Consider the following 115,343-nt stretch of genomic DNA (forward strand, 5'->3'; position numbering starts at 1 on the left):
GATGGCGTAGATGGTGTTGAGCTCTTGAACCAATCACAGCCACTCAAAAATAGTAGCGCAGGAAAAATTAAAAGGAGTTTTTTCATTACTAGTCCTTTTGGGTTATGGATGTAGAGAATGATATGCGTATTCTACATCGAGCGTATAGTGAAGATCAAGACTCTTCAATGAGTTCTTTGTAATCGGGAAGTTCGAGCTCTTCGTATGTAATTTCTACGGTTTGGTCGTCTACGTTTTCACTACATTCGTATATGCATGAAGTTGCTTCTTCATGGCGTGTATGCATAGACGGATTCTTGCTAGCACAGCCACTAATGAGCAGTAATGTTATAATGTACGGCAGTACAGATGATTTCATAGAATCCCCCAGATAAGATTATGATCTTTTTTTGCCGTGCGGACGCTTATGTCGTGCACGCTTTGCAGCAGCCTTTTTTGCTTTCTCAGCTTCCTGAAACGGATCACTCGCAAGTGTTTTTAGTAGTACTTCGTCCATATTGCTAACAAACGTGAGCTTTGGATTATCGCCAAGAGCCTCTTTTGCCTCTTCAATATCATCAGTGTTTTCTTTGGGAAGCAGGACGCGCTTAAATCCGTATTGACGGGCAGCAAGGATTTTTTCTTTGAGACCGCCAACCTCAAGAACACGACCACGAAGCGTGATTTCCCCAGTCATAGCAACATCGGGTTGTACCGGTATCTTGGTCAATGCTGACACGAGTGCTACACACATTGTAATACCAGCAGACGGCCCGTCCTTTGGTGTTGCTCCTTCTGGAACGTGAATATGGATATCTTTTGTTGAGTGGAATGTGCTGGAGAGGCCCAGTTCCTTACTCCGTGAACGAATGTAGCTTAATGCGGCATGTGCAGATTCCTGCATTACTTCACCGAGTTGGCCAGTAAGCGTGACCGTTCCTTTTCCAGGAATGATTGTTGCTTCTATTTCTAAGATGTCTCCACCAACTTCGGTCCATGCGAGCCCGGTTGCGAGTCCGATACGATCCTTGCGACGATCAAGGGATGTTTTTCTGAATTCAGGAACACCAAGCAGTGTCTTGAGGGATGTTTCAGTGACGGTGATTGCCTTAGTGGATTTGTTTTTCAGAAGCTTCTGAATAGCCTTGCGCATAAGCTTAGCAATCGTACGTTCTAGTTGTCGCACGCCGGCTTCTTTGGTGTAATCTGCGATAATCTTTGTGATAACAGCATCAGAAAGCCTGAACTGCTTTTTTTCAAGACTGTGTTCTTTGAGATTTTTTGGTATCAAGAATCGCTTGGCAATATCAAGTTTTTCCTCTTCGGTATAGCCAGACAAATTTATAATTTCCATACGGTCATAAAGGGGCAATGGTATGCCATCGATATGATTTGCCGTTGTAATGAACATGACGTTTGAAAGATCGAATTCTGTTTCAACAAAATGATCGGTGAATGTCTTGTTTTGTTCTGGATCAAGGACCTCAAGCAATGCAGATGCTGGATCACCGTGGTAATCGCTATCGATCTTATCGATTTCATCAAGCAGAATGACAGGATTTTTTGTTTTTGCTTTACGCATTGCTTGTATTATTTTACCGGGCAATGCTCCAATATATGTTCTACGGTGACCTCTAATTTCCGCTTCGTCCCGGATGCCGCCAAGTGAAATACGAACAAAGGTTCTACCAAGGCTGTCTGCAATGGATTTTCCAAGGGAGGTCTTACCAACTCCCGGAGGACCTGCAAGACAGATGATGGGTGAACGTTCGTAATTGTCTGAAAACTTTTTTGCTGCGAGGAACTCAATAATCCGCTCTTTGGCCTTTTTTAGACCGGCATGATTTTGATTGAGAATCTTTTCGGCTTGAGTGATGCCGATTCGATCCTTGGTTGTCTTGTTCCATGGAAGAGCTGTTACCCAATCAATATAGTGACGGCTAACGACTGCTTCGGATGAGAGGGCAGGCATTTGCTCAAGTCGTTTTATTTCCTTTTCTACTTTTTCTAGTGCTTCTTCGGACATTCCAAGCGTCTTGACTCTCTTTCTCAGATCATCCAATTCTGAGGAGAGATCTTCACGGCCAAGTTCCTTTTGAATGGCCTTCATTTGTTCGTTGAGGTAGTATTCGCGTTGATTCTTTTCCACCTGGGTTTGTACGCGGCCTTTGATACGTTCTTCTGTTTGAAGAATCTCAATTTCTTTTTTAATTAGTGCACAAACTTTGCGGATTCTTGTATTCAAATCGATGGTTTCAAGTAGAAGTTGGCGTTCCTCAAATGATATTCCGAGCTGCACGGCAACAGCATCGGTGATGTAGTCCATTTCCTTATGGCTTTTGACCATTGCAATCAAATCGATTGGGGCCTTCTCATTGAATTTAACATAGGATATGTAAAGCGATTTGAGATAGCGCCAGCCAGCCTCTAGCTCGGTGACTTTTTCAAGGCCTATAGTTGGAAGGTCCTCAAATTCTACGCTGATGAATTTTTCTGATGTTTCTGTGCCGACTATACGCGACCTACAAATTCCTTCAACGACGATTTTCAGGGTATTGTCTGGCATTCGCATAACCTGCAGGATATTTGCCCTGGTTCCATGGATATATAAGTCCCTAAGAGTGGGATGTTCTATATCCGGATGGGTTTGGGCAGTAATGAAGATCGTCTTGTCGTGCTTAAGCGCATGCTCGACAGCATTGATGGATGATTCGCGGCCGACAATGATTGGCGTGATACTTTTGGGGAGGAGTACGACATTTTTTAAGGGAAGAAGGGGAAGGAGTCTCTTGTGTTCTTCAAGTCGCGAATGATGCCCTGCGAGCTCCTGCGGCATGCTTTCGATCATAAACCTGTCTCCCTGGTAGAAATCTGATTGTATGAAGTAAATCTTTAAGTTTGAGTGGAGATTGCGGTCTCCCTGAACGGATCTCATTGTAGCAAAGACCCCCCGATTCGTAAATGCCAATTTTGAGACAAGGTAATTGCACTAAAAAGCATCGAAATAAGCTTTGTTTACAACATAAAAGAGTGTGATAAACTGTTACTTCTCTTTTCGGTATATTCATCCATTGGTGATCGCTTCTGATCACTTTTTTACCTTTTACGAGGAGGATCTGCGCATGTTAAAACGTTTGGCCACTGCATTATGGGGTGAGATGAGCTCTGAGGAGTGGAAAAAGTTTCTCTCATTGGGGGGTATTTTTGGACTTATCATCGGTACCTACTGGACGTTAAGACCACTCAAAGACGGTCTGTTTTCTGAATTAGTAGGTATGGAGTTTGCTCCAGACGCCAAGATCGTTTCCTTGTGTGTGATTGTGCCGTTAGTCATGCTCTACGGCAAGGTTGTGGATCGTTTTCCTCGTGAAAAAGTCTTTTATGTCTTAACCGGTTTGTATGGAACGCTTTCGGTTTTGTTTGCTTTTGCAATGATGCATCCTAAGTATGGCTTAGGTGGGACTGAACCGTCTCATATCCTAGGATATGCTTGGTATGTGTTTGTCGAAAGTTTTGGATCATTAATTGTTGCTCTATTCTGGGCACTTACCAGTGATATTACGCTTCCCGAATCGGCGAAAAAGGGTTACTACTTTGTGACGCTCCTTGGGCAGATAGGTGGCGTTATGGGTCCACGTTATCTTAAGGCTAAGCATTTTGGCTTTAAAACCAGTGCTCCGATAATTCTTATTCTTGCTACTTTTATCATTGGAGTTGGTTTACTTATTAAGGCGTTTATGACATTTACCCCAAAGGATCAATTGGTTGGTTATAAGGGTGATGATGGCGCCGCCAAAGAAGAGACTGGATTTCTCGAAGGTCTAAAGTTGCTTCTTTCTAAGCCATACTTGCTTGCTATTTTTGCAGTGATTTCCATCTATGAAGTTATTGTTACTATTTTGGACTACAGATTTAAGCTTATGGCTCGTGCAAATTTCCCTATCGAAATTGATTTTACCGCATATTTGAATGATTATGCGCAGTGGGTTAATTTCGTAGCTATGCTGTGCATTGTCCTTGGTGTAAGCAATATTCAGCGTCGCTTGGGGCTCTCGGTCTCGTTGGCATTGTTGCCTCTTATGATTGCCTCGGCTGTTGTAACCCTCAAGGCGGCTCCTGTGTTAAGCGTTGCTTTTGTAATCATGGTTGCGGCTAAAGCAGTCAATTATGCATTGAATGGTCCATCATTGAAGCAACTTTATATCCCAACCTCAACCGATACGAAGTATAAAGCGAGCGCATGGATCGAAATGTTTGGATCACGTGGCTCTAAGGCTATCGGATCTACCATTAACAAGATGCGCCAGTCGTTCTTGGCACAATATGGTCTTATTTCTGGAGATACCATGTTTATGGCGATGAGCTCCTATCTCTCACTGGGCCTCATCGGCTTCTGGTTCTTTATTGCTCTCTACCTTGGTAGAACCCATAAGAAGGCAATTCAAGAGAATAAAATCATTTGCTAGAAGCAGATTTCTTGTTTACCCTAGTGGTGAAAAGATGGGGCCGCTCGCTTCATGAGTGGCCCTTATTTTTAGAGTGAGATGAGGCGCTGCCAGATTTTGGTCACAACAGAGGAAGCGTATGAAGGCACAGCTGAGAAATCTGTTTACATCAGTATTTTCTATGGAGCGTCAAGAAAGGTTAAAGGTCTGGTTTATGTCCTTGGCCTTTTTTCTTATTGTGGGCGCTTACACTATAGCCAAGGAGCTTAAAGACTCAATCTTTGTGAGCATTGTCGGTCGAACGTGGTTGCCTGAAGTGAAAATTTATTCCATCTTTGTTTTGGTTCCCTTTATTTTATTGTATTCACGGGCAGTAGATAAGATGCGGCGTTATGAGCTTGTTGCCTTTTATAGCGGTATTTTTGGGGTTATAAGTTTATTATTTACATATCTGATTGGCCATCCAACCATTGGTATTGGGAATACACAAGCGAGTCCACACCGAGTCTTCGGGTGGATTTTTTACTTTTTTGTGGAAGGGTTTTCGCCGTTTTTAGTGAGTGTATTCTGGGCGTTTTTAAACTCGGTTTCTAAGCCAGAAGAGGCAAAGAAGACCTATCCGTGGATTATAGCAGGTTCAAAACTTGGCGGCATGACTACGTCTGGCTTTGCATGGATACTTTTTCGGTTTGCAGGTGAAGGTATCAAGGCGCATTTGTCAGAAGCGGTGAGTCATCAAATTTTGATGGGAATAACAGCGATTTTGTTACTCCTTGTTCCTGTGGTGATTTATACCATGATGCATCGGGTTTCTGGGTATCATCTACATGGATATGAAGCAGTATATAAGCTGGAAAAAAAGCGGGCTAAAGAACAGGAAGAAGAAGCTTCACGTGGAAGCGTTTTTACGGCTATTCGTGACCAACTTTCAGGTATGTTTGGTGGGCTAGTTATGTTTGTTAAGCAGCCTTATATCCTAGGCATATTCAGCTTGACCTTCTTTTTTGAGGTTATTAACGCGATTTTTAATTACCAGCGATTGGGAATTGTACAAAGTCAGGCCGTCAGCATCTCAGGTGTTTCATCTATTCTATATGCACAGCGGTTTTCTGTTCACTTTCTTGGTTTGGTGATTACCTTGCTAGGAACTCAGTTACTGCTCAATAAACTAGGTGAGCGGCTGTGTTTAATTCTGATTCCACTTATTAGTGGGTCGCTTATGTTCTATTTGATTTTGAGTCCAAATCCTCAGGCAGTCTTCATTGCCTTTATTGGGCTCCAAGCCCTCAATTATTCATTTGCTCATCCGATCAAAGAAAGTCTTTATATTCCAACGGTCAAGGAGCTCAAGTTCAAATCTAAATCTTGGATTGATGCCTTTGGGTCAAAGCTATCTAAAATGACGGGTTCCGCATTTAATATTCTGGGTGATAAGGTTGGCCCAGCATTCTTCATGCCGTTGCATGTTGGTGTTTTTATTGTGTTAATTGGGGCATGGCTTTTTTCTGCTGGATGGCTTGGCCGGCGATATGAGCGTGCTATTGAAAATAATGAGGTCATCAACAGCGTGTCATAGCGCTGTAGCTGATTGAAATAAGCTGGTGATCTGATACGATAAGAAAGCATTTATCTTATTAAAACCCTTGCTTCTTAATCTGGGTGGTTACTCGGTTCTTTGAGCCGATCCGAGAAGTAATTGGTATAACCCTGAAAGGTCTACTCATGATAGATTTCAAAAAGTTGGCAAAAGCAGGTGTTCATTTTGGGCACCAAACTTCTCGCTGGTCTCCTAAGATGGCTCCTTATATTTGGGGGCATCGTAGCGGGATCCACCTCATCGATATTTCAAAAACAGCTCAGCAACTTGAACAAGCTGCAAATTTTCTTGAGTCAATCGCGGCAGAAGGCAAGCAGATTTTGTGGGTAGGAACTAAGAAGGCTGCACAGGATGCTATTTTTGCTGCAGGTGAATCTGTCTCAATGCCAACGGTAATTCACCGCTGGATTGGTGGGACATTGACCAACTATTCTCAAGTGAAAAAGTCCATTACGCGACTTCTCCATCTTGAAGATATTCTTGATAAGTCGGTTGAGTTTTCATACAAGAAAAAAGAGCTTAATACCTTCAACAAGATGGCTCAGCGGCTAGAGCATAGCATTGGAGGCATTCGTAAACTTCGTTGGCCGGTAGGGGCTATCGTTGTAGTTGACGTTCGTAAAGAACAAACTGCACTTCGAGAAGCAGCTGTTATGGGCATTCCGGTAGTTGCATTGGTTGATACTAACGCGGATCCTTCGATGGTAGATTACGTGATTCCTGGAAATGATGACTCTCCGAAGTCAGTTCGTTTGATTACGGATTACTTGGCAGAAGCTGTGAGGCGTGGTTTAGAAAAAAAGACGGCTGACGTAGTAGAAGAACCAACTATTCAAGAAAAATCTCTTGTTGAAGTTGTTCAAGAGGATTCATCTGAAGAAAAGGCTGATGCTCTTGCTAACAAGAAAAAGGTTGGCCTAAAAGGTCCCATCAAGAAAGCCACTTCAAAGCCAAAGATGATGAAGCGGCCTGTATCACCGAAGACGGTTGAAGACGACGCTGACAATAGCGACGAAGAATAAAATAAAATTGTTCGCGGAGAGGTGTCTGAGTGGTTGAAAGAGCACGATTGGAAATCGTGTATGTTCCGAAAGGGGCATCGAGGGTTCGAATCCCTCTCTCTCCGCCATGTATTTTTAACATGAATTTTCTTCAGTATATTGTTGCTCTAACTATTTTTTTTGGGTGCAAGGATTTTATGGCTCATGAAAATATATCACGGGGAACAATCATTATTTTAAATGGTCCATCCTGTGTTGGTAAGACAAGTACCCAAAAGGCTCTTCAAGTGATTATGGATGAACCCTATATAAAGTTGGGTGTGGATGGGCTGTTTGATGCCGTCTTGCCTGATTCAATTAACTTGGAAGTTGTTCCAGAAGGATCGTTTAGGCCAGAAGATATTCGCTATGTTGCCGAATCAGTTGATGCGGATGGCGTTAAGCTTATTTCGCTACATGTTGGCCCGATTGGTAGGGCTGTAATTTCTGGTATGCATCATGCTATTAAAGCGTACGCGGATCAGGGAAATAATGTAGTTGTCGATTATATTCTCTATGACCAAGAGTGGTTGAAGGAGCTTGTGTCGATTTTAAAAGATTATCGGGTTTACTGGATTGGTCTTACAATTTCCTTAGATGAGCTTGAACGTCGTGAACAAGAACGCGGAACCTCGCCTGTAGGGCATGCGCGTAGCCATTATCACACTGTGCATGGACCTAAGAGGTATGATTTGGAAGTAGATGCGGAAGCGTATGATGCTAAAGTGCGTGCCTCTATGATTAAACAATTTATTATGCATCGTCAGCCTCGAGCTTTCGCAGAATTAGCAAAAATTTATGAAGTGTAGCATCGTCATGGTACACTAACACGAGATTTCTATTTCGTGGTAAAAGAATAAGTGTGGTAACAATAATGGAACAGCAACACCTGAATCTGGCGCGAAAATGGCGATCAAAAACATTTGATACCATTGTGGGGCAAGAACTTCCCGTTCGTATGCTCAAGAATAGCCTCTATCTTCAGCATTTTTTCCCCGTATATTTACTTTCAGGACAGCGAGGATGTGGTAAAACAACAACGGCACGTGTCTTTGCGGCAGCAGTTAATTGTGAGCAGCTTCCTGAATTTCAAAAACATCCCAAGAACATTTCTATTCCATGTTTAGAATGTGCTTCATGCCAAGCAATGGGCCAGGGGGCCCATCCGGATTTTATTGAAATAGATGCTGCATCACATACTGGTGTTGATAATGTCAGAACGATTATTGATGCAGCGTCATTTATGCCGCTCTCGGGTAGGAAAAAAATCTATCTTATCGACGAAGCGCATATGCTCAGCAAAGCAGCATTCAACGCATTTTTGAAGATCTTGGAAGATCCTCCTCCATCGGTTCTGTTTATGCTGGCAACAACAGATCCGCAAAAAATTATTCAAACGGTTACCTCTCGAAGTTTTCAACTTTTTTTCCCTCCCATCAAAAATGAGGCGCTGCATGCCCATCTTCGGAATGTGTGCGATACAGAATCAATTAAAGCAGACGATGGAGCTCTTGCGCTTATGGTGAGAGAGTCAGAAGGGTCAGCACGGGATGCATTAAATCTTCTCGAGCAGGTACGGTTTTCGTCAGAAGCTGTGACGACGGATGCAGTCTTGAATGTATTGGGCCATGTCAGTGATGAAATCATGTCAAGGTTACTTGTTCATCTTCTACAAGGAACATATCAAAATGTGCTGTCGTTTATCGCAGATGTTCATTTAGAAACATATGCGCCAGAACGTGTGTATCACAAATTATTACATTTTGTTCGATCGGCGCTATGGGTGAGTTATGGGGTAGCTCTCAAAGAGCAGACATTTGATCCGAACATTGTGAGCGAGGGTCTTGTGATGAGTTCTAAGAAGAAAATTGAAAAAATCATGCGTGTGTGCTGTACGCATGAACAGGCATTTTTAAGAACAACAAAAAAGCATCTTTTTCTTGAAACAATGTTTCTTGATATGTGCTCCGATATGGGTGTCGAATTGCCGCGTGCCACCATTCGCGAAAAAGCTGTTGAGATGAAACCAAACATAACCCAGCCTATAGTGCAATCGAAGCAAGAAGCATCCCTCCCTCAGCAACAGCAACCAGTCCATGGAGCACCATGGGAAATGTTTTTGAAAGAACTAAATAAGGAACAGGATCCCCTGATCTCTTCTATGTTTTCGCAAGCTAAGTGTTTACAGCATGATGCTACTTGTGTATCTCTGCAATTTGGTAAGCAGCTCTCCTTTTTTCAGGATTTGATCCAAGAAGGGCGTACTGTTTGGGCGCCTGTGTTGAAAAAAATATTTGGTGAGGGAGTTGAGCTTAAAACTTCATTTGATGGCGATGTTCCCGTGAACGAAACGGCGTTAAAAGAAAATATCGAAAAGACGACGCAATCACAGACGATAGTAAGGCAGGCGAAACAGGTTTCACGGACCATAAAGAGAGAGGTTCGTGTTGATGTCTCGGACGAGGAGGCATGGAAGTACACGCATGCAATCTTGAAGCAGTTTCCTGGAACGGTAACCGAAATTGTGGGAGAAAACGATGAAGAATCTGCGTAGTGTCTTATTAGTAGGAAGAACTAATGTTGGTAAGTCAACTTTGTTTAATAGGCTTTCATCCCGTGTCAAAAGTATGACCTTTGATCAGGAAGGTGTTACTCGAGATTATATTACCGATTTAGTACAGTGGCGTGATATTGAGTTTGAATTAATTGATAGTGCAGGATTAAGTTTTCGTAAATATTCAGATCATCTCGAAGAAACAGTTCGTCAGGGGGCACTGAAGTTACTTGAGCGAGCACAGGTCATTGTATTTGTTGTTGATGGGAAAGCCGGCCTTCTTCCTGAGGATCAGGAGATTGCGAGAGCGTTGCATAGGACAGGAAAACCGATTATTGTTGCGGTTAATAAAATGGACACCAAGCTCGCGCAAGAGCAACAATATGAATTTCAGCAACTGGGATATGCAACGTATGTACCTATCTCTGCTCAGCACGGTACTAATATTGATGAGCTTCTTGATAGTATCATCGAACAGGTAAAAACTACCAAGGGTCGTACGGTTGAAGAAAAACCGTCATTCAAGGTGACATTATTGGGTAAGCCGAATGTTGGTAAATCATCACTCATGAATATGCTACTCAATAAACAACGTTCCTTAGTTACCGAGGTAGCAGGTACAACACGGGAGCCACTTACAGAAAATATTACCTTCTATCATGATGTTATCTCTGTGACTGATACGCCTGGGGTAAGAAGAAAGCGTTCTGTTGGCGAGGATCTTGAGCAGCTCATGGTTAAAAGCGCCTTAAGCGCTGTTCGTACAACCGATGTTGTACTCTTACTTGTTGATGCAGCAGAAGGTGGATTTGCTGATCAAGAATTGAAGCTTGCATTCTATGCATTTGAGGACAAAAAAAAGGCCTTAGTCCTTCTCTTTAACAAATATGACCTGATGACAGACGAATTACGAGATCTATGGAAACGTTCGCTTGATGCCTATGCCCATTTCTTCCGTAAGATCTATACCATGAACATCTCATGTAAAGATGGGAAAAATGTAGGTAAGCTTATGCCGCTCTTGCATGATCTATGGAAAACATACCATAAAGAGTTTTCGAATGAGGAATTAACACTTTTATTCCAGCAGGCACTGCAAAAAACACCGCTTTATCGTCAGGAGAAGATGTTGAAGGTGCATCGGGCAGAGTTTGTGAAGTCAGGGCCGCCGATGATTGCGCTGGTTGTAAACTATCCAGAATTTTTTGGACCATCCCAGCTGATGTTTTTTGAGAATATTTTGCGAGATTACACGAATTTGAAGAGTATTCCCGTTAAAATCGTGATCAAAACTAAGTCCTAGTTTCTTTCCTCTGTTATGTTACACTGCTCCCTGTCATATCATGACTATGTAAGGAGGATCTATGAACAAACGCATTACCTTCCGTCATATGGAACATTCTAATCATTTAGAAAATCATGCAGAACAGCAGCTCGAAAAAATCATGGGTTTGTTGTCAACAGAAAAAACACCTATCTTGGTAGATTTAATTTTGGAGGCGCATAAGTTACGGGGGCACAATAAAGTTGACTTCCACGTAAAGACGCCGAATGTAGATTTCTTTGTAAGTGATGAGGCTCCCGATATGGAGCAACTGGTCAGTTCAGTAATTGATACAATGTATCATAAACTGCGTGAAGAAAAGAAACGACGATTGAAAAAGAGAACCGAGTAGTAAAGGAAATGGAGCAGGGCTTAGTTCCGCAGACTAAGCCCTGTTTTTTTAGGCAGGTAGGGGATCGGTGGTTATCTCAATGGGATGCCTTCTCTGGAAGGAGTTGCAGTAGTTCTCAAGTGCCCTTACGGTAGCATTTTTATCTCTTTGAGCTGCTAGGTCGAAGGGTCCCCCTTCTTCGATTATTGGTAATAAAGGGTTGTTGCGAAGCCTGATTTTGGTCAAACGTTTTAGTGCAATCAGGGATTGTATAGCGTAGGGATCCAAGGACAATCTGTTTACGTACTTAAGAACGTTCTTTTGAGAAGAAGATCGATTGGGATCTATTTGTGGAAAAATGATGCGCTGGATTTGATCTCTTTCTTGTTGAGCCCCGGTGAGTACGATGTGGTTTCCCTCAAGCCACAATGATTGCAGTCGTGGAAATGTTGTTTTGATAGTGCTCAGGGTATTTGCTAGGTTTCCTATTCCAAGACAATTTCCGTTTAGGATTAATCGCAGTACTGTTTTTGTTTGCTCTTCAGATACGAGAGCAGATAAGCCTTCGAGTGAAGTTATATGTAAATTGGATAAATCGAGTGTGTGCGGTTTATCCGTTGGAAATAGTTTTTGGACTATGGCTGGTTTTCCCTGGAGAGTTAATGCATTGGCTATTGTGTGACTCCAGGCAATTTTTCTACCGGTACTATCCGTAAGAAATTCACCAAAATTAAAATAGTACCATTTAGCTATTCGTTCGGTGACAGGGCGTAAACCGAGATCATCTCGCATTTGATTCCATGTAGAACTGGTTCCATTCCTTGCTATTTCAGCGTAAATCTGATCAGCGCTTTGCTACGCTGTGATATCTTCAAGTGTCTTGGCTTGCCCAGGCGTTTCAAATCTTTTTAGTGTGAGTTTGCGACCGAGAATATCGAAAAAACCTTCTGACATCCTTTGTGTATCTAAGAAGCTTTTTTGAGCCTCACGAAGTAATTGTGCTTGATTTTTTATCATAAAAAAATCAGATCTTATTCGAGGAGGCATGCTCATAACACGCTCTTCATTGGTGATTATTTCACGGAGGCGATCCTCAAGGGTAGCGTTCTTGTAATCTTCTCGGGCTTGTCGATATGCAGTGAATGCTTCTTCCGGTGCACTATGAGTTCCTTCTTCATAATCACGCTTGGCCCGGGTGAAGATATTATAGGCCTGCGTGCCAGGTCTAATGTCTTCACGTCCAAGAATTCTTGCGTAGGAGAGTTCTACAAAAATATACTGTACAGCTTGGGATTGCCCTAGTTGATTGGTAAGTTGATTAATGGAGGCTTGTGTTACTCTCATATTTTCGAGAGTCCGGAATTTCCACGTGCGTAAGAAGGCATAGATATAGGCGAATGGCTTTTTCTCGCAGAAAGATTGGATTTGGTCCGATATTGTTCTAAAAGCATTCTTAACAGAGATTTGGTGGAGCTTATTTTTGAGTGTATCTATCCATTGATTTACCTGTTGTTGTATTTCTATTAGGTTAGAACGTTTCTCTGGTTCTGTAGGTTCTGTAAGAGTGATTTGTTCACGTAATTCAGCAACATATTGTTCATCAAGTGCGATAATACTTCTTTTGATAGTAAGATCTGTATTCATTTGTCGTACTGCGTCTAGTTGTCTACTGAGTTCAAGCCACTCTTCTCTAGAGGCTTGGCGTGAATGTTCATTGACTCTTGTTTGTTCTTCTTCGTATCTATGTCGAGCTTGTCGCGTTTCCTCAGCGAGGAGGTCGGTCTCTTGTTGGAGTTCGGACAATCTTGTTTCATGTTCGATGAGCGTTCTCTCAAGTCCTTCTCGAGGGGTTGATTGTTGAGGTGCTTCTTCAAGCGGCAGTGCGCGTGCGCTATGTATACACGATAATAATCCCATAATGTACCGTATGCGATTAAGCTTCATAAGTACTCCTCCTAGGTTCTAAAAATAGCGATTTAATTCCTCGATAAATTCGTCTTTTTTTGCATGATATAGTGAGCTATCCCATTGCTTGTGTATTGTTTCTTGTGTATCGATAAGGAGGAAGTAAGGGAGTCCTTTAATAGCATATTTTTTTTGAAGATGTTTATTGTATGCATCGTTTAAATCGATTTTGACGGGAACAAATGATGAAAGTGCGGAGCGGACAGACGGATCGGCTAAAAGGCCCTTGTTAATGGCAGTGCAGATTGAGCATGTTTCTGACCAAAAATCTACAAAAATTAGTTTGTTTTCCTGTTGCGCTTTTTTAAGACCTTGCTCATATGAAGTTATCCAAAACATATCTTGAAAGTCTGGTGTATAATAAGCCTGTACAGCGTGTAGGCCGACAATAACTGAGCTAACAATTAGCAGCGTTCCCATACTATTTTTGAATCTACGTAATATTTTTTGGTCTGATGTAGATATGGTTGCAAAGTAATATATGCCGATTATGACCAGCATGAGTGCTATGCCTGCTAGGACGATATACCATGGAAGAATATTTTTAAGATAAAAGAAGCACATGCCAATAAGCAGGATTCCAAAGATTTTTTTGATCTCTAGCATCCAAGCTCCCGCTTTTGGAAGACGGTCAAATAATTGAGAAAATGTTCCAACAAGCATAAGTGGAATACTTAGACCAATACCAAATGCGAAAAGCATTAAAAATCCAACAAAGGCATTACCAATAGTGGCGACAATACATAAGAGAAACGCAAGGCCGGGCGAGAGACATGGTGATGCAATGGAGCCGCTCATCAAACCAAAGGTAAAAACTGAAAGAAACGATCCTGCATGAACTCGTTTGTTTGAAGATCGCATGAATGAGGGAATGTAGATGTCGTAAAGACCAAACATTGAAAGTGCAAGATAGCCAAGCCATACGATGATGAGCAGGATAATAATAGGGTTTTTTGTAACCGCGCCAAATAATTCTCCTGTTAGGGCCGCAACTAATCCCAGAAGCGAGTAGGTTGTTGCAACACCAAGGCTATAGGCGATGGATAGCAAAAGTTTTTTCCTAAATGATGAAGTGCTGTGTCCTTGCATGACGCCGATGGTAATTGGAATCATAGGATAAATGCATGGTGTCAAACTCATTAGTAGTCCCAACAGCAGGATGAGAATCAATTGTACCCATAGATGATTTGTATGAGTAATTAACGTTTGAATTGATTCTGACCAGGAGCGCAACTGCGGAATGGGAAGTTGTTCGACGTGGTGTTCGCCAGGATCCACGTCACATTCGATTGCTGACTCTTGAATTTGTTCTGAGATTGGTTCGGCATCAGTCATATTGATTCGGTATTCTTGGGGCCGTTTTTGTTTTGTTGTTTGATAGACAATAAGTACCGTTACATCATCACGAATTACTTCCGGTGTTTTTAGATCAATCTGGAGATGTACTGGGCTACTGTAGGCTAGTTTAGTTGTACGATTCTGAGGGATATAATGTTTTTGAGCTGATGTAGCAACTTTCCAGGCTATTACTGTGGCATTAGGGTGATCAACCGTAATACGTAATGCGTCTTTATATAATAGTTCATCTTCATCTAGATCACACTGAAGATCTATTTGTTGGTGTTTAGTATCAATATTGGTTCGTTTATGCGATATGACAATGCTATGTGCTGGGAGCGAAAGCATTATGAGAAGGGCTAATAATGACTTATACATATCCATCCTTTTGAGTATTGCTCTTTTTGATTATGTTACTACAGTATAGGATATGTGTCATAACGAACAATATATGGGGCTGTAGCTCAGTTGGTAGAGCGTTCGGATGGCATTCGAAAGGTCACCGGTTCGACCCCGGTCAGCTCCACCAGAATGCATGTAAAAGCTCGGGATAAATGCCCGAGCTTTTACATTGTTGATAGTGAAAGATTTATTCGGCAATTTTAATGTAATTAAATTCGTGATTCTCTTTAAGTCCAGCTTTTCTCAAAGCACGAACCAAAATCGTTTTTTCTCGCTTTAAAAGTGTGCGTGGTAGTTTTGTTTGCCGTGCTACCTGGCAGAGAATGCTTTTTAGTCGGCGATGTGTTTCTATTTGGCCAGGCTCTAAAGCCTGTATAATTGCTTGATAAACAGCGTTATCATTTTCTGCATGGCTAAGGTCATATAGAAATCGGCAGATTGCCATGTCATCTGCCGACGTGTCCATTACCTCATAGCGATTTCGCATAACAATTCCAAGACGGAGCTCTTTACCACCAATGACGACCCTTCTTCCGGCTTGAAGTTCTTGGAGCGGTGATAGTTTGCATGGTCGTGGTGACATAGGAACGTCCATTGCTTGGGCCGCAGAAATAATAGAAATACCGATAATCAATAGCTTTTTCATGTAAGGATCCTTTCCAATACCACACCCATGATATTGGTATCTGAGGGGCACACTTGTTATCTGATTGGATCAGATATATAGCGCGATAACCATTCCATTTAAGTAAAACACGTATCCATTTAAACGACTTATCACACAGCTGTCAAATAAGTGAGTGGTTTAGTTCGATTTCTAAAGGCTTTTTAGTAATCTGAGATGGTAATTTTGCCATTGGTTGAAGCGAGCTTAATAAGACTACCACCAGAGCCGATCGCTCCGATGCACTCATGTTTGACGCGATCCCAATACTGGCGATTAAGCTTGGTGTTGATTGATTCTGGTGTGATGTACAAAGAGCTTGTGATTATCCCGTTAGTGGTATGTGCATTGAGATGCGCATTGGTGCTCAATGGTAGGCCGAGATTAATGGCTCCATTAGTTGTCTGTGCGGTGATGGTATGAGGCTCGGATAGCTGTTTTTGCTGGATACAGATTGCGCCGTTTTCTGACGTGGCATGTACTACACTAGTGCTGTCGAGGATGGTGATTGCGCCGTTGAGTATTGATGCATCTACAGGGCCGTGAGGCTGGGTTACATGGAGCGAGCCATTATTTGATCGCAAACTCATTACTGTTGCATGGGGTGCAATAATATTGATATCGATGCTACAACGAGCTTTTTGTTTTTGTTTTACCTGGATGTACGCTTCATGGTCCTTGAAGTTGGTCGTAATGTTAGCTGTTTCGAGATCTTTTTCACTGCCTTTTTTGACCACTTCGACGACGATCTTGTTATGGCTCCAGGTTTTGACTGAGATCTTGCCATTGGTTGTTTCTGCATAGAGGGTTCCTTCGTTTTCAAGTTTGTGTTCATAGGTTAAAACGTCTTCTTGTTTTTTGGGACTGACGTATGTCACGATATCCTTGAATGAAAACGAGGCGAAAATGCCTTCGGTTGATACCAACAGAGGCATGATGACGAGATAAAGTGTACGCATAGTGTAAAAACCCTTTACCGATGATATGGTACCGTATGGAGTATACAAAGCTGCAACATAAAGTCCAAGCGCTTATACCTGAAGCGGCCTGGGGCATTCTTTCAGAGCTAATGAAAAAAGGCGCGCGACCGGTGTTAGTTGGTGGTGCAGTTCGTGATCTACTGCTTGGTGCACACGTAAAAGATATTGATATTGAAGTGCATGGTATTGCGCTGAATAAGCTTGAAGATATTTTAAAAATATTTGGCCATGTGCGCATGGTTGGCAAAACATACGGAGTTTTACGTATTGATAGTATTCCTATCGATTGGTCGTTGCCCCGTACTGATAGTTCGGGCCGCAAACCTAAGGTAACTATTGATCCATCACTGAGTATCAAGGATGCATTCGCTCGTAGAGATCTGACATTGAATGCGTTGGGTATTGATCTGAAAACATTTGAACTACTCGATCCGTTTGGTGGCTTAGATGACATCAAGCATAGGCGACTGCGCACACCTGATCCAAAACGGTTTGTAGAAGATCCTCTGCGCTTGTATAGGGTTATGCAGTTTGTGGGTCGGTTTTCGATGCAGCCAGATGATGAATTGAACGAGCTGTGTGCATTCATGAATGTATCGGACGTTTCTGTTGAGCGGGTTGAACAGGAATTTAATAAGTTGTTTCTTTACTCCCCACAGCCGTCGTTAGGTGTGAAATGGTTGCATACCATTGGAAGGCTACAGGATCTGTTTCCAGAGCTGTATGCATTGATTGGTCTGGAGCAAACATCAGAGTATCATCCTGAGGGTGATGTGTTTGAGCATACGATGCAGGCAATAGATTCAGCTGCGACATTCTCATATGATGGTGATAAAGAAAAATTGGTAATCATGTACGCGACGCTGTGTCACGATTTAGGAAAACCAGAAGCAACGCACTATGTAGATGGTCGGTTGAGAAGTATAGGCCATGAAGATGTGGGTGTGGCTGTTGCTCAGAAATTGCTTCGTCGTCTTACAAGAAATCATGATCTTATAGACCGTGTTGTGGTGCTTGTGAAATATCACATGTGTCCAGGCCAGTTGGTAAAACAAAATGCATCGCTTGCCGCTTATAAGCGTCTTGCAAAAAAATTAGAACCACTGTGCACCATGCTGCAGTTGGCGTATGTCTTTCGAGCGGATGTATTGGCACGTAATCCAAACATTGGCATGCCATTGACTGCCGAGCCAGAAGCAGTCCGCAGGTTTCTTGAATGTGTACGTCAAGCTGCAGTTGAGAAGCATGCTGAGCTTCCCGTCCTAACAGGTAAAGATTTGGCAGGAATTGTGGAGCCGGGGCCAAAAATGGGAAATATGCTCAAAAAGGCGTACGAGATTCAGATAAACAATGGTATTACCGACAAGGATAAGATACTTAAGCTTCTGTTACTCAAGAGTGCTGGCGCGTAGGTCATTAATAGTACTGAGTAGCTGTTGTACTGTTTCCAGTTGCTTTGGTGATAAACGATAAATTTCTACATCGCCATCTTCAATAAATATCTTGTACAGTTCTAAGCTAAATCGGTTTCCTACTAGATTTGCTGCGTTGCGAACTTCAGCTATAGGTTGTTGGCCAGCTGCCTGGGGTAGCTTTTCTCCAAGCGCAACAAGTTGCGCTTGTGAGAGCTGAGCACACGTTTCGGAAGTTAGGCTCTCAGGTAACCGATATTGTGTTGTAAGGGCCGCTTTTGCGTCAGGCCCGCCTTCAACGTTTTCTAGATCATTATATGCATCACTAAGGATTTTAAAACCCTCTCTAGCTCTGCCCTCGCCTAATTCTGTCTCGTAGCGGAGTAATAAGTGTTCCTCCATTGTGCTGCTTTTCTCTGGATTCCTGTCTATGAGTAGAGTTGTTAAAGAGTTGTTGGTTTGAGTGACGAGCTCTGTATTCCATGTTTCTTTTGTGTATTGTTTGAATCGCCCTACGAGGCCCTCTAGTTGGTTGAGATTGCGTGCAAAGTTGTGGATGTTCTGTATGCGTTCACGCGCGAATGCAATGAGATCATTCAGGGTCGTTTTCTCCGCTTCAAGTTGTGTCTTTTGTGCCTGGTAGCTTTCAAGATCAGACTGTAATTCTTCGAGCGTTTTTGGTGCTAGATCCGATGACAAAAAAGACTCTTCCTCTGGATTAACTTCCATGCGTTCAATTCTATCTTGTTCAACACGAATGTTATTTTCAAGTCGTTCAATCTGCGCTGAAAGATAGTCAAGTTGTGCCGATTTGCTGGAACTCCAGTATGATGTAACGGCATCGAAGTATGCTTTTATGGTGTCTTTAAGCTCATTGAGAAATCGATCAAAACGACTTTCTCGTTGTGCTTCTTCCTGAAGAGCATCATCGAATTCTTGTATTTTTGCTTCTATTGAAGGTAGCTGGTTGAGTTCTTCCTGTACTTTAGGAGGTTGCTGTGCAAGGTCAAGATTTGTACGAGTAGCATCAAGCTGTTGCTGCAAATCTCGTCCAGTTACTGCATATTGTTCTCGTTGTGCGGCTGCATCAAGAAATTCAAATGCTACATCATCAACAGCACGACTTGCCGTATCGTATTCTTGTCTTGCTTGATCATACTCGGGAGTATCTTGTGCAGTTTCCTTGAGACGCACTTCGGCTTGTTGATATTCTTCTAACCTAGCATTGTATTCTGCTTCTAAACGTTCATATTCAGATTGAGCATCAGTTCGATTTTGTTCATTTAGTTTTTGTTGTTCTTCTAATTCTTGTTGACGCTGCTCAAGCTCTTCCGGACGCGCAGTTTCTGGTCGTTCTGCAGTGATAGCATTTAGTTGAGAATATATTCCAATACTAGCGACAAATATGATCGCTTGGCATTTCATTTTGTTGCTCAAGAAATTACTGTGTTCTAAGATCAGAATACGTTGCCCTAATGGTTGATAGAATTGATGCATAGCGATCAAGTTGATCTGTCAGGGCTGGTGCAGTGGTATCGAGAAAAGTGAGCGAGGCATCTTGGAACGCGGTCGGAACGATTTCTTTAAAATCCAAATCCATGGTGTTTCTTTTACTTACTAAACGTAAAAATCTTACCATTAAGAGCATATTGTCTCTTGGACTGTAGTTGACGCCTCTTGGTGCTAAAATATCTCCTGTCGTTCCATCAAGCCATCCCAATGTTTTGCCATAATATGGATCGACAATTTTAGTAAGGCTTGCATATCCTTCAAGATCAAGCGGGGCAAATTGAGTGACTTCTCCGCTTACCTGTTGGCGCATGGCTTCAAAGAGGAAATAGGTATCACGGTAAACTTCCTGTTCTGGTGTAAGCGGTCTAGCAAGCAATAACAGTTCATTTTTATCAAATTGATCTTTTATTTCTTTAAAAGTTTTTGCTGAGAATGTTTGCCGTGAGATCTGATATTCACTAATACCGTACCCATCTTCGATGACCTCACGCATTTTGAAGTATATATAGGCTTCGCGGAATTGATCTAACCGTTCGTCTTTTTCGAGAAAATTTCTAATTTCAAAACCCATAGAGTCAAGGACAGTTTGCTCAGATGCGTTTAATTTATAGTTAATATAGCGTATGGTTTCTCGTGCGTATGCAGCACCTTGGGAAAGTATGCCATTGATACTTGTGACAATATCTTGTGTGAGAGCTGTAAGTTTTTTTGTGCTTTTTACAAAACCATCAACAAGACCTTGGGCTTTCTCAAATGGCAATTGCCCGACACCGTAAGTTCTAGGGTATGCGATCACTTGTGTTCTTAGCTCATAAAGGGAACGGATTTCTACATCCATGTTATCTAGTCTTTGTTGTATCTGCGTAATTCTAGCAGTAGCCTGGTTAACTCTTCCTTCCTGTGCGCCTAGTTGTATAAATTCCTTCATTTCGCTCAGAGACGGCAACGATTGCTTCATTTTTGCTCGAAGTTCAGCTTGTCGTGCTCTATCGAAGTTTCTTTCAAGGTCAGATAAACGGGCTCTTGCGGTGTCCATTTCGTCGAAAAGCTGCTCTTTGCGGCCGTCAACCCTTCTTATTTCAGAATTGACTCTTGATTCTGGGGATTCAAGTCGCTCAGTCCGTCCTGAAGGTGCATATAGCCACACCGGCGCAAGCGTAATAAGTGTTATTATGGTTAGGGGCTTTTGATTCATTTTTTCCCTTTTTATTAATTAAGATTTTTCGTTATTTATAACTATGCACAATGCAATGTTGAAATTGCAATATTTGTGATGAGATCAACCGAATAACGGAGGGGCTTAGGCGCTGTCAGTATTTTCTTGAACCCGCTTTTATGTTGTGTTGCTATTATGATGCTTCTCGTGATGAAGAAGTTTGTGGTAACATACAGTTCACTATATAACAAGAAGTAGTGGATCATCCTCTTCGATAAAAAGGAACAAAGCAATGAAATTTTTATTCGGTAACTCATTATGGCAACTGATAGTGATGTCTGATGCGGTTAGTAAGATGGTGCTGTTAGCATTGTTTGGTATGTCAATTGTGTGTTGGACTATCTTTCTTTATAAAGTGATTTTGTCGCGTCTCAAGAAACGCCAGATTGCCGATGCTTTGCCTGCTCTCAAGAAAGTCAATGCACTCCAAGAGCTTCTCAATCTTTCATCAGCATTCGCTGCAACATTGCCTGGCTATTTTCTATCGCACAATCTGACGATCTTAAAATCCGTCTTACAGCGGCGCGATAGTGCAGCGACATCAATCACAGAACAAGAATGGGATGAGCTGTGTGATGAAGCAGAAGACACTTTTGATGACATTGTGCATCACGAACATCAATATATGCCAGTACTGTATTCGTTTGCGGGTGTATCAACCTTGATGGGATTGTTTGGAACGGTCTGGGGCTTGGTCCACTCGTTTATTAGAATTAGCGAAAAACAATCTGCTGACATTACTACGGTTGCTCCTGGTATTGCTGAAGCATTGCTTACGACGCTTGCGGGTTTGATTGTCGCTATTCCAGCATTTCTGATGTTCCATTATTTGGATAATGATGTTAAACAATTAGAGTATCAGCTTTCTAAATTTGTGGATCGATATTGTCTTGTTCTTAAGTCTCTCTTTCGTTCATAGGGGTGTGGTATGAATAAGAGGAGATTGAGAAGATTGAAACAACAAAAACCTGAATTGGTCGTCAACTTAACGCCACTCATTGATACAGCGTTAACGCTTTTGGTGATCTTTATGATTACTGCGCCGATGCTACAGCACGGTATCAAGGTTGAATTGCCACAAGGAAAGTCACAAGAGGTGCAGGCGACGCAAAAACAGGACGTGGTGATCTATATTGATAAGGACAGTGCAATCTATTGCAATGACGAGAAACAGGAATCAGAAGATGCATTATTGTCTTCCTTGAAAACAAAGGTTGCACTCAACGCTGATCAGACAGTGTATGTCAAAGCGGACAAATCAATCTCATATGGCCGCGTTATTGAAACAGTGGATCGCATCAAGTATGTCGGGGGTGTAAAATATGTTGCGCTGGCCACGCAAAAACGTGCCTAAACGATATCAGTTTCTTGCTAAATTATTTCTGGTTTCGTGTGCACTTCATGTCATGGCTGTGCTTGTGCTCTGTTTCTTTTACCGGAGCGGGACGGTCTACACGATTGATCTCAATCGTCGTTCGGCGCAGGTGGTCTTTTTGCCATTTCATAAATCAACAACGACACGTTTGTCAGGAGGATCACAACCTGGTGGAGCCGCACCAGTACAGAATGTACGGCAAAAACCACACAAGCAAAAACCGGCAACAACATTAGTTGCTAAGGTCATAAAGCCTGCCCAGAAAACACCACAAAAAAAGAAGGTATCTCAAACAGCGCAGAAATCCGTGTCACAACAAAAGAAAGTTGCATTAGTACCGCCACAACAGAAAGTAGACAATACTGCTAAAGTGTCACCAGCGGCCACACAAAAAAAGCAAGAAATGCCCATTGTCCCAAGAAAGGAGTCGGTGTCTTCAGTGGCAGAGCCTGTAGTTGCATCCTCGGTACTGCCAACGGATGTTCCTGTGGGTGATGATGTGATCTATGTTGGGGTACAAGAGCTCGACATGCTTGAGCTTCATGATTCGATTCGCAATGAGATTGAAAGAGTATGGCATCCCCCAGTTGGTATTGCTTCGGGTCGGTCCTGCGAGGTGAAATTGCGTGTTGCCTGGAATGGTTCGGTGGATACGGTTGAAGTGATCGAGGGTTCAGGAATCATTGCATTTGACGCGTCGGTTCGACATGCTGTGCTGAAGATGCAGTTTCCAAAAGGAGCACATGGCAAAACATTGTGCATACCATTTGTTCAGTAATAAGGAGTCTTTATGAAGCCGTTTCGTATTCTTGTAGTCCTGCTCAGCTTTGCTTTGTATGCACATGATCAGATTGAAGTTGGTAGTGTAAGTGCTCAGGTCAATGAAAAGATGGGTATTGTACTTGCGTTGATCGATCCCACAGGAGAGCTGCAAAAAGTGGGCAATGTTGTGAAACAAGATCTTGAATTTAGCAACCAGTTCGATGTCAAAATCAAAAAGGTTAGTCAGGTAACCGAGGCGGAACAGATTGCTGAATGGTTCAAAAAAGGAACGCCGTTTGTTGTGTATCTGACCAAAGAAGATGGCGTGTATTCATGGCGGCTCTATGACACTGCTGATGTATCCATGATCCAAGGTAAAAAAGTAGATCAACGGGGGAATTCACCACGAGGGTGGGCGCACGCTATCAGTGATGGTATCTGGCATTCGTTGATGGGAATACAGGGAAGTTTTTCTACTAAGCTTGTGTATGGAAAAGGTTTGCAGAAACGAGGCAAGCAATCCAAAAAGTATCTTTACGTACGTGATGCTGCAGACACAGCTGGCTATACAGAAACAAAACTTGTTTCCTATCCGACTATCAGTGTTTCACCGCGTTGGAATCGTGATACAAAACGGCCGCTCGTATTATATTCAGAGTATACACCAACTAATGTGCGTTTAATTGCAGTTGATATGGAGCGGAAACGTCGGCTGGTATCCGACTTTCAAGGGGTTAATATGCAAGCGGCGTATGCTCCTGATGGGACAGAAGTGGTGTATTGCCTGTCCCGTGCACCGCAGAAAACAATGCCACAACATTTTACGAGCCAGCTCTATCATTACGTTTACGATAAAAATAAAGACCGCAGCGTTTTCAAGCGATTGACGCTTAATTCGGATAATAATTTTGCACCATGCTGGGGTCCTGGGAAATCGATTTTTTATGCGTCAGATTCGTTTTCAAAAAAGGCTCCTGATATTTGTTGGCTTGATATTCAAGCACAGAAGATAACATGGGTCACTCAGGGAAAATATGCAGTCAGTCCAGATTATTGTGCAGTTAATAACAAATTGGCGTATTGTAAAATGATCGATGGACTAATGCAGGTATTTGTCTACGATCTTACTTCCAATATGCATAAGCAGGTTACCTTTGATGCTACCAACAAAGAGGATTGTAGCTGGTCTCCGTGTGGCACATTCTTGGCCTATTCGTCTGAGGCAGGCGGACGGAGTCGTATTGCCTGCTACAATTCATTAACACAGGAGCAGCGGTTTATTACGGCAGCTCATGAAGATTGTAGCTATCCGGCATGGTCTCCGGCCTATGAGCTATTTCCTGAGGTTGTTGAGTCAAGTCGACAGAAAAAGACCGCTATAGTATAGTGATCTTACAGGTTGCTAGCCTGTGATTCGGTAAGTTCAGGGATACCGTACTCCCGTGATTCTGAAATGATATGGAGCTCTAGATTTGCTATGAACAAAAATTTCAAAAAAAATAATTCATTTCCACCTAAGAATATGTCATGGACTGTGATCCTTGGTCTGGTGGTGCTTGGTCTACTTGCTTTAGTGAAGCTCAATGAAATGACCTATACCATCGATGATCTTAGTTACTCATCTTTCCTCCGCAAGGTCGAAAAGAATGAGGTTAAAAAGGTCAATGTCAGTGGCAAGGATGTTCAGGGAACACTTGCGGATGGCTCTCGTTTTGAAACCGTGATGCCAGCATCTGAGTTTGACTGGGATCTGCTCAGAAATCATGGCGTCGAAGTTGCTCTTTCAAGTGAGTCTGGTCTGTTTGGTATGTGGTCATTAGTGGGTAGTTTTGCCGTCTTATTACTGCTTCTTTTTTTCATGTTGTTTTTCCGTCAGGGGTCGCGTGGCTCTGGAGGCAATGGAGGTGCTGGTAATTTGTTTGCTATCAGTCGAAGTAAGGCAAAAATGTTTATGCCCTCAGCAATCAAGGTAACCTTCAAAGATGTTGCAGGGGTGTCTGAAGCAAAGGAAGAACTGCAAGATGTAATTGATTATCTCAAAAGCCCCGATAAGTACCGACGTCTTGGCGCAAAGATGACGAAGGGGGTTCTTCTTGTTGGTGGCCCTGGTACAGGCAAGACTTTGCTTGCTCGTGCGGTAGCTGGCGAAGCTAACTGTCCATTCTTTAGTATTAGCGGTTCGGATTTTATTGAAGTTTTTGTTGGTGTTGGCGCCGCTCGTGTCCGCGACCTCTTTTCACAAGCTCGTAAACATGCGCCATGTATTGTTTTTATTGATGAGATTGATGCGGTAGGTCGCCATCGTGGTAGTGGTACCGGTGGTGGTAATGATGAACGAGAACAAACCCTTAACCAATTACTCACTGAGATGGACGGTTTTGATACTTCAAATGAACCGATCATTGTAATTGCTGCTACCAATAGGCCTGATGTTCTTGATCGGGCGTTACTGCGTCCGGGCCGATTTGATCGTCGTGTAGATGTTCCACTTCCTGATTTGGTCAGTCGCGAACAGATTCTCCAAGTGCATGCGAAAAACGTAAAGATTGCTGATGATATTGATTTTAAAAAGATTGCACGGGGTACTCCTGGGTTTACCGGGGCCGATCTTGAAAATCTCATCAACGAAGCGGCGATTGCGGCGTCAAAAAAGAATAGCGAGCTTGTATCAATTGATGATTTTGAAGAAGCACGCGACAAGATTCTCCTTGGTAAAGAGCTTAAGACCATTTCTTTGACCGAGGAGGACCGCAAGATGACAGCGTATCACGAAGCAGGACATGCATTAGTGCAGCTCATGTTGCCTGAAGATACGGATCCATTGCACAAGGTTAGTATTATTCCGCGAGGTCGTTCATTGGGCGTTACTCACTCGATGCCAGAGCGCGAAAAATACACTATGACCAAACGTGAAGCTGAAGGTGTTATTACGGTTGCTATGGGTGGACGGGTTGCAGAAACATTAGTATTTGATGAAGTTGCTACAGGTGCCGCTAACGATTTTGAAAAGGCAACCGATATTGCACGTAGTATGGTTGTGCGATACGGCATGTCTGGTGCCCTTGGTACGGTTCACTATTCTCAACAGCCAGGCGAATTTGTGTATTCACAAAAGACAGCGGAATTGATTGATACAGAAGTGCGAAATATTATTGATGGTTGCTATCAGCGAGCCAAGCAGATCATCACAGATAATAGAGACAAGCTCGAGACTCTAGCCGCGGCGCTGCTTGAAAAGGAAACGCTTCAATCCGGTGAAATCTATGAGTTACTTGATATTAAACCACGACAAGAGTTTAAGCTTACCTAGCTCGCCAGAGAGAGGTTGACAGTGGATGGTTTAAAGGTCCTTATTGAGCCAACAATTCGTATTCTACAAGAGGCAGGTCGGCTTCTCATATCGTTTCGAGCGTCGTCACTTTCTAGAACGCGGAAACCTGATCAAGGCTTTGTGACAGAGGCAGACCTTGCTGTAGAATCATTTCTCGTGAACAAACTTTCTGAATTGACTCCTGGCTACCACTTTTATGCTGAAGAAAATGGTGAGATAGCTGAAGGTGAGAGTGACTATTGTTGGGTGATTGATCCTTTGGATGGGACTAATAACTTTGCTCAGGGCTTGCCCCATTTTTGCATATCTGTTGCATTGACTCATCGTCACGAGCCTGTACTTGGGTTTGTCTATCAGCCTCTTTTGAATGAGATGTTTCATGCAATTAAGCATGGGGGCGCATATCTAAATGATAAACCAATACATGTATCGTCACATAGAGAGATTGAGGGAAGTGTCCTAGTATCCTGTATTCCCTATATCCGTAGTGCACAGACGATACGAAAGGTCCATGAGATTACCGATTTAGCGCTCCATTATTGCGTTTTGCGTATTTTGGGTGCGGCGGCTCTAGACCAGGCCTATGTTGCCTGTGGCAAAATCGATGGTATTTTTTTAGGAGCTCTTGGTTGGTGGGATGTGGCGGCAGGTTTGCTCCTCATACAGGAAGCTGGAGGGATAGTTACTGAGATTGATGGGCGCAAGCTTGTTACCAAGGCATTTCGATCATTTATTGGAGGAAATGCCTATATTCATAGGGCATTGGCACAAACTTTACAGGATGATGAAGACAGTGAGAATTGAAAAAAGGGGCTATTGTAGTACACTGATCCTATCTTCCCAAAAAATATGAAAGGAATAGGCAATCATGGCTCGAGTATGTGCTGTCTGCGATAAAGGACCCAGTGTTGGTCAACACGTGAGTCACGCGAACAATAAGGTCAAGCGTTGGCTTTACCCTAATACCCACAAGATGAGATACACTATCCCTGGTAAGGGATCTAAGGTCCATCAGGCACATGTCTGCACCAAGTGCCTCCGTTCCGGTAAAATTCAAAAAGTTTTGTAAATAGGATATCGAATGGCAAATATTAAATCAGCCAAAAAGCGTGCCCGTCAAAATACTAAACGTCGATCAGTCAATGTGGCTCGTCGTTCAGCAATAAAATCGGTAATTAAGGATGTCGTCAAAGCAATCGATGCCGGAGAAATTGAAAAAGCTCAAGCATTGTTCAAGGTTGCGGAAACGCAATTATCTCGAGCCAAGTCGAAGGGATTAGTGCACAAAAAGACTGCATCGCGTAAGGTGAGTCGTCTTGCCCGTCGTGTGAATAAGGCTCAAAAATAACGTACATTGTTTTGGCAATGTTTTAGTAAAGCTCCTCCCGTTTTGTGGAGGAGCTTTTTTTTGCTTGAGTTTTGTTTTGAATTTATGGTACATCCCTAGGTGATGTTTTTCAAAGCTTTATGAAAGGGTGTATGCATGAAGCAGATTCTTTTTGCACTTGGGTGCTTGTTGGTATGGTGTAGTGCCTGTCATGCGGGCTTTACAGAATTAGTTACATATAAGTCTTCAGAAGAAATAGATGTTGTTGATCGTGTTGGTGAAGAGTTTGAAGATGATGGGGAAACATCTTCTGTAGTACAGTTTATGAACTATGCTCTTCCGTTTACGATTTTGGGACTTAATGTTTTGATAGCATGTGTTCTTCTTAGAGAAAAGAGAGGTCTGGAAAAAGTTGGGAAGGCATTAAAAAGGGCGGACACCGAAGTTACAACACATATGAATGCATGTGCTCGTAAGGTTGGTGAAGTTAGAGAACAGATTAGCCAAGAGCATGTAGGAGAGTCATGATGAATAAATTTCTCACGTATGTAATTTGTTTTAGTCTTACTTTTTCATGTGCGGCTTCAACACGTAGACAACCTCGATCTAGTGAGCTGGTACCGCTGATTTCAAGCGCTGCAGGAGGATTACTTGTTGCAGTTAATCTCGTGTTGTTGCACCGTGTTCGGCATAGCCGAAGATGGGTTAACAAAGTAATAAAGGATGGCAAGAATCATCAAGCACAAGCTATTCGTGGCTTAAAATACGAGGTGAGGCAGTTGTCTATGACTGATGAGATGAGCGAATCAGGCGAAGAACAGCCGTTGAAGGCTATAACAGAGGGTGAGGTTGTGCAGCAAGAACAATCTATGCCAACAGCTGAACCAGCACCAGAGGAACAAGCTGGTGGTGCGGCGGTTGATCCGCAAGCATTATGGCAAGGGTTTGTATACCAAGAATGTAATCCGTATTGGGATCCGTATGGGTTCTGGCCATGGCAGTGGGTGCAACAATGGTGGCAGGGTCAACAGCAATGGGAGGCATACCAACAACAACAGGCCGCAGTATATTGGCAGCAATATCAGCAGCAATTATTCCAGCAGCAACAACAGATGGCTGCTCTCGTAGATCAGGCGGCGAGGGGATGCGTTGACGCTGAACGGGGGACAGAATGAAACTAAGATTTCTGGTACTGTCACTTTTATGTATGAGTCTACTCCATGCCCCTACACAACCAGAGCCAACTATTAATGAAACAAGCGCAGAGCAAGAGACTACATCTGAATCATGGACGGCGAATCCATGGGTTGTGCCGTTGTGCCTGTCGGGTGTTGTTGCAGTGTTGATTGGTGATTTGAGTGTTGCAGTCTGGCGTACGCATACCATGGTAAATAAATTGAAGTATGAACGAAGAAGTATGCAAAAACTGGGGGGAAAATTTGCGATGGCTGCTCGGTATTATGCCCGAAGAGGTCATCATCAATTGCCTGTTCGGGTTTCTCGCAAAAAACGGCGATCAAAGCCTGGCGGTAGACCAGCTTCAACGGAGCCGTTGGACGCTGGTCGTGAAACTGAATAGCATTACTTAGCAAAAAGGGGCATGTGTGAAGCATTATAAGCTTATTGGGTTAATCGTGTCGTTGGGAACGATGACACTTCTTGCAGAGCCTGTCGATATACGAGTAAATCAAGAGCTGCAGCGCTCTGAACAAGCGGATGGTTGGTGGAGGTCGTTTCTTGCACCTTGGGCACCGGCAGGGGCATTGTGTGCAGTTGTTTTGGTTGCTACAGCGGTTATGGCAGGCAGGCTGCAGAGCCAATCTGAGAAATTTGGAAGAGCAGCGCAAAGTTTTCGAAAAGATCAGGCAAAAGCTCGTTCGGTAACAGGTATGGCATACACCGTATCTGCAAAAGTCTTCAAGGCGTTGAAGCAAGAGCGAGAGCGAGCCGAAAGACGAGAGCGAACATATTTACGCTTCATTGAAGAGGAAAGAAGCAGGAAGTCGGGTGATGATATGGCGCATGTCCTTACGGGAGGTCAAGATGATGAAGCCGAGGTGGGCCCTGAGGCGCTTGATGAACTTGAAAAACAGCTTGAAGAACTTATGCGGCGCCAACTTATTGCCATAGATCGCCCGAGGGCAGGTGAACTAGGTGCCGATGTAATACATCAGGATATTATCGCCACCATGGAGGCTTTGGCCGAAGCCGAGTTAAAAGCATTGGAGGAGGGTGGTGATTCATCGGAGTGGGACCAATATTCACCTGGAGCAGCTGGTGGTCCTGAGCCTAAACCGATTCGTGGTCCTGGTGATATTGCCCCGAGGCAAACGCCGGCCCTTGTAATGAATTCTGAAGCCGCCCTTGAGTTGAAACAAGGACGAGCCGCTTATCAAGATGGTCAATTAGAAAGCATTTAGTCCAGAATATGTAAATTTTTTGCATAGGGGATGTGTATATGTGAATACAATATTATGAAATGGTAGGTAGTTTAATTGTATGGCCTGACAGAGGGTGTTTCATGAAGTTGTTGAAATGGCTGAGTTGTGTATTGATAGTAACACGTTCATTAATTGCTGCAGAGAGTGATGTAGCTGCTGCCGAGCCGCAACCAGCTGCACAAAGTATCATTTGGATAGCGCCAACAGTTGTTGTTGGGATTGGCTTTGTGACCACATTAGTTAATTTACTTCTTTTTAATCGCTTACATCATGAGGTAGATAATTGTCGTCGCGTTATGAGTTTGCAAGGTGCAGTTCTTAAGTATGTTTATGAACAACAATCTGGAAGAAAATTACCACCCAAATTAACAAGAAGAATATATAGAGAAGCTTTCAGAACAATGGAAAGGGCTGAGTTTGAAGGCGTGTTTGGTGCGAAAGAATTGCAGGCAGTTCTGCATGACAAAAGGCTGCAAGCGCCTCCATCCTATCACACTCAAGTTGCTACTGGAGACGACAGTTCAGATGGTGAAGAATTAACCGTTAGATAATGTACGTGAGTTAATAAGCTTGCGATATTCAAGTAAGAAGTTTTTTGCGGTTATTGTAGCCGGTCGAGAATTTCCTGCGTGCTCAAGAAGAGCAACCAAGACAAATGGTTGCTCTTCTTTGATACGGCAATGTGCAACAAACCATGCATGTTCCAATAAGTTTGTACCAAGTGTCCTGAATTTGAGACTACTGACTTGAGCGGTGCCTGTTTTAGCGTATACCTCAATATCCTTGAGTTTGTTTAAACGCCGACCAGTACCTTCAGTTACGGCAGAGCGCATTCCTTGTTGTAAAAACTCTCTGGTCTTTTTTGAGATTCTGAGCGGTTCTTTTTCAATTATTTCGGATTCTAGTATGCGTGGTTTTACTAGGTATCCCTCAAATATACTGGCGATCATACGGATGATTTGTATTGGTGTGACGAGTAAGAATCCTTGTCCGATTGCTGTCGAAAGAGTCTCCCCTTGCCACCAACGTTCATGACGAGTTTGTTGTTTCCATTGTCGGTCAGGAATTAATCCCGTTTTTTCAGGAAAGAGTACATTTGTTTTTTTTCCTAATCCAAATCGCCGTGCATAATCAGCTAGTGTGTCAATATTGATATGTTTTCCGATGTGATAAAAGAGAATATTGCATGATTCAGCAAGTGCTTCCTGTACACTCAGAGATCCATGTCCAGTATGACGAACACACCAGTGTCGATATCCGCCAAATTCATAATATCCCTTGCAATATACAATGTCGTCGGGCTCAATAAACCCTTGCTCTAGGGCGGCACTGGTTGTCACGAGTTTGAAGATCGATGCTGGTGGGTAGCAGGCATCAAATGCTCGATTTAAAAGAGCCTTCTTTTCTAATAGTTCTTGCCAACTCTGCATATCTACTGTTTTTAAAAAGATATTGGGGTCAAACGTTGGACGTGATACCAATGCTTTGATTGCTCCGGTTTTTGGGTCCATGATAATAAATACGCCTGCGCTTTCTGCTGGAAAAATAAGTTCTGCAATTTTTTGCATTTCAAAATCAAGTGTTGTTTGAAGTGTCATGCCAGATGCGGCTTGTTTGATTTGCGCTTGTTCAAGACTCTTGCCAACAGAGTTTATTTTTTTTTTAAGTAATCCATCTTCACCCCTGAGATCTTGTTCACATAGTTTTTCAAGACCCATTTTCCCAACATCTTCATAGCGAATATTGCCGAGAAAGCCGACTATATGGCTGGCGAGTGGGCCGTTAGGATAGAGGCGTGTGAATTGTGTGGGGAGGTCTAGATTCGGATGATTGGGAAATTGTTCGACAACCTGGCTTAACTGCTCAAAAGAAAGATCACGTGCAAGTAGGAGCTTCCTGCCAAATCGTTCGCAGATGGCGATTTGTGTTTTGAGATCGTCACTCAATGGTTCGGTCAGTATCGTATCAATAGAATCAAGAACAAGATTTTGTTGATCGGATAATCGACGTTTATGTGTTCCGTGCCAATAGAGATCAACCACTGGGCGGTTTGTTGCTAGGAGTACTCCGTTTATGTCGGTAATACTTCCGCGTTGTGAAAGAATTGGCTCCATTCGTGTGTAATTTTTTGTGCATAACGTGAGAAAATAATGATGTTGTGTAATCTGCAACAGGTACAATCTTGCTGTAATCACAGCAAAGCAAGCTATGCATCCAATAATGAGCAGCGAGAGCTTGATTCTGACAGATGCTATGGCGGTCATTGTCGTTACTCAGCAGGAACTTTCTTAGTCATGTCGTGAATTGGATGAATTGTGTCACACATCTCAGCCAATTGTGCAGATGTTACATGCGTGTATCGTTCTGTGCTTGCCAATGTTTTGTGCCCAAGGAGCTCTTGCACGACTCGTAGATCAACGCCTTGATTTAAAAGATGTGTTGCAAATGAGTGTCTGATTTTATGTGGTGTGATATGACGATCAACTTTTAAAAACTTTCTGAACATTTCAAAAATTCTTTGTACCGAGCGGGTTGTAAGAGGTGTATTGCGGTAGCTTACAAAAAGATGTTCATCCCGATTTGTTGTATGTGGGCGTTCTTCTGAAAGGTATTCGATGATACGTGCTTTTGCTTTTTCACCAAATAATGCAATGCGTTCTTTTCTTCCTTTACCATAAATACGAATTACTTTGTCTTCGATATTAATATCACGAATGTGAATTCCGATTAATTCTGAACAACGAATGCCAGTAGCGTACAGAAGCTCCAGGATTGCCTTATCGCGCTTAGGATGACGGCCCGGAAGATCTGAATCTTGTACAGTATCAAGGAGGTGGAATATCTCATCAACACTTAAATACACGGGAAGTTTTTTATCAACACGAGGTCTGGTGAGCTTGAGCGAGAGGTCCTTTCCAAATGTTTTGATAAATTTTTCAAATGATTTAAAACATGACATTTTTCGAGCAATGGAACTTTTGTCAATTTTTTTATAGTACAGATGTACGAAAAAACGTTCTATAGTTTGTTGCAGTGGAAGCGCCTGCTGTTCGGTTCTTTCGATCTCGTTCCAAAATTCTATGAATTGCTTGAGATCAGCAGCGTATGCACGAACAGTATTATGAGACATATTCCGTTCGATTTTTAAGTGATCTAAAAAGGTGTCTTTTTTTTCGGTGAACTCGGAAATTCGCATGATTATCTCCTTTTCGTGTCTGCGGATCATGCGTGCATCTTAAAATATCCGACATTCTTAATCAAGAAAGGATATTATATTATCAGGTGCCGACTCTTCGGCCTCTTCCCCAAGGATGGCCCGTATTCCATTTGCTCCAGAGTGTGTCAGGAGATTGGCAGAATAAGCTTCCTATAGCACCGAGTGCATGAGCGGAGATGGATGGAGAGTGTTCATAATAGGCATGTGCGATGGCATCTTGTGTATCCAGGGTCCAATGTGCGGCGAGCCAGGCGGCAATGGCATGGAGATAGAATCCCTTGTCAGTGATAATCCGATTTCTGAGTTGTTTAGTTGCAAACTGTGTAAGATAGTGAATGCTAAAGGCAGCTGCTGTTTGAGCAATAAAACTTTTTATTCGCATGTTCATAGAGGTGTGGTGCCTGTGCCTTTGCATGAATGAGTGGAATTCTTCTTCGGTCGATGCCGCCAAAGCAAGTGAGCTGAGCATGCATGTGCTTAGTAGTAGTTTTTTTATCATACCGTATAACTCCATGTATTATTCCAAATGAAATTCTTTACAACGACGGCTAACCGATGAGCGATTTACGCCAAGGAACGTTGCTATTTTATTTTGGTTTTTGAACTTATGCCATAAAAGGATCATGACTTTTTTGTCACGAAGTGCTTGCTTTCCTAAACGAGCTGCGTGTGCAAGATCAGGATCGGTACCCGTGTAGGTAAGATTAAACTCGGTGTCGTGTGTCGGTGCAACATTGTTTTTTTTCGATTTTTGAGATAGCAATATATGAATTTTTGCTCTGAGTCCATGCAAGCTGAGCGGCCTGTGTTCAAGTATTTTGGCCTTATCCTTCTCCGTGAGTGAAAAGAGATTCTTAAAGGTGTTATTCCTGATTGCTTGATCATTATACTGTTCTGCAAGTTCTAATAACTCATCAGAATGCAATGATAGTAATGACGGCATGTGTAGAGTTCCCTGTTTGAGACTTTCTAATAGTTCCCTTGAGAACTTACCATCGTGTACAAGAGTTTGTAGATTTTTGTCGGTAGAGCATATGATGCGTGCGTCACTTGAGCGCTTAATGTCACTCTTGAATAATCTGAAGTATCCATACTTGAGATATTCGGTCAGATGCTTTTGTGCATCAAGTGAGAGTCTATCAACATTTGGGATAAAGATTGTCCCGACCTTATTGGCCTGTTCAAACAGGGAAGGCGCTTCGGTTTTGCCAAAGATTGGGTTTAGACCAAAAAGTTGTATCGCTGTATCCACTTCATTTTGTGGTAATGCATCAGAAGATAGAGAGACAGTATGGAGTTTTGTCCTGCCGCTCATGATGTGTAAACAGTTAACAATGGATACAGTGTCTTCCTCAGGTACATCAACTAGGATTGCTGTGTTTGAAAGGGCCATTTTCATGAGCTTCAGTTTAAAATCTGTCATCATGGCGCCATTGCCAGGGATAACGTTATTGATCATATTTCCGGCTTTTGTGGCATGAAGATAGAGCAGGTAGTCCCACTGACTTGGATCTGAAAGTGACTCCAAGTGTTCATTTAAGATATCTGCAATTTGAGGAGGTCGTAGTACCATGAGCACATTATTATGCTCTAGATTAGGAATCCCAATTAAGGTAATTCTATTTCCATTTACATCGTACGCTGACATATTGACTTGCCCACGATAAATTTCAACTTGTTTTGCGAGTCTCCTTAGGGCTTTTACTAGGGGGTGACCATCTTGCGTATTGATGTTTTCAGGAACGAATTGGTGTATTGCCTGGTTGCCCAAAAAGAATTTACGATTTTTATAAAACAGAATTCCTTGTTCACGTTCTCGTGCTTTTTTCATGAAGAGCCAGATGCTTTCTTTCAGATGTCGTATCTCCTGTATTTTCGAATGCAAAGCCTCTTCTATAATTTTATCCTTTTGTAGTAGGGCATTTAAATTTTTGTTCTGTAGTAGATGAAGAATGTTTCCAAGATAACTTGCAAACACAATCATTTCGTCACGTTCAACATTATTATAGAATTCTTTTTTCTTACGAGCTTCTTGTTCAACTATAATATATCCGGTTAATGTATTGTTATCCCAGATAGGTAAGAAGATGTCTGCGTTAATAGTCGCAAGGAATGATAAGATTTTTTTATTGGTTTCATCATCATTATAAAAAACATCGAATGCTAATTCGTCAGTAATAAAAATTTTCTTTTCTTTCAAGATCTCTAGGACATTGTTGCTTGGTGAGTTTAAACTTATAAAATTTTCTGCAGTAGATTCGAGATAATCATGTTCACCATATTGTTGTGCCTTTTCATTCCCCTCTGTGTTTAGTGGTCTAATAATTAAATGTGTTCTGTGATAAGGAACATTAAACGCAACTTTGAAGAAGTTTCGTACAGTATGGAGTAACTCTTGTGATGTTGTAATACAACCGAGCTGTTCCAGGATTTCTCTAAAGTTATCAATGAAGTTAAATGAGTCTTTAAGTTCAACATGTTGTTTCATATTAAGGAACCGAAGCCCCATCATTTGTTTGGCAATGAAATAAATAGCGGTTGTCATCAACATACTAGCAACACTGTATACTGCGGGGCTGTTGGTTATGGGTTGTGCAAATTTCAGATTATTCCAGAACGAAAATGGTGACCACTGAATGAGATCAGCAAGGATGTAAGGGATGAAGATGATTTGTATAAGCGTTTTTGCTTGATGTTTTAGTAGCTTCGGTAGAGATGCCCTATGTACTTTGCCGAGTGCTATAAACAGAAGCGGTAATGTGAAAAGCTCGTAAATACATGCGATTGTTTCAAGTCGAATTTCAAAGGGTGTAAGCGTCTTGAGGTTATAATAAAAGAATGCAAAGTAAAAAAACGACGCTGAAAGGCATGCCGCACCAAATATGTATGCTTTATGTACCCATGAAAGTGGGCTGTTTTTATTGATCAGACTCTCTACAAAGAGAGCAACAACTGAAGATTGTAAAGCAAAAAATGCCCAACCCAAACGTAGGAGGAAAAACTGTGCCATAGGGGGAATATGAAAAAAAGTTCGACCAAGAAGAACAATAATCCATACAAAATCAACGATAAACGAACTTGTTAGTAATACAAGTAATGTTCGCCATGGCCGCACCGGTTTGGACGCTTTGTAGCCATGTATTGCTAGCCTGAGTGCAATAGAGGCCTTCACTATAATTGATGAGGCCATGACAACTACAAGAAATGCTGGATTTATCGTGATTTTATAAAGGTTTGAAAGTAGTTGTATCATGGCGATTGCGTCCTTCTTGTTGTTGGTGTACAATCCAGATGGTTTTAATAATCAGAGGTCCAACTTAATCGAAAGGGTTGTCATGTTTATGCTCCTTCTCTCGTTTTTTCTGTTCACAAGCCCTCCGGGCTGGCCTTAGTTGCAACAAGGTACCAGCATTTTTTGGTTTAACCAAATGGCGGGGATAAATGGATGGGTATTGTAAGCAATGAACATCGGCTCCGGGTGATCGAAGTACTGCAAACACTAGAAAAAGCAACAAGAGACATGCCGGAGCCGATGATTTTTTTGCTTAAAAAGCACTTCGGCCCTGATTCATTTATCATTTTGATAGGTTGCTTGTTGAGTTTGCGTGCTAAGGATTCCGTGACATATCCCCTCTGTTTAGAGCTCTTTAAAATAGTGCGTACACCGCAACAACTTCTTTCTCTTTCTCGCGAAAAATTAGAAAAAATACTTTATCCCCTTGGTTTTCAACGACGTAAGGCTGCTACGTTGCATACCGTGTGTCGTGAGTTGCTTGACCGGTTCGATGGGAACGTTCCGTGTAATGAAAAAGCGTTGCGTTCAATTAGGGGGATTGGCCATAAAACAACAGCCTTGGTATTGGCGGAGGCATGTGATACTCCGGCTATCTGTGTTGATACACATGTGCATAGGCTAGCGAATCAGCTAGGGCTAGTTCAAACTAAGAGTACTGAGGCGACTGAGCAGGAACTTAAGAAATTAGTTCCTCAGGAGAAATGGGTCGTGGTCAATCGGGTGTTTGTAACATGGGGGCAGCAAGTGCCTCGTAAAGAACAGATTTCCAAAATTATCGAGTTACTCAATGAAAAAAACGTACCGTGTGACTCTTGAGCTACACGGTACGTTTTTTTGAAATGCCTATTTTAGGCTTTCTTTTTTGACACCCGGCGGCGTTTTTTGGCTGTTTTGCGCTTGGTGGTCTTACGCTTTGCAGTTTTACGGCGAGTTGTTTTACGCTTAACTGTCTTGCGCTTTGTCGTTTTACGCTTGGTGGTTTTGCGCTTAACTGTCTTGCGCTTTGCCGTCTTGCGCTTTGCTGTTTTTCTCTTCTTCATTACGGGCTCCTTAGAATGAGGTTGGAGATATACCATCAATTTAAAGATACAAGTTGTACGTCAAAAAAAGCAATAGTTGTGCAATAAATTTCTTATACAGATACGAATTTATTGTTCTTTTGCCTCTAAGATAACCTGTTCAATCGTAAGCCCGAATGCCTGTGATCCATCGTGCTTTCGGAGGGTGATAGTTTTTGCATCTGCTTCTTTTTTACCAAGGATGAGCATCCAAGGGATTTTGGCAAGTTGTGCTGTTTTGATCTTCGCAGAAATCTTTTCCGAACTCTCATCAACTTCTACACGAAGACCAGCATCCCTGAGTTTTTTGTATACTATTTGAGCATATGCTTTTTGTTCATCCGTAATGGTAAGGATACACGCCTGAACTGGGGAAAGCCAGAGAGGCAGGATGCCTTTGTAGTGTTCAAGGACTACTGCAAAAAAGCGTTCTAATGACCCATAGATAGCGCGATGTATCATAACAGGTCGTTGTCGTGTGCCCCCAGGTGCGATATACGTCATGTCGAAATTTTCTGGGTTGCAGAAGTCTACTTGTATGGTTCCTCCTTGCCATTCGCGACCCATCGAGTCTCTGAATACGAATTCAATCTTGGGACCATAGAATGCGCCTTCGCCTTCCTGTAGGTTATAGTCTACCTTGGCAAGATTGAGTGCATTTTTGAGGGCGTTAGTTGCCTTCTCCCAGAGTGCAGCGTCGCCCATTGACTCTTCAGGTCTGGTTGAGAGCCCAACCGTGATGTCATGGAATCCAAACTTCTTAAGAACTCTGAAAGTGAGCTCGATTGTCTCTAAGATCTCCTGTTCCATCTGATCCACGGTACAATAAATATGTGCATCGTCTATGGTAAACGCGCGCGCACGCATGAGGCCATGAAGGACCCCTGATAATTCATAGCGGTGTACGAGTCCAAATTCAGATAATTTGAGCGGAAGCTCGCGATATGAGCGAGGTCGATCTTTGTAAATTAAGATAGATCCAGGGCAGTTCATAGGCCGAACGGCATAGGTGGTATCCTCTTCATGTACAGTGCAAAAGTACATCTTATCTTTATAAAAATCCCAGTGGCCTGAGCGTTTCCATAACTCGTTGCTAAGTAATACAGGCGTTTGGAGTTCTTGGTAATTGAGTGCCGTAAGTTCCGTGCGAAGGTACTCAATCATAATATTGAGTATAGTCTTACCCTTTGGGTGAAAGAACGGGAATCCAACTCCCTCATCGTGAAACGAAAAAAGTTCTAGTTGTTTTCCAAGGCGTCTGTGATCACATAGTTTTGCCTGTTCACTGGCGTCCTCGAATGCAATAAGATCATCTTTGGTGAAAAAGACAATTCCGCTAAGACGTTGTAGCGCTTGGTTGCTTCTATCAGCGCGCCAATATGAACCAGAGATGCCGGTGAGCTTAAAATGCTTAATATCACCAGTTGTTAAAACGTGGCCACCCTTACACAGATCATAGAAATCACCTTGGGTTGCGATACCAACCGTTTCTTCTGGAATCTGGTTGATCATCTCGAGTTTGAAAGGATTGTCCTTGAACAACTTCAAAGCTTCTGCCTTAGGAACCTGTTTGTGCTCTATGGGCAGGTTGCGTTGAGCAATCTCAAGCATCCGTTGTTCGATCTTAGGAAGATCACTTTCTTTGAAATTGTGTAAAGGCAGAAAGTCGTAAAAGAACCCTGTTTCTGTTGCTGGTCCAATCGTAAGCAGTGTTCCTGGATACAGTTCAGTAACTGCATGGGCAAGAAGATGAGCTGCCGAATGACGCAATAACAGAATATCTTTGTCAGGAGCCATGGGGGATTCCTTTACTAGTAGAATGAAAACAATACTTTGTGCAGTATAGTACTAACTTAGAGAAAAATTAAATATAGCTTGCCATAGCTGTATCTGCTTGTGAGGCTTTTTCTCGTTCGATCGTCTCCAGAATTGCTGTCGTACTGATAGCTGTGCTTCTGCTGGTCCTCATCATTCGAAGGGATTTAAGCACGACACCTGCAATTGTTCTTCCAGAAAAACCGTCCATCTGTTCTGAGAATTCATTGAGGTGCTCAAGAACATCTTCCTCAACAGGAATCTCTCTTCGTTCTGCAAATTTTTTAAGATGGAGTTCAAAGATGCGTTTGCGTTCATCATGACCAGGAAGCGGAAACTCAACCTTTTCACCGACACGGTCCATAACTGCTCGATCAAGTAAGTTTGGCATGTTAGTTGCAAATACAAACATGATGTTGTCTGAAGCTTGGCCAGTTACCTGTGATAAGAATGCATCGGTTAGTTTTTTAGAACGCTCGCTGACATTTGGATTGGAGCGACTTGCCAAAAATGTTTCTGCTTCGTCGACAAAAACAACAAGCGGGCGACGGCTTGTCTTCGCCCATTCAAAGAATGAGTGAAGCTGTGTAATATCATCTCCTGGTTTGAACTGTGAAAAGTCCGCACCAGATAAAATTGCGTAGTCACATTCGGAGTATTCCGCGAGTGCTTTTGCAAACATGGTTTTACCGGTTCCCGGAGGCCCATAAAACAGTACGTTCATAAGTGGGTCGCCATTAGCGTGTGCTTCTTTAGTAGAATCGGCAATTTCCATCAAAAGAGCTTCTTTTTCTGGTCTGAGCACAACGTCCAAGATGCCATTTGATTCTGGTTTATTGACGACAGTGTGCCACCAACTTGAAAGCAGCGTTTCTCGTGATGATTCTCGAACAAGTTGTGGTTGTCCAAGTCGGGCGCCAACATATTCAGCAAGGACTTTGGACATTTCTTTTGCTCCATAAATACCTGCAAACGTTGCGACGATAGCCCCAGAAAACAACATGAGGGTTCGTGGTTGACGGATATATTGTAGCGTCGCTAGATAGCGTTGGTTAGCCCCATGTTGTTCTTGGTGTGCTCGAACCGCAGCTTCGCGCAAGCGAGCCCCTGCGTTGGCTTGATCACGTAGAATATCGCGGCTAAGTTGTCCAAATTCTTCAAATTGTTGCACTGCGATGTCGGCACCTGATCGTTGGAATCCTCTAAGTTCATCTTCCAAAGCTCTAATTTGGCGATCTAATCTTTGTGCCTCTATATCATCCCGACGGTGCAAGGCTTGGATGTGCTGTGTTCTAAGTGCAGCTATAGTCTCTTCCAATCTTCTTATTCTGTCTCGATTATTGCGTCGATTTTCTTCTTGTAGCTGCTGGAGTGCGTGTCCAGCACCTTCGACAACCTCTCCCATCATTACTCCAAACGCGCGTGCATTTCGAGTAATCCATGCTGGGACTTGCCAGCCTGCACCATCTTCGGCTTGCGCTGCTCGAGGCTGTCCGCCTTGTTGCATGCCTTGTACAAGACCTAGGAGCTGTTGGAAATCTTCCATCGCATGCATTGATGGTATGCTGACTAGGAAAGAAAAAAATAAACAGTATTTACGGTTTATCATTAAAGCTCCTTATGATTATCTTCGTGCTTGATTTATTACTAGTTTAATTACTCTATACGCGCCATAACAGTAGATTCCCAAAAAACAAAGCGCTGGAAAATGCAGAGTTCTATTGGTTACCCAGTTTGTATACCAACTACATAGATTGCGTGACAAAAGATTATGTACTTCATGACTTGTCTCAATATATGCTCTTAGTGCAAGATCAGTCTCTTGAAGCTCTTTTATAGCCTCGTGTGTTGGATTGTGGTGAACCTTTTCGCGTGCATTATGATAGTTTTCTAAAACAAGATAGAACTCAAACCGTGTTGCTATTGCCTCAGTTACCCACATGCGGAGATACAGCGCTGAAATCATGTTTGCGACCATCATCAGAGAAAGATATTTAGCACAGAGAATAGCTGGTTTTGAGTACAGCCACGATAAGCGGGGTGGGATTAAAAATGACAAGAGCGTAGGTAATATTTTTTCGCGTTGTTCTTCTATAGTGTCATTGATTACATTCATTTCGCCTACGCGAGATCCAAGCATGCGAAGTCGTTGTATAACTGAAGGAAGAGTTAAAATATTTTGTATGTTGCGATCGGTAGTGAGCCAGGCCAATCTGTGGGTTGGGAGCATTAATATGAAATTGAGTATTGGATGTTTAATAAAACTGGTAAGCCATTGTGTAGTTGTTCCTAATCCAAGCGGCCGTTGCTCTTGTGATACTTCGAGCTGCCCTTCGGCGTTCTTTTTATAAATACACCATGAACGTGGATTCAATGGCTCATTTGCTAATGAGGATCGTCGCCAAGCGGGCAGGTATTCATTTGCGCTAATGACACCAGCAAGAGCAAACATGGTTTTTGGTGTTCTAACGTTATGCAGCGGCATCTCTAGAAGATTAAAGAATCTGGTAAATTCACTAGCTAAGAAGGAAGAGCATGCCAGAGAATAAGGATCTTTTGCGATAAACAACATATCACTTGCAATATGTTTGAGGAGGTCCATCATTTCAGTGGTATGTTTTGTACATACTTGATACACATGCTCAACTTGCTGGCTTTGAATTGTCTTTAGAAGCATGACATCTGCGGCAAGTAAGCCGGTAAATTCTGTCATGTAGACAAGATCTTTGTTATAGACTCCCACGGCAGGGAGGCCTAGGGGGAGTTTCATCTGACCGCGCAATGTATTTTGCCACATGATTTGGGCATTGCGCTGGTCGCGTTGTTCTTTAAAAAATGCAGGAAGATCTTGGTTGGTAAGTTGTTGTGCTTGTTCTATCGTTGCTGGAATATTTGCTACGGCATTGTTGAGTGCTTCCATATCAATCTGAACATCAAGTGCAGGTCCACCTTCTTGTGCGCAACATTCTGCGACAAGAAATAAAAACATAAAAAAAATCTTTACAGTGCGGTGAATCATTGAAAGTGTCCCTTGATAGCCATCGCAATTACTTGATCAAACTACAGTAGCCAGTTGTTGTAGTTTTGTCTAGTATAAACGCATTTTTTGCTTATTGGCGCTGCTTTTTAGCGTCATTGCTCTTTCTTGTAGTATAGTCAAAGTGATACGTTCTGGGTTTTAAAAACGAAGGGGTAGTATGGCAGAAGGAAAGTTGTATGTACTAGATACAAATGTATTGATACATGATCCACGTGCACTGTTCACCTTCGGAAAAGATCATGTTGGTATACCGTTTGTTGTTTTGGAAGAACTTGATCAATTCAAACGCGAAAGTTCTGATCGTGGTCGCAATGCGCGCGAAGCAATACGCTATCTCGATAGTTTGCGATCACGCGGATTTTTATCTGATGGGGTTCAACTTGATTCTGGTGGAACGATACGATTGATCTTGCCAACAACAGATGTATCAGTGAAGGGTATCCTACAAAAAGATCTTGCAGACAATGATATCCTCATGACAACATTGCTCATGCGCAAAGCCGGGTGGGATGCTATCTTTGTTTCCAAGGATTTGAATGCTCGTGTGAAAGCAGATGTACTTGGCATACCCGCTGAAGATTATTTGAAGGGTGTCGTCACGTGGGATGAGGTATACAAAGGCTGGGTTACCATTGAGGTTCCATCGGTACAGCTCAAAAAACAAGAGCCAGAAGAACTGCAACAGTTGCTTGCACAACAGACCTTACATCCTAACGAGTTTGTGATGTTGCAAGCGCGCAATAATCCATTCAACTATAGCATTTTTCGGTACATCAGCGGCAAAATATTCAAGCCAGTATATCAACCGCGCCTTGATTGGCCGCTTGAGGCGCGCAATCCACACCAGCTCATGGCTTTGGATTTATTACTTGATCCTACAGTAAAAATGGTCAGCCTTATTGGTCCTGCAGGAACAGGTAAAACCTTTCTCGCTTTGCTTGCAGGTCTTCATCAGGTTCTTATGCAAGATGAGTATCAAAAACTGCTAGTGTCTCGTCCTGTTATACCGCTTGGGCCAGACATTGGATATCTACCAGGCGATGTACAGGAAAAACTTCGTAGTTGGATGCAGCCTGTTTTTGATAACGTTGATCTTATGATTCATACTGCCGGTATCCATCATCATGTTTCTGAAGTTGAACGTGGCTATCACGAACATCAAAAGAAACGACATAAGAAATACAAGGAAAATGACACGAAACGGATTTTTTCGATTGAACAGCTTGAGATGGAAGGAAAGATTAGTTTAGAAGCAATCACGTACATGCGAGGAAGATCCATTCCGTTCCAGTTTATTCTTATTGATGAGGTACAGAATCTCAGTCCTCACGAAGTAAAAACAATTCTTAGTCGTGTTGGCGAGGGAAGTAAGATTGTGATTGCAGGCGATCCATTCCAGATAGATGCTCCGTACCTTGATTTCAGCAGCAATGGGTTAGTGGTCGCTAGCAACAAATTTAAGGGTCAGTCGTTATTTGGTAATGTCTTCCTTGAGATCAGCGAGCGTAGCGAATTGAGTAGACTTGCTGCAGAGCTTTTGTAGCGGGCTGCAACAGATTAATCGTGCCGTAATCGCCTTAAGTGCGAATCCCAGTGGTTTGTGCTTGAGTTGGTATAATGCGTAGCGGCTACATGTGACCTGATATCTACACGCAACTGGACCAAGTAATGGTCTAAGACCAACAATCAGAAATGATAAAAAGTAATTAACGACCTTCATGGATGACTTTGGTCATGAGCTTTATAATCTCTTCAAATGAGAGAGTTGCTGCAGGTGGTGCAACAAGAACAATAAGATCCTTGTTGTGTTCATAAAACTTTTGTTCATAAAAAATTGATTTGATTTGGCGCCTAAGCTTATTACGGGCTACAGCAGTACCAACTCTTTTGGGAACAACAATCAGAATGCGGCCATAAGCTTTTGTCGCAGGAGCGACTCTAAATGCAAGTCCGCGCTGCCGAAAGAGGAACGCGGACCGCTTGAATAACTCATCTCTCTCTCGCTTGGTAAAAACCGTCAATCCGCGAGGTAGAGCAACCATTATAGTTCCTAGTTTTAGTTATTGACCTTACGTGCTCTGACTGCAAGGCGCTTTCTGCCCTTACGGCGACGGCGTGCAATGATCTTGCGTCCGTCTTTAGTGGACATGCGCTTTCTGAATCCGTGTTTGCGATTACGCTTCTTACGCTTGAGAGTAAACGTTACTGACATTGAAGTTCCTTTGTTTCAGAGCATCCGTGATGCTAGGCATCGATGTATGCAGGAAATTTTTATCTAGATATACCGTAGTGTAACGGGAAATCAGACCTTTATCAATCTGAGGATCCCAGATAGCGCTCAACATCAAGGGCAGCGGCGCAGCCTGAACCAGCGGACGTGATTGCCTGCCGATAACGGGCATCAGCGACATCTCCTGCAGCAAAGACTCCCTGCCGAGAGGTTAGGGTATGCTTAGTGAGCTTGATGTGCCCGTACTCGGTTAGATCGAGCTGATCCTTGAATGCCTGTGTATTAGGGGCGTGTCCTATCGCGATAAAGACCCCATCAACTTGCAGATTATGGGAAGTGTTGGTTTTTTGGTTAGTGATAGTTGCTCCAGTGACTCGTTGACCATTGCCGCTGATTTTGGTGACTGTGCTGTTATAGATAATGGTGATGTCCTGATGTTCCTTGACTCTGATTTGCATTGCATGGGATGCGGTCAACTTATCCTCAATTTGAACGATCGTGATTTTGTTGGTGAACTTAGTCATGAATAAGGCATCTTCCATAGCAGTATCACCACCGCCAACGATTACTACCGGTTGATTTTTATAGAATGCGCCATCACATACAGTACAAGTTGTGACACCTTTTCCCCAGTACTCATCTTCACCGAGACAGCCAAGCCGTTTTGGTGTTGCTCCACTGGCTATAATGAGTGCTTTTGTCGTGAGCTTTTTGTCTTTATCTGTCCACAGGGTGATTGGTTGTGTGGCAAGGTCAGCTCTCGTGATGGTTGCCTGAAGGAATTCACATCCAAGATGCTGAGCATGTTCACGTATATTTTTCATGAGTGTTGGTCCGAGAATTGATTGTTCGCCAGGCCAATTTTCAACTGCAGTTGTTCCCATGAGCTGACCACCAGGTGTTGAGCCGTCGATGATGAGGGGTTTGAGATTGGCTCGTGCGGCATAGATGCCTGCAGTAAGTCCAGCAGGCCCCGAGCCAATGATGATCAATTGATGAACCATATGCCCTCTATCTTCTTGTTAAATGAAAAATAACATGATTTACAGTTTTTTCTCGAAGGCAAAAATTACCTAATGCCGATTCTGAGAGGGGTGTTTGCATTCCATTGATGCGTGTCACGGGTACACCAAAGTGAAGAAACTCTCGTGTGCGAGCTCGCTTGAGAAGATTAAGATACTGCCGTACATCGTTACGATTAATGGTGATGCTTTCTTTTAGTGCAAGTTGATCAATCAAGATCATTTCTTTCATCTGTTTTTCTGACAACTTCTTGATAGTTTCTTCAAAGCCCTTTTGTGTTCTATAGACTTGGTAATCTGGAGTTCGGTGCATGATCTCTAGTAACTCCTGTTGCTGGCGCAAGAGGATATGTTGAGGTACTTCAAATTTATGATGTTTGAATAATACCTTGAATGCCTCCTCGGTCATCTCTCTTCGTTGTGAAACATCGTTACGGTACGAAAAAACTTCAATTAGTTTTTTATGAATCTCTTTATGGGTGCGTAACCGAAAATATGTTTTAAAATCATTCAGGGAAAATTTTATGTCATGGACTACATCGAGAATGGTGATGCCAAATGTATAGTGTGTATCGAGTTGACTGCTAAAATATTCTTGGAAGCATTCTGCTGAGGTATAAAATGTGTCACCATTCTGTTTTCCACAGAATAATTTTTGAAACGGTTTATCTATTTCTTCATTACCGATTTTGAGCCACATTGTTTGGTGGTATGCGTCAAAGAGTGAACATTGTGTATGATCGGTTACTGCGATATCAAAGCAGACCCAGTCGCGAATAGAAATTGGTTCATCATCACGTAATATGACGTCGTCTTCATTTTTAATAAACAGTTGTACTTGACGATCGAGGTCACGATAATTTTTTCGTTTTGGAGCCTTAAAGGGATAAAACTTCCAGCCTTTGAGTGCCAGCTCTTCTGGAATGGTGCACTCAAAGGTAAATTGTGCATCCTTTCCCGGTTCTAGTTCAACATTGGTTAGTTTTGGGTCGCCTGTATAGATAATTTTTTCAGATCTCATTGCTTCGATAAGATGCGTGCGAACCATATAGTTGAGCATAAACTCTTGTACTTGGTGAGTAATCGGAGAGTGAAATGTTTTTGCGATATATGACGTAGGGGCCTTTCCGTGTGCAAAGCCATGTGCTTGCGTGTAGTGTTTTTGCGCTCGAGATGTTTCAGCATACAGTCGTTCTATGAACGGAGCTGGGACGGTAATGTTAACGGTACAGAATTTTGGATGAGATTTTTGAAAGGAAAAACGAAGCTGACAAGCTTCTGTGTTCATTGGCTCATACTCCTTTTTTTGGTGCAGGAGAAGGGACTTGAACCCCCACTCTCTTTCGAGAACTGGAACCTAAATCCAGCGCGTCTGCCAATTTCGCCACTCCTGCATTTTTTCTGGTGAGCCGCATTGGACTCGAACCAATAACCCACAGATTAAGAGTCTGTTGCTCTACCAAATTGAGCTAGCGGCCCATGTGTTCTGAAGATGTTTATACCAGAAGCTTTCACCAGTATCAATGATTCAGTTAGTGAAGTCAAACTGCTCGAATATCCTTCTCTTTTTTATCGCTTATGGTCTGGGCTTTGGCCATGTACTGATCAGTGATTTTTTGGAGGTTGTTCTGTAGGACCTTAGAAAAGTCCTCAGATATTTCCCTGTCCTGCTCTGCCTTTTTGACAAGGGAGCGGAAATCGTTGCGTACAGTCCGAATTCTATTACGGCAATCTTCGAGTTTTTTGCCAAGAGCTTTTACAAGCTCCTCGCGTCGCTCGCCGCTGACTTCTGGAAGCTGGATGCGGATAATGTCACCATCATTAACAGGAGTGATGCCAAGGTGCGAGGCAAGAATCCCTTTCTCGATATCTGCGATGATGCTCTTGTCCCATGGCTGGACCATGAGTAACCGTGCATCAGGGACAGAGATGGCAGCGACTTCTTTGAGTTTCATTTGTGTGCCGCCGTATGCCGTAACCATAATCCCTTCGATCATGGACGGGTGTGCGCGGCCGGTTCTGATGGTCGTGAGCTCATGCTCAAAATGAGCGATAGGCGCATCCATCTTTTCCTGTACCGCTTTGTCAAACTCATGAGAATAGGTGTTCTTGAGTGAAAGATTATTAAGCATAGGAAGACTCCTGTGGCTTATTACAAACTAATGTCAAATCGTGAGAACCGTCTTATTTTGATATTTTCACCCATTTTTGCAATCAGTTCCTTCAGATAGTCCTCAACTGTAAGCTGGTCGTTCTTTACATATGATTGCTGCATAAGACAAACGTCTGAATACAGCTTGTTGAGTTTGCCTTCAACGATCTTATCAAGCATTTTTTCAGGCTTTCCGGATTCCTTGAGCTGTTCTTTCATGATGTCTTTTTCGTGTTCAAGGAATTTGGAATCAACACTTTCTGGATCAAGATAAAGGGGCTTCATGGCTGCGATATGTAAGCAAATGTCGGCAGCAAACTGCTTGATCTCATCGGTACGAGCCACAAAGTCAGTTTCACAGTTTACCTCAAGGAGGACGCCAACCCGGCTTCCTGGGTGAATGTAGGCATGGACGAGTCCTTCTCCGGTAGCATTACCAGCACGTTTTGCTGCGACCGATGCTCCCTTTTTACGGAGTAATTCTGCGGCTTGTTCAAGGTCTCCACCAGCTTCGATGAGGGCTTTTTTGCAATCCATCATGCCAACGCCGGTACGGGCACGTAGTTGTTGGATGAGATCCATACTGATTTTAGTCATAGAGTCAGTTCCTTACATAGAGATAATCGTGAGGCGATCATTTCTTGTAAGTCTGCCAGATTACTGAATTTTGACAATGCTGCTCCTGGCTACCATATTGCGACAGGCTAACGTGTAGGTATTCGATTTTAGTTGTCGTTGCCTAGAACCGCTACAATGGCAGTTACAAATGATGCAACTGCTGCAACTTTTAAGGCGGTTTGTAATGCGTCTAATATTCCTTGTGCCTTAAATATCCAGCGCCGTTCTCGTACAGTCCCCAAAATAATTGACTTCCATTTTGGTGAAAGATATTGCGAATTAGTTACAGCATTGATGAGGTTCTCGGTTGCTTCTTCTAATTTATCGCCAGCTTCTGCGGACTCTGCTCGTATATCTTCTACGCCACGGGTGATATCGAGGCGTACTTGTTCAATCCACTCATTTTCAAATCGACCTCGTTCTTCCTCTGAGAATGGTGTGCTAGGATCCAAAACTTCTGCCTTACTTGCTAATTCACGTGCTTTTTGTCTGAGTTGATCAGGTGCTGTTGCTATATCTCCAATATCTGCTGCCAGATCATAGTAATAACTTGCTCGTTGAGAGAAATACTGTGTTTCCCATTGCACTTGACGTGTATCTCGTGTACCTCGGCCGATAACGGCTTGATCAAGTTCTGTTTGTGTTCGTTGTGCACGCGCTTCATATCCTCGTGCCATCATAAGATAATCTTTAACTGCCGGAGCAGTAGTTGGCTTTCCAAATTGTCCATCAAGAATTGCTCGACCAGCTGGGGAGTCTGAAAGCGCATTGAAGCGGAAGATTGCTTCTTCCATCTGACGAGCTTCTTCTGGTTTGTTAGCGTGTTCGAAAATAACCTGAGAGACTCGGAATGTTTTAACAAGGTTATTCCTGAATCCCTCATACGTTCCATCCGCGCTCGTGACTTCGAGGAGAGAGTTCCATAAAAGACGATGAGTCATTTTTTGTAAAAGTTCCTGTTGTTCTGTCTCAATACTCTCTTTCCTCTCGGCGCTTGTTTCAGGCTTGCGCCACTCTTCAATGAGGGCTTGGTATCTTTCCACAAACTCCTGGTTTCTCAATTCAATTTTTGCACGAGCACCTTCGCTGACAAAAAGAACACGGCTCCTGAATGCTGCTAGCTCTGTATAGATCTGCATAAGATTATCAGTGATGGTATCAACTTGATCTGGGCGCAATTTTTGTTCATTGAGTTTGCGCAATTCTAGCTGTGCTCGGCCGGTTTTCCAGCGCAGTTGTTGCTGTCGTTGTTCACGGGTCATATTACGTTCTGTACTTGGTCGGCGGGCCTCTAGGGCCTTTCTGAGTAGGATTGCCGTTTCAATTTGATCTAGTGGCACAGTACGGGGGTTTTCTGTTTGTCCTTTGAGTTTGTCAAAGAGCTTATTAGAGACATCTTCATCGGGATCCACTTCAACTGCAGTTTGTTCGCCGTCGACTTCTTTAAACAGCCAGAAGGAACTATTTGTGTTAGGATCGATTCTGCATGCAAAGATGTCTGGAAAACTTTCTTGAACGTCTTTTGGTAACTCTGCAAAACGAAACTCTGGAATGACATCAAAGCTTGTTACCTTGAGCTGGTTCAACAAGGGCGCATCACACAGAAGTTTGTATTGTGCGTATACAGAGCTATCAATACCTTCAACACCTTCTTCTACTCGGAAAAATCTCACGCGATACTGCTCTCTAAGGGTTTCGTGCATATACCTGTCACTATCCCGTTGCGTGGCAAGTTCCCCGATGAATTTTTGAGTATATCCTGCAGATTCTCCAACGAGTGTTACTTGGTCAAGCAAAAATGCTCGATCAAGTACGAGTCCCTGTTTGAAAATATCAGCTGCAAGATCAGTGACGTCTCGACATGCGTTGAAAACCGCTTCTCCTGAGGGATTTGACTCAGTGGAAAATGTTTTTAGTTGCTTGATTCTGTTATTGAAGACATCGAGGGCGTTAGTCTGTTGGATATCAGTTTGTAGCTGTGTGACTCTCGGGGTTTCTTGTTGTAACCGCGTAAGCTCGGCTTGTTTTGCAAAATAATCTTCTCTAAGAGCGGAATCTTGTTCCATTGCCCCTTCTCGCTCGAGTTGCTCTATTTCTTGTCTTAGAGATTGTTCTTGTTGTTGCCGTTCTTCACGGAATCTTTTGTATTCTTCTCTTCTGAAAAGGTCTCTTGCGTCTGTTCTTTCAAGCTGCTCACGGGGACGTTCAACGGGTTCAACCCTCATTTCAGCGGGTGCATTCAGAATTAATGGCATGCCACATGAAAGCATCGCAATCAGTAGGTGGATGGTGCGCTTCATAACGACTCCTTTTTACAACGCATAAGTTGTTAGAAGGCTAACATGGAGACTCGTGTGTAAACAAGAGTTGTTACATCGACGCAGGCTGTGAAATGCCTAGCAGGGATAGTACTTGATGAAATGTTTTGTTGAGGATGTGAATCGTTGCCAATCGGCCACGACTTTGTGTGATCTGATCTTCCTCAATAACGCGGTATTTTGCGTAGTAGCTATGGAAGGTTTGTGCAAGCTCGATTGTGTAGTATGACAATAGATGTATTTGGTAACTTGCTCCAATGACGTTGAGAAGTTGCTTGAGAGATGCAATCTTTTTGAGGAGCATTGCTTCTGCACGGGTAACATGCTTACAGTCATCATGCGTAATATCAAGAAGCTCGGCATATTGTTGAGCTTTTTCTAAGATGCTGCGCGTACGTACGTATGCATATTGAATATAATATACGGGATTGTCATCGGTTTTTTTGAGTGCAAGTTCGAGATCGAAGTCAAGATGCGCTTCTGGCTTACGATTCAAATAAAAGAATCGTGCGACATCAGTTCCGACCGTATCAATGATGTCCTGGAGCGTAACCATGTGTCCTGCGCGTTTTGACATACGCAACTGTTGATCTCCTTCTCTGAGTGATACGAGCTGATACAAAATCACATCAAGACGATTCGGATCATAGTTCATAGCTTCCGCCATGCCTTTGAGTCGCGTGACATAACTATGATGATCTTGGCCAAGAATCATAATAAGGTGATCGAATCCGCGGTTAAACTTATCTTTCATGTACGCAAAGTCTGCAGCTGCATACGTAAGCTCTCCAGATGATTTTTTGAGGACACGATCCTTGTCGTCACCAAACTCCGTTGCCTTGAACCATACCGCTCCATCTTTTTCATACGTGTGCTTATCATGAGCAAGTTGTTCTAGTTCCCGATCGATTGTGCCATTTTCATGGAGTGTTTTTTCTGAGAACCACATATCAAAAGTAATGCCGTATTTTTTGAGCGTTGCCTCAATACGTTTGAGTAGATGTGTGTGCGCGTACTCAATAAAGAATGCATCTGGTTGTGCAAGGAGAGATTTTCCATATTCTTTGACGCAGGTGCGCGCAAGTTCAACCAGGTACTCACCACGGTAACCGTCTTCAGGGAGGCTTACCAACTCACCTAGTTCTTGTTGGCAGCGGATCTTGAATGACGCACCTAGTTTATTCATCTGGGAACCAGCATCATTAATGTAATATTCTTTCGTAACCTTATGTCCGAGGAATCTTAGGACATTGCCCAGTACATCTCCAATGATGCCGCCGCGTCCGTGACCAAGATGTAATGGACCGGTAGGGTTGGCACTGACGAATTCAATCGAATACTTTTGTGGCGTGAGGCCTGATGGTTTAAAAAATGATGCTCCTGCTGCGTATAGATCTGAAGCGAGTTGAGTGAGCGCTTGGTCGGTAAGGGTGATGTTGAGAAAGCCAGGACCAGCTATATCTAGCTTTTTGATCAGGGCATGGTTCAATTTTGTTACTATCTCCTGCGCGATCTCACGCGGATTGCGCTTCAGTTCTTTTGCTACTACGAGTGCCGCATTGGATGAAAGGTCTCCAAACGCTTGTTTGGATTCTTCGAGGTTGAGGGAGCAGGTGATTTGGGAGAGGGTTGTATCTGATGGTGAGTACAGCTTTTTGACGACTGTGGTTAGAAGGTGCGCTATGGCTTCGATCGAATTCATAGAATATCCATTGCATGGTTAGGATGAGGAACGTTTGGATTGAGTCTAGGATAAACGGGATTATTTGGGAAGCAGAAACAGGAAAACCCAGGCAATTTACTCGGATCTGAAAAGGAGTATCTAAAAAGATTCGAGTACGGAAGGGAATATCCTGCCTGGGTTTACGTCTTTATAACCTTCTTCCTGAGTATATCCAAACAGGAATCAGCTTGCAATATATCAAGATAGGTCAAATTATATATATGACAAATTGTATGAAGATTGGTGCGTGACGAATGGGATCGGTATGCTATCCTGAAAAGGGGATGGGGTTTTATGTATGGAGTGACTATGAAGAAGGTAGCGGTTTTAGTTTCGGGTGGTGTGGACAGCTCTGTGGCATTGCGTTTATTGCAAGACCAGGGCTACGATGTTACTGCCTTCTACCTCAAAATTTGGCTTGAAGACGATCTGTCGTTTCTGGGAACCTGCCCTTGGGAAGATGACCTCAAGCAGGTGAATGAGGTCTGTGAACAGGCCAAGGTTCCACTCAAGATTGTGTCGCTTCAACGAGCGTATCTTGATCGTGTGGTTTCTTACACTGTAGATGAAGTGCGAGCAGGGCGTACGCCAAATCCAGACATAATGTGTAACCAAAGGATTAAGTTTGGCGCATTTTTTGATGTAATCGGTGGTGAATATGATCTTATTGCAACGGGTCACTACGCAAAGGTGGCTCGATTAAAAGATGATTGTGTGGAGCTTCATTGTTCTCCAGATCCAGTTAAGGATCAAACCTATTTCTTATCGTATCTATCGCAAAATCAGCTCAAGAAATTGATCTTTCCGCTTGGCGATCTGACTAAGGAGCAGGTTCGTGAGCTGGCAAGACGTTATGACCTTCCAAATAAAGCTCGCAAGGACAGTCAAGGATTGTGCTTTCTAGGAAAGATTAAGTTTCGTGATTTTGTGAAGCATCATGTTGGGGTGCAACCTGGTGATATTATTGAGTATGAAACAGGAGTCAGACTTGGTTCACACGACGGATTTTACTTCTATACATTGGGACAACGACAGGGTTTGGGATTGGCAGGAGGACCTTGGTATGTTGTTTCCAAAGATCAGGTTTCTAACCGGGTGTTTGTATCTAAAAATTATTTTAGCGATGATAAAATTCGTAATGAACTTAAGATTGATAAAGTATCATGGTTCTCAGGTACACGGTCTGACCTCACAGAATTGAAGATCAAGCTTCGCCATGGCCCTCAGTATCATGATGGGCGATTGCGATATCATGCCGACGGTTCTATAACGATCACATTGGCCCAACGAGATCAAGGGATTGCGCCCGGACAGTTTGCGGCTCTTTATGATGGTCCTGTCTGTTTAGGCGCTGGGATTATTGTTTGAATTAATAACTCACACGTGATATATCTTGTGCCTCGTAGTCTCTTCTCACGTTCTTACATACTAGGCAGGGCATGCGCACAATCAATCTGCGACGGTTTAAACTCTCTGTACTTACTCGTCTTCCTGTTCGCGAAACTAAGATTACGCTTCCAACGATGTTCACGTTGCTGCGTTTTGTCTTAACGCCATTTATTGTCGCATCCATGGTGTTGCAGCATTGGGGACTTGCCTTTTGGCTGTTTGTTATAGCGGCTGTAAGTGATGTACTTGATGGATTTCTTGCCCGTATCATGAACAAAAGAACCTTCTTAGGCGCAGCACTTGATCCGCTCGCTGATAAGTTTTTAATTGTCTCATGTTTTTTGACACTTACATTTGTACAGTCTCCCTTATTCGGTATTCCTGTTTGGTTCGTTATGTTCGTCTTGTGTAAAGAAGTACTGCATATTGCTGGCGCCATTACTATCTATTTGGTTGTCGGTGAACTCGATATTAAGCCAACTAAGTTGGGCAAAGCTACAACATTGGTGCAAATCACGTTCATTTCATGGCTCTTTTTTTGTTACTTCTTCCATTGGCTACCGATTAAAACATATAACTTTATGCTTGGGTTGTTGTTGACTATGGTAGGTTCCGCATTTCTTGACTATACGCGCACAGGTATACGTTTCTTGAAACAACACGTTGTGAGGAATTAGACATGCGTAGCATTAGCATTATGATATGCCTTTGTTTGATCGCGTCAGCAGAAGCAGAGTCGTTTATTCTTAAAAAAGAATCCTCTGGCCAGCGTGCTGCAGTATTGCGTGATGAGATTGCTGAATCATATGGAGAAGTTGCAAAAACCTCGTCGCGATTAATTCAATCGTTAGGTGGTATTACTGAGGCGCTGATTGCGCGTACAATGGATCTAGTGAATGGTGCGGCATGCGCCGTGCACAATAGCAATGTTGGAACACTTGAGCGCTATAAGCAAGCCTTGGATGAGTGCGAGCATGTTTTGAATGAGACTTTGATCTATGCTCAAAAGGTTGAAAAGTCACTCCGTTGTGATGCCAAGCTTATGGCAGATGATTCGAAGCGAAACATAGCGCGAAATTCTACTATCTAACTTACCTTAAGGCATGAAAGGATCATAGTAAATATGAAGTATATTCTCATAAGCAGCATGATGGTTTGTATTGGGAGTGCTGTGGGCATGGACCAACAGGATAACATTGCACAACGGCTTGCGCGACTTGAGCGGGCAGAAAAGCAAGCAAAAAAAAAGTTGTCCGCGGCTGAAAAAGAGCGCAGGAGGGCAGACCGAGAATGCGCTGCGGAGATGAGACGGGAAGAACAGACGCGGGAGAAACGCATGCAACGATATGAGCAGGAGATAGGCGCAGATTATGATCTTACGCGATATAATCCTGGTGAGCATGATGATGATTAAGTCTCTAGAGAAAAACAACTAACAACTCGGTGCTCAATATGAGAAAATATGATACAGTAGAGCACTAATAATTAAGATGTAGTACGCACCATTGTTCGAGAGGAAAAAGAAAATGGCTAGCTTTAATCGCGTTGTTATGATGGGCAACCTTACCCGTGATCCAGATTACAAACAACTTTCTTCTGGACAAGGCGTTTGCCGTTTGGGGATTGCATCAAATCGTCAATTTAAAAACAGACAAACTGGTGCTATGGTTCAAGAAGTATGTTTTGTAGACGTTGATGTTTGGGGTCCCCAAGCAGAAAGTTGTCGTCAGTACCTGCAAAAAGGGCGAGGCGTTCTTATTGAAGGACGTTTGAAGTTTGATACCTGGCAGGATCAAGATGGTAATGCACGGAACAAGCATTCGATTGTTGCTGATCGCGTGATCTTCATGGCGGCGACACAAGCCGATGAAACAGGGTTAAAATCTGAGTCATATTCGGGTATTGGTGATTCCGAAATGGAACAGGAACTTAATAAGCAAATTAATGAAGTAAAAGCTCGTACCAAATCTGCTCAAAAAACTTCCAAAGAGAAAACTTCAGGGCAGACTCAGGATTTCCAATTAGCTGACGAGCCTCCCTTTGAGGACGATTTGCCGTTCTAGCCTGATCTGGAGAGATTTTTGAGCTAGCTCTTATTGCGGTGGTATTTTACCTCTATCCCTGGGGACAAGTGTGTTTTAATCCAGCCTAATGTTGACAAATAGAATTCTCATATGAGAGGCTGAGATAAGAAACGTAGTCATGAAAATGCAGTACATGCACAAGGGAGTAGATGGTATGTTCAACCGGAGAAATGTGCGCATCCTATGGGCGATTTTGGGATATTGTCATGTTATGGCAGTAGAACCTGCTTCTGTCGAGAACAGCCATGCTGTGCTTGTATTTGATCGGTTATTTCCAGAAACAGCATATAGTATTGCCTTCAAACAGTGCGTTACGATGTGGCAAACATTGCGAGCGCGTCGTGGTCTTGGGATATCTGAAGAGCAAACCGGCGAGTTGGTTGACCATCTTGTCGCGCTTCACGGAGCTGTTGATTGCGTTATTGAACAAAGAAGTTGCTTGCTGGATGATATTGAGTATTTATCTGACGTTGTTAGTACCATTGCAGATGAACATACGGGAAGTATTCCCAATGAACAAGATAGAACGGTCATTTGTTCACGAGTACTGTTAGAGCGGTTGCAGAAAAAATTAGAGGATGTTGTGGCTGCATGTGAGCGTACTTAAAAATGCCACGTCATATTGACTTCGCCAGCGGCTCCACCAGTCATAGTATTAAAGATTCTTTGCCCTCCCACAGGAATGTTCATAAGGAATGTAACATTCGGCATTGCGGTGTTTCCCTCAGCTCCTAAATCGAATTCCCAGACAATATGAATTACATGCATAGACCATGATTGTAGTTGTTCATCTCCATTGACCACTGGATAGGGAAATGTTCCGGTATTACTTGGTAAATATTTTGTTGAAAGTCGTTGATTAAATGAGTAGGCAGTGGTCCACGAAAATGCATCATGGATATGATCAAGTTTAACATAGGCACCAAGGTGCCAGACGGTTCCTGGACGAACAAGTGCCGTTCCCTTGGCTAGCTTAATAAACCCATTTTGTAATGAACTGGTGCGCATGCGCACTATTTTTTCTTTTTCACTAAAGATAATGCCACCAAGGTTGGCTCCAACAGTTAGCCACTCAAATGCACCCAATGATGCGTCAATCGAAAAGGGGAATCCATAGTGACCGTTGTACCCTGTGGGGAGATCAAATACTGAATTCTCGTTTTTTTCATGGCCAGTTGGAAGCAGGATTCCGGTCTTGATTGTTGCATCGATGTAATCAAGTTCTCGAGTATCTTGATAGTTGGTGGTCCAGCCTGCCATGATTGTAATATCACCAAACCCAGTTGTTTCAACGCGTCCAGCAGTTAATCCATAGTGAGCGAGAATGGTTTGATACCCTCCAAGAAAATCCAGCCATGTCTGAGTATATCGATGAGGCTCAATATTGTCGGCAGGTGTCTTATCATTAAAGCCGATCATTTCAATTTTGAGCTGTCGTATTGGCATATAGACTTCTCCAAAGAATCCCTTTGTAAAATTCTGTTGAACAAGTAGCGCCCCCTCAAACAGAGAAAATTGACCAAAATATTTTACTTGGCCAAAAGTCCCACGGTCAGGGAGATCATTAAGATTATTGACCAGAGTTTCGAGAGGATTTCCGGCAGAGACACTAGGGACGTTGTCGCCTATGTGATGGAGATTCTCAAAGCCATAGAGATTAAGTAGAGTGGACTCCTTGTTTCCTGAGCTATTACGGCTGGTAGATGCAGAGCCGCCGGTCAGGAGCATCGCAGCTGTGGAGAGGCTTGGGCGTTCGAATCTCGGTTCACCCCAAAAAAGGGGTGGGCGATAAAAATGGGCATTATCCCGGCAGATGGCCATATGAAAACATGTCATGAGCGGGAATAAAGAAAGCGCCTTAAGCGCCCTAATAAAGCCTCGACCCAGTTTCAAGGATAGTCCTTTTTTCTAATCTACAATGTCCCGTAATGTATAGAACAAATAGCTGCAAAAGAAAAGGGGACTTTACCGAGTTCTTGTGGGGGAAATCAAGTCTGGTATACTAATCCGTAGAGGGTCCCAGAATAGAAACCGTTAAGGACAAGGTGTATGAGTATATCCAACGATCATAAGCAATCCGCAAATCAAGAAGCACATTCTATTACAACAGAATCAGTACAAATGGCTGCGGAAGAACAGCCTGATCCCTTAGCCAGTTGCCAAAATGAGCTGGTTGAATGGAAAAACCGCTGTTTACGTGCGACGGCTGATTTTGAAAATTTCAAGAAACGAACCGAAAAAGAAAAGGTGAACTGGATCAAGATGGCTCAGGGTAACCTGATTCAAGATCTCCTCGAGGTGATTGATGACTTTGAGCGGGCTCTCAATCAGACACATGAAAATGGTTCTGAGCAAGAGCTCGATGCATGGCTTAGGGGATTCAAGTTGACTAGTAAGTCTTTATATAAATTCCTTGAAAAATTTGATGTTACTGAGATTACTGAACATGAACATTTCAACCCTGAATTTCACGAAGCAGTTCTACATGTTGAATCTCCAGACCATATTTCTGGAGCGATTGTCGACGTGATCCAGAAGGGATACATGTTCAAGGATATGGTGTTGCGTCCCGCAAAAGTATCGGTTGCTAAATAAACCTTGCTGCCAGTTTTTATTTTTGCGCTTCGATATGAAGCAGCGGTGTGACAAGATCAATTGAGCGATCTTTGCTTTTCTTTTGACCTGTATACATGCGGTCTACAATGGCGTTTGTAAACATTTGTGATTTATTATGTGATAGCCCTGTTGCGTATGGTACCCATGCCATCAACCACTGAGCAAGACTTTCTGCATTGCTAAATGAAGAAACAGCATCCATTGATGTGATAGTGATGTTTTTAAATCCAGCCTCGGTTAATAATGTATGATACACATCAGCTGATTGCGCATAAAAGATATTGCCTTTAATCGGACATTGTTGTTTCCAGTAGGGGTCATTAAATATTGTGGCTATGTCCCTGTTCTCTCCACCAGTAGTTCGTATAAGTAGCCGCCCTCCAGGATGAAGCGCGTTGTACATATTGTTCAATGCTGCTCGTTGGTCCCTTATCCAGTGCAATGTTGAAAAACTGACAATTAGATCGTATGTATTACGAATATCCAATATTTGAATGTCAGCTTTCTGGAATGTGAGATTTTGTATATCGTGATGTAGTTCTTGTGCGTAGCCGATCATGTCCTGGGAATTATCAATGCCCAGGACTTGTCCATTGGGAACGAGCTCCGCAATTGTCGCTGTGACTCTGCCATCGCCACAACCGACATCTAGGACTTGTTCTGTGCCACCAAAGGTATGCGAGTCAAGTGCGTCATAGGCACTTTCTTCCTGAGGAACAGAATGTTTAGTGTAATGTTTTCCACACCACTTTGTCATGGCGTTACCTTAAATAGATCGCCAAAGTAATCTCAATGAAAATCAACAGTGCGATTAACAGCGATAGTAAATCTTCTCGTGCGCCGTCAATGCGGTTGAAGTATACCGTTCGGACATCTTTGATGATGGCTAGTTTTTTATCGATTGAATCCTTCCAGCTCTTGAGATCTAATTTGTCTACTAGCAACGAATAGATCTCGGTAAAGTAGGGTTCTCCGACGAGTTTGATACTACTTTCTAGTCGTTCTGTAATTACAGATATATCAACTTTGAGCCGTCCTAGATCACCAATTGGATGTGTTGAGCCTACAAATGGTAGATATGCCTTGAAGGGAGGCTTTGTTGCTTCTTGTTCATAGACATTATAAAGCTGTCGATCTAACACGCGATCAAAATACTGAAGCTCAAGCTTGTGTAAGTTTGAGAACTCGAATAGATCAAGAATTTCATAATATTCTGCGTCGTACGTGAACGCGGCTTCGGTATCAATAATGATCAGATCGCCACGATAGTATCCGGTTGCATCAGCAAGGATCTCTTCTTTTTGGAATTCAGATAATGATTCAGTTTCAAATCGTAGCGCTGACGCGATGATACCACCGTACTTGTTTTTCAATTCAGTGGCCGACACTTCTGGGTTTGGATCGACCTGGATTACAAAGTAGGACGAACGAAGATGAAAGAAATGTGGCTGCTTAATAAAATCTTTAATCTTTTTATATACAAGGACCGCATCGCTGTGACTTTGTTTTTGTGAATCATTATAAATAGTAATCAGCTTTTTCCTGATATTGTCGAGTGTATCATTAAACGGAATTTGATAGGTTAACGACAATACGCCAAAGTGGTGTAGCTTGCTGCTTACACATCTAGAACGAGCATTGTGTGGATGTGGCAACTCAATTGAAAGTGGCGCATGATAGTTTTTAAAATACTTTGGCTGTGATAGCGGGAGAAGCTGCACGCGCTGTGATTCTTTGATGGAGTCAAGATTAATTTCATCACCAAAATCAAATGCGTGGAATATAAAAAGATTTCCAGAAAAAACATAATCGTTCTTGTGTATTGTCATGATGTATTCCTTATTTTTTCAGGATGCTTAGGAATGCTTCTTGTGGTACATCCACATTGCCGATTTTTTTCATACGTTTTTTACCGGCTTTTTGTTTTTCAAGTAATTTTCGTTTTCGTGTGATATCGCCGCCATAACATTTGGCAATCACGTCTTTGCGTAACGGTGATAGCGTTTCGCGTGCAAGAACTTTTGAGCCAATAGCCGCCTGGATAGCAACCTGGAATAATTGTCGTGGAATTACCTTGCGCAAGCGTTGAACCATATCACGACCAATATAATATGCGTTATCTCTATGTGTGATAAATGTGAGTGCATCAACTGCTTTGCCATTTAAAAGAATATCCATTTTGACTAAGTCGGCTGGTTCGTAACCTGATTCTTCATAATCAAAGCTTGCATAGCCCGAGGTTAGTGACTTGAGTTGATCATAAAAATCTGTAGCAACTTCAGTCAGTGGTAATTTGTATCTGAGAATAAGTCTGTTTTCGGTCAGAAATCGCATATCGAGTTGCTGCCCGCGTTTTTCCGTACACAGCTTGATAATGTTACCGAGATACTGTTGTGGAAGAATGATGGTTGCATCAATCATGGGTTCATAGATGACATCGATTTTGTTTGGTTCGGGGAAATCCGCTGGATTTTCTATATCAATCATTTTATCTGTGTTGGCGAGTTTAATTTTATAAAGAACGTTTGGTGCTGTCGCAATGACAGACATGCCATATTCTTGTTCTAGTCGTTCTTTGAATACGTCCATGTGCAGCAGGCCAAGAAATCCGCAGTGGAACCCGACACCTAGTGCTGCGGATGTTTTCTTTTGTACGGACACACTCGCATCATTGAGTGTCAATTTTTCAATAGCTTCCCTGAGCTGTTCAAACTCCGTTGTATCAACAGGATAGATTCCTGCAAACACCATTGGCTTTGCCGGTTTGAATCCTGGGAAAGCCTTGCCGATATTGGTTGCGTGGAAGATGGTATCTCCGACACGAGCTTCCTGCACGGTTTTCATCCCGGTAATGATGTATCCAACTTGTCCTGCATATAATGCATCAGTTGGTGTTTGATCTGGATGCATCAGACCAAGTTCGAGAATTTCATACTTTTTACCACTTTGTGCAAGTGTGACTGTATCGCCTTTTTTCAGTACTCCGTTTTTGAGTGCAACCAGACAGACAACGCCTCGATAATCGTCATACCATGAATCGAATAATAAGGCTTTGAGTGGTTCTGCTAAAGCGCCTTGTGGCGCGGGGATATGTTCGATGATGGCATCAAGAACATCTGTCATTCCCTGTCCCGTTTTGGCAGAAGCAAGAATGATATCTTTTTGTTCGAAGTCGAACAATGTTTTCATTTCACCCATGACTCGTTTTGGGTCTGCATTACTCATATCAATTTTGTTGATAATAGGGATAATGCTGAGATCTTGATCAAAGGCGAGATAAAAGTTTGCCATAGTTTGAGCTTGTACGCCTTGGCATGCATCAACAAGTAGAAGCGCTCCCTGGCAAGCATACAATGATCGTGAGACTTCATAGCTAAAATCGACGTGGCCTGGAGTATCAATCAAGTTCAACAAATATTGCTCACCCTTATAGGTATAGAACATAGATGCAGTTTGTGCTTTCACGGTAATGCCACGTTCTTTTTCTACCTGGAGCTTGTCTAAAAATTGTTCGTTTTTTGTTCTGGTAGATACCGTGCCCGTGATTTCCAAAAGTCGATCAGAAAGGGTCGATTTTCCGTGATCGATATGTGCAATCACAGAAAAATTCCTGATGCGCTCAGGCGGGAATGACTGTAAATCTTTACTAGGTAATGCCATGATTTTTTCTCTACTCTATGGAGTGACTGTCCAGAGTCTCAAGCGGACAGGTTGCGCGTATACTCAAAAGTGTATGGAAATGCTGTGGCTTTGCAACTATTTGCCAAGAGGACTAGCTTCCCAAATTATTCAGATCCGCTGCAATGTCATTCATAGGATCATACGTGATAGTATTGTCAGTACTCATCTGGATGAGATGGTTCATGATGCGCTCCCAGAGTTGATCTTGTAGCTCATAGGCGTATGGATGAAATGCCCCGAGGACTTCCAATGCGTTGAGGCCCTCTTTGTTTCTATGTTGTGCGTCTTCAGGCGGAAGATTTTGTAAAAGAACTTCAATGACCTTTGCCTCTGCTGGGATTCCGAACCACAAATCACGGGGCACACTTATTAGCATGGGGAAGCTTACCAGCCATGCATAGACTGCCATCGTAGGAGATTTTTCAGAAATAAGATAAGCGAGGGCAGAAAGTAAGGTGCTTCCCATAAGTGAATTGGTGATGCGCCTTCCGAAATCTTTGCCAGTTCCTTTTATTTTGCTGATCATAGAGTTTCCATAGATACGCATTGCTGCCGTCAGTGGTGGATCCTCATATTGGCCCACACGAGTTGAAAGATTGGCACCACGCTGAATAGCATTGTGAACGAGCCTTGGCTTGCTTTGCATAATACCAGTCCATAGGTCACGCGTTGCTTGGGAGGGCGTCGCAGATATGGCCAGGTCGGTGCAGTTCCACAGAAATAGTACGGTTGCTACAAGATATGTTTGCTTCATTTATACCTCTTGCTCTAAGAGTACAAGGTCAAATACCTGTCTCACATCATCTACAAAAAAGAGCTCGATATTATCGCTTAAGTCTTCTTTGCATTCTTCGACATCTTGGCGATTAGCTTCGGGTAGAATGATCTTAGTAATCCCGATTCGTTCTGCGCCAAGAATCTTTTCTTTGACCCCACCGATAGGAAACACGCGACCAGTTAAAGTCACTTCACCTGTCATAGCGAACGTGTTATTGACGGGCCGATTGGTGAGTGCTGATGCGATTGCTACCGTCATCGCAACACCAGCAGAATTGCCGTCTTTTGTAGCAGCGCTTGGTGCATGAATATACCAATCATAATTTTGTATTGCATCTCGGTCGACGCCGAAAATATCAATGTGTGATTTAATAAAATTCATAGAAACGTGTGCTGAATCAAGACATGTGTTTATCATGTTTCCAGTGATATGAAGCTGGCCTTTTCCAGATGACTTTTGCACTTCGAATGTCTTTACGTTGCCAAATCCCAGTGATGGAATTACGATCAAGCCATTTACTACACCGACGCGACTTTTTTGAATATATGCTTGCTCGAGGTCTGGATTATACCCTACGCCAAGAAAGGGAACAAGATTATTTGGCGTTAACGTGGGAAGTGTTCCTTGCTCAGCGAGTTGAAGCGCCGCTTTTGAGCATATAGTGCGCATTTGCTCTTCTAGCTTTCTTACGCCTGGTTCAATGGCATAGTGTTCTATGATGTGTTTCAGGGTTGCTTTATCTAAAACAAGTCCTTTTTCTCCCATACCTGTTTCCCGTAATACCTTAGGAATAATATGATGAGCCGCAATGTGGATTTTTTCATCGAGTGTGTAGCTATTAAACTCAACAATCTCCATGCGATCGAGTAATACTGGATCAATGTCATATATGTTGTTGGCAGTGGCAATAAAGGTTACCTGTGAGAGATCAAAAGGAACATCGAGATAGTGATCTACAAATTGACTATTTTGTTCTGGGTCAAGTACTTCAAGGAGTGCAGCGGCAGGGTCCCCGTGCCATGAGTTTTCTCGTGCCAATTTGTCTACTTCATCAAGAAGAATGACGGGATTATTGGTTCCTGCAGCTTTAAGTGCTTTTAGGATATTGCCTGGCTGTGATCCGATGTAAGTTTTCTGGAATCCACGGATTGCGCTCTCTTCGTGTACGCCTCCCAGAGCAACTCGTTCAAATTTTTTACCAAGTCCGCGCGCGATTGAGCGTGCCAGCGTTGTTTTTCCTGTGCCTGGAGGGCCAGAAAAGCATAGAATTTGAGGTTTTGTATGATCACTAAATTGTTGAGTTGCGAGGTGTTCGAGGATTTTGTTTTTTGCTTTTTGAATTCCGTGGTGGTCTCGGTCAAGACTTTCCCTAACTTCACCCAGTGTTGGCGCAGCATCGGTTGTTGTATTCCATGGAAGAGAAAAAAGGAATTTCAAAAATTCATGTTGCTTTGGGGCTTCATGGGCACTCATATTGCGCGAAAGTTTTTCGATTTCTTCGCGCACCCGTTGTTCAATTGTTTCAGGAAGATTCAATGCTTCGAGCTGTGCCAGATATATATCAGATTCTTGTGTGTTGAATAGAGCAGTTGTTTGTAGTTTGAGAACTAAGATGCTGAGTACGTCATCTAGGTTTGCTTTGTTGGCAAGATCGAGAGCCGTCTCACTTTCGTGGTTTTCGGCATTTAGTCTCGCATCAGGATAGAATGCTAAGAACCTGATGATGGCGAGTCGTTTTTGGTAAGCCGATTGAAAGGTTACCGGATCCGCATAGATATGTTGGCGATGTTTACTAACCAAATCAGTTAAGACACGTGTTGCATAGATGAGGGGGGTATCACCATGTTCACCGTAATGTGCATTGATGGAGGCTCCTTCCTTGAGTGCATATTGAATAGTTTCGAGACTTCCTTGAGCAATTCCATAAAAGAGCGTTGCAGTTTTTTTCTGTTGCTCAAGACTCTCTGATTCATGCGCTTGCACAGTGGAAAGTGGCAACAAAAACATACTGAGGATAGTAAGCGAAATGCGAAATCGGTTCACGAGAGCCCCCAAGAAGTAGCAAATTGCATACTAGAAATATTGCAAACTAGTATGATCCATTTATTTGTCTTAGCAAGAACCTTGCTAGCATAGCAGGCGCGGGGGTTGCGAAGCAAGGGCTTATTTCTTAAATGGTGCATCGGATAATTCTTGTGTTCTCGTGCTTGCCGGGGTATGCTGTGGCTACCATGTTATTATCGAAAAATAAGCCTCTGTAAAGGGATCAGTTCATGGAGCCTACCATTCACGGTCATGATGGAAATAGTTCAATTAAGCCAGTGCTGATTGAGGAGGAATTAAAGACCTCCTTTCTTGATTACGCGATGTCGGTAATTGTTAGTCGCGCAATACCTGATGTACGTGATGGCCTTAAGCCGGTCCATAGGCGTATTTTATATTCTATGTATCAATCAGGCTTCTTTTATAATAAGCCGCACCGCAAGTCTGTTCGTGTTGTTGGTGACGTGCTTTCCAACTATCACCCCCATGGCGATGCTGCTGTGTACAATACAATGGTGGGGATGGTTCAAGAGTTTTCTAAACGATATCCATTACTTGACGGCCAAGGTAACTGGGGTTCTATTGATGGTGATAACGCAGCTGCTATGCGTTATACCGAAGTTCGTATGATGCGTATTTCAGAAGAGCTACTTGCCGATCTTGGCAAAGAAACCGTTCCCTTTGTTCCTAACTTTGATGAATCGACCGTTGAGCCGACGGTGTTGCCAAGTAAAATACCGAATCTTTTAGTAAATGGAACTGCCGGGATTGCCGTCGGTATGGCGACTGCGTTGCCGCCCCATAACTTGGGCGAAGTAATCGATGGCTGCTTAGCATTGCTAGATAACAGTGCCATTTCTGATGAAGAATTATTTGACAAGATTCCTGCACCTGACTTTCCAACAGGTGGTATTATTTGTGGCAGAAGCGGTATCGTTCAGGCATATAGGACTGGGCGTGGCAATGTGATCCTTCGTGGTGTTATTGATGTTGAGGAAACCAAAAAGGGTACTTCGCTTATTGTGTCAGAGCTGCCATATCAAGTGAATAAGGCTGAGCTAACGATTAAGATTGCAAACCTCGTTAAGGACAAAATTATTGATGGTATCTCCAACATTCGCGACGAATCAAACAAAAAAGGCATACGTCTTGTTATTGATATCAAACGTGGGGAGAATCCTCAGGTTGTTTTAAACCAGCTTTATAAGTATACCGATCTTTCGACGTCGATTTCTTTCTTGATGTTAGCATTGCTTGATAATAAACCCTTGATCTTTACGTTACGTGATATGTTGCGTGAATTCTTGGTCCATCGTGAAGAGGTTGTATATAAGCGGACTCAGTTTGATCTGAATAAAGCACAGGCCCGTGAGCATATTCTTGCAGGTTTATTAATTGCGCTAGCTGATATCGATAATGTTATTGCATTGATCAAGAAATCTAAATCTGCGCCTGATGCTATTTTGGAATTGAATAAAAAATTCTTACTCAGTGATGAACAAAGCAAAGCCATCTTGGAAATGAAGCTTCAAAGGCTTACCGGACTTGAACGTGAAAAGATTCAAAATGAGATGGGAACGATCAAAGAGTTAATTAAAACACTCGAAAACATTCTTGAAAATCGTGACGTTTTGCACGAAGAAATTCGTAAAGAGCTGCAAGAGATTAAAGACAAGTACGGTGACAAGCGTCGTAGCCGTATTGAAGGTGCTGTTGATATTCTCACAGAAGCAGACTTGATTCCTGATGAAGAAGTGGTTGTAACGTTGACACGCAAGGGATATATCAAGCGTGTACCTCTCGAAATTTATAACGTACAACACCGTGGCGGGAAGGGAAAAATGGGCGCAGCAAAACTTGATGAAAAAGATGACTTCATTGAAGACGTATTTATAGCCCGCAATCACGACGAGCTACTCTTTTTCACTAACTACGGTCGCGTATACAGTTTGCCAACCTACGTGGTTCCTGAGGCTTCGCGCACAGCGCGCGGACGCGCTGTCATCAATATCCTCAAACTGAACGAGGGTGAACGTGTTGTAAAACTGTTGTGTACGCGTGATATGGAAGATAAGTTCATTGTTATGTTGTCGCGTAACGGTATTATCAAACGAACAGCAGCCTCTAGTTTTACTAAGATTCGTCAGACTGGTATTCGTGCCGTAACGCTTCGTGATTCCGACGAGCTCACATTCTGCTCCATTAGTAATGGCGACGATACTATCGTTATCGCAACGGCAAACGGCCAAGGCATTCGATTCAAGGAAACAGAGGTTCGTGTCATGGGCCGCCAGGCCGCCGGTGTAATGGGAATTCGACTCAAGTCGGGAGATCACGTTGTGGGGATGGAAGTTCTTTCAGATGAACGTGACATACTCTTTGCTACTGAGCGTGGTTACGGAAAGCGTACTCGTATGGAAGATTTCCGTGTTGCTCACCGTGGTGGCTATGGGGTCAGAACTATTCCGACGGATAGCAGAAATGGCAAGGTCATCGGGCTAGCAGTGGTTGGTGAAGAAGCAAGTATTCTTCTGATCGATACGCTTGGTAAGATTATTCGCCTCTCTCCAAAGGAAATTAGGACCATGGGCCGTCAGGCAAAAGGTGTCCGTCTCATTAGGCTTGAGCCTGATCAGCAGCTTACAGCCGTGGTTGCCTTTGAGGAACAGGATGATTCTCCTGAAACTTCGGAAGCTGAACTACAAGAATCTTCACAAAAGGCCTCTGCTCCACAGGGTGCTGTCAAGGTTAAGATGAGTGGACCAGAAAACCCAACCGAATCGTTCTTTATGGGTGGTTATCCAGATGAGGATGGAGAGTCCGACTACATCTCTGGGGGTCTGAAAAAGGAGGCAAATGAGCAGCTTAAGCTGTTCGGCCCTGGTGATGATGTGGATGATGATGGATACGCCTTTTAGGAGCTTGGCATTTTACCGCTAACTGTGTATCATGGAAACATCGTATCAAGGATACGTCGTATCAGAGATACATTCGAAAATAACCGAGAAATAACTACTTTCTGGAGATAGTACGTCATGCCAGTACCAAAACGTAAGCGCTCGCGAGCGCGTCGTGATAAGCGATTTGCTAACAAAGGTGTTAAAGCCAAGTCCTTCGGTGATTGCTCCAATTGTAAACAGCCGGTCATGCCTCACCAGGTATGTCAGGGATGTGGATTCTATGGTGGTCGGAAGATCATGGTAACCAAGCAAGAACGTGCTCAGCTCCGTAAAGAGCGTCAAAAGACAAAACGAGCAGCCGCTCCTCAGGCTGCAGCACCCGAATCCCAGGGTGAGTAAAAGATAGGCCCCTCCCTCAGCGGAGGGGCTTTTGCATAAATAACTCCCATCTATAGTATGAAAATATGCCCCTAGAGGGCTTTTTCTATATGGAGGTTATGATGAATAGAAAATTTTTATCAATTTTACTGGTGGCACTATTGGGTCTTACAGGGTGTGGCGGTCACAAAGTATCGTATCGACCAGTCGAGCTTAAGGCTCAGCCTGTTCAGTCGAAAACTCAAGATGACATTGCAGTTTCTGCTAGGTGTTTAACTGATGCAGAAACGACACATTACTTTGGCGAAGAAGTTGATTTTGCCAAGGGTAGAAAGATTGTTCCTGTCCAGATTGCTGTTAAGAATGATAGGCCTACAGGGCAGCGTGTTATTGTCAACGCTGAAAATGTTCAAGTCGCTGTGGTTCCAGAACATGTGATTCTTGAACGTGGATCATTCCCTCCTGGAAATTCAACGCTTACTAATGTAGTCGGGTTGCCGTTGGCATACGCTGGAGCTGGCTTTGGCACGTGCATTATAGCGTCTGTTCTTTCTAGCTCGCAAGCTTGGAAGTTTTTTGCAGGATGGCAGGTCGCTATACCATTGACCCTGATAACAGGACTTTTGTGGTGGTTGGCGATTGAACTCTCGATTCCTGGTCCTGGCCATAAGTTCAAGAGCGATATTCGTCGTAAGACATTGAAAGAACTTTCTGTTCTTCCTGGCAAAAGCGAAACACGTTTGATCTTTGTGTATGAAGACGAACTCCCAGCATCATTAGATGTGGTTGTTAGAACGTGTGCAAAGAAAAGACGTAATGACCAGATGGTTGCGTTTCACGTTCCAGTGCAGAAGTAACCGCGCTGATTTATAGATTTGTAATATGAAGATGAGCGTCCGGGGTATCCTGGGCGCTTCTTTGTTGTATCTTGCCTTTTACCCCCAGTATGCTACGTTTTCCCTAGTATTTTTCCTCAGAAAATTCTTATCTCGTGTGGAGTAACGCATGGCACAAAGTTTCCTTTCGTATTGGTGGGGTGAGTATCGTAAGGTTCCGTATTACCAAGAGCTCCTAATAGGCGGTCTTGCGGTTATCCTAGGATTAGGGGGATCGTACTGGTATCGATCAATGGTAAGTGCTCGTGAGTTGAAAGCGCATAAAGCATTTACTGAGTGTTACGAGGTCTACGAACAAGCAGCACTTGCACAGTATGCAGAAAAAGATGACAAGAAGGCAGAACAACTTTGGGAAGAAGCAGAACTAGCCTTCAGGACAGGCTACCAACAAAACACTCGTTCCTATCTGGGACCTTATTTCTTGGCATTCGAGTCAGAAACCCTTGCACGCCGAGGATTGCTCGATAAGGCTATTGAGAGCCTTGATGAGTTTCTTTCTAAAATTAGTTCCTCCAGTAAGTTATATGGACCATACGCGGTTAAGCGTGCGCTCATGAAGATGGATTCTCCAGACGTAGCAGTTAAGCAAGCTGGGCTCGATGAGCTTCAAGATGAGTCTCGTAATGTCCAAAATATGCACCGCGATGTAGCGCTCTATTTTCTTGGTCAGTATTACACAAGCATTGGTGAGTCTGACAAAGCGCGCGGCGCTTGGGATGAGATTGCCGATATCGGTTCTGCACAAGACAAGACAACACAATCACCGTGGATGCAGCTTGTCAAACCACTGACAGCCTAACGGACGGGGATTTCATGAAGAACATTCGTGTTCGGTTTGCGCCATCTCCTACGGGGCATCTACATATTGGTAGTGCTCGCGTTGCGTTATTCAATTGGTTGTTTGCACAACATAACAATGGCACGTACGTTGTCCGTATTGAAGATACTGACACAGAACGATCGACGCAGGAGTATGCAACCTCTGTTATTGACGCATTGTCATGGCTGGGACTTGAAAGCCAAGAGCCGCTCGTGGTTCAATCAACACGAATCGATCGTTATAAGGAAGTCATTACACAACTTCTCAACGAGGGAAAGGCCTATCGTTGTTTCGTATCGGAAGAAGACATTGAAGCATATAAACGCGCGCGTATGGAGCACGGTGAACCGATGGGTTACCGTAGTCCATGGCGCGATAAGCAGCCCTCTGAGCAAGATCTCCAAAAGCCGTATGCGATTCGTTTGAAAGTACCTGATGACCGGATAACAGTCACCTTTGTTGATGAGATTCATGGTGAGATAGCTGTTGAAACAGCACAGTTGGATGATCTGATTATTCAGCGATCTGATGGGATGCCGACCTACAATTTTGTGGTCGTGATTGATGATCATGACATGGAGATTTCTCACGTCATTCGTGGCGAGGATCACATCTCCAATACTCCAAAACAGATTATTTTATATGAAGCGTGTGGTTTTGAGGTACCTGTCTTTGCTCATGTTCCCCTTATTCTTGGTCCATCAGGCGAGAAATTGAGTAAGCGCGATGCTGCGGTATCTGTGTTGGATTATCGACGTAATGGATATTTGTCAGATGCGTTTTGCAATTATCTGGTTCGACTAGGATGGTCACATGGAGATCAAGAATTATTTTCTCGAGAACAGATGATTAGCTATTTTACGCTTGAGCATGTGGGAACCAAAGGTTCTATTTTCGATGAAGATAAACTGAAGTGGTTCAATTCGATCTATATTAAAGAGACTGATGCAATCGATTTGTTGGCGATTATACAGCGTGACGTACGCCCTGATTTTGCACAGTGTGTTCCTCGCTTTTCTCAAGAGCAGCAACTTAAATTGATTGACATATATAAACCTCGTCATGCAACTCTCTCCGAGATTGCTAATGAGATAATTGAGCTTTATTCGCCATCACAAGTTCTTCCAAAGGATGCACTTGTGGAGTGGGCAACTTTTGAGAATGTTACTCGCTTACATGCAGTGCAAAATCTTCTTCAGGAAGCGGCTAGTTTTGATGAAGAATCATTACATCATCTCCTTAAGGGGTATTGTGCTGAATATAGTATAAAATTTTCTCTGATTGCTCAGCCGATTCGACTGGCATTGACGGGGACACCTTCTAGTCCTGGTATTTATGCACTTCTTTCCTGTCTTGGCAAAGAAGAAAGTTTACAGCGCATAGGTAACTTCGTTACATTGTTACAAACGGTAACGTAAGGAAGAGTTGTAAGTACGCGTAACCCATGAGGTGTTCATGAAGATTGCGGTCCTGTTTCCAGGATATGGAAGTCAATATGTTGGTATGGCAAAAGAACTCTATGATACCTCTCGCACAGTCCAGGAATTTTTCGAAGAAGCGGCACATTGTCTTGATAAGAATTTCGTAAAACTTTGTTTTGCATCGTCTGATGTTGAAATTAGCAAACTTGAAAACGCTCTTCTTGCTAATTTCCTTGTTAGCTCAGCCTTATATTCTGTTCTAAAAGAACAAGTAGATCTGCGGCCCAGTGTTACAGCAGGATATGGGTTTGGAGGATTTGCTGCTTTATTTTCTGCTGGGGGTTTAAATTTTCCTGATGGTTTGTATTTGATTAATAAATACATTGCTTTTTTTCATGAGTCTTTTCCCCATTTGGATAAGGTAGCCGTGCATGTGTCAGGATTTGATCTTGAAGCACTGCAGCAGGTGATTGATGAAGTGAATGAGGGGACATATATTGCCGCTTTTGAGACTGACAAAGATCATGTTGTGATTGTTCCGTCCGATTCGCTTGGACATTTGAAATATCTTCTTAAAGAGCATGGTATTAAGAAGATCAAGCCGTTCCCTGATATTGAGGGTCTTCATTCTGCGGATATGGAGCCTGTAGTAAGTCAACTCATGTTATATTCAGAAAAGGTTGATTTTAAAGATCTGCAGATTCCATTGCTTGCTAGTTGTGATACACGGATAGTTACTGATAAGGGGGATATTAAGGATGCAATGCGGCGTCATATGCTCTTTCCATTACAGTGGTATAGTGCTTTGCTGTCGTTGCATGATTATGATTTGTTCATTGAAATTGGTCCTGGTACGGTCCTATCAGAACAAATAAAAAACTTGTATCCTAACAAGCAGGTTATTTCGATTAATACCTTAGATGATATTGATCGAGCAAAAAGCATTTTCGAATTGAAACACACAGTATAGGGAGAAACAATGTCATCATTTGATCGAAGTGATACTGCGGCAAAACTATGTTCCATCCTTACAAAAGAATTAAAAGTAGATGCTGCATCATTAAAAGAAGAAAAAACATTTAAAGAACTAGGTGCTGATTCTCTTGATATGTTTGAAATTACACTCAAGGTAGAAGAAGCGTTTGGTTTGGAGATTCCTGATAATGATGCTGAACAACTCCAAACGATCAAAGCGACAGTTGATTATCTTCAATCTAAAAGAACAAAATAAATAAGTTCGTACTAAGTGATTTACAATGGAAACGGCCCGGGATATTTTCCCGGGCCGTTTTGAGTACTAGCTGATTTGGCTTAGCCCTACATGACTAAACAAGAATATTGATTAGTTATAGGCATAGCCACATTTGCCCCAGACACCCCAGCTACGGACTGCCTTGTTCTTAGCTCCAAGCTCAGCTTCTGCGCCAAGATCGAAGAAGATAGGGCCATGATTGTCGAAGAACTTAGCTTCGCCGACATCCCATGTGTAACCAATGTTACCAAATACCTTATGAGCAACCATGCGAGGACGCATTCCGCTGTTCACATCAACAACATCGCTGAGGGTATCAGTGGTTGCAATGACGTTGGTCAATGCAGCTGCTGTACCGTTACCGGCTGTGTTGTCAGTGTGCTTGATGCTGCCCATACCATATGTCGTTGAGTAGTCAATGTAGTTATCGCTTACATACTGAACACCCTTGACACCGAAGTAACGAACGGTTGATGTTCCGCAGCATTCATCGCAGTCGCTGTAGGTGCATGGATCACAAAGATTTGCTGGACAATCGAAGCTTTCGCAATCGCGTGCCTTGATTTCGTAACCGAGATCAAAGTTCCAGTTCTTGTGTTTGAGGTTGAAGTAGAAGAGACCGTCTACTAACCAATCAAATCCTGATTTGACACATACGGTGAAAATATCAGCAAAGTTACGGAGGCGACCATTGTAGGTCAATGTTCCAGCTACGTCTTCAAATTCCTTCATCAAGAGGTAACGTGACCACTTGGTGTCGGTTGGACGATAGGTGCCGGTCTTCATATCGAAGAGACGGCATTCTTCGCCCTTGAACACGTGGGTTACGTTTGCATCACCGAAGAAGTACATTGAGGTGGTTTGTTCATCATTTTCAAACAGACGAACTTGACCTTGAAGACCACCACCTAATTGCCAACGACGGTAACCAATGCGAGGATCAAAGATTGAGCGGTTTACTTCCATTGTTCCGGTTGGGAACACGGTGCGTGCGTACAATCCAAGATTTCCGCGATCACCATCTACCAAGGTATATCCAAGATGGAGAGGAATATCTGCTATGCCAACCTTATCTTGTGGGCAGTTGCAGATAATACGTCCTGCTTGGAGAGGAATATCCTTATCACCAAAGGTATATTTACCGCTGAATGCTTTGCAAATCGAATCGATGGTTCTTGGTCCAGCATAGTTACCACGGTTGACGTAGAGACCTGTAGTGGTTGTAAGACGGTTTTCCATTACGTTTGGAGCGAAAGCTGAGCCACCACGCTGGGTTGTGGTTTCGCAGGTTTCCATGGTCCAGATGGTGTAAGCTATAGGTAGCTTTGACCACATGTAAAGACCTTCTGCCCAACGATCCATGCCGAGATAGAAGCTTGGCTCAAAGATGAAGTTTTCAATCTTTGGTTTAAGCTCTAATGTTCCGCGGAATGTTGGAGACATACCGAGATCTTCAGCACGGATGTCAATAGTACCATCTAAGTTTTCACCAACAACGAATTGGTTTCCATTGGTGCATTCGCATGCAGGTGAGAAGTAACGACCTAGACGTTCTGGATTAAAGCTGTGTTGATATTCAAATGCTGCTGCTTTTACCCAGTTCCAATCTTCGAGACCATCTATGTTCATAAGATGGCCTTGACCCATGTAATCACGAGCTCTATTCATACCTTGTGAGAAAGGAAGAATATCAGGACGTGCACATACATAGTTGTCTTTGCCACAACCATAGTGTGTATAGGTATCGCTGCAGTCGGAATCGCAAGCGTCGTCACAATCAGCCAAAGCGCGTCCCGCCATACCTGCTATTAAAGCAAGGCAGAAAACGCTTCTTAACGTTAATTTCATATGATACTCCTTTTCAGATCCATATATGGATTGAAAACTCTATATAAAATAAATCATGAGATGCGTATAAGAATGAATTAAAAACTCCTTTTTTCTCGCGGGACACCCTCCTTTCGTACTGAAATAATGAGCGTTCTTTATTTCACTTCACTAAGCCTTTTTTCTTAATTGCGACAACCAGGTGCAGGTATCTAATGAAAGTATTAGCAAATAGCTTGAGCAATTGCAACTTATTGATCAATAAGTTTTTCTTAGGAACTATGTAGAGAGGAAAAAGAGCTTATTTAAAGATAAAATCGCTCGTTTCCTTCACATTTTTATGAAACAAAACTATGCAGGAGACCCGGTCCAAGCCGAGTCTCCTGACATTTTTGTGCTTCATGCTGTGTGATGTGTGGAGCTTAGTTGTAACTTACGCCGAGTTTGCCCCAGACACCCCATTGGCGTAACGCCTTGTTCTTATCACCAAATTCTACTTCAACGCCAAGGTTGCTATATATAGGATAGTCGCGGTCTTCCCACGTATAACCAAACGTTCCGTAGATTTTGTGTGAAAGCATACGCGGTCTGCGTCCGCTCTCTACATCAACGATACTGGTGAGTGTATCTGCTGTGCCAAATGTATTTGTAGCAGTTGCGGCAGCAGCGGCATGGTTGCCAGTGCTTGCATCAGAGATGGTTGCTGTTGGTTGAATGTTGGTGTTGCTTACAAGTTGTGTTCCCTTGACGCCGTACCTGAGGGTTGATGTAGAAGTGCATGAACAATCTTCACAATCGTCACCATAGGCTGGGTCACAAATCTTGAGACATTCACAGTCGAAGTCTTCGCATGCGCGGGCCTTTAATTCATAGCCGAGATTTCCAATCCAACCTTCGTGTTTTAACTCGAGGAAGAAGAGGAAATCAACCATCCAGTTAAAGCCAGATTTGATGCAGACATTGAAGATGTCAGCAAAGTTGCGGAGACGTCCCGTGTACGCGAGATTTGCATCAAATTCTTTTAGGAGAAGATAGCGAGACCAGGTTCCATTATTTAATTTATCAAATAGACGGCATTCATCGTTTTTGAAGATGTGTGTTACATACAAGTCAGTGAATGCATTCAAAGAAGTTTCATCATCTTTATTGTATAATTCAAGACGACCTTGTACTCCACCACCGAGCTGCCAACGACGGTATCCAACGCGAGGGTCAAAGATCGATTGGCGCACTTCTTTCGTTCCCGTTGGGAATACAGTCCTGAGGTAGAGACCGAGATATCCTTTGTCACGGGTTAGAAAGTTCCAGCCAAGATGTACCGGAATATCAGCAACGCCGGTCTTGGAATCACCACAAGATGGAATGCGACCTGCTTGCAGTGCAAGATCCTTATCGCCCCATGTTACGGTTCCTGCAAATGCTTGCTTGATGCTCTTTGCTTGAACGCGGACAGGATCATTTCCAACATCCATAAGATTTTCTAAGAAGTTGGTCCCACCAGCTTGTGATGAGGTTTCACAAATCTCAAGATCCCAATTGGTATAGTTAACTGGTATTTTAAACCAGAGATACATACCTTCAACCCAGCGATCCAATCCAAGATAGAAACTGGGTTCAAATACAAAGTTTTTGATTTCAGGGCGTAGACAGAGTGTTGCTCGGAAGGTTGGAGAAAGTCCGAGATCTTCGCCACGTACGTGTACGCCGCTCGTATTGTCTGGGCCTACGGTAAAACAGTTATTACAGCAACTTGGTGACAGATGTTTACCAAGGCGTTCTTTGTCGAAATTTTGATTGTACGCAAATGCTGCAGATAGAGCCCAGTTCCAATCATCGCGGTCGATGAGATTTTGTAAATGAGCTTGTCCTGCATAATCACGAGCGCGATTTTCGCCTTGTGAGAATGGAAGGAAGTCTGGACGAGCACATGCATCGACACCCTCAGCGCATCCACGAGCCCCGTTACATGTTGTCGTCGAGCTGCATGAAGTGCAATTGACGGCACAGCAGCCATCATTATCACAGTCTGCATACGCTGCATTAACACATGCAACGAACAAGCCCAAGCATAACAATCGCTTCATTATGATACTCCTTATATATAGAACGGTTATTTTTTTAATATCCCTATATTCGAATTCCTCCTTTCGAATATTTTTTCTTTCTTTAAAATCATCTCAATTACTTGATCAATGTAGAAGATAAGCATGCTCCCTTGCAACAAATCGTATTTCCAGTGATTTTATCGAGGCTTGAATTCGTTATTTTTTCGGAGCACACTCAAAAGTCGGTTTAACGATTTGTGCCAAGGTGAGGAAACTATGCTCTTTATTGCTTTGTGGATTGCGATTCAGATTATTACAGAAAGTTTTCCGATTAGTAGTTCGACTCACGTTGTTTTACTTGAAAAATTAACTACCATGCTGGGATATGGAGATTGGATCAATCGTATCCCAGACCACTTTGATGATGTTCTTCATTTTCCAACGCTTTGTGTGCTTGCATATGTTTTTTGGCCACGCTGGACTGCGATGGTGCGCATGTTGTGGTACCATTGGCAACGAGTCGTATTATCATTGCTCAAGACAGGATCTGGTGTTTTTGTAACCATCGTGCTGTATGGATTATTTATCGTTATTGGTAAAGAGTGGTTTCCTTTGCAGCTTGGATTGAGTATGACTCTTGGCCTACTGTTATCGCTTCGTTGGGTGCCTCGTAATGCCGAGCAGCCGTATACCATGATCATGGCTTTTATATTGGGGTTGGTGCAAGGCATAGCGCTGTTACCAGGTTTATCTCGATTGGGAACAACATATGTCGTAGCTCGGTGGTTACGATTATCGGTACGTGATGCGCTTGAGATTTCATTTGTGTTTCAAGTGCCCCTCATTATTCCTGCGGTGGCACGAGGCCTTGTAAGTGTGTACAAGAGTCCCTTTGCCGGCGAAGTATTGAACGGCAAAACGCTGTTGGTTATGCTGGTCGCAGGTGTCGTAGCCTATAAAGCATTACTCTGGACCATGGAGCTGGCACGATCAGGTCAATTATGGAAATGGAGTTTCTATATGATTCTTCCTTTGGTTATGAGCATGCTGATCTAACATTCTAAAACCGCTGAATATGTAAGGAATAGTAATGAGACGTAGATCGAGAAGAAAATCATGGACAATACCATTTGCTCATGAATTGATTGCACTTGCGCTCAGTGCCGTTGGGGTATTTTTATCGTTATGTTTTGTTAGCTTTGATCCGTATGACGCATCATGGTTTTATTATAGGAGCTCAGATCTCGGTATAAATAATTGGTGTGGAGTTGTAGGTGCACACACTACAGGATTATTTCTCTACATGTTTGGCGGAGCATCACTAGTATTTGTAGGCTTCTGTTTTTATGCTGCCTATCATATTGTAGTGTATGGCCGTAATCATTTTACACTACGGTCATTGATTGCAGAAGAAGCGGATCGTCTTGTGGCACTTACTTTATTGATACCGATTCTTTCTGCACTGAGCGCGCTTCATCGTATTGATCTTTTTCATGATATTGATCCTGGAGGACGACTAGGATATGTGATTACCATGATGATGCGGCCGTTCATTGATCGGATTGGAAGCTTCTTGGTTTTGTATACGTTGTTAACGATGAGTGCAATTCTTTTATTTCGCGTGTCGTTTGTTAGGGCTATTCAATTTATTTTCCGTGGGGTCAAAGCCATTCTGAATGTGAAATGGTGGGGGCCACCTGTTTCTGCAGTTGTCTATAAGGGGGTTGTTTTATCGGGGCGTCCTTTCGTATTGACCTATCACGGCCTCAGGCATTTGTGGGCTGCACAAGATGCACAAGACGACATTTCAGTAGTCGAGTTTCAGGCTGATGAAGAAGTTGACGAGGTCGTTAAGCAAGTGCATAAGGATGCATTTTGGAATCGTTATCAAGAACAATCAGATGTTGTTGCGGCGCAGGCAGTAGCTCGTCAACATATTCCCGAAGAGACTGATCATGAATCAGTATCGAAACCTCAGTTGCAACCTCGTAAGCCATATCGTGTTCCCGATGCTTCTCTGTTTGAGAAAAAGAATAATCAGGATTCTTCTAAGCAGATTTCTCATGAATTAAAACAACGTGCATCAGTGTTAGAGGAGAAGCTTGAGCAGTTTGGTATCAGTGGCAAGGTCGTTACAATCAAACCCGGCCCGGTGGTAACGCTGTTTGAATATGAGCCTGCCATTCATATTAAATTAAGCAAGATTCTTGCGCTTGAAGATGATCTTGCCTTAGCGTTACGCGCTACCAGTATTCGGATCTTAGCTCCAATCCCTGGGACTGCTGTAGTTGGGTTTGAAGTTGCGAATCAAAAACGTAAGCCAGTGTATTTAGCATCCATTGTAAGATCACATGCATTCAGCTCATATGATGGAGAGCTTCCGCTTGTTCTTGGTGCTGATACAGTAGGACAGCATGTGATTGTAGATCTTGCAAAGATGCCACACTTGCTTGTGGCTGGCTCGACAGGATCCGGTAAATCAGTTGCTCTTAACACCATGCTTATCAGTTTGCTTTCTAGTAAAACTCCTGATGAATTGAAGTTAATTCTCATTGATCCCAAACGTTTAGAGTTTTCATCATATGCAGACATTGCGCATCTCTTATTCCCGATTGTAACCGATACGCGTAAGGCTATTCCGATTTTGAAGTGGGTTGTTCAGCATATGGAAGAACGATATGAGAAGATGGCATCATTAAATGTGCGGAATATATCAGATTACAATGCAGCAGTGGAACAAGAAGATGCCTTTCCGTTTTTAGTTGTTGTAATTGATGAGTTAGCCGATCTTATGATGACGGCGGGACGTGATGTTGAAGACCACATTGCGCGTATTGCACAAATGGCACGAGCTGCTGGTATTCATTTATTAGTTGCAACCCAACGACCATCGGTTGATGTGATTACAGGTCTGATTAAAGTTAACTTCCCAAGTCGTGTTTCATTCCGAGTCACATCGAAAGTTGACTCACGTACTATCTTGGATGCTACTGGTGCGGATAAACTATTGGGACGAGGTGATATGTTATTTCTTGATGCGCATGCATCCCATCTCCAACGGGTGCATGGTGCGTACATTTCTGATCGTGATATTCGATCGATTGTGCAGCATATACGTGCAGAGCGTGCGCCTAATTATCTTTCAATTGAAGAAGTCTTGGCTTCTCACGATGTATCACTTGCTGGTTCTGATGATGCGTTATATCGAGATATTTTGACCTACTTAGATACGGTTGATGAAGTATCTATCTCTTTGTTACAGCGTCAATTCAGAATTGGATATAATCGTTCGGCACGTATCATAGATGCATTGGAAGCACAGGGAAAGATTATGCCTGCTGATGGCGGTAAAACGCGTAAGGTTATTCGCTCATAGTGATTTGTTGACAAAGAGATTAAAAGTCGCCATGTTTCCGAGGAAATTGTTTGTTGAGGAGCTTCTTCTCTTTTCATAAAAAATACGGAGTTATTGGTTATGCATATAGATGCATCGTTTTTCACTACTGCCGTTTCGGGATCAAAGATTCGGCAGGGTGATTTTCCTTCTCTATTTTCCTGTTCTATTGATTCACGAATACCGCAGAAGGGTGATATTTTTTTTGCATTACGTGGTGAGCGTTCTGATGGACATGAGTTTCTGCATGAAGCGCTTGCTAATGGGGCAACTGGGGTTGTAATTTCTCAAAAACGGGAAGACTTATTGAATCAGCTTCCTGATTCGATTTTAGTGATCACAGTGCCAGATCCTCTTTCTGCCTTAATTGCATTAGCACGTGCATGGCGCAAGAGGTTTACCTTTCCGATTGTTGCATTAACTGGCTCGGTTGGTAAGACATCAACGAAAAATTTAATTGCACATATCCTCGAGCAAAATCAATCCAATTACTTGGTTGCGCATGGTAATCAAAATACGCAGATTGGTGTTGCTATGAATATCGTTCGTATGACTGATCAGCACGATGGTGCTGTGTTTGAGATTGGCATCAATCAACGAGGTGAAATGGGCCGCATTGTCGACATGTTGCGCCCTACAACAGCTTTGATAACCGCAATTGGGCACAGCCATATGGAAGGGTTAGGTTCGTTGGTTGATATTGCAGTAGAAAAACGAGATATCTTTAAATTCCTCAAAGAGGATAGTGTGGGATTTGTGTTTGGCGATCAGGACATTTTATCTGCTGTGTCATATCCTCATCCAGTGATTAAGTTTGGACGGAAAACAACCAATCAGATTCAAGCACGCAAAGTGGTGATTACGGATGCAGAAATACGCTGTACTCTTAAGATTTATAACAACAAGTATGGTGTAGTATTACCGTATATTCATGGTGGTATGTTAAATAATATTTTGGCTGCTGTATCGGTGACACAGTATCTTGGTGTTCCAAAGGATACTATTATTACTGCCATTCAAAAACCAGTCGTAGTACCACGACGGTTTCAAGTCAAACCAATTGGCGATAGTATCATGATCGATGACTGCTATAATGCAAACCCGGAGAGCATGAAGGCTGCGTTGCTTGCACTTCAACAATTAGAAACAGATGCATACAAGGTTGCTGTTCTGGGAGACATGTTGGAGCTTGGTAGCGATGCGATCTTTTGGCATCGTCAGGTCGGACGTTTTTTGCGTAAGGTTCCAAGTCTGAAACATCTCGTGCTAGTTGGGACGCAGGTTGAGCATACACAGGCGACAGCTCCGCGAACGGTAAAAGTTCATCGAGTGGCGACATGGGAAGAGGCTGTTGTGTATGTTGAGTCGATTCTTTCTCGTCGCTCTGTTATTCTGGTGAAAGGATCACGAGGAGTCGGTTTAGATAAACTTGTTGATCGCTGTGTTGTCCAACCAGAATCATCGTCAGTCCAGAAGGCCCTGCATGACCGAGAAGTATCAGCATAAATCGGTTCTTACTCATGAAGTTTTAACCTATATTGACCCCCAACCAGGGAAGGTATACTTAGATGTAACCTTTGGTGGTGGCGGTCATACCCGGGCTCTCCTGGAGCATGAGCCTGGATGTTCAGTCCTTGCAATGGATTGGGATATGGACGCGCTAGAACTCAAGGGTGAGCCTCTCCAAAAAGAATTTCCTGACAGGTTAAGACTTTTATGGGGTAATTTTGCTCATCTTTACAAGGTATTAAAAAAGGCCGGAGTAACTCAGGTTGATGGAATACTTGCCGATCTTGGGACATCTCAATATCAGATTGCTCATCGTCCAGGATTTTCAATTTTCAAAGAGACCGAGCTAGATATGCGCATGTCCCCAGCGCATCAAAAAACGACTGCAGCCGACGTGATCAATCATGCATCTGAAGAGGAGCTGCGTCAGTTGTTTTGGCAGTTGGGAGAAGAGCGGTATAGCAAGCAGATTGTGGCTGCTCTTGCTAGGGCTCGTAAGGATCATCGTATTACGACGACTAAGGAATTAGCTGAACTTGTACAGGCCGCAGTTCCCTATCAGAAATATCATAAGATTCATCCGGCTACTCGGGTATTCCAGGCATTGCGAATGTATGTGAATCATGAGCTCGACAATATCCAGGCATTTCTTTCTGGTGCTGTACGGGCCCTAGTTCCCGGGGGAAGATTGGTCGTGATTAGCTTCCATTCTCTTGAAGATCGAATGGTGAAGCAGTTTTTCAAAAAAGAGCAAAACGAAGGTCGTGTGAGGATTCTTACGCCAAGGGCGGTCATTGCTTCGGCTCAGGAATTAAAAGACAATATTTCAGCTCGATCGGCAAAACTGCGTGTGTGTGCTAAAAATTAAGGCGAAAAAGTGCCAGTGGAAGGCCAATTTCTTGGTTTGACAAAAGAAAGTTAACGAATTAGATTAGGCATCGGAGTCACTGTTTTGAAGCTGTAAAAGCAAAAAGCGGGTGTAGTGGAAAAGTTAGGTAGAAAAACAGTCGAGTGGTTTTCCATCACTCATCAGTGAGATAGTAAGGACGAGAATGTCTAAAAAAATTGAAATTACCGAAGTAAAGGTATATCCAGCAAAAGATAGTGGCAGGCTTAAGGCATATGCCACTATTGTGTTTGACAACTGTTTCATAGTCCGTGATTTGAAGATAATCGAGGGCGATAAAGGCTTCTTTATCTCTATGCCATCGCGGCGTAGAAAGGATGGCACATTTAGGGATATTGTGCATCCGCTCAATTCAGAAACTCGTCAAATGGTTGAGGAGTTTATCATCGATGAATATCAAAAATCAGTCGATGGCGAAGCAGCATCATTGTAGATTCATTTGGGGCGTAGCCAAGCGGTAAGGCACCGGTTTTTGGTATCGGCATGCGAAGGTTCGAATCCTTCCGCCCCAGCCATGTCTTTCTCCCGCATTTTTTTTGTTAGGCTTGTTTTTCGGACAGGTATTGTTTTTATATTCACGGAAGGAATGCGTATGAGTCTTTATTTTGTTACAGGAAATAGAAATAAGCTTCGTGAAATCCAGTTATTGCTTCCTCATGTGGAACAGCGCGATCTGGACCTAGTTGAGATCCAAGAAATCGATGCACATAAAGTAATCCAGGCTAAGTTACAAGAAGCATTTACTCATGCAGAGAATAATTCCTTCGAATTTATCGTCGAAGATACATCACTTTATTTAGACTGCATGAATGGGTTGCCTGGTCCATTTATCAAGTGGTTTTTACAAGCGGTTGGCGCAATGGGGCTTGCACATATAGCGCAATGTTGTGGAAATGACAAAGCGACTGCGCGTACTATTATTGGCTATGCATCGTCCCCCCAAGACATTCATTTTTTTGAGGGAGCGATTCATGGTTCTATCGTTTTACCTCGAGGTGAATCTGGCTTTGGTTGGGACCCTATTTTCTTGCCAGATGGTTATGATAAAACGTTTAGTCAAATGTCGATTGAAGAAAAGTTTTCGATTAGCATGAGGCGGCAGGCTGTTGAAAAGCTGAAGACATATCTTGAATCAAAGGGATAATAATGGGAAACCAATTATTGATTGCATCTGGTTCGAAAACACGGCATGAACTTCTTTTTGCATCGCGCATTCCCTTCACGGTGCTTTCGCAGGAGGTTGATGAATCGCAATGTGAGAAAAGCGGATCGCTGGAAGAATGCGTCACGCGCATTGCGCACTATAAGATGGATTATGTAAATGTTTCCATGACTTATGCAAAGAATGAAGCGATTGTGTTAACTGCCGACACGCTTGGTATGGATGCCCAGGGAGTGATTCATGGTAAGCCCGTTGATCGTGGTGATGCGGTCAAAAAGATCAAGGCATTGCGAGGGAAGGGAATAGTGGGTACAGCTTTCTGCCTCGAAAAACGTATGAAGCAAAATGGAGGTTGGGCTTCTATGGAGCGAGTCTGTCAGTATGTTGAGGCATCATATGTGTTTGATATTCCCGACAATTGGATAGATGCTTATCTTGACGCGGTTCCTGGATATTATTCTATGAGCGGCGCTATTACGATCGAGGGGTATGGATCTCAGTTTCTTAAATCAATTACTGGCTCATACTCGACTATTCTAGGTTTGCCTTTATTTGAATTACGGCAAGCTTTGGAGCGAATTGGATTCTTTAATTAAGCGTACAATTTTTCCCTGGATTCCAGCGTTTGAGGAGTTCCTTTAGAAGTAACTCTTTCGGAGAGGCGTTCGTTGGGTTGGGAAGTTTATTAGTAATGCGTTCAATAGTATGTTCGATAAATGATGTGTCGCAGGACGTGGTATCAATATGACGTACCGCTGGAATGATATCATTTTTTTTCAGCGTCTTTCTAAGCTGTTGTTCTACTGCATTGTCCAGGAATACTTCCATTTTTGACAAGAAATTCACAATGTACTGATTCATGTCATCAAGTGACTCAAAATCTTGCGAAGGCTTGTTTGCGGTCATTCCCTTAAATACCGCTCTATTAATCAGTCTTCGTAACCCTTCATTTTCATGCTCAAGTATCCATTCAATAAGTTTGACCAATTCGAGTGATACGACCACCTGCCGATCGGATATGGTGTCATCGAACATAGAGCCTCCCCTGAGTGTGATTTTGATTTTTCATCTTACCATAGCTTCGTATATCTTGCGCAGACGTGCAACCCTTTTTTGTACTGGGGGATGAGTTGAGAACCATGAGGTCCACCCGTTGCCGCTAAACGGATTCATGATAAAGATCGAAGCCATACTGACCTGAGCATTGTCCTGGGGGTTTAGGTGAGCATAGGTCATGTGGTCATGAATTTTTTCAAGTGCAGACGCTAAAGCAAGTGGATTATGCGATGCTTTTGCTCCTGTTTCATCTGCCATAAACTCGCGTGAACGAGAAAGCGCTAGCTGTACAATCATGGCAGCAAGTGGCATAAGCATTGCCACAAAGATCATAAATAATGGATTGCCACGACGGTTTCTATCATTGGACATTGACCCCCAGAAGGCAGCCCATCTGATCATATTGGCAAGGTATCCAATTGCAGTTGCAATAGTTGCTGCGATGGTGATGACTAAGGTATCTCTATTTTTAATGTGCGAGAGTTCGTGCGCGAGTACGCCACGAAGTTCTTCTTTGTTGAGAATTTCTAGAATACCCGATGTAACGGCGACCGAGGCATGCTTTGGTGAGCGGCCTGTTGCAAATGCATTTGCCATGCGCGTATTGACGATCCAGAGTTTAGGCATTGGTAGCTTCATGGTTTTTGTAAGCTCACGAACTATGTCATAGACCCAGCCGTAGCGTGTCTGGTCAAGTGGTTGTGCTTGGTACATTTTGAGCACAAGTGTATCTGAGAAAAAGTACATAATTCCATTCATAAGCAGAGCCATAATAAATGCAAATGTTAGGCCGTCCTTGCCACCAGTAAGGCCACCAATGAGCAAGAATAACCCGCTAAGGATAGAGAGTAACAGAATTGTCTTGATGTGGTTAAGAATCATAGCGTACCCTTTCTAGTCTTCGTATTCGATCTCCCAACCTTCTGATTCAGTGTCAGAATCATTGCTGGTGGGATTAGACTGACATTGCTCGATTGCTTTTTGCTTGATGACCATGAGGCGGTTGGCGCTTTCTTTGATGGCAGACTTTGTTGCTTCTTCTTGTTTCGTAAGGTCCTCAGTTGCCTGCTCAAATACGGTATTCATATCTTTTTGTAGTTTCTTAATCTGTTTTCTGAGCTTTAGGATCATCTCGACACCGGCGATATTAATGCCCATATGGTGGGTTAGATAGACAATCTCCTCAAGTTTCTCAATATCATCCTCTGAGAATTGGCGTGTTTTGCCTTCAGTTCTTTTTGGGCAGATGAGGCCCTCTTTTTCGTAGAGACGGATGGTCTGCTGATGGATAGAGAACATCTCTGCGACGGCAGATATTGAGAAAAAACCTTTCTTTCGTCTCATGGCGCTCCGTTCTCCTCTCACGAGTGGGTTATTTACTTATTTCCATTGTAGCATATATTTTTTTTGGCACTATATCAGATCCTGAATGAAACGGGGGCTCTATGAAACGAGGTCTTATAGCGTTATTACTGATGTTTGTGGGTATAAGTGAGGCTATTCAGACGAGAGTGCAATATGTCCGCTATGTCGAAGAAAAAGTGAATAATGCCATTTTTGCCCATCGGGTTGATATCATTGATGGTGTGGCCCAAGACCGATGGCTCATTAATGGTCAGAAGGTATCGGCAGAGGAATATGAAGAAGCTCTTTTGGATTCAGAGAAAGAGGAGCGTCGAGAGGAGCGTCGCAGGGTAGAAGCTCTCAAACGTCGGGAAGAAGAGGCTGAGGCACAGCACCAAGTATTCATACATGATGCTCGCAAAGATATTGCACGTAAACGACTCGAGCTTGTGATTAAGAATGTTGAATCCGAATTACTCAAAGTTAAAGAGCCAAAGCTTGAACCATATCTTGTTTTCGATCGTCAGACAGTTGCATCCGCAGATCTATTTAATCAGCTGCAAATTGATAGTCTTCCTGAAGCAAAACGATTGATTGCGCTCGGTCATGATGTGCAGGAAGAAGATCTGAGCAGAACAGCGGATCAGTTGGAAGCATTCGGCCCTCGTTTGCGTGACATGTTTAGGCTTACGGTGAAACAAGCGATCAACCAATGTGATGATACACGTTTGTTGAAAGAGTTACTTGAAATTGTTTCGTGATATATTAGACATTGAAGCGAATATCAAGAAGGTCACCGTCCTTGACAATGTAATCCTGTCCTTCGGTTTTGATTTTGCCCAGTTCTTTTAGCTTTACGATTGTCCCTGCTGAAAAAAGATCTTCACAATTAAATACTTCTGCACAGATGAAACCTCGTTCAAGATCTGAATGAATTTCTCCTGCTGCTTTTCTCACGGTGATTCCCTGTGGGATGGGCCATGCATGAGCTTCTTTTGGTCCACAGGTAAAGAATGTAATGAGTCCGAGGTTATGGTAGGTTTTTTGGATAATGGTTTCGAGCCCTGGTTTTTCAAGTCCAAACATTGCCATCATATCATGCGCTTCTTCTTCGGGTAACTGTGACAATTCATGCTCTATTTTTGCGCAGACAGGTATAACACGTTCTTTACCAAATGTTTTGACAAGTGTTTGTACGTGTGGGTTATCCCATTCTGATCCAATATCTTGTTCACTAATATTGGCAATGATCATGAATTTTTTGGCAGACAATAGGTTTAATGTTGAGAGTGGCTGGAAGGCCTGCTTGATTGCTTCAATATCACCGTGATCAAGTGCTGATCGTAGCGTGGTTAGTTGTTCAAGTTCCGCCTTGTATCCTTTTTGTTCTGCGGGGCGTGTTTGTGTTTTTTTGATCATGCCCTCGACTTTAGGAATACGTTTTTCAATTGATTCAAGATCTTTCAGAATCAGTTCTGAGACGATGATTTCGTAATCACCTAAAGGATCAATTTCTGTTTGTGTGTTGGTGACATTAGAACTTTCAAAGCAGCGGATCACGTGCAGGATAAGATCTACCTCACGTATATTACTCAAGAATGCATTGCCCAATCCTTCGCCAGCTGCAGCGCCTTTTACTAAACCTGCGATATCGACGAAGCTTACAGTACTTGGAATCAGTTTTTGTGAGTTAAAGATTGCTTGGAGTTTATCGAGTCGTGTATCTGGAACATTGGTAATGGCCATATGGGGATCTATGGTGCAGAAGGGATAATTTTCCGCCGGGACAGATGATTTGGTGAGGGCATTGAACAACGTTGACTTCCCCACATTAGGTAGTCCGACCAGGCCGGCTCTAATACTCATGAATACTCCAAACTTGTACTATATAACTATGGAATTTCCCTCAGTATAGCGCATATGGGCTGTTCGTGAAATCATGCCGGGTTTGTGAGAGATCTAGACTCTTTTAATATTTTGAAGAATGAGGTATGGTCGAATTCGTGGTAGTTATTCTTTCATTTCATACAGGAGAGTTTCTATGAAATGTTGTCGTACTCCTTGGGATACAGCTGCTTGCTGGATCAACGCAATTGCAGCCCTAAACATTGGACTTTGTGCCCTTGGTATTTTTGATATGTGGAAATTGAGCCCTATGTACACCATGGGTCTTGGTTATCCTCTTATGCTCTTGGTAGGTCTATCAGGTGCATGGATGATCGGACATGCTGTTTACCACATGATCAAATAAGATTTGAACAGATCTTATTGGAAAGGCTTGGCATTATGCCAGGCCTTTTTTTGTTGTTACCTCTCTTTGGGATTGGTTATAGTAGTCAGGGAGAATAAACAATGAAAAGGGAGTGTCATGAATAAAAAGAGGATTATTGTTTTAGGGCTATGTTACCTATCGGTTGGAGCCCTATTTGCGCCTGGAGCACCGGCTGGTGAGGGTGGCGCAAAACCATCAGAGTCTCGCTCTGAATTAGAACAAAGGCGTGAGGAGCGCGAACAAGAACAGCAGCGTAGAGAACAGGAGTTAGAGAGGGCGCGAGACACAAGGCGGACTGAGGAGCTTGAGCTTGAGCGCTTAAATAACGAGCGTGCTGAAATTGAGAGACAGCGTGAGCAGCGTGAACGCGAGGTATTGGAGCGAGAAGGAATTGATGCAAATGATCCTAGGGCTCAGGACGTTTTGAGAAGAGATGATCAATACAGAGCGATTGAGCAAAGGCTTAATGACAAAGATATTACGATTGGTGAGCATGATATGACTCGACTGCAGGCAATGCAGGACGCCTTAGAAGCGTCGCAGCAGCTTGATATTGTTAATACAGAGCTCTCTGACATTAATGCTCAGCTTGAACGGCCAGAGTGGAAAAGACGAGTTGATGCCATTGTGTCGTCAGTCACCCAGGCATTTCAAGAATGGAGGCAGAATAAAAGTTCTTCTATTAACAATGTGATCCAAAGAGTTAAAGACTCTATTTGGGCATCATTGATTGCGACTGCCAACAATATTATGAGTACCGGCCGTTTTATTTCAGGTAGATTAAATGCTGAATCATCTCGCATGGAGAATGATCTTATTGCAAAACAGGATGCTGTTAGAGAGGCGCAATCATTATTCAATGAAGGTGGCGGTATGGAGTCAGAGGCTGTTCAATTGATTCGTGACGCATTAACCGAAATGAGAGATTTGAGAGTTGCAGAGAGTGAGGGGACACTGGATGCAAAGGGGGAAGCCCGCTTACAAGAATTACAAGATACGGCTCGCAATCTGCTTGAAAGAGCTGAAGGGGAAGAGTTGCGGGTAATGAATGAATTGCAGGATCGTGCCAATTTATTGGTCGATGCCCTTGTGGAGAGAAATAGGACTCAATCTGACATTGATGCATTTGGAACGATGAGTCATGGCATGCGCCAGGTAGTGCAGACTACCCGTGATATCAATCTCAGTGATAGAGTGGCCGGTATTGCGGAGTCATTATTTGAGGGTGGAACCCCTGAACTTGGTCGGAGGTTGAACGTTAGGACGAGTACTGTTCATTATCAAGATGGATCATCGGCCGAAGTATATGAGTTTATAGATAGACAGTCTGGCGTTAACGAGCAAGCGAGAATTGATAAACTTCAGAATGTTGTCGACGGAATTAAGCCTGATGGACTAGATCCTGATCTCAGATCAGCGCTGAAGCAGCGATTGCAGGAAATTCGTGATGTGCTTTCAAGGGCGCAATTGCAACTTGCTGATAGTAGTAGAACCTTACAGAAGGATATAGTTATTGCAACATCATCAGCTGAGCAGGCTAGAAGTGACATTGTGCAAACATACGAGGAAAATATGGGCAAAGAAGGGTTTGAGAATGTTCCTATTCAAATTGGAGAGAATCTGATTTCTGGTCGCGATAGGATGCTGTATGCTCTTGAATATTATAAACTTGTTGAGCCAAAGCTGTTGACTGAGAGGACGCCAGAAGAGTTAGATCTAATTTTTGATTCCTTAACTCAAGAACAAGTAGACCAAGCCGTTCAACAAAAAAAACTTGAGCTTGAATCTTTAGAAGAAAGTGAACAAGTGCAACAACAGGCGATGGAAAGGCAAATGAATTATTTCATTAGATCTCCTGAACAGCGCGGGCAGTACAGTCAAGTCTTGAAGTATGAGCTTTTACAGAGATTAGATAGGCCTGAGGATGCAAATGCTGGATGGGATGCCTATTATGATGCCTTGGGGCAAGGTCTGTCTTTTTTAACACCTGAGACGAGCTTCAATTATATTTCGGCAATGGGTAGATATACGGGCCAGCTTGCTGAGCTTATAGGATCTTTAGACACTCAGATTGCACTACTTTAGATTTGAAAGTTTTGAATAAAAAAGAGCCGCAGCTTTTACACCGCGGCTCTTTTTTTCAGTACCTGGTTGCGTACTTACTCATTTATTTCAGCATCGATTGGTCCTTGGTCGGAGTGTTGATGCTGTGCTGATCCGTTTGCTTGTTGGGCGTCAGGACCAGGTTGTTGAGCTTGTGCTTCTTGCTGTTGTTTGTAGAGTTGTTCAGCAATCTTTTGTGAAGACTTTAACAGTACTTCCGTTGCCTTTTCCAGCTCATCCTTGTTGTCGGCGTGGTCTTTCAATGCAGCCTTTGCAGTTTCAACTGCAGCTTCAACATCTTTAATATCGCCTTCAGCAAGTTTCTCTTTATTTTCACGAAGTGTCTTTTCGACATTCACGATTGTGCTGTCAAGCTGATTACGCTTTTCAACAGTTTCACGTGCCTTACGATCTACTTCTTCGTTCGCCTTGGCGTCTTGGACCATCTTTTCGATTTCTTCCTTAGATAATCCACTATTGCTGGTAATGGTAATGCGTTGTTCTTTGCCCGTACCCTTGTCTTTTGCAGATACGTGTACGATACCATTAGCATCAATATCAAATGTTACTTCGATTTGTGGAACACCACGCGGAGCGTTTGGAATACCATCCAGACGGAACTGTCCAAGCATCTTATTGTCACGTGCAAATTCACGTTCCCCTTGCACCACACGGATATCAACAGCAGTTTGATTATCTTCTGCAGTTGAGAACACTTGTGATTTCTTTGTTGGAATCGTGGTATTACGTTCAATTAACTTAGTTGCTATACCGCCAAGGGTTTCAATGCCCAATGATAATGGTGTAACATCAAGCAAGAGAACATCTTTAACATCACCAGCCAAAACACCACCCTGGATGCCTGCTCCAAGAGAAACTACTTCATCAGGATTTACTGACTTGTTACATTCTTTACCGAAGTATGACTTTACCAACTCTTGTACTTTTGGCATACGAGTTGAACCACCAACCAAAATGACTTCGTTGATCTGATCTCGCGATAGACCAGCATCCTTCATCGCCTTTTTGCATGGTTCAAGCAAACGATCAAAAATATCTGAACACAATGACTCAAGCTTTGCGCGTGAGATTTTTACGTTCAAGTGCTTTGGTCCGGTTGCATCAGCGGTAATGTATGGAAGATTAATTTCAGTTTCATGCAATGTTGAAAGTTCAATCTTTGCTTTTTCAGCAGCTTCCCTTAACCGTTGCAATGCCATCTTATCGTTCTTAAGATCAAACCCTTGTTCCTTCTTGAATTCTTCAACAAGGTATGCAATCAAGCGTTGATCAACGTCGTCACCACCAAGGTGGGTATCACCGTTGGTAGATTTTACTTCAATAACACCATCACTGATTTCAAGAATAGAGATATCAAACGTACCACCACCAAAGTCAAAGACAGCAATAGTCGCGTCTTTCTTTTTATCCATGCCGTATGCAAGGGCTGCGGCGGTTGGTTCATTGATTATTCGCTTAACTTCAAGGCCAGCAATTTTACCAGCATCTTTAGTTGCTTGACGCTGTGAGTCGTTAAAGTATGCAGGAACAGTAATGACTGCTTCAGTTACTTTTTCACCAAGATACTCCTCAGCGACTTGCTTCAATTGGCTCAAGATAGCTGCAGAGATTTCTTGAGGTGTATACTCTTTGCCTTGTGCGACAATAGCGATATCGCCGTTAGGGCGCTTAGTAATCTTGTAAGGAATATGGTCAGCATCACCAGCGACTTCTTCATATTGATGTCCGATGAATCGTTTTGCTGAAAAGATAGTGTTTTCAGGATTAGTTACTGATTGTCGCTTGGCTAGTGTACCTACGAGACGCTTTCCGTCCTTTGTAAATGCGACGATAGATGGAGTTGTATTGCTACCTTCTTTATTTGGAATGACTTTTGCATTAGAACCTTCCATGAATGACACGACTGAGTTGGTCGTACCGAGGTCGATACCAATTATCTTTGCCATAATAAGTCCCTTTTTTTAGTGTTATATAAGGCCGGGATCATATACCCGGCTAACTTTTAAAATTCTCTATAGATTTTTAACTGTTCTGGAAGAAAATGTCAATGAGGTCTTGAAATTTTCTTAGTCTAGTAATGTAGATTATCTCATGCTTTAGTTGAGGCTAGTCTTTGGGAGGGGCTATCTGTGGCCAAAATAGTATGCCCTGAATTAAATCGATGTAAAGCCTGGATTCTGTTTGGCTAAGATGAGTCTCGAGTTCTTTTGTTTATATCTTTCTTCGAGTCCGTCTGATAATGCCAGGGGCTCCCCCTTTAAGTCTTTCTTACCTCCACTCCGCCCCCGCACGCCCCGGCTGGTGGGCCCGGGCCTTCGATGATGACATGGGGGTGGGCGAAAGTTCGAGACGGAGGGGTTGGGTAACGAGGGGGCACGGGTCTTGGGAAAGCTTGGCGAGCTCGTGCCTGAGGGCTCGAGCTACGAGGCTACGCACTGGGGGGAATGGATGAGGGCGCGAGCTGATAGCTCGTGGGGTAACAGGGCGGTGGTGCTCGGCTCCGTTTTCTATGCCCTGATCAAACACCCCCCGACTGTGCATAATGTGAATAAAAGAAATTATAAGGAATTATAAGGAATTATAAGGAATCATTATGTATAAGATTTTCTACGGACCTTATGATAGAACATGCTTATTGAGCCTTCACCTCCTCCTATCTCTCTACACACACTTCGCGCCTGCCCGCATTCCCGCGTATGCCCACAGAACCAATCGAACGTTACCCTTCCTTTTATATCCCTTACTTTTGTTATGGAGCAGAAAATCAAAACCCTCCATAAAGGGGAAAATCGGGCAGCCTCTCTACATCGGCCAGGTGGAATCTGGAGGTGCAACCGGACATATGAAATGCTCATGCAAAAAGCTACGCTACGATTGCTACTGTGGTTTTCGTTGTGAGGATCATTATCATAATACACGCATATCACCTTGTGTGGCGCCAGTTGTTGTGGCCATCCTGGTCTTTCTTTACTATATTTCCGTAGAATAGGGGTTGTGCGAGTAGGTCTTTGAGATGCACCCCTCAGTTCGTTCGTCAGCGCATAAATAAGATATGTTATAGTGAACTCCTGACCAAGACATCGTTGGTGATTATTCGTGCCATATGATGTTTCGTCAGAATGTGTAGCCCCCATTCTCTCTCAATGGACTTTTGGTTGACAGAGTGGGTTATTTCCGTTGACTTTCTCGGATCAAAACAAGTACTGTTATCATGTTACTAGGTATGGTTGAGTTGTAGAGGATTGCCTTATGAATGCCAGAATCTCCAGTCTTGCTATCGCAGGAAGTCTGCTTGTAACCCTTATTATCATAGGACGCCTTAGCATAGGCGTTTCGTATGCTGACCAATCTCTAGTAACAGAGACTTCTCAGGTAGCCGTTCAATCAGACCAAAAGAATGATAAGGCAGCCCTGGAGAAGCATGTCCCGTGGTTATTGTTGGCAACTGGCGGTGGTTTATCCGTTGCCGCACTCTTATGGTACGCTGCTTTCAAAACTCGAAGGCTTGGTGATAGAATTGATCGCGTGGGGCAACAGCTGGACATGGCACGCCAACAGTTAATTATGGCGCGTGCAGCCGGTAATATGCAAGCCGTGTTTCAAGCTAGAGTTGCAGAAAATGCGGCTATTGTGGAAGCTACAAGAATATTGGAATCGCCGTTTGTAAGGTTGCTGATCAGACTAGGGATTATCTAGTTTCCTTCTGCTCAAAAGAGGTCTCCCGGGTTCTATGAGTTGAAATCGGGCGCAGCATACGCGTAGCCAGGGTCTATCTTATAGATGGACACACTGGAAGACGCCATGGTTGTGTCACCCCTCATCTCAAATACATTATTGCTTCCAAAGAAGATAATGCTAATAATCTCATCAAGCTTGCTTGTCCCCATGAAACGCTGTTTTGATGACTTGATACTGTGAAAAAGAAGATTATGATAATAATATCAAGCTTGCTTTTCCCTGTGGGATACCGTTTGGATGGTTATGATGAATCTGAAAAAAGCTTGTATGTTAAAGATCTTCGATCCAAAGACGCTACCTGATGAGCTGAAAGAAAGATTCTCCGAAGTGGTGAGTTCTTAAGAGAGCCTGAGGCATGATCTGTAGCTGCCATAGGGGATAAGAATAGATCGGTGGGTAGAGCTCTGAAGACCAATCTAATACTTGATACTGGGTGTCTTACTTGATCGTAGGGTGTGGGGGTTTTTCATGAAACAGTTATGTGTGCTTTTAGCCGCTCTGATGAGTGTGTTTAGTTGCATAAATATATTTGCTGAAGATGGGCGACGTTTGTGCTTAGCTGCTCAGGATGGCAATTGGGCATTGGTGAGCGGGGAGTTGGCTCGAGGAGCTGATGTGAACTATGTATTGCCGTACAGTGGTTGGACGGCTTTGCAATATGCAGCAAAGTATTGTGAGCTGACTGCGGTATGTCAATTGTTGCTGAAAGGCGCTAACACAAATTTACCGAATCAGTATGATCAAACTCCGTTGCATCTTGCCGCAAGCGGGGGATCGGCTGCGATCGCGGTTAAATTAATATCGGCCGGAGCTGATGTGCATGCAGTGGATAGATTTGGGGATACTCCATTGCATAAAGCAGCGTTCAATAATCATTATACTGTTGTACAAATATTGTTGGGGGCTGGGGCTCGAGTAGATGCTCGAAATCGGTCGGGTCATACACCATTGCATCGGGCATCGCTATATACATATGACTCTGAAGTTGTCAGATTATTATTAGATGCAGGAGCTGATAGAGAAGCTATCGATAGGGCAGGAAAGAAACCAGCCCTCCAAGAAAGTGGGAGTGTAGCTTTAGAGGGTGAAGGATCGGTTCATAGCTTGTTCTGCGCACTTGGTTGGTGTAGGTAGAGTATGAGTAGTAGATTCAGATTCATTGTCGTTAAATAATGATTCGCCTGAAAATTGTCGCTAATGAATGCCTTCATGATACAGAGTTGTTTCCAGTTGGATCGTCTGGTTGAAAGGGTGATATTAGTGATGAGGTAAATGTTTGTATTAGGTATTGAACTAAGAGTATATTTTTAATAAAGACCGTACTATATGGAGGTTACTATGAAAAGAATGATCGTTTGGGTGATAGCGATCAGTGGTGTTTGTCATGCTTTGCAATGGGAGTTGGCAGACGAAGCAGCTCTTGATAGAGCGATAGAAAGGGTTGCATCACGTGATGAAGCGTATAGGGTTGACGCACTAGGAATTCCGTTGATCATAGGAATGATAAAAAGATGTGTTCGTACACACGCGGATCCAGACTATCAACGCTTGGAGAGAGTTCTACGACATGGTGTGTACCGTGTGTATCAGGGTGTTCCATTGTATAGAGTTGCCAAAGACATTGGTCTCGATGAGAGAGGCCGAGTCCTTCTAGAGAAAGTGTTACGTACACAAGATGCTCATCAAGAACGGGATACTCTTTTACGGACTGGGTGGAGGCGCTCGACATTAGCTATACTTGGTGAAAGAGATTAACATATCCAATGATTACGATATGGTCGTTTCTAAAAACTACATTTCAAAAGTTAGAAAATATCTTCGGCCCTAGATGCGATGTTTTCTAGTTTGCTAATATCATCAATTAAAAATCACTAAAACTAAAAATTAGGGGAGAATATGGTTGTATTTGTATTCTCCCCTAATTTTTAATGACGTATTGAAATTGTTGGAGTCTGCATTTTTTATAATCATGATTATTTCTTGTTTTAGATGAAAAGCGATACCGATAGCAGGGCGAGAGCGTTTGTCTTGATAAGTTCCCAAAATGTGAGTTGTTTCTTTGAAATGATATAGTCTATAAAGCTTTTGATTGCTACGATAAATATGAATGATATACATGCAAGTATGTACAAAGTTCCCGCACTTTTTTGATATTTTCCTAGTACTGCCCTTAGGGCTTCATGTTGCCATCGTATAATGAATCCCGATCCAATTAGCCATGAGAAAATATTGCCTGCTCGTAAGAAGATGTAGTCAGCAATAATGAAAATGGTACCCCAAAAAAGTTCTTTTTTCGCAATAGACCGAGCAATTTCATGTCCAAGGAATATTGATTGTATAATAAAAGAAAACAGTAATAGTGCTATGATGAAGAGCAGGCCAGTCGTCCATGCCACATATATAAGACCTTCAAAGCCCATGTATTGAAGGCCGAATAAAATAGTCGCCAAACGTAAAATATAACTTTTGATCATCAGAACATCTCCTAAACATAGTTACAGATGATAATCCTATTGTTATATAAGGCTGTAGGGAAAAACTCTATACTTCTTCGTTGGCACTTGTATTTGTTGGCCGATATTCTTCGGCAATCCATGCTTCTGCCAATGCTTCTGGTGGAGGCAGAAGAGCCTTGTCTAAATTGCGAGCGTATCTAAAATCGGTATGGTACAAATGTCCTGTGGTTACTTCTGTGAAGTCTGTTCCTTCGAGATTGGCATTCTGGAATGTGGCATTAGCAAGTACTACATCTTCAAATATTGCATATGATAAGTCTGATCCTATAAATTTTGCTCCATAAAAACCATAGATCCCATTGCCGGCCTTGAAGGTTGTCCCTCGAAAATTAGTGCTTTGGTACAGCTCTTCGTTCCACTCCGTTCCGGGATGACCATAGACCTCTTTGGGGCCATCGAGCATGATCGTAGTTTCAGGAAGTGGTTGCTCTGCGATGACGAGTTTTTCGTATGTCTCTAGCTGGTCAGCTACTGTTTCATCAGCTGTTATTTTCTCATCAGGTGTAATGTTATCTGCCATAAGGTTTTCAAGTATTGTAGTGTCATCAATAAGAGCTTGCTCTAGAAGTGACGTTGGGATATGAGCGCCAGTTAGGTTAGCGCCTCGTAAATCCGCTCCAACGAGTGATGTTTCCTCTGAAAAAACCGCTTCCGTGAGATCTGCTTTGTAAAATGATGCACCATTTAACATGGCTTGGGAAAAATTGGCTTTGTGTGCTATGGTTCGACCGAAGTTTGTATGTCGACAGTGCGCCCTCGTGAAATCTGCTTCTTTGAGCGATGCTCGTACGAAGGTGGAACCTGTACAGTCGCTGCGTCTGAGGACTGCCTTATCTAGGATCGCCTTACTCAAGTCAGCGCCCCCCAGGTTTGTCCTAATAAGTCGTGCTTCAGTGAAGTTGCAACCCACAAGTTTTGTTGGCTGAGGATTTCCAAAGAACCATGGAATATACGGCGAAAAGTCTGCATCGGTAAGATTTGCTCGCTTGAATGTTGAGTTACTCAGATCTTGACCACAATATGACCTTCCACTCAAATTCTGGCGATCATATGAGGGCGCTGCATAAGCGCTGCTTGCACATATAATGCTATATAGAACAATTGATATAAACGAAACCATAAGAAACACCCTCCCTATTATAAGAGTATTGTGATGATAATTGTTCACGATACTCAGAAACACTACAGCATCACTCTACTGAATGGCTGGATAGAAAATCAATAAAAAAGAGGAGACCAATCACAGAGTGATCGGTCTCGAAAATTGTGAAAAATAGAAGAAGCTTTTATCTCCAAGCGTCTACAAGTTCTGATGCTGGAGGCCATATAGCCTTGTCTTTGTTTTTTGCAGATCTAAAATCAGTGTGGTAAAGATCGCTTCTCTTGAGTTGACTAAAGTCAGTTTCCTCAATGTTAGCATTATTAAAACTTGCATTGGAGATACGAGCACCAGTAAAGAACTTTGCTCCTGTTAGGTCGGCACCATTAAACCAAACGCCGTAGAAGCTTCTATTATTGCGAGGCTTAAACTTCGTGCCTTTATAGTTGCCATCAACAAACGTTGATTCTTTTTCTTGTTCAGTCCAGTCTTTGCCATACACTGTGTCTGGTCCTTGAACGCTTGGTTCTGCTTGTTCATCACCACCAGAGCGAGTTAGTTCTTCTGGAGATACATTGGATGGAAGTTTAGCGTCTTTTAATATCGCGTTTTTAAAAATTACTGGCCACAAGTCTGATCTGGAGAGATTAACATTGCTTAGATCTGCGCGAGTTAAGTCGGCATTTTCAAAAGTTGTGCCTTCTTGAAGAGTAATTCTTCCAAAATTAGCATTCTGCATTTTAGCGTTCTTAAAATTAGCTTCTGTAAGTGTGGCATTATTAAAGGACGCACCCTCTAGATTTGTAAATGTTCTAAATCCGAAAACGCCTGCAGGAGAAAAATCTGCTCTTGAGAGATCTGCGCCATCAAAAATCGCTCCGGCTAGCTCTGCACCACAAAATTTAGCCTCTGTAAGGTCTGAGTTTGCAAAATTAGCGTTGGTTAGCTTTTGTTTAGAAAAATCTCTTCCTGCAAATGACATATTTTTATAATCTTCCATATCTGCATATGCCAGGCCCATGATTGACATTGCAATCAACAATCGTTTCATACATCTATCTCCTCTTTTGATAAAACGATACAATTTTCTCCGCATCCATATTAACCCTAACATACCCATTATAGGTAAATCAACACTTGATTGGCTATTTTTCTGGTTAATGATGCAGTAAGGCGTTGACAATAAATGAGAGAACGAGGGCGCATGCTGTGCTTGATGCGATCCAACTGATTCCATAGCCGATATTGTGGGGTATAGTGTATGACTTGCGTACGAAATATACCATGACTCCTAAGGTAATCAGCTTTACACTATGTAAGAATGCGATCAATGGCAGAAAGTGAACCCGTCGCAACAAAAGCAAAAAGACAATAAGTCCTACGGTGTAAATGCCATATGCCTGCAATAAAAGCCTGTATCGTTGTTTTACTTCTAAGAATCGCTCATATGGTAAAAGGAGAAACTCTAGAAAGTAACCAGTAATCAGTATGACAAATAGAGTGAAAATAAGTGGGTCTTTTTGAATATGCGTAAAGCTTTTAAGAATGATACCAAGCAGATGTGTTTGAGAAAGGAAGATTAAAATTCCAAGTAAAATACTGCAGAGTGAAATGGTTGTTCGATACAATAAAGAGAACGCCTCTGCCTGTTTTCGTGGTAGATGATCTGCATGAGCAAGTAGAGAGGTATCAGCGGTACCGAGTGTCTTGAGCATCGTTCGTTGAAAAAGAAGAGCTCCATCATTGGCGAGTTTGAAAATGTTGGCAATCTGTGGTCCGATAATATAGGTTAAGAGCGGAATGAGAAAATTGCGCTCGGATAAACTTTTAAGACTCGTAGTTCCCCATAGGAGTATTGAATGTTTGGCAAAAGATTTCCAAAGATTTTTTGTTGGCGCATGGAATTCAATTACAGTGCGCTTTAAAAATGGAAGGATGCATATGCTTCCGAAGATGACTCCAGCATTACAGAGCATCTTGTTGAAGAGAATGAGATAGACCAGATCTGAGCTTGTGTGAGGTGTTAGAAGTGCTACGGCATCAAGGAACATCTCGCATAGTAGGGAAGCGGTTATGAGAAGGTTAAAAAAACGATTCCAAAAATACGCATGATAAATAAGTCGAAACAGAGAAATAAGCCCTTCGGTAACGAATAGATGAGTGGCAATACCAATAATCCATGTCGACGCAGAAAGACCAAGGATCAAAAAAAATTGTCGAAGTCCATAATAGAAAATGGGTGTAAAGCCTAGTAGAATAATCGATTGATATGTGATGATCCTAACCAAAAAGGTGTTAAACTTAGTGGGTGAAGCAGAGAAATAGAGCGCAAAGCGTGGGATAGATTTTTTCAAACCCGAATCGATCCACAAGAGAGCAAGAAAAGTAATAGATGACGTATTACTCCACAGTGCGAAATCATGGGTAGAAAGATGCCTAAAAAATAGGAGAGTGAGTAATGTCATAGCGACTTTGTAGAACAAATAAAGAGAGGCATTCCAGTTAATTGCTGCTGAAAATTTTGCCGCTAATGCATCTTGATCCATAACAAGCCTATCATCTAAATATGTTCCAACAGTACCCCAAAATGATTTTAAAGTCACCACGTCCTATTGTTGTCATATAACGCCTCTTGCGTATAATTTTTCGCAAAACTCAATTTTTTTGTGATTACGTAAAGTTGGCGTGAAATATCTAGGAGAGGGTTCAATGGGTGTGTTCATAAATGATGCTTCGGATAATATTGGTGCTCATAGTCGAAGTTTCCACATGCGGTATGCGTAGAGGCTAATCATGCCAAGAGTTCCTGCACGTATAGCGAGGGTTCCGACCAGAGCGTGTAGCGGAGAAAAGCTCCATAGCCACGGCAAGACACTGAAAAGTACAAGTGTTCCAAGTGTGGTATAGGCGGTAAAGATGTGAGCTCTCTCTTCTACGAAGAAAAATTCGCGATATGTTACAAGAATATTCTCAGTAAAGTGGACTATGAGGAAGATGCTCAGAGGAATCCATGTTGTTGAAGGGACATCAAAATGAGAACGCATGTACGGGTAGGTTGCTGCGAACATGATGATAATGCCACCTAACGTGATATAAAGTACACGATTGATTTTATGGAAGAGACGTTGTTTTTGAAGAGGGCCATGATACCGAATATGGGCAAAGGCTGCTCCACTAGTAGTACCAAATAGTTTCTGAATAATTCTACTGAGCGAATACGAACCGTGGCTGACTAGCGTTAATATCCCTGCTCGCTGTATGTCGAAAATACTTGCAAATAAGGGTATCCAGAGATTGCTTGAAGAGAGTTGCGATAAAATTTGGTAGAAGGTGCATGATATACGATGAAAAAGTATACGTGCGAAAATAGGTTCCTTGAGTGTGCCGTGTGATGGAAGTGTATCATAATATTGCTTTGTTAAGATACAGAGTACTCCAAGTGATAGGATTGAAAGGATTGCGAATGGAACGAGAATCTGTGTGAATGAAAGACTTCCGACTATACCGTAACTGGTCCATACGATTGAGCAATAGAGAATTAATGTTCCAATTTCAATAAATGCAAGTGGCTTGTTTTTGAATGGTACATATAAAAGATGTCTGATTGTACGTTTCATTCCTTCAGTCATAATGAGGAGCCACATAATATTCAAGACCCACATTCGATCATTGGAGATTGCAAGAATATCTAAAAGTCGAGAATAATGAGAGCCTAACAACATGAAGAATAATGGTGGGAGTGTTGCGAGAAGCGCTATGTTAATGCAAAGTTGTCGCAGAATGACCTGTCTAAATGTCTCTTTGCTGCGAGTTGCCTCAACAAAAAATGGTTGCCATGACTGATATAGGCCGAAATTAAAAACGTTGGTTGCGAGAAATATAATGGCAAGAATTGTTCCGATATAACCATAAAAATCTCCCGATACATAGAGTGATAAAAACCATTCATGGCACAACAAGATCAATTGATATCCAATGGCCTCTACTGAGCTCCATACAAAAGCATATTGAAATTTTTCATACCAATGATTCATGATACAACCTTGTATTTTATTAAGAGATGCAGTACAGAAAAGATACATGAGAAAAGATAAAGATGAAAAATTAGAAGAAAAACTTTTTTACAGTATACTGTGGTTTGTGTGTGGATAAGTTTTTCGGTGAGATGTATTCCAATGAAATAAAAGGAGTCATCTATGACCGATAATCCATCGCCTGTGACCGTTCCTCGCTTCAAAGCTGCAACAACAACCTACTCAATACATGATCGAGTTGTCTATCCTGGCCATGGGGTTGCGGAGATAACTAACATTCTTGAGAAAAGTATAGGTCAATGTAGTATCAAATTTTATGAGCTTAAATTCCTGAATAAGGACATGACAGTCTTAGTTCCCCTACATAATTTGCCGTCTGTTGGTATTCGCCCTCTGAGTTCTTCAGAGCGTGTTCATATGGTGTTTGAAGCACTTGCGCGCCCTGCTCGCAAAATATCTCCGTACGAACTTACGGCAAGCAATTGGAATAAACGAAATAAAGAATACCAGACAAAAATCAGAAAAGGTGATCTGAACGATTTGTCAGAGATTTATCGTGATTTAAAAAATATTGCGCAGCAAAAAGAGTTGTCATTTGGCGAGAAAAATTTACTTCACCAAACTGAGCATCTGCTTGTTGAAGAAATCGCATTGATTGAACGAGTTAATGAGGAACGAGCAATTGAGCTCCTTCGTTCCATGATTAGCCAAGGCTTTGCAAACAAGCAGGCGCAGCACGTATCAGAGTAGCAGTATATGGAGCAACAGATTGGAATTATTACAGGACCTACCGGGAGCGGTAAAAGTGATTGCGCTCTCGATATTGCTTGTGAGATGCGGGCTGAGATTATCAATGCGGATGTGGGACAGTTTTATGAGCCGTTAACCATTGGTACAGCTAAACCGGACTGGAAACGTGCTGCACAAGAACATCACTTGTTTGATTATCTCACAAAGCCGGTTGATCTTACAGTCTGGGAATATCGACAAGCGGTGCTCCAAAAGATTTCAGAGATCTGGAAACGTAAGAAGCTGCCACTTCTTGTGGGGGGCTCGGCTTTCTATCTACAATCACTTTTCTTTCCACCACTTGCAAGCTCGCATGAACTTCCGCAAGACTATGCTGACTATTCTCAACAGCAGTTGTGGAATATATTGCGTGAAATAGACCCACAGCGCGCAGCGGAAATACAACCTCAAGATCGTTATCGTGTGGAAAGGGCATTGGCTATCTGGCATGGTTCTGGACAAATGCCGTCCCGTGTGAAGCCGGAGTTTGATCCGCTTGCTTCGTTTGCCATGGTTATTGTTGAACGTGAGAGGGATGATCTCAATAAGCGAATTAATTTACGCGTGGAACAGATGATCGATGCGGGCTGGATCGATGAGGTTAAGGCATTGATGGGCACTGCATGGGAAGCATTCTTAATAAAGAAAAAATTGATTGGATATGATGATATTATTCATTACTTACGTGGTGAGTTGAGACGTGAGGAATTAATCACGACTATTCAGACAAAAACACGTCAGTATGCAAAGCGCCAGCTGACGTTCTTGCGAATGTTTGAGCGGAAGTTGAACAGCGCTCTTATATCCTGTCCTGAAGGGTACGGAACGGTTGCTCGAGTCAACTTGACTTTGACCGACGTTCCTCTATATATAAGGCAGATATCACAAATTCTAGGAAAGCAAGTAACTAAAAAGAAATGAATATTTTAAAAAAAGGCCCTACTGATTCAACGCAGCAATCGTCTCAAGAGAAGCATGGTGTTGTGATTCATCCAAAATATTTGAGTCGCATTGTGGCCTTGTTTTTATTAACAAGTTGTTGTGTATTCTTAGGTGGGTATTTCTGGGGACAACGCACAGCAATTGATCAGCTTTTGAATTCCATTGAGCGGGATTCGTTTGCAGATCAAGTATACTACTCGATGTGTGCAGCTTATGACCAACGTGATTATGAAAGTAATGGGCCTGATGCGGTTCGTGACGAGGTGGCAGCAGAGGTGGTACAAGCGCAGAATGAGACTACTGCTTGTGATGGAATAAAAAATAAAGTCGAGCCAGTCACGACCGCACCGGAACAGGCCGGTCGTTTTTATGCACAGCTTGCTGGATTTGGAACGCAAAAAGCGGCAGAAAAATTAGTGCGAAAATTACAATCCCAAGGTATCCTTACTGAAGTATCTCGTCGTGTAAGTAAGACTGCAAAGGGAAAAACAATTGCATGGTACCAGGTGATTACGCCTGACTATCTCACAAAAGATTCATTAGAAGCGACGATTAATGAAATCAAAACACATGAGCGGTTGCACGATGTGCGCGTAATTAAGCGCTGTTAGGGAACCGTAACACGGATCAAGGGGTTGTTTATGCCATTTAATAGGTGGTTTAAAAATGTTTCCAAATACTGGACAAAGGCACACTACCGAGCACAGCTGCGAAGAAGTTTTTATAAAGGAATTGTCTGGGTACTTGTCGTTGGAATGAGTATTTCTTTTGGTCTAGTTAACTTTTTAACACGTTCTCAACACAAACAACAAAATACTGTAGCTCATGTAGATGGTGCGTCCATCGGTGCATGGCCATATCATCGAAGAACTTCTGCGAAGCGCGAGAGTTTGGCAATGATGCAGCGTCAGTTTTCCCAGTTCGGGGTTCCCTTTGATTTAAATGAAGATCCTCAAAAATGGGCCATGGAAACTCTTATTAATGACGTTTTACTGGATGCTGTAGCGGGAGATCTTCGTTTAAATCTTGATGAAGATTATATTGCATACAAGTTAATGGATCCCTACTTTGCCTTTGAAGAACTGTCTGAGTTTATACCCATTCATGTTTTGTTATCACAAAGTTTTGATGCAATGACAATTTCACAGGCATTACAGCAAAAAGGAATCTCTTATCGGGAGTTTGAGTTGTTCATAGAAAAAGCCTTGGCGCGACGATGCGTGAAAGATATAGTTCGTAACGCTTTCTATGTACCAGCCTTTTCCTTGCGTCATGAGTATCAAACGCAGTATGCACCTAGAGATTATACGTTATTAGAATTATCGCTTGATTCATATGTGCAACATGAAAAAGAAACGCAATTAGAGGATAAGGACATTACTGCGTTCTTTGAACAGCAAAATATGACTACGAAACGGTATGATGTTCCTGAGCGGCGCAGTGGAAAGATGTGGGAGTTTAAGGCGCAAGATTATAAGGTAATGGTTTCTGATGCTGATTTGCGTGATTACTACGAAAATCATAAAAGCAAGTTCATTGATGCTCCCGCAAAAGTCAATGTGCGTAGAATTTTGATTAAACAAGATGATGGGGCTCAGCAAAAAACACAAGATCTGTATGATCAGCTTATAAAAGATCCCGATTCATTTGCAAAGAAAGCAAAAGGGGTATCTGAAGATCCTGAGACCTCTAAAAAAGGTGGTGAGACCGGATACTTTGTCAAAAAGGATAAGAGCAAAGTTTTTGGGACAGCAGCATTTAGACTCAAGCAGCCTGGTGATATTTCTCCAGTTATTCAAACCGATGATGGATACGAAATTTTACAGCTCATTGAAAGAACAAAGATGACCTACAAATCTTTTGATTCTGTAAAAAGTTCACTCCATGCTCAAGTAGTAGATAGAAAGTTTAAGCTTTCATTTTCTGATGACATTGAAGAACTTCTAACAAAAGTGCTTGGAAATAAAGATTCCATTGAACAGTTTGTTAAGAATCATGGCGGAAAGGAGCGTACCTTAGACGAGGTCACTCGTGATAGTTCTGTGCGTGCGGAGCGCTTGTTTAAAATACGGGGAAAAGATTTCGCTTATTTCAAAGAGGGTGATCTGGGGATATTGATCCAACTGACAGATATTCATCCAAGTTATACTCCAGAGCTTGTTTCTGTTCGTGAAACCGTGGTTGAGGATCTTTACCGTGATAAGGCGACGAAGGCCCTCAAGAGAGACCTTAAGCTTGCGTTGAAGGATGTCTCATCCTCTTCTATGGGAGAGCTTGCCAAAAAATATAATGGTATTCTTCGCAAAGTAGTAAAGGTTGTAGCTAGTGACGACAAGCGCAAAGAAAAGTTAGGTAAAGATAATATGCCAGTCGATACGATGTTGATGTTGGAAGTGCCAGGTAAAGCTACAACTGTCTTTGAAGGTCTCACTGGATATCTTGTGCATCTTGATTCAATGACAGCATTTGATAAAGATGACTTTGATCAACATAGGCAGGAGCTTAGCCTTCAGTTGCTACAGAAGTATGGGGCACTTGAGCTAGAAAGTTTCATTGTGGGACTTCGTCGTGCGGCAACGATCACGTTGAATGAGAAAGCGTTAGACAATCGATAAACGTTATAATCCATGAACAGCTAAGGATGCATTTGTGAAGCAAAAAATTACAGAACCAACGGCAGATCGTATTGCCGTAAAAAAGAAGGCCCTCGAAGTCACCTTTTCCCAAATTGATAAACAATATGGGAAGGGAGCAGTGATGCTTATGGGTGATAGCCCGGGGACAAGGGTTGAGGTTATCCCAAGTGGCTCGATTTTGATTGACCAAGCGCTTGGCGTTGGAGGCTACCCAGTTGGTCGTATTATTGAAGTGTTCGGTCCAGAGTCGTCTGGAAAGACAACCTTGGCTTTGCATGCCATTGCCCAGGCGCAAAGTAGGGGGGGCATCTGTGCATTTATCGATGCAGAGCATGCGTTGGATCCTACACATGCTGCAAAGTTAGGTATCGACATTGAAAATCTGATTATTTCTCAGCCTGACTATGGAGAGCAGGCTCTGGATATTGCAGAAATGCTGGTTCGATCTGGAGCTATTGATGTGATCGTTATAGATTCGGTTGCGGCCTTGGTTCCCAAAGCAGAGCTGGAAGGGGATATGGGTGACGCACATGTTGGGTTACAGGCTCGTTTGATGTCGCAGGCATTAAGAAAATTGACTCCAGTGGTTCATAAATCTAAGACCGTTTTGATCTTTATCAATCAGATCAGACAAAACATTAATAGCCTCCCTTTTGCAAAAAAGGAAACAACGTCAGGGGGCAATGCTCTCAAATTTTATGCCTCGCTGAGATTAGATGTGCGTAAGATTGGCAACCTTAGAAAGAATGAGGTTCAGTTTGGAAACAGAATCGCTGTCAAGGTGGTAAAGAATAAGGTTGCTCCCCCCTTTAAGAAGGTTGAGCTTGATTTGCTCTTTACTGAGGGCATTTCTCCTGAGCTTGACCTATTGGACGCAAGTCTGTTTTATACTATAATTACTCAATCGGGGTCCTGGTTTGCGTTCGATGGCAAAAACCTAGCCCAAGGAAGAGAGCAGGCGCTCGACTTTTTTAAAAAGAATCCCGATATTCGCAATGAGGTCCGAGCTGCCTTGCTTGCGAAAATAGAAGAACAGAAACAGCTCTAAGACGGGATAATCTTGAGAAACGATAGAGAAAATAACGACCAGTCTACTCTAGTCAATGAACATATTAGAGCACCTCGGGTTCAATTAATTACCCATGAAGGTGAGAATCTAGGTGTGGTGCCACGTGACCTTGCTTTAAGGGTTGCACGCGAGGCCGGACTTGATTTGGTCATGTTGAGTGAGCAAGGCAGTGAAGGGGTTCCTGTTACGAAGGTCATGGATTTTGGCAAAGCGCTGTATGCTAAAAAGAAGAAAATGGCAGAGGCGAAAAAGCACCAAAAAACCCTTCAGATTAAGGAGCTTAAATTCCGTCCAAAAATTGGCGAGCATGATTTTAAAACAAAAATGAATCAGGCTATTCAATTTTTGAATGCGGGAAAGCGTCTTAAGATTACCCTAGTATTTCGAGGCCGTGAGATGGTTCTTAGAGAGCAGCATGGTCAGGAAATGTTTGATAAGATTTCCGCAGCGCTTGAGGCTGCTGGTGTAACAAATGTTATCCAGGAGAAAGACAGCAGGGCGGGGAAACTTTGGTCTCGTACATTTATATTGAAACATTAAAGATCATTATTTGTTTAGGATTTTTATGCCAAAAATGAAAACACACAGCGGAGCAAAAAAGCGTTTTAAAAAAACTAAGTCAGGCAAGATTAAGATGAGTAAAGCTTTTCATCGTCACTTGCTTACGAAAAAGAGCTCTGCTAAAAAGCGTAGCATGAGAAAGTCAGCATATATTCAACCGTGTGATGCTGGTCATCTTACTCATCTTGTATCCTAATCATTTTTATAAAACAATTGGTATTCCTCTGTGGGTACCTACTTTAATTGACTTAAGGAATTAATATGACTCGAGTGAAACGTGGTCTTGCTACAAAGCGACGACATAAGAAGCTATTGAAGCAGACAAAGGGATACTGGGGCCAAAGAAAAAACATTTTTCGCCGAGCAAGTGAAACCTTGCGTCGCGCATTGGCCTTTGCCTTCACAGGGCGCAAACAAAAGAAGCGTTCTATGAGGGCTCTCTTTATTACAAGAATAAGTGCTGCTGCTGAAGCCCATGGCATGCCATATAATCAATTTATTCATGGATTAAAGAAGGCCAACGTTCAATTAAATCGTAAGATGCTTAGCCAAATTGCGATCTATGAGCCTAAGGTCTTTGAGCAGCTCGTTGGTCTTGCGAAAGCAGCATAAGTTTTCTTGACAGGAAAAAACGAGCACGACTAGACTACCATTGGTAATGGATAGTGATATTAGGCGTCGCGCAGTAGACGATTATAACGATAAGGAGTGTGCAATGAAGACATTAGAAATGCTTGAGAAAAGGGTAAGAGCCCTTGTTGATATGGTGCAAGAACTCCAAGCAAATAATGTTTCATTGAGCAAGGAAAACAAGGAACTACAGGAGCAGATTCAGGTTATGGAAAAGACCATAATGCAAGAATCAAAGAACTTGGATAATCTTAAGGTAGAACAGGATAAGACCAAGTCTTTTGTAGATAGCCTAATCAAAGACATTGATGCATTAGTTGAACATGGTAATAACTTATGACAGCAGAAAAAAAGAAATATACCGTAAAGATCTTTGGGGATACCTATCACTTGGTGAGTGATGAACCTGAACGGCGTGTTATGCAAACGGCAGATATGGTTGATGCCATGATGAAAGAGTTTGCAAGCGGTTCCGGTATGAATGATTCAAAGAAACTAGCTGTTCTTGTTGCTCTTCAATTTGCAAATCAGGTTGTTTCCTTAGAAGCACAACATGCAGAAGATGAACTAGTCGTTCGACGATTAGTTGATTCTCTGGATTCTACTGTACTTTAGCGGCGACTGTGTCTCTTCCGTGTCAAGTAGTCAGTAATGCTGACACACTTGAAATGATACATTAAAGCAAGGAAGAATTCATGGTTATTACGCTTACAAACCTTTTGAATCCTGTAGTGATTACAGGTTTTGTCATGGTTCTACTTGGTCTTGTGCTACTTGCATATAACTGGTTTCGCTTACAAAATGTCTCACGCTTACATCGAGAGGCTGAAGAGCGAGCCCGTGATCTCAAACACCGTATTGAATCTGAACGGCGAGAAGCATCTATTAAGATCAAGGACGAACTCTATAAAAAACGACAACAATTTGAACGCGAGATGAAAGAAGAACGCCTTGACCTCGATCGTTCTCAAAAAAAGCTCCAAGAAAAATATGATGCGCTCGAAGTAAAAGAGAACCGCATGGATGATATGCGACGAGAATTGCATCAAAAAGAACGTACGCTTTCTCGCACTAGCGATATGCTCCGTATCAGCGAAAATAAGCTGAAAACCGTTTATAACGAACTCGTTGCTAAACTTGAGCGGATCAGTGGTATGAGTGTTGATGCTGCAAAGAAAATGCTTCTTGATACGCTCTCTAATGAAGTAAAAGAGTCGAATGAGCGATGGGTCCAAAAAATCGAAAATGAGGCTCGTGAAACGGCAAAAACAAAATCCATACGTATACTTGCTGATACGATGCAGCGCTATGCGGTCGAACAAGTTTCACAGCATTCGGCAAGTATTATCCATTTGCCAAACGATGATATGAAGGGTCGTATCATCGGCAAGGAAGGCCGTAATATTAAAGCACTTGAAAATGCTACCGGTATGGAATTTGTGATTGGCGATACGCCTGAAATAATCACTATCTCTGGATTTAATCCTATTCGCAGAGAGATAGCTCGCACGGCATTAGAACGATTAATTGGCGATGGTCGCATTAATCCAACACGCATTGAAGAAACGGTTGAGCAATGCGAAAAAGAAATCAACGAAATGATCGAGGAATACGGAAAGAATGCGGCACAGGACCTTGATGTGCAAGGCCTACATCCGGAGCTTATCACACTTCTCGGCAAGTTGTATTTTAGGACCTCGTTTACACAAAATGTTTTAGAACATAGTAAAGAAGTAGGCATGTTTGCTCGTACGATTGCAGAGGAGCTAGGTCTCAATGGATCTATTGCGGCGCGAGCTGGCTTGCTGCATGACATAGGCAAAGCGGTTTCTGCAGAGATAGAGGGCCCCCATGCTCGTATTGGTGCAGATATTGCTAAGCGGTGCGGCGAAGACGCCTTAGTGGTCAATGCCATAGCGGCTCATCATGAAGAGGTTCCGTATGTATCGATCTATTCCCTGATCATTGTAATTGCGGATACAATTTCTGCATCGCGACCAGGTGCACGTCGTGAAACGCTCGCTGCCTACATTAAGCGGCTTGAATCGCTTGAAGACCTAGCGATGAAGTTTGATGGTGTAAAACGTGCTTTCGCATTGCAGGCTGGACGCGAAGTTCGCATTATCGTACAAGAGGATTATCTTGATGATGATAAAGCTGCTATCTTGGCACGTGACGTGGCAAAAAAGATAGAGGATGAGATGAATTTCCCAGGACAGATTAAAGTTAATGTGATTCGAGAAAAACGTATTGTCGAATATGCGAGGTAACCAATGAAAAAAGGGCTTAGGATCCTGTTTATTGGTGATATTGTCGGCCCGCTTGGTGTTGGCATTTTCCAAAAGCATATCGATGCTGTGAAAAAGCAGTGCGACATTGATGCTGTAGTCGTAAATGGTGAAAACGCAGCAACCGATGGGCGTGGTATTGTACCAAGAATTGCCGCATCTTTGAAGCATAATGGAGCTAATGTTATTACTACAGGGAATCATGTCTGGGCCCGTAGAGAAATCTATCAATACTTATCCGAAAACAACGATGTGCTCAGGCCAGCCAACTTTCCTAGTGGCTGTCCAGGAACTGGTGTTACAACGATTACTGTCCAGGGGCATACGGTTGGTATTATGAACCTCCAGGGTCGCGTATTTATGAACCAGCATGTAGACTGTCCTTTCAAGGCGGCCGATTCTTTACTAACGTATCTGAATTCTAAGACCAAGTGTATTTTTATTGATTTCCATGCTGAAACCACATCAGAGAAAATAGGTTTGGGCCATTACATGGATGGTAGGGTGACGGGCGTCGTGGGGACCCATACCCATGTGCAAACTGCTGATGAACGCATTCTACCGGGAGGGACGGCCTTTGTTACGGATCTTGGCATGACGGGTGCACTTGATTCTATGCTGGGAATGAAGACATCATCTATTATGCCGCACTTGCTGACTCAAATGCCCAATAGATTTATGGTAGAAGACGCTGGGCCAGCAATTTTGAGTGGGGTATGGATTGAGTTTGATCCTATGACCGGAAAGGCGTTGAATATAGAACGAGTTTTAGTAAAAGACACTGAGTTTTCTTTGAACTCATAACTCTTTTTCGATCAACTCTATCGTCGTCCTTTATCTGTTTGTTACTCTAAACAGAGGAGGGGGGAATCATATAATTAATCGTACGTATATCAGGGGGTGTCCAATGATATTGGCATTTATTCTCTATGTTTTATTCGCACTTATTTTCATCTTTGGAAAAATATCATTGGGATATGGTAGTCCTATTTTTGCGGTAGGTGTTCGTATGCTTATAGCTGGGTTTATCCTGATGGGTTACTTATTGTGGAAGAATCCAAAAGCATTGCGTATACGTAAAAAGGACATTCTTCCAATTGTATTAGTAACTATCTTTAACGTGTACCTCACCAACGTACTTGAATTCTGGGGACTACAGTATTTGGTTTCAGCTAAGGCAAGCTTTCTATACAATTTATCCCCATTTCTCACAGCACTTCTTTCCTATTTTGTTTTTTATGAAAAGATGACAAAACGCAAGATCATAGGCCTCGTTGGAGGATTTATTGGTTTTCTTCCTATCTTAATGAGTGAATCTCAGGGTGAACTTGCTTCGGGACATATAGGATTCTTTTCGTGGCCTGAGCTTGCGCTTTTGGGCGCGGCAACAGCAACAACGGTTGGCTGGATAGCATTGCGCACCATGGTTACTCACGGATTTTCACCAATTGCTGCTAACGCATGGAGTATGTTAATCACTGGATTCTTATGTATTCCTACCTCGCTTGTATTCGAAACGTGGAATCCATTTCCTGTCGTAGCGTGGAAACCGTTCTTGGGCTGGACCTTGATTATTGCTATGATCTCAAATTTGATATGTTACAACCTTTATGGCTACCTTTTAAAGCGATACTCGGCAACGTTAATGGCATTCCTCGGTTTCTTCTCTCCATTCATCGCTGCCATTGTTGGTTGGTTGGTACTTGGAGAAACGGTAACATGGAACTTTGTTACCTCTGCTGTTATTGTGTTTGTTTCATTCTACCTCTTTTACAAGGAAGAATTGCGTCAGGGTTATATCAAGATTTGATGAAAGGATTCAATGAAATTAATAATACTGTTCAACGCAATTTCGGCAGCCAGTTTTCCTATCAGTAAGTATCTTATCGGAGTAATGCCACCATTCTTATTGACTGCTGTAAGACAGCTTTTGAGCGGCATAGCATTGTTGGTATACCAATATTTTATGAAGCCTCATACTCTATATATTAAGCGCAAAGACTGGGGCAGTCTCGTTGCAATTGGACTCTGGTTAATGTGCTTATCCCTGGTGCCTATCTATTATTCTTTAGACTACATTACGACTGCGCGCTCTAGTTTTATTTTTAATCTTACCCCATTCATCACAGCATTCCTTTCATACCTATATTTTAAGGAAACACTTACCATTAAAAAAACGTTGGGGCTTTTTATTGCCATTGTAGGGTTCCTTCCCCTATTGTTGACTGAATCTCCAGGCGAGTCATCTAAAAACGGTATGCTCTGGATTTTTAGCTATGGAGAACTGTTTGCTATTGGCGGAGTTTTCGCATGGGCCTATGGCTGGGTCTTGGTAAGAAAGTTAGTCTCGTGCAAACGATATTCCCCTATAGCTATTATGGGATATACCATGGTAATTGGGAGTTTTTTCTCATTTATAGGTGCAGGTATATTTGAGTCATACCGTGTTTCATATACTCATGGATATGTGGCACTGATTTTGTTTATTCTCTTTATGGGCGGTAATGCAATAGGGTACAGCCTTTACTCGTATCTTTTGCAACAATATACTGCAACATTTCTTTCATTTGCAGCGTTTATGATGCCGATGTTTGCGGCCTTGTTTGGATGGATATGTCTACATGAGCCCATTACAATCTACTTAGTTGTTTCAACGATACTTGTTTTTGTTGGTCTTTATTTGTTCTATCAAGAAGAACTTCGACAAGGATATGTCGTACGCGACTAATCGCTGTTGGCATACCTCAAAAAATGCGTATATTGAGATTCTTGTAAAGAAGCCCACAGACCTATGGGGATCTCAAAAGGCAGATGAAGACGTATCTAAAATATTTACTTTTTGCTGTGATAGCGTCACTTCCAATTTTGTTTTATGTATTTAACTTCAATGAACATCTCACCGTTGCAAACCTAAAATATTACCAATGTTTGTTGAAGGAGATGGTGGATCAGCATCAGTTTCTGTCGATTATTCTTTTCATGCTCGCGTATACTGCAAGCGTGGTTGCATCACTTCCTCTTGGCGGCCTTTTTACATTGACTGGCGGCTTTTTATTTGGGGTGTTTCCTACGGTGATTTGCGTCGATATCTCTGCGACTGCGGGAGCTATAGGGGCATTTCTTTTGGCGCGATACGTCTTTGGAGAGGCATTGCATAAAAAATACCCTTACTACATAAGCAAGCTTTCAGGAGAACTTTCACAATATGGATGGAGTTACATGTTGAGCATACGCCTCAACGCTGCCATCCCATTCTTCATCACCAATATGATTATTGGGCTCACTCCATTACCTCTCAAAACATTCATCTGGACTACAGCTGTCGGAATGATTCCGAGTATTACCTTATTTGCATTTGCCGGAAGTCGTTTAGCAACAATTCATACTATTGGGGATATTGTCACGCCACATGTTCTAATGGCATTTGGAGCATTAGCATTGTTGCCGATTTTCTCAATGCTTGCGCGTCGTTGGTATAGAGCTTGACCTTCATACTCAGCTTTTCTATAGTCAGGCAAATTCGTTGTTATAAGGAGAGGCTATGAATATAAAATCGTGTTTCATCATTGGATTTCTTGTGAGCTTTCCGCTTTCAACATTTCCATGGATTTGGACGCTTATGAATGATACAAATAAGCCAGTGCTTGTTGTGCCAAATGGTTCCTATGCTTTGCGCATAGAGCCACGTCAGGTCAAAGCTCTTGATACGGGGGTTACTCCTACTTGGTGGAATAAAATGCAAAGCTATATGGCTCCTCCTTCGTTTGCTATCTATTTTGAAACCAATACAGAAGATGTTTTTGTACAACGCTTCAAGCTCACAGAGCGACATACGGTTGCAAAAAACGATCGATTGAAAATTAGTGATATTGGCCGGAATACTGAAGTTGCTGCTAAAAATTTTCATGTAAAGACCTTTTTTATCCCTGAACAACAGCAAGCACAAGAACTAAAACAAGCTAAAAAAATGAGTAAGAAGAACAAAAAATGATCTTAATTGCGGTCCTCTACCTGATCTGTGCAAGTACGTTTACGATATCAAAAAATGCTTTGAATTACGCTGACCCAATCTTTTTTACGGGTGTCCGCATGACTTTATCGGGGATCTTGCTCCTCAGTTATCATCTTGTCCGAAATGGTTATTCGCTGCGGCTTAAGCGTGATCATTATCTACTATTTGGACAGGTTGTACTGTTCTACATCTACTTGGCCTATGTCTTTGATATTCTAGCGCTTCAACATCTTACCTCAGCAAAAGCATGTTTGCTCTATGATCTTTCACCATTTATCACAGCATTGTTTTCCTACTTTGCGTTTCGTGAGGTGATGACCACAAAAAAATGGGTAGGTTTGAGTATCGGCCTTGTTGGATTCTTGCCAAGTCTCTTGTCACAAGCTGCGCGTGAGGCAGCACCAGTAGGTGTACCGTTTTTATTACCAGAAGGATTGATGTTGGGTGCCGTAGTAAGCTCGGTGTATGGCTGGGTGGTAGTTCGTAAACTTGTGCGAGAAGGGTCATATTCTCCTGTGCTGATTAATGGAGTGGCAATGTTGGGCGGGGGCCTGCTTGCGCTTCTCACCTCTTTTTTCTGGGAGGGATGGTATACAGCTCCAGTGACCAATGTAGGTCAGTTCGCTCTTTATACAGGATTGATTATCC

Annotated in this window: 111 protein-coding genes and 5 tRNA genes (1 of these 116 running past the window's edge); 70 read left to right on the forward strand and 46 right to left on the reverse strand. The window is 42.7% G+C overall.

All coding sequences use genetic code 11. The features are described 5' to 3' along the window. Window positions 1-154: 154 nt before the first annotated feature. Complete coding sequence (locus tag JW872_02065) at window positions 155-358, reverse strand: hypothetical protein (protein ID MBN1549425.1); 204 nt, start codon at window positions 356-358, stop codon at window positions 155-157. Between the two features lie 18 nt (window positions 359-376). Then, entirely contained in the window at window positions 377-2,827 is a 2,451-nt protein-coding gene (lon, locus tag JW872_02070; GenBank protein ID MBN1549426.1) for an endopeptidase La, read from the reverse strand. 274 nt (window positions 2,828-3,101) lie between these two features. Here lon and JW872_02075 point away from each other — a divergent pair, with 274 nt between their 5' ends. From JW872_02075 to JW872_02110, 8 genes are all read left to right on the forward strand, one after another. Beyond that, a complete protein-coding gene (locus JW872_02075; protein ID MBN1549427.1) occupies window positions 3,102-4,445 on the forward strand; it encodes a hypothetical protein in 1,344 nt (447 codons plus the stop codon). Between the two features lie 118 nt (window positions 4,446-4,563). Then, the gene (locus JW872_02080) at window positions 4,564-6,000 is read left to right on the forward strand and encodes a hypothetical protein (protein ID MBN1549428.1); all 1,437 of its coding nucleotides are present in this window, start codon (window positions 4,564-4,566) and stop codon (window positions 5,998-6,000) included. 146 nt (window positions 6,001-6,146) lie between these two features. After that, complete coding sequence (gene rpsB, locus JW872_02085) at window positions 6,147-7,043, forward strand: 30S ribosomal protein S2 (GenBank protein ID MBN1549429.1); 897 nt, start codon at window positions 6,147-6,149, stop codon at window positions 7,041-7,043. A gap of 15 nt (window positions 7,044-7,058) precedes the next feature. Beyond that, a tRNA-Ser gene (locus JW872_02090) sits at window positions 7,059-7,150 on the forward strand. Window positions 7,151-7,219: 69 nt separating this feature from the next. Continuing rightward, entirely contained in the window at window positions 7,220-7,870 is a 651-nt protein-coding gene (locus tag JW872_02095) for a hypothetical protein (protein MBN1549430.1), read from the forward strand. A 53-nt stretch (window positions 7,871-7,923) separates the two neighbouring features. Continuing rightward, window positions 7,924-9,615, forward strand: coding sequence for a DNA polymerase III subunit gamma/tau (gene dnaX, locus JW872_02100; GenBank protein MBN1549431.1), 1,692 nt, complete (start codon window positions 7,924-7,926; stop codon window positions 9,613-9,615). After that, on the forward strand, window positions 9,599-10,918 hold the full coding sequence (der, locus tag JW872_02105; GenBank protein MBN1549432.1) for a ribosome biogenesis GTPase Der: 1,320 nt from the start codon (window positions 9,599-9,601) through the stop codon (window positions 10,916-10,918). The genes dnaX and der overlap by 17 nt, the downstream gene beginning before the upstream one ends. Before the next feature lie 61 nt (window positions 10,919-10,979). Continuing rightward, the gene (locus tag JW872_02110) at window positions 10,980-11,291 is read left to right on the forward strand and encodes an HPF/RaiA family ribosome-associated protein (GenBank protein MBN1549433.1); all 312 of its coding nucleotides are present in this window, start codon (window positions 10,980-10,982) and stop codon (window positions 11,289-11,291) included. 48 nt (window positions 11,292-11,339) lie between these two features. Here JW872_02110 and JW872_02115 read toward each other — a convergent pair whose 3' ends face one another. The 3 genes from JW872_02115 to JW872_02125 all read right to left on the reverse strand — a co-directional run bounded on the left by JW872_02115 (window position 11,340) and on the right by JW872_02125 (window position 14,951). Then, window positions 11,340-12,062 carry a hypothetical protein gene (locus JW872_02115; GenBank protein MBN1549434.1) on the reverse strand — a complete coding sequence of 241 codons (723 nt, stop codon included), beginning with the start codon at window positions 12,060-12,062 and terminating at the stop codon, window positions 11,340-11,342. A 63-nt stretch (window positions 12,063-12,125) separates the two neighbouring features. Beyond that, the gene (locus tag JW872_02120; GenBank protein MBN1549435.1) at window positions 12,126-13,214 is read right to left on the reverse strand and encodes a hypothetical protein; all 1,089 of its coding nucleotides are present in this window, start codon (window positions 13,212-13,214) and stop codon (window positions 12,126-12,128) included. An 18-nt stretch (window positions 13,215-13,232) separates the two neighbouring features. Continuing rightward, a complete protein-coding gene (locus tag JW872_02125; GenBank protein ID MBN1549436.1) occupies window positions 13,233-14,951 on the reverse strand; it encodes a sulfite exporter TauE/SafE family protein in 1,719 nt (572 codons plus the stop codon). Between the two features lie 75 nt (window positions 14,952-15,026). Between JW872_02125 and JW872_02130 the strand changes: the two genes are divergently transcribed. Next, window positions 15,027-15,102, forward strand: a tRNA-Ala gene (locus JW872_02130). Between the two features lie 60 nt (window positions 15,103-15,162). On the opposite strand, the gene JW872_02135 is transcribed toward JW872_02130, so the two are convergent. Both JW872_02135 and JW872_02140 read right to left on the reverse strand, forming a co-directional pair. Further along, a complete protein-coding gene (locus JW872_02135; protein ID MBN1549437.1) occupies window positions 15,163-15,621 on the reverse strand; it encodes a hypothetical protein in 459 nt (152 codons plus the stop codon). 182 nt (window positions 15,622-15,803) lie between these two features. Then, window positions 15,804-16,598 carry a DUF4097 family beta strand repeat protein gene (locus JW872_02140; GenBank protein MBN1549438.1) on the reverse strand — a complete coding sequence of 265 codons (795 nt, stop codon included), beginning with the start codon at window positions 16,596-16,598 and terminating at the stop codon, window positions 15,804-15,806. A 35-nt stretch (window positions 16,599-16,633) separates the two neighbouring features. Between JW872_02140 and JW872_02145 the strand changes: the two genes are divergently transcribed. Next, the gene (locus JW872_02145; GenBank protein MBN1549439.1) at window positions 16,634-18,031 is read left to right on the forward strand and encodes a CCA tRNA nucleotidyltransferase; all 1,398 of its coding nucleotides are present in this window, start codon (window positions 16,634-16,636) and stop codon (window positions 18,029-18,031) included. On the opposite strand, the gene JW872_02150 is transcribed toward JW872_02145, so the two are convergent. Next, complete coding sequence (locus tag JW872_02150) at window positions 18,008-19,456, reverse strand: hypothetical protein (GenBank protein MBN1549440.1); 1,449 nt, start codon at window positions 19,454-19,456, stop codon at window positions 18,008-18,010. The genes JW872_02145 and JW872_02150 overlap by 24 nt on opposite strands. Before the next feature lie 16 nt (window positions 19,457-19,472). Continuing rightward, entirely contained in the window at window positions 19,473-20,738 is a 1,266-nt protein-coding gene (locus tag JW872_02155; protein MBN1549441.1) for a hypothetical protein, read from the reverse strand. 253 nt (window positions 20,739-20,991) lie between these two features. Here JW872_02155 and JW872_02160 point away from each other — a divergent pair, with 253 nt between their 5' ends. From JW872_02160 to JW872_02220, 13 genes are all read left to right on the forward strand, one after another. Continuing rightward, window positions 20,992-21,678, forward strand: coding sequence for a MotA/TolQ/ExbB proton channel family protein (locus JW872_02160; GenBank protein MBN1549442.1), 687 nt, complete (start codon window positions 20,992-20,994; stop codon window positions 21,676-21,678). A gap of 9 nt (window positions 21,679-21,687) precedes the next feature. Beyond that, window positions 21,688-22,113 carry a biopolymer transporter ExbD gene (locus JW872_02165; GenBank protein ID MBN1549443.1) on the forward strand — a complete coding sequence of 142 codons (426 nt, stop codon included), beginning with the start codon at window positions 21,688-21,690 and terminating at the stop codon, window positions 22,111-22,113. After that, window positions 22,082-22,912: a TonB C-terminal domain-containing protein gene (locus JW872_02170; GenBank protein MBN1549444.1), complete on the forward strand. Its 831-nt coding sequence runs from the start codon at window positions 22,082-22,084 to the stop codon at window positions 22,910-22,912. Before JW872_02165 ends, JW872_02170 begins: the two co-directional genes overlap by 32 nt. A 12-nt stretch (window positions 22,913-22,924) precedes the next feature. Next, window positions 22,925-24,283 carry a hypothetical protein gene (locus JW872_02175; GenBank protein ID MBN1549445.1) on the forward strand — a complete coding sequence of 453 codons (1,359 nt, stop codon included), beginning with the start codon at window positions 22,925-22,927 and terminating at the stop codon, window positions 24,281-24,283. Window positions 24,284-24,418: 135 nt separating this feature from the next. Next, entirely contained in the window at window positions 24,419-26,206 is a 1,788-nt protein-coding gene (ftsH, locus tag JW872_02180; GenBank protein MBN1549446.1) for an ATP-dependent zinc metalloprotease FtsH, read from the forward strand. A 21-nt stretch (window positions 26,207-26,227) separates the two neighbouring features. Further along, on the forward strand, window positions 26,228-27,031 hold the full coding sequence (locus tag JW872_02185) for an inositol monophosphatase (protein ID MBN1549447.1): 804 nt from the start codon (window positions 26,228-26,230) through the stop codon (window positions 27,029-27,031). Between the two features lie 64 nt (window positions 27,032-27,095). Continuing rightward, a complete protein-coding gene (locus JW872_02190) occupies window positions 27,096-27,296 on the forward strand; it encodes a 50S ribosomal protein L28 (GenBank protein ID MBN1549448.1) in 201 nt (66 codons plus the stop codon). Between the two features lie 12 nt (window positions 27,297-27,308). Beyond that, window positions 27,309-27,575: a 30S ribosomal protein S20 gene (rpsT, locus tag JW872_02195; protein MBN1549449.1), complete on the forward strand. Its 267-nt coding sequence runs from the start codon at window positions 27,309-27,311 to the stop codon at window positions 27,573-27,575. A 135-nt stretch (window positions 27,576-27,710) separates the two neighbouring features. Continuing rightward, window positions 27,711-28,082 (forward strand): hypothetical protein, encoded by a 372-nt coding sequence (locus JW872_02200; GenBank protein MBN1549450.1) that lies wholly within the window; start codon window positions 27,711-27,713, stop codon window positions 28,080-28,082. After that, window positions 28,079-28,729, forward strand: a complete 651-nt coding sequence (locus JW872_02205; protein ID MBN1549451.1) for a hypothetical protein — start codon at window positions 28,079-28,081, stop codon at window positions 28,727-28,729. The genes JW872_02200 and JW872_02205 overlap by 4 nt, the downstream gene beginning before the upstream one ends. Further along, window positions 28,726-29,133 carry a hypothetical protein gene (locus tag JW872_02210; GenBank protein ID MBN1549452.1) on the forward strand — a complete coding sequence of 136 codons (408 nt, stop codon included), beginning with the start codon at window positions 28,726-28,728 and terminating at the stop codon, window positions 29,131-29,133. Before JW872_02205 ends, JW872_02210 begins: the two co-directional genes overlap by 4 nt. Before the next feature lie 25 nt (window positions 29,134-29,158). Then, window positions 29,159-29,974, forward strand: coding sequence for a hypothetical protein (locus JW872_02215; GenBank protein ID MBN1549453.1), 816 nt, complete (start codon window positions 29,159-29,161; stop codon window positions 29,972-29,974). Window positions 29,975-30,075: 101 nt separating this feature from the next. Then, complete coding sequence (locus JW872_02220) at window positions 30,076-30,546, forward strand: hypothetical protein (GenBank protein ID MBN1549454.1); 471 nt, start codon at window positions 30,076-30,078, stop codon at window positions 30,544-30,546. On the opposite strand, the gene mrdA is transcribed toward JW872_02220, so the two are convergent. The 4 genes from mrdA to JW872_02240 form a co-directional block, all read right to left on the reverse strand. Beyond that, entirely contained in the window at window positions 30,532-32,259 is a 1,728-nt protein-coding gene (gene mrdA, locus JW872_02225) for a penicillin-binding protein 2 (protein MBN1549455.1), read from the reverse strand. The genes JW872_02220 and mrdA overlap by 15 nt on opposite strands. A gap of 5 nt (window positions 32,260-32,264) precedes the next feature. Beyond that, window positions 32,265-33,191 (reverse strand): tyrosine-type recombinase/integrase, encoded by a 927-nt coding sequence (locus JW872_02230; GenBank protein ID MBN1549456.1) that lies wholly within the window; start codon window positions 33,189-33,191, stop codon window positions 32,265-32,267. Between the two features lie 82 nt (window positions 33,192-33,273). Then, on the reverse strand, window positions 33,274-33,600 hold the full coding sequence (locus JW872_02235; GenBank protein ID MBN1549457.1) for a hypothetical protein: 327 nt from the start codon (window positions 33,598-33,600) through the stop codon (window positions 33,274-33,276). A 129-nt stretch (window positions 33,601-33,729) separates the two neighbouring features. Next, window positions 33,730-36,465 (reverse strand): sigma 54-interacting transcriptional regulator, encoded by a 2,736-nt coding sequence (locus tag JW872_02240; protein MBN1549458.1) that lies wholly within the window; start codon window positions 36,463-36,465, stop codon window positions 33,730-33,732. Window positions 36,466-36,657: 192 nt separating this feature from the next. Here JW872_02240 and JW872_02245 point away from each other — a divergent pair, with 192 nt between their 5' ends. Next, window positions 36,658-37,323 carry a hypothetical protein gene (locus JW872_02245; GenBank protein ID MBN1549459.1) on the forward strand — a complete coding sequence of 222 codons (666 nt, stop codon included), beginning with the start codon at window positions 36,658-36,660 and terminating at the stop codon, window positions 37,321-37,323. A gap of 32 nt (window positions 37,324-37,355) precedes the next feature. Here the strand turns inward: JW872_02245 and JW872_02250 are convergent, their stop codons facing one another. From JW872_02250 to JW872_02265, 4 genes are all read right to left on the reverse strand, one after another. After that, window positions 37,356-37,547 (reverse strand): hypothetical protein, encoded by a 192-nt coding sequence (locus JW872_02250; protein ID MBN1549460.1) that lies wholly within the window; start codon window positions 37,545-37,547, stop codon window positions 37,356-37,358. 108 nt (window positions 37,548-37,655) lie between these two features. Beyond that, window positions 37,656-39,362 (reverse strand): threonine--tRNA ligase, encoded by a 1,707-nt coding sequence (thrS, locus tag JW872_02255; protein ID MBN1549461.1) that lies wholly within the window; start codon window positions 39,360-39,362, stop codon window positions 37,656-37,658. Between the two features lie 67 nt (window positions 39,363-39,429). After that, the gene (locus tag JW872_02260) at window positions 39,430-40,989 is read right to left on the reverse strand and encodes an AAA family ATPase (GenBank protein MBN1549462.1); all 1,560 of its coding nucleotides are present in this window, start codon (window positions 40,987-40,989) and stop codon (window positions 39,430-39,432) included. A gap of 15 nt (window positions 40,990-41,004) precedes the next feature. After that, entirely contained in the window at window positions 41,005-42,399 is a 1,395-nt protein-coding gene (locus tag JW872_02265) for a hypothetical protein (GenBank protein MBN1549463.1), read from the reverse strand. A gap of 178 nt (window positions 42,400-42,577) precedes the next feature. Between JW872_02265 and JW872_02270 the strand changes: the two genes are divergently transcribed. Then, the gene (locus JW872_02270; protein ID MBN1549464.1) at window positions 42,578-43,963 is read left to right on the forward strand and encodes a PhoH family protein; all 1,386 of its coding nucleotides are present in this window, start codon (window positions 42,578-42,580) and stop codon (window positions 43,961-43,963) included. Here the strand turns inward: JW872_02270 and yidD are convergent. The 11 genes from yidD to JW872_02325 form a co-directional block, all read right to left on the reverse strand. Beyond that, window positions 43,892-44,140 (reverse strand): membrane protein insertion efficiency factor YidD, encoded by a 249-nt coding sequence (gene yidD, locus JW872_02275; protein MBN1549465.1) that lies wholly within the window; start codon window positions 44,138-44,140, stop codon window positions 43,892-43,894. The genes JW872_02270 and yidD overlap by 72 nt on opposite strands. Then, on the reverse strand, window positions 44,127-44,462 hold the full coding sequence (gene rnpA, locus JW872_02280; GenBank protein ID MBN1549466.1) for a ribonuclease P protein component: 336 nt from the start codon (window positions 44,460-44,462) through the stop codon (window positions 44,127-44,129). Before rnpA ends, yidD begins: the two co-directional genes overlap by 14 nt. A 14-nt stretch (window positions 44,463-44,476) precedes the next feature. Beyond that, window positions 44,477-44,632 (reverse strand): 50S ribosomal protein L34, encoded by a 156-nt coding sequence (gene rpmH / locus JW872_02285; protein ID MBN1549467.1) that lies wholly within the window; start codon window positions 44,630-44,632, stop codon window positions 44,477-44,479. Between the two features lie 101 nt (window positions 44,633-44,733). After that, window positions 44,734-45,654, reverse strand: a complete 921-nt coding sequence (gene trxB, locus JW872_02290) for a thioredoxin-disulfide reductase (protein ID MBN1549468.1) — start codon at window positions 45,652-45,654, stop codon at window positions 44,734-44,736. 7 nt (window positions 45,655-45,661) lie between these two features. Continuing rightward, on the reverse strand, window positions 45,662-46,960 hold the full coding sequence (locus tag JW872_02295; GenBank protein ID MBN1549469.1) for a hypothetical protein: 1,299 nt from the start codon (window positions 46,958-46,960) through the stop codon (window positions 45,662-45,664). A gap of 19 nt (window positions 46,961-46,979) precedes the next feature. Continuing rightward, window positions 46,980-47,066 (reverse strand) — tRNA-Leu (locus JW872_02300). 8 nt (window positions 47,067-47,074) lie between these two features. Next, a tRNA-Lys gene (locus JW872_02305) sits at window positions 47,075-47,151 on the reverse strand. 62 nt (window positions 47,152-47,213) lie between these two features. Further along, window positions 47,214-47,804, reverse strand: coding sequence for a ribosome recycling factor (frr, locus tag JW872_02310; protein MBN1549470.1), 591 nt, complete (start codon window positions 47,802-47,804; stop codon window positions 47,214-47,216). 20 nt (window positions 47,805-47,824) lie between these two features. Continuing rightward, a complete protein-coding gene (gene tsf / locus JW872_02315) occupies window positions 47,825-48,421 on the reverse strand; it encodes a translation elongation factor Ts (GenBank protein MBN1549471.1) in 597 nt (198 codons plus the stop codon). Between the two features lie 128 nt (window positions 48,422-48,549). Further along, window positions 48,550-50,742 (reverse strand): hypothetical protein, encoded by a 2,193-nt coding sequence (locus tag JW872_02320; GenBank protein MBN1549472.1) that lies wholly within the window; start codon window positions 50,740-50,742, stop codon window positions 48,550-48,552. 70 nt (window positions 50,743-50,812) lie between these two features. Then, complete coding sequence (locus JW872_02325) at window positions 50,813-52,462, reverse strand: arginine--tRNA ligase (GenBank protein ID MBN1549473.1); 1,650 nt, start codon at window positions 52,460-52,462, stop codon at window positions 50,813-50,815. A gap of 330 nt (window positions 52,463-52,792) precedes the next feature. On the opposite strand from JW872_02325, the gene mnmA reads away from it, so the two are divergent. The 6 genes from mnmA (at window position 52,793) to JW872_02355 (ending at window position 56,563) form a co-directional block, all read left to right on the forward strand. Further along, a complete protein-coding gene (gene mnmA / locus JW872_02330) occupies window positions 52,793-53,851 on the forward strand; it encodes a tRNA 2-thiouridine(34) synthase MnmA (protein MBN1549474.1) in 1,059 nt (352 codons plus the stop codon). A gap of 71 nt (window positions 53,852-53,922) precedes the next feature. Then, on the forward strand, window positions 53,923-54,549 hold the full coding sequence (locus JW872_02335) for a CDP-alcohol phosphatidyltransferase family protein (GenBank protein ID MBN1549475.1): 627 nt from the start codon (window positions 53,923-53,925) through the stop codon (window positions 54,547-54,549). Between the two features lie 2 nt (window positions 54,550-54,551). Further along, window positions 54,552-54,962, forward strand: a complete 411-nt coding sequence (locus JW872_02340) for a hypothetical protein (GenBank protein MBN1549476.1) — start codon at window positions 54,552-54,554, stop codon at window positions 54,960-54,962. Between the two features lie 33 nt (window positions 54,963-54,995). After that, window positions 54,996-55,286: a hypothetical protein gene (locus tag JW872_02345; protein ID MBN1549477.1), complete on the forward strand. Its 291-nt coding sequence runs from the start codon at window positions 54,996-54,998 to the stop codon at window positions 55,284-55,286. A gap of 112 nt (window positions 55,287-55,398) precedes the next feature. Further along, window positions 55,399-55,935 carry a single-stranded DNA-binding protein gene (gene ssb, locus JW872_02350; GenBank protein MBN1549478.1) on the forward strand — a complete coding sequence of 179 codons (537 nt, stop codon included), beginning with the start codon at window positions 55,399-55,401 and terminating at the stop codon, window positions 55,933-55,935. 139 nt (window positions 55,936-56,074) lie between these two features. Further along, the gene (locus JW872_02355; protein MBN1549479.1) at window positions 56,075-56,563 is read left to right on the forward strand and encodes a hypothetical protein; all 489 of its coding nucleotides are present in this window, start codon (window positions 56,075-56,077) and stop codon (window positions 56,561-56,563) included. Here JW872_02355 and JW872_02360 read toward each other — a convergent pair. Continuing rightward, entirely contained in the window at window positions 56,560-57,849 is a 1,290-nt protein-coding gene (locus JW872_02360; protein MBN1549480.1) for a hypothetical protein, read from the reverse strand. The two genes, JW872_02355 and JW872_02360, sit on opposite strands and share 4 nt — an antisense overlap. A gap of 156 nt (window positions 57,850-58,005) precedes the next feature. Between JW872_02360 and JW872_02365 the strand changes: the two genes are divergently transcribed. Further along, on the forward strand, window positions 58,006-58,551 hold the full coding sequence (locus JW872_02365) for a nucleotide exchange factor GrpE (GenBank protein ID MBN1549481.1): 546 nt from the start codon (window positions 58,006-58,008) through the stop codon (window positions 58,549-58,551). Between the two features lie 16 nt (window positions 58,552-58,567). On the opposite strand, the gene JW872_02370 is transcribed toward JW872_02365, so the two are convergent. The 5 genes from JW872_02370 to JW872_02390 all read right to left on the reverse strand — a co-directional run bounded on the left by JW872_02370 (window position 58,568) and on the right by JW872_02390 (window position 65,074). Further along, entirely contained in the window at window positions 58,568-59,329 is a 762-nt protein-coding gene (locus tag JW872_02370; protein MBN1549482.1) for a class I SAM-dependent methyltransferase, read from the reverse strand. Window positions 59,330-59,333: 4 nt separating this feature from the next. Continuing rightward, a complete protein-coding gene (locus JW872_02375; protein MBN1549483.1) occupies window positions 59,334-60,401 on the reverse strand; it encodes a hypothetical protein in 1,068 nt (355 codons plus the stop codon). 10 nt (window positions 60,402-60,411) lie between these two features. Continuing rightward, complete coding sequence (gene lepA / locus JW872_02380; GenBank protein MBN1549484.1) at window positions 60,412-62,232, reverse strand: elongation factor 4; 1,821 nt, start codon at window positions 62,230-62,232, stop codon at window positions 60,412-60,414. Window positions 62,233-62,344: 112 nt separating this feature from the next. Next, entirely contained in the window at window positions 62,345-63,007 is a 663-nt protein-coding gene (locus tag JW872_02385) for a hypothetical protein (protein MBN1549485.1), read from the reverse strand. Next, window positions 63,008-65,074, reverse strand: coding sequence for an AAA family ATPase (locus JW872_02390; protein MBN1549486.1), 2,067 nt, complete (start codon window positions 65,072-65,074; stop codon window positions 63,008-63,010). Window positions 65,075-65,304: 230 nt separating this feature from the next. Here JW872_02390 and gyrA point away from each other — a divergent pair, with 230 nt between their 5' ends. The 7 genes from gyrA (at window position 65,305) to JW872_02425 (ending at window position 72,720) form a co-directional block, all read left to right on the forward strand. Beyond that, the gene (gene gyrA / locus JW872_02395; GenBank protein MBN1549487.1) at window positions 65,305-67,992 is read left to right on the forward strand and encodes a DNA gyrase subunit A; all 2,688 of its coding nucleotides are present in this window, start codon (window positions 65,305-65,307) and stop codon (window positions 67,990-67,992) included. A gap of 117 nt (window positions 67,993-68,109) precedes the next feature. Further along, window positions 68,110-68,373 (forward strand): 50S ribosomal protein L32, encoded by a 264-nt coding sequence (rpmF, locus tag JW872_02400; protein MBN1549488.1) that lies wholly within the window; start codon window positions 68,110-68,112, stop codon window positions 68,371-68,373. A gap of 98 nt (window positions 68,374-68,471) precedes the next feature. Beyond that, a complete protein-coding gene (locus JW872_02405; protein MBN1549489.1) occupies window positions 68,472-69,209 on the forward strand; it encodes a hypothetical protein in 738 nt (245 codons plus the stop codon). A 148-nt stretch (window positions 69,210-69,357) separates the two neighbouring features. Beyond that, a complete protein-coding gene (locus JW872_02410; protein ID MBN1549490.1) occupies window positions 69,358-70,047 on the forward strand; it encodes a hypothetical protein in 690 nt (229 codons plus the stop codon). Between the two features lie 14 nt (window positions 70,048-70,061). Further along, window positions 70,062-71,486 (forward strand): glutamate--tRNA ligase, encoded by a 1,425-nt coding sequence (locus JW872_02415; GenBank protein MBN1549491.1) that lies wholly within the window; start codon window positions 70,062-70,064, stop codon window positions 71,484-71,486. 37 nt (window positions 71,487-71,523) lie between these two features. Beyond that, window positions 71,524-72,459 carry an ACP S-malonyltransferase gene (locus JW872_02420; protein MBN1549492.1) on the forward strand — a complete coding sequence of 312 codons (936 nt, stop codon included), beginning with the start codon at window positions 71,524-71,526 and terminating at the stop codon, window positions 72,457-72,459. 9 nt (window positions 72,460-72,468) lie between these two features. After that, entirely contained in the window at window positions 72,469-72,720 is a 252-nt protein-coding gene (locus tag JW872_02425; protein MBN1549493.1) for an acyl carrier protein, read from the forward strand. 111 nt (window positions 72,721-72,831) lie between these two features. On the opposite strand, the gene JW872_02430 is transcribed toward JW872_02425, so the two are convergent. Together JW872_02430 and JW872_02435 are read right to left on the reverse strand one after the other, a co-directional pair. After that, on the reverse strand, window positions 72,832-74,589 hold the full coding sequence (locus JW872_02430; GenBank protein ID MBN1549494.1) for a hypothetical protein: 1,758 nt from the start codon (window positions 74,587-74,589) through the stop codon (window positions 72,832-72,834). Window positions 74,590-74,990: 401 nt separating this feature from the next. Further along, entirely contained in the window at window positions 74,991-76,652 is a 1,662-nt protein-coding gene (locus JW872_02435; protein MBN1549495.1) for a hypothetical protein, read from the reverse strand. Window positions 76,653-76,889: 237 nt separating this feature from the next. On the opposite strand from JW872_02435, the gene JW872_02440 reads away from it, so the two are divergent. The 8 genes from JW872_02440 (at window position 76,890) to JW872_02475 (ending at window position 84,181) form a co-directional block, all read left to right on the forward strand. After that, complete coding sequence (locus JW872_02440) at window positions 76,890-77,669, forward strand: undecaprenyl-diphosphate phosphatase (GenBank protein ID MBN1549496.1); 780 nt, start codon at window positions 76,890-76,892, stop codon at window positions 77,667-77,669. 34 nt (window positions 77,670-77,703) lie between these two features. Beyond that, the gene (locus JW872_02445; GenBank protein MBN1549497.1) at window positions 77,704-79,989 is read left to right on the forward strand and encodes a DNA translocase FtsK; all 2,286 of its coding nucleotides are present in this window, start codon (window positions 77,704-77,706) and stop codon (window positions 79,987-79,989) included. Between the two features lie 99 nt (window positions 79,990-80,088). Continuing rightward, window positions 80,089-81,513, forward strand: coding sequence for a UDP-N-acetylmuramoyl-tripeptide--D-alanyl-D-alanine ligase (gene murF / locus JW872_02450; GenBank protein MBN1549498.1), 1,425 nt, complete (start codon window positions 80,089-80,091; stop codon window positions 81,511-81,513). Beyond that, complete coding sequence (rsmH, locus tag JW872_02455; protein MBN1549499.1) at window positions 81,491-82,384, forward strand: 16S rRNA (cytosine(1402)-N(4))-methyltransferase RsmH; 894 nt, start codon at window positions 81,491-81,493, stop codon at window positions 82,382-82,384. The genes murF and rsmH overlap by 23 nt, the downstream gene beginning before the upstream one ends. A 184-nt stretch (window positions 82,385-82,568) precedes the next feature. Beyond that, window positions 82,569-82,856 carry a septation regulator SpoVG gene (spoVG, locus tag JW872_02460; GenBank protein MBN1549500.1) on the forward strand — a complete coding sequence of 96 codons (288 nt, stop codon included), beginning with the start codon at window positions 82,569-82,571 and terminating at the stop codon, window positions 82,854-82,856. Between the two features lie 7 nt (window positions 82,857-82,863). Then, window positions 82,864-82,938, forward strand: a tRNA-Gln gene (locus tag JW872_02465). Window positions 82,939-83,015: 77 nt separating this feature from the next. Further along, on the forward strand, window positions 83,016-83,567 hold the full coding sequence (locus tag JW872_02470) for a non-canonical purine NTP pyrophosphatase (GenBank protein ID MBN1549501.1): 552 nt from the start codon (window positions 83,016-83,018) through the stop codon (window positions 83,565-83,567). Between the two features lie 2 nt (window positions 83,568-83,569). Further along, window positions 83,570-84,181 carry a Maf family protein gene (locus JW872_02475; protein ID MBN1549502.1) on the forward strand — a complete coding sequence of 204 codons (612 nt, stop codon included), beginning with the start codon at window positions 83,570-83,572 and terminating at the stop codon, window positions 84,179-84,181. Here the strand turns inward: JW872_02475 and JW872_02480 are convergent. From JW872_02480 to JW872_02490, 3 genes are read right to left on the reverse strand one after another with little or no spacing between them, the layout of a single operon-like run. Next, window positions 84,174-84,620, reverse strand: coding sequence for a hypothetical protein (locus tag JW872_02480; protein MBN1549503.1), 447 nt, complete (start codon window positions 84,618-84,620; stop codon window positions 84,174-84,176). The genes JW872_02475 and JW872_02480 overlap by 8 nt on opposite strands. Before the next feature lie 30 nt (window positions 84,621-84,650). Continuing rightward, complete coding sequence (locus tag JW872_02485) at window positions 84,651-85,523, reverse strand: zinc metalloprotease HtpX (protein ID MBN1549504.1); 873 nt, start codon at window positions 85,521-85,523, stop codon at window positions 84,651-84,653. A gap of 12 nt (window positions 85,524-85,535) precedes the next feature. Then, window positions 85,536-85,985, reverse strand: a complete 450-nt coding sequence (locus tag JW872_02490) for a MerR family transcriptional regulator (GenBank protein ID MBN1549505.1) — start codon at window positions 85,983-85,985, stop codon at window positions 85,536-85,538. Window positions 85,986-86,086: 101 nt separating this feature from the next. On the opposite strand from JW872_02490, the gene JW872_02495 reads away from it, so the two are divergent. Further along, the gene (locus JW872_02495) at window positions 86,087-86,746 is read left to right on the forward strand and encodes a hypothetical protein (GenBank protein MBN1549506.1); all 660 of its coding nucleotides are present in this window, start codon (window positions 86,087-86,089) and stop codon (window positions 86,744-86,746) included. A gap of 4 nt (window positions 86,747-86,750) precedes the next feature. Here the strand turns inward: JW872_02495 and ychF are convergent, their stop codons facing one another. Next, window positions 86,751-87,851, reverse strand: coding sequence for a redox-regulated ATPase YchF (gene ychF / locus JW872_02500; protein MBN1549507.1), 1,101 nt, complete (start codon window positions 87,849-87,851; stop codon window positions 86,751-86,753). 175 nt (window positions 87,852-88,026) lie between these two features. Here ychF and JW872_02505 point away from each other — a divergent pair, with 175 nt between their 5' ends. Continuing rightward, window positions 88,027-88,236 (forward strand): hypothetical protein, encoded by a 210-nt coding sequence (locus tag JW872_02505; GenBank protein ID MBN1549508.1) that lies wholly within the window; start codon window positions 88,027-88,029, stop codon window positions 88,234-88,236. Between the two features lie 117 nt (window positions 88,237-88,353). Further along, entirely contained in the window at window positions 88,354-90,342 is a 1,989-nt protein-coding gene (locus tag JW872_02510; GenBank protein MBN1549509.1) for a hypothetical protein, read from the forward strand. Between the two features lie 74 nt (window positions 90,343-90,416). On the opposite strand, the gene dnaK is transcribed toward JW872_02510, so the two are convergent. Then, window positions 90,417-92,327 (reverse strand): molecular chaperone DnaK, encoded by a 1,911-nt coding sequence (gene dnaK / locus JW872_02515; GenBank protein MBN1549510.1) that lies wholly within the window; start codon window positions 92,325-92,327, stop codon window positions 90,417-90,419. 1,303 nt (window positions 92,328-93,630) lie between these two features. On the opposite strand from dnaK, the gene JW872_02520 reads away from it, so the two are divergent. From JW872_02520 to JW872_02530, 3 genes are all read left to right on the forward strand, one after another. Beyond that, entirely contained in the window at window positions 93,631-94,077 is a 447-nt protein-coding gene (locus tag JW872_02520; GenBank protein MBN1549511.1) for a hypothetical protein, read from the forward strand. Between the two features lie 510 nt (window positions 94,078-94,587). Beyond that, window positions 94,588-95,253: an ankyrin repeat domain-containing protein gene (locus tag JW872_02525; GenBank protein ID MBN1549512.1), complete on the forward strand. Its 666-nt coding sequence runs from the start codon at window positions 94,588-94,590 to the stop codon at window positions 95,251-95,253. Between the two features lie 204 nt (window positions 95,254-95,457). Next, window positions 95,458-95,874, forward strand: a complete 417-nt coding sequence (locus tag JW872_02530; GenBank protein MBN1549513.1) for a hypothetical protein — start codon at window positions 95,458-95,460, stop codon at window positions 95,872-95,874. A gap of 230 nt (window positions 95,875-96,104) precedes the next feature. Here JW872_02530 and JW872_02535 read toward each other — a convergent pair whose 3' ends face one another. From JW872_02535 to JW872_02555, 5 genes are all read right to left on the reverse strand, one after another. Then, window positions 96,105-96,593, reverse strand: coding sequence for a hypothetical protein (locus tag JW872_02535; protein ID MBN1549514.1), 489 nt, complete (start codon window positions 96,591-96,593; stop codon window positions 96,105-96,107). A 67-nt stretch (window positions 96,594-96,660) separates the two neighbouring features. After that, window positions 96,661-97,755: a pentapeptide repeat-containing protein gene (locus tag JW872_02540; GenBank protein MBN1549515.1), complete on the reverse strand. Its 1,095-nt coding sequence runs from the start codon at window positions 97,753-97,755 to the stop codon at window positions 96,661-96,663. Window positions 97,756-97,921: 166 nt separating this feature from the next. Continuing rightward, the gene (locus tag JW872_02545; protein MBN1549516.1) at window positions 97,922-98,785 is read right to left on the reverse strand and encodes a pentapeptide repeat-containing protein; all 864 of its coding nucleotides are present in this window, start codon (window positions 98,783-98,785) and stop codon (window positions 97,922-97,924) included. Between the two features lie 106 nt (window positions 98,786-98,891). Further along, on the reverse strand, window positions 98,892-100,340 hold the full coding sequence (locus JW872_02550) for a hypothetical protein (GenBank protein ID MBN1549517.1): 1,449 nt from the start codon (window positions 100,338-100,340) through the stop codon (window positions 98,892-98,894). A gap of 144 nt (window positions 100,341-100,484) precedes the next feature. Next, the gene (locus JW872_02555; GenBank protein ID MBN1549518.1) at window positions 100,485-101,768 is read right to left on the reverse strand and encodes a hypothetical protein; all 1,284 of its coding nucleotides are present in this window, start codon (window positions 101,766-101,768) and stop codon (window positions 100,485-100,487) included. 162 nt (window positions 101,769-101,930) lie between these two features. Here JW872_02555 and JW872_02560 point away from each other — a divergent pair, with 162 nt between their 5' ends. From JW872_02560 to JW872_02640, 17 genes are all read left to right on the forward strand, one after another. After that, window positions 101,931-102,518, forward strand: coding sequence for a hypothetical protein (locus tag JW872_02560; GenBank protein ID MBN1549519.1), 588 nt, complete (start codon window positions 101,931-101,933; stop codon window positions 102,516-102,518). A 6-nt stretch (window positions 102,519-102,524) separates the two neighbouring features. Further along, complete coding sequence (gene miaA, locus JW872_02565) at window positions 102,525-103,478, forward strand: tRNA (adenosine(37)-N6)-dimethylallyltransferase MiaA (GenBank protein MBN1549520.1); 954 nt, start codon at window positions 102,525-102,527, stop codon at window positions 103,476-103,478. Continuing rightward, the gene (locus tag JW872_02570; protein ID MBN1549521.1) at window positions 103,475-104,110 is read left to right on the forward strand and encodes an SPOR domain-containing protein; all 636 of its coding nucleotides are present in this window, start codon (window positions 103,475-103,477) and stop codon (window positions 104,108-104,110) included. The genes miaA and JW872_02570 overlap by 4 nt, the downstream gene beginning before the upstream one ends. A 30-nt stretch (window positions 104,111-104,140) precedes the next feature. Continuing rightward, a complete protein-coding gene (locus JW872_02575) occupies window positions 104,141-106,114 on the forward strand; it encodes a peptidylprolyl isomerase (GenBank protein MBN1549522.1) in 1,974 nt (657 codons plus the stop codon). 70 nt (window positions 106,115-106,184) lie between these two features. After that, window positions 106,185-107,183: a recombinase RecA gene (gene recA, locus JW872_02580; GenBank protein ID MBN1549523.1), complete on the forward strand. Its 999-nt coding sequence runs from the start codon at window positions 106,185-106,187 to the stop codon at window positions 107,181-107,183. Window positions 107,184-107,195: 12 nt separating this feature from the next. Further along, window positions 107,196-107,744 carry a translation initiation factor IF-3 gene (infC, locus tag JW872_02585; protein ID MBN1549524.1) on the forward strand — a complete coding sequence of 183 codons (549 nt, stop codon included), beginning with the start codon at window positions 107,196-107,198 and terminating at the stop codon, window positions 107,742-107,744. 25 nt (window positions 107,745-107,769) lie between these two features. Then, window positions 107,770-107,961, forward strand: coding sequence for a 50S ribosomal protein L35 (gene rpmI, locus JW872_02590; protein ID MBN1549525.1), 192 nt, complete (start codon window positions 107,770-107,772; stop codon window positions 107,959-107,961). Window positions 107,962-108,026: 65 nt separating this feature from the next. Then, a complete protein-coding gene (gene rplT / locus JW872_02595) occupies window positions 108,027-108,377 on the forward strand; it encodes a 50S ribosomal protein L20 (protein ID MBN1549526.1) in 351 nt (116 codons plus the stop codon). Between the two features lie 103 nt (window positions 108,378-108,480). Next, window positions 108,481-108,735, forward strand: coding sequence for a cell division protein ZapB (gene zapB / locus JW872_02600; GenBank protein ID MBN1549527.1), 255 nt, complete (start codon window positions 108,481-108,483; stop codon window positions 108,733-108,735). Beyond that, the gene (locus JW872_02605) at window positions 108,732-109,010 is read left to right on the forward strand and encodes a cell division protein ZapA (protein MBN1549528.1); all 279 of its coding nucleotides are present in this window, start codon (window positions 108,732-108,734) and stop codon (window positions 109,008-109,010) included. Before zapB ends, JW872_02605 begins: the two co-directional genes overlap by 4 nt. Window positions 109,011-109,090: 80 nt before the next feature. After that, complete coding sequence (rny, locus tag JW872_02610) at window positions 109,091-110,665, forward strand: ribonuclease Y (GenBank protein MBN1549529.1); 1,575 nt, start codon at window positions 109,091-109,093, stop codon at window positions 110,663-110,665. Between the two features lie 3 nt (window positions 110,666-110,668). After that, window positions 110,669-111,487: a TIGR00282 family metallophosphoesterase gene (locus tag JW872_02615; protein MBN1549530.1), complete on the forward strand. Its 819-nt coding sequence runs from the start codon at window positions 110,669-110,671 to the stop codon at window positions 111,485-111,487. A gap of 103 nt (window positions 111,488-111,590) precedes the next feature. Further along, complete coding sequence (locus JW872_02620; protein MBN1549531.1) at window positions 111,591-112,493, forward strand: DMT family transporter; 903 nt, start codon at window positions 111,591-111,593, stop codon at window positions 112,491-112,493. A 12-nt stretch (window positions 112,494-112,505) separates the two neighbouring features. After that, window positions 112,506-113,411 carry a DMT family transporter gene (locus JW872_02625; GenBank protein MBN1549532.1) on the forward strand — a complete coding sequence of 302 codons (906 nt, stop codon included), beginning with the start codon at window positions 112,506-112,508 and terminating at the stop codon, window positions 113,409-113,411. An 83-nt stretch (window positions 113,412-113,494) separates the two neighbouring features. After that, window positions 113,495-114,169, forward strand: coding sequence for a TVP38/TMEM64 family protein (locus tag JW872_02630; protein MBN1549533.1), 675 nt, complete (start codon window positions 113,495-113,497; stop codon window positions 114,167-114,169). A gap of 55 nt (window positions 114,170-114,224) precedes the next feature. Continuing rightward, window positions 114,225-114,674 (forward strand): hypothetical protein, encoded by a 450-nt coding sequence (locus tag JW872_02635; GenBank protein MBN1549534.1) that lies wholly within the window; start codon window positions 114,225-114,227, stop codon window positions 114,672-114,674. Continuing rightward, on the forward strand, window positions 114,671-115,343 hold the 5' portion of the coding sequence (locus tag JW872_02640) for a DMT family transporter (GenBank protein MBN1549535.1). Its footprint extends 230 nt past the window's final position; only the first 673 of its 903 coding nucleotides appear in the window; its start codon is at window positions 114,671-114,673; its stop codon lies off the right edge, out of view. Before JW872_02635 ends, JW872_02640 begins: the two co-directional genes overlap by 4 nt.

Source organism: Candidatus Babeliales bacterium, from assembly GCA_016929235.1.
Classification (GTDB): Bacteria; Babelota; Babeliae; order Babelales; family JABCYS01; genus JAFGJD01.

What these genes read in the sequence shown, in the direction of transcription:
- JW872_02605 (MBN1549528.1), top strand. Translation starts at nt 108,732, where the DNA reads ATGACAGCAGAAAAAAAGAAATATACCGTAAAGATCTTTGGGGATACC.
- thrS (MBN1549461.1), bottom strand. Translation starts at nt 39,362, where the DNA reads ATGGCTCCTGACAAAGATATTCTGTTATTGCGTCATTCGGCAGCTCAT.
- rpmF (MBN1549488.1), top strand. Translation starts at nt 68,110, where the DNA reads ATGCCAGTACCAAAACGTAAGCGCTCGCGAGCGCGTCGTGATAAGCGA.
- JW872_02540 (MBN1549515.1), bottom strand. Translation starts at nt 97,755, where the DNA reads ATGGTTTCGTTTATATCAATTGTTCTATATAGCATTATATGTGCAAGC.
- JW872_02320 (MBN1549472.1), bottom strand. Translation starts at nt 50,742, where the DNA reads ATGAAGCGCACCATCCACCTACTGATTGCGATGCTTTCATGTGGCATG.
- JW872_02345 (MBN1549477.1), top strand. Translation starts at nt 54,996, where the DNA reads ATGAAGTATATTCTCATAAGCAGCATGATGGTTTGTATTGGGAGTGCT.
- lon (MBN1549426.1), bottom strand. Translation starts at nt 2,827, where the DNA reads ATGATCGAAAGCATGCCGCAGGAGCTCGCAGGGCATCATTCGCGACTT.
- JW872_02575 (MBN1549522.1), top strand. Translation starts at nt 104,141, where the DNA reads ATGCCATTTAATAGGTGGTTTAAAAATGTTTCCAAATACTGGACAAAG.
- rpmI (MBN1549525.1), top strand. Translation starts at nt 107,770, where the DNA reads ATGCCAAAAATGAAAACACACAGCGGAGCAAAAAAGCGTTTTAAAAAA.
- JW872_02630 (MBN1549533.1), top strand. Translation starts at nt 113,495, where the DNA reads ATGAAGACGTATCTAAAATATTTACTTTTTGCTGTGATAGCGTCACTT.
- JW872_02475 (MBN1549502.1), top strand. Translation starts at nt 83,570, where the DNA reads ATGGGAAACCAATTATTGATTGCATCTGGTTCGAAAACACGGCATGAA.
- JW872_02485 (MBN1549504.1), bottom strand. Translation starts at nt 85,523, where the DNA reads ATGATTCTTAACCACATCAAGACAATTCTGTTACTCTCTATCCTTAGC.
- JW872_02210 (MBN1549452.1), top strand. Translation starts at nt 28,726, where the DNA reads ATGAAACTAAGATTTCTGGTACTGTCACTTTTATGTATGAGTCTACTC.
- rplT (MBN1549526.1), top strand. Translation starts at nt 108,027, where the DNA reads ATGACTCGAGTGAAACGTGGTCTTGCTACAAAGCGACGACATAAGAAG.
- zapB (MBN1549527.1), top strand. Translation starts at nt 108,481, where the DNA reads ATGAAGACATTAGAAATGCTTGAGAAAAGGGTAAGAGCCCTTGTTGAT.
- JW872_02205 (MBN1549451.1), top strand. Translation starts at nt 28,079, where the DNA reads ATGATGAATAAATTTCTCACGTATGTAATTTGTTTTAGTCTTACTTTT.
- JW872_02150 (MBN1549440.1), bottom strand. Translation starts at nt 19,456, where the DNA reads ATGAAATGCCAAGCGATCATATTTGTCGCTAGTATTGGAATATATTCT.
- JW872_02125 (MBN1549436.1), bottom strand. Translation starts at nt 14,951, where the DNA reads ATGTATAAGTCATTATTAGCCCTTCTCATAATGCTTTCGCTCCCAGCA.
- gyrA (MBN1549487.1), top strand. Translation starts at nt 65,305, where the DNA reads ATGGAGCCTACCATTCACGGTCATGATGGAAATAGTTCAATTAAGCCA.
- JW872_02470 (MBN1549501.1), top strand. Translation starts at nt 83,016, where the DNA reads ATGAGTCTTTATTTTGTTACAGGAAATAGAAATAAGCTTCGTGAAATC.
- JW872_02140 (MBN1549438.1), bottom strand. Translation starts at nt 16,598, where the DNA reads ATGCGTACACTTTATCTCGTCATCATGCCTCTGTTGGTATCAACCGAA.
- JW872_02145 (MBN1549439.1), top strand. Translation starts at nt 16,634, where the DNA reads ATGGAGTATACAAAGCTGCAACATAAAGTCCAAGCGCTTATACCTGAA.
- rsmH (MBN1549499.1), top strand. Translation starts at nt 81,491, where the DNA reads ATGACCGAGAAGTATCAGCATAAATCGGTTCTTACTCATGAAGTTTTA.
- JW872_02615 (MBN1549530.1), top strand. Translation starts at nt 110,669, where the DNA reads ATGAAAAAAGGGCTTAGGATCCTGTTTATTGGTGATATTGTCGGCCCG.
- ftsH (MBN1549446.1), top strand. Translation starts at nt 24,419, where the DNA reads ATGTCATGGACTGTGATCCTTGGTCTGGTGGTGCTTGGTCTACTTGCT.
- JW872_02190 (MBN1549448.1), top strand. Translation starts at nt 27,096, where the DNA reads ATGGCTCGAGTATGTGCTGTCTGCGATAAAGGACCCAGTGTTGGTCAA.
- JW872_02370 (MBN1549482.1), bottom strand. Translation starts at nt 59,329, where the DNA reads ATGACAAAGTGGTGTGGAAAACATTACACTAAACATTCTGTTCCTCAG.
- JW872_02365 (MBN1549481.1), top strand. Translation starts at nt 58,006, where the DNA reads ATGAGTATATCCAACGATCATAAGCAATCCGCAAATCAAGAAGCACAT.
- JW872_02075 (MBN1549427.1), top strand. Translation starts at nt 3,102, where the DNA reads ATGTTAAAACGTTTGGCCACTGCATTATGGGGTGAGATGAGCTCTGAG.
- JW872_02525 (MBN1549512.1), top strand. Translation starts at nt 94,588, where the DNA reads ATGAAACAGTTATGTGTGCTTTTAGCCGCTCTGATGAGTGTGTTTAGT.
- JW872_02505 (MBN1549508.1), top strand. Translation starts at nt 88,027, where the DNA reads ATGAAATGTTGTCGTACTCCTTGGGATACAGCTGCTTGCTGGATCAAC.
- JW872_02220 (MBN1549454.1), top strand. Translation starts at nt 30,076, where the DNA reads ATGAAGTTGTTGAAATGGCTGAGTTGTGTATTGATAGTAACACGTTCA.
- JW872_02325 (MBN1549473.1), bottom strand. Translation starts at nt 52,462, where the DNA reads ATGAATTCGATCGAAGCCATAGCGCACCTTCTAACCACAGTCGTCAAA.
- JW872_02490 (MBN1549505.1), bottom strand. Translation starts at nt 85,985, where the DNA reads ATGAGACGAAAGAAAGGTTTTTTCTCAATATCTGCCGTCGCAGAGATG.
- JW872_02425 (MBN1549493.1), top strand. Translation starts at nt 72,469, where the DNA reads ATGTCATCATTTGATCGAAGTGATACTGCGGCAAAACTATGTTCCATC.
- JW872_02530 (MBN1549513.1), top strand. Translation starts at nt 95,458, where the DNA reads ATGAAAAGAATGATCGTTTGGGTGATAGCGATCAGTGGTGTTTGTCAT.
- JW872_02570 (MBN1549521.1), top strand. Translation starts at nt 103,475, where the DNA reads ATGAATATTTTAAAAAAAGGCCCTACTGATTCAACGCAGCAATCGTCT.
- JW872_02520 (MBN1549511.1), top strand. Translation starts at nt 93,631, where the DNA reads ATGAATGCCAGAATCTCCAGTCTTGCTATCGCAGGAAGTCTGCTTGTA.
- JW872_02065 (MBN1549425.1), bottom strand. Translation starts at nt 358, where the DNA reads ATGAAATCATCTGTACTGCCGTACATTATAACATTACTGCTCATTAGT.
- JW872_02155 (MBN1549441.1), bottom strand. Translation starts at nt 20,738, where the DNA reads ATGAATCAAAAGCCCCTAACCATAATAACACTTATTACGCTTGCGCCG.
- JW872_02135 (MBN1549437.1), bottom strand. Translation starts at nt 15,621, where the DNA reads ATGAAAAAGCTATTGATTATCGGTATTTCTATTATTTCTGCGGCCCAA.
- JW872_02265 (MBN1549463.1), bottom strand. Translation starts at nt 42,399, where the DNA reads ATGATTCACCGCACTGTAAAGATTTTTTTTATGTTTTTATTTCTTGTC.
- JW872_02235 (MBN1549457.1), bottom strand. Translation starts at nt 33,600, where the DNA reads ATGAACATGCGAATAAAAAGTTTTATTGCTCAAACAGCAGCTGCCTTT.
- spoVG (MBN1549500.1), top strand. Translation starts at nt 82,569, where the DNA reads ATGTCTAAAAAAATTGAAATTACCGAAGTAAAGGTATATCCAGCAAAA.
- JW872_02200 (MBN1549450.1), top strand. Translation starts at nt 27,711, where the DNA reads ATGAAGCAGATTCTTTTTGCACTTGGGTGCTTGTTGGTATGGTGTAGT.
- JW872_02435 (MBN1549495.1), bottom strand. Translation starts at nt 76,652, where the DNA reads ATGAAGCGATTGTTATGCTTGGGCTTGTTCGTTGCATGTGTTAATGCA.
- JW872_02385 (MBN1549485.1), bottom strand. Translation starts at nt 63,007, where the DNA reads ATGAAGCAAACATATCTTGTAGCAACCGTACTATTTCTGTGGAACTGC.
- der (MBN1549432.1), top strand. Translation starts at nt 9,599, where the DNA reads ATGAAGAATCTGCGTAGTGTCTTATTAGTAGGAAGAACTAATGTTGGT.
- miaA (MBN1549520.1), top strand. Translation starts at nt 102,525, where the DNA reads ATGGAGCAACAGATTGGAATTATTACAGGACCTACCGGGAGCGGTAAA.
- rpsT (MBN1549449.1), top strand. Translation starts at nt 27,309, where the DNA reads ATGGCAAATATTAAATCAGCCAAAAAGCGTGCCCGTCAAAATACTAAA.
- JW872_02250 (MBN1549460.1), bottom strand. Translation starts at nt 37,547, where the DNA reads ATGAAGAAGAGAAAAACAGCAAAGCGCAAGACGGCAAAGCGCAAGACA.
- JW872_02635 (MBN1549534.1), top strand. Translation starts at nt 114,225, where the DNA reads ATGAATATAAAATCGTGTTTCATCATTGGATTTCTTGTGAGCTTTCCG.
- JW872_02480 (MBN1549503.1), bottom strand. Translation starts at nt 84,620, where the DNA reads ATGTTCGATGACACCATATCCGATCGGCAGGTGGTCGTATCACTCGAA.
- mnmA (MBN1549474.1), top strand. Translation starts at nt 52,793, where the DNA reads ATGAAGAAGGTAGCGGTTTTAGTTTCGGGTGGTGTGGACAGCTCTGTG.
- ychF (MBN1549507.1), bottom strand. Translation starts at nt 87,851, where the DNA reads ATGAGTATTAGAGCCGGCCTGGTCGGACTACCTAATGTGGGGAAGTCA.
- JW872_02415 (MBN1549491.1), top strand. Translation starts at nt 70,062, where the DNA reads ATGAAGAACATTCGTGTTCGGTTTGCGCCATCTCCTACGGGGCATCTA.
- dnaK (MBN1549510.1), bottom strand. Translation starts at nt 92,327, where the DNA reads ATGGCAAAGATAATTGGTATCGACCTCGGTACGACCAACTCAGTCGTG.
- JW872_02535 (MBN1549514.1), bottom strand. Translation starts at nt 96,593, where the DNA reads ATGATCAAAAGTTATATTTTACGTTTGGCGACTATTTTATTCGGCCTT.
- JW872_02560 (MBN1549519.1), top strand. Translation starts at nt 101,931, where the DNA reads ATGACCGATAATCCATCGCCTGTGACCGTTCCTCGCTTCAAAGCTGCA.
- JW872_02270 (MBN1549464.1), top strand. Translation starts at nt 42,578, where the DNA reads ATGGCAGAAGGAAAGTTGTATGTACTAGATACAAATGTATTGATACAT.
- JW872_02170 (MBN1549444.1), top strand. Translation starts at nt 22,082, where the DNA reads ATGTTGCGCTGGCCACGCAAAAACGTGCCTAAACGATATCAGTTTCTT.
- JW872_02295 (MBN1549469.1), bottom strand. Translation starts at nt 46,960, where the DNA reads ATGAACACAGAAGCTTGTCAGCTTCGTTTTTCCTTTCAAAAATCTCAT.
- tsf (MBN1549471.1), bottom strand. Translation starts at nt 48,421, where the DNA reads ATGACTAAAATCAGTATGGATCTCATCCAACAACTACGTGCCCGTACC.
- JW872_02495 (MBN1549506.1), top strand. Translation starts at nt 86,087, where the DNA reads ATGAAACGAGGTCTTATAGCGTTATTACTGATGTTTGTGGGTATAAGT.
- JW872_02625 (MBN1549532.1), top strand. Translation starts at nt 112,506, where the DNA reads ATGAAATTAATAATACTGTTCAACGCAATTTCGGCAGCCAGTTTTCCT.
- JW872_02620 (MBN1549531.1), top strand. Translation starts at nt 111,591, where the DNA reads ATGATATTGGCATTTATTCTCTATGTTTTATTCGCACTTATTTTCATC.
- JW872_02335 (MBN1549475.1), top strand. Translation starts at nt 53,923, where the DNA reads ATGCGCACAATCAATCTGCGACGGTTTAAACTCTCTGTACTTACTCGT.
- lepA (MBN1549484.1), bottom strand. Translation starts at nt 62,232, where the DNA reads ATGGCATTACCTAGTAAAGATTTACAGTCATTCCCGCCTGAGCGCATC.
- JW872_02175 (MBN1549445.1), top strand. Translation starts at nt 22,925, where the DNA reads ATGAAGCCGTTTCGTATTCTTGTAGTCCTGCTCAGCTTTGCTTTGTAT.
- JW872_02355 (MBN1549479.1), top strand. Translation starts at nt 56,075, where the DNA reads ATGAAAATGCAGTACATGCACAAGGGAGTAGATGGTATGTTCAACCGG.
- JW872_02165 (MBN1549443.1), top strand. Translation starts at nt 21,688, where the DNA reads ATGAATAAGAGGAGATTGAGAAGATTGAAACAACAAAAACCTGAATTG.
- JW872_02245 (MBN1549459.1), top strand. Translation starts at nt 36,658, where the DNA reads ATGGGTATTGTAAGCAATGAACATCGGCTCCGGGTGATCGAAGTACTG.
- JW872_02260 (MBN1549462.1), bottom strand. Translation starts at nt 40,989, where the DNA reads ATGATAAACCGTAAATACTGTTTATTTTTTTCTTTCCTAGTCAGCATA.
- JW872_02445 (MBN1549497.1), top strand. Translation starts at nt 77,704, where the DNA reads ATGAGACGTAGATCGAGAAGAAAATCATGGACAATACCATTTGCTCAT.
- JW872_02405 (MBN1549489.1), top strand. Translation starts at nt 68,472, where the DNA reads ATGATGAATAGAAAATTTTTATCAATTTTACTGGTGGCACTATTGGGT.
- JW872_02160 (MBN1549442.1), top strand. Translation starts at nt 20,992, where the DNA reads ATGAAATTTTTATTCGGTAACTCATTATGGCAACTGATAGTGATGTCT.
- rpmH (MBN1549467.1), bottom strand. Translation starts at nt 44,632, where the DNA reads ATGTCAGTAACGTTTACTCTCAAGCGTAAGAAGCGTAATCGCAAACAC.
- JW872_02440 (MBN1549496.1), top strand. Translation starts at nt 76,890, where the DNA reads ATGCTCTTTATTGCTTTGTGGATTGCGATTCAGATTATTACAGAAAGT.
- ssb (MBN1549478.1), top strand. Translation starts at nt 55,399, where the DNA reads ATGGCTAGCTTTAATCGCGTTGTTATGATGGGCAACCTTACCCGTGAT.
- JW872_02510 (MBN1549509.1), top strand. Translation starts at nt 88,354, where the DNA reads ATGAATAAAAAGAGGATTATTGTTTTAGGGCTATGTTACCTATCGGTT.
- JW872_02420 (MBN1549492.1), top strand. Translation starts at nt 71,524, where the DNA reads ATGAAGATTGCGGTCCTGTTTCCAGGATATGGAAGTCAATATGTTGGT.
- JW872_02430 (MBN1549494.1), bottom strand. Translation starts at nt 74,589, where the DNA reads ATGAAATTAACGTTAAGAAGCGTTTTCTGCCTTGCTTTAATAGCAGGT.
- JW872_02240 (MBN1549458.1), bottom strand. Translation starts at nt 36,465, where the DNA reads ATGATACAACTACTTTCAAACCTTTATAAAATCACGATAAATCCAGCA.
- rpsB (MBN1549429.1), top strand. Translation starts at nt 6,147, where the DNA reads ATGATAGATTTCAAAAAGTTGGCAAAAGCAGGTGTTCATTTTGGGCAC.
- frr (MBN1549470.1), bottom strand. Translation starts at nt 47,804, where the DNA reads ATGCTTAATAATCTTTCACTCAAGAACACCTATTCTCATGAGTTTGAC.
- JW872_02080 (MBN1549428.1), top strand. Translation starts at nt 4,564, where the DNA reads ATGAAGGCACAGCTGAGAAATCTGTTTACATCAGTATTTTCTATGGAG.
- JW872_02555 (MBN1549518.1), bottom strand. Translation starts at nt 101,768, where the DNA reads ATGAATCATTGGTATGAAAAATTTCAATATGCTTTTGTATGGAGCTCA.
- JW872_02410 (MBN1549490.1), top strand. Translation starts at nt 69,358, where the DNA reads ATGGCACAAAGTTTCCTTTCGTATTGGTGGGGTGAGTATCGTAAGGTT.
- JW872_02115 (MBN1549434.1), bottom strand. Translation starts at nt 12,062, where the DNA reads ATGCGAGATGATCTCGGTTTACGCCCTGTCACCGAACGAATAGCTAAA.
- JW872_02120 (MBN1549435.1), bottom strand. Translation starts at nt 13,214, where the DNA reads ATGAAGCTTAATCGCATACGGTACATTATGGGATTATTATCGTGTATA.
- rny (MBN1549529.1), top strand. Translation starts at nt 109,091, where the DNA reads ATGGTTATTACGCTTACAAACCTTTTGAATCCTGTAGTGATTACAGGT.
- JW872_02110 (MBN1549433.1), top strand. Translation starts at nt 10,980, where the DNA reads ATGAACAAACGCATTACCTTCCGTCATATGGAACATTCTAATCATTTA.
- JW872_02375 (MBN1549483.1), bottom strand. Translation starts at nt 60,401, where the DNA reads ATGACAATACACAAGAACGATTATGTTTTTTCTGGAAATCTTTTTATA.
- murF (MBN1549498.1), top strand. Translation starts at nt 80,089, where the DNA reads ATGCATATAGATGCATCGTTTTTCACTACTGCCGTTTCGGGATCAAAG.
- yidD (MBN1549465.1), bottom strand. Translation starts at nt 44,140, where the DNA reads ATGAAGGTCGTTAATTACTTTTTATCATTTCTGATTGTTGGTCTTAGA.
- mrdA (MBN1549455.1), bottom strand. Translation starts at nt 32,259, where the DNA reads ATGACCGCCATAGCATCTGTCAGAATCAAGCTCTCGCTGCTCATTATT.
- rnpA (MBN1549466.1), bottom strand. Translation starts at nt 44,462, where the DNA reads ATGGTTGCTCTACCTCGCGGATTGACGGTTTTTACCAAGCGAGAGAGA.
- JW872_02095 (MBN1549430.1), top strand. Translation starts at nt 7,220, where the DNA reads ATGGCTCATGAAAATATATCACGGGGAACAATCATTATTTTAAATGGT.
- trxB (MBN1549468.1), bottom strand. Translation starts at nt 45,654, where the DNA reads ATGGTTCATCAATTGATCATCATTGGCTCGGGGCCTGCTGGACTTACT.
- JW872_02230 (MBN1549456.1), bottom strand. Translation starts at nt 33,191, where the DNA reads ATGCGAATTTCCGAGTTCACCGAAAAAAAAGACACCTTTTTAGATCAC.
- JW872_02545 (MBN1549516.1), bottom strand. Translation starts at nt 98,785, where the DNA reads ATGAAACGATTGTTGATTGCAATGTCAATCATGGGCCTGGCATATGCA.
- JW872_02340 (MBN1549476.1), top strand. Translation starts at nt 54,552, where the DNA reads ATGCGTAGCATTAGCATTATGATATGCCTTTGTTTGATCGCGTCAGCA.